This is a genomic window from Fluoribacter dumoffii NY 23, from assembly GCF_000236165.1.
In the GTDB taxonomy this organism is placed as follows: domain Bacteria; phylum Pseudomonadota; class Gammaproteobacteria; order Legionellales; family Legionellaceae; genus Legionella; species Legionella dumoffii.
This window is the reverse complement of sequence record NZ_CM001373.1, coordinates 2,244,776-2,360,118: the sequence shown is the minus strand read 5'-3', so window position 1 is coordinate 2,360,118 and position 115,343 is coordinate 2,244,776. Positions and strand designations below refer to the sequence as shown.

The following is a 115,343-nucleotide window of genomic DNA, read 5'->3' as shown; positions in this document are numbered from 1 at the left end:
CTGATTTAAATGTGGAGAAAAAATAATGCTTCCACTCATTTTTGCTTTATTACTTGCTTTCATTGTTATTATGTATGTGATTTTAGATGGGTTTGACTTGGGAATTGGAATTTTATTTCCTTTTACCGGCAGTGAACGCGAAAGAGATAAGATGATGAATTCAATTGCTCCAGTATGGGATGGCAATGAAACCTGGCTTGTTTTTGGCGGCGCTATATTATATGGCGGATTCCCTCAGGTTTATGGGGCTCTTTTGCCTGTTCTTTATATTCCGATCATGTTCATGTTGATTGCCTTGATTTTTCGAGGCGTTAGTTTTGAGTTTCGATTTAAAGCGGATAAGTCGAAGCCTGTATGGAACTGGCTGTTTGCAATCGGTTCTGTTGCCGCAGCGTTTTTTCAGGGAGTCATCTTGGGATGTTTTGTTCAAGGATTCTCATTGAATCCTCAGACAATGGCAATAAGTCAGGCCAGTTGGTTAACTCCTTTTAGCTTATTTACCGGAATTGCTCTAGTAAGCGGGTATGGACTTCTTGGCGCAACATGGATGATTATCAAAAGCAGGGGCAAACTTCAACTCAAAATGGTTCATTATGCCCGTGGGTTACTAATTGCTGTAAGTTTCTTTTTAATTTTTGTAAGTATTTGGACTCCATTGCACAGCGCTGAGGTTTTTAATCGCTGGTATCAATTTCCCAATTTTTTATTCTTAAGTCCACTCCCTTTAATTACTGCATGGGTTATTTACCTTAACTGGAGAAATTTATCATTAAATTCTAATAATGAACGCAAGCCTTTTATCTACAGTATCATCATTTTTTTGTGTTCTTATATCGGTATTGCAATTAGTGTATATCCTTATTTGATTCCCCATCAGATTACGATTTGGGAAGCGGCAGCCCCATCTTCGACACTCACATTTATATTAGTAGGTGTGGCCATTATGTTACCGATATTGCTGGGATATACCTTATATGCTTATTCTCTTTTCAGAGGTAAGACAGAAGAGCATTACCATTAGATAAGCGTCGAGTGCGTTAGCAAAATAGCAGCTATAATTTAAGGTAAACAGTTTCATGAGGAATTGAATCATGGCAAATCAAACCCGCGAAGGTTTACTTAATCTGGCTAAGAGTGGCTCCAAATCAATCGCTTTGATTTACTCACCAATCGAGTTGCATGAATATATAGTTGAAATTCTTGCTAAAGATTCCGATGAGTTTATTCATAAAGGAAAAGAACTAAGGCATTTCCACTCTATAGACGAGGCGATATCTCAAGCAGCAGAATATGGGGCAGAGGAATTTTTTCTATGCGCTGATAATACTTACGATGAATGTGGCTCTGAAATCGGGGCGCAAGCTTTTGATTATATTCCACTTCACTCAAAGTATAAGCGCACTAAAAATAATTAGCTGTTAATAAACGAATAGTGATATAAGTTAAGAGCCGGGATTAGTACAGAATTAGGGATTAATTTGATGAAGTCTTTAGGATGTTTGATACGCAGTTGGATTGTAAGCGAAAATAATTATAATCCGCACGAGCCATTAGGAAATAAAATTGATTGGATGCGAGCGACTCCTTTTGTTTTGGTTAACCTGAGTTGTCTATTGGTTTTTTATGTACGTTTCAGTTGGATTGCCGTCAGTACTGCGGTAATTCTCTATTTTTTTCGCTTGTTCACAATCGGTGCTTTTTACCACCGTTATTTCTCACACAAAACTTTCAAAACAAATCGTTTTTGGCAATTTATCTTTGCAGCCCTTGCCGGGACTTCTGCTCAGCGCGGTCCTTTATGGTGGGCTGCTCATCACAGACAGCACCATATGGTGTCTGACATGCCAGAAGATGCACACTCCCCAATACAACATGGTTTTTGGTGGAGTCATGTAGGCTGGTTTCTTACTAAAAAACATTACCACTACAATCCGGAACGAGTTAGGGATTTGGAGCAATATCCTGAACTGGTTTTTCTTGAGCGTTATGATGTATTAATGCCGGCATTGTTGTTTTTAGTTCTTTTCATTATCGGATGGATGCTGCAATCTTATGCGCCTCAATGGGATACCGGAATTGGTGAAATGCTCATTTGGGGCTTTAGTATTTCCTTAGTGGCATTATTTAACACCACTGTCATTATCAATTCTCTGTGCCACGTGTATGGAACAAGACGTTATGAAACGTCGGACAATAGCAAAAATAATCTTTTCTTCGCCCTGATTACGCTTGGTGAAGGTTGGCATAATAATCACCATCATTATCCCGCATCAGCACGCCAGGGTTTTCGATGGTGGGAAATCGACGTTACTTATTACTTAATCAAACTTTTAGAACTAATGGGTATTGTCTGGGATGTAAAACCGGTACCTAAATCTGTATTAGAGCAGAACTTGACCCAAAAGTAACAGTTGATATTAAGGGAGAGCTAAGATGAAACCTATAGGCCTTTTTTTCTTGACGATGCTTTGTGTTTTTATATTGGATATGATTTGGTTAGGCTTCATTGCCAAAAATATTTATGCAGAACACATCGGCATGTTGTTACGCAAATCGGGTGAGGGGATGGCGCCTATTTGGTGGGCGGCAGCAGTTGTTTATGTTTGCATTGCCTTAGGCATTCTTTATTTTGTTCTACCCGGCGCGCAAGGTAATTACCTACAGGCATTAGCTGGGGGAGTAATACTTGGTCTTGTGACCTATGGGATTTATGATTTTACTAATTACTCAATCCTTGCAAACTGGCCTTGGAAAATAACCCTAATTGATTTTATTTGGGGAATGGTACTATGTGGTTTGAGTAGTCTATTTGCGGCTTTCATTCAGAATCGATTTTTTTCTTGAACCAAGGGAAAAACATTGAGGTTTGTTTTTGATAAGCGATGTATTTTTGTCCTCTCGATTGGATAGAGCCTCTTTCGGTCAAGGGACCAGTCATACGGGTGAAAATAATATAAAGCATTAAAGGCGAAATCAAACTTAGATACCCCATTTTTGACTGTATCGCAAATAAGGCGAACCCCATCCAACTCAACCAATCACAAAAATAATTGGGGTGACGAGAATAATTCCATAAACCTTCGTTACACACTTCTCCTTTGTGTCGTATTTTGAAATGTTGCAGCTGCAAATCTGCCAAAGTCTCTCCTATGATTCCTGCTAAAATAATGCAAAATGCAATGCTATCTAACAAAGTAATATGAGTCAGTCCTGACTTGCTAATTAGAAAAAATACACTTGAAATGATTAGAATGAGTAGCCCCTGGAGCTGGAAATTGATAAAAAAACCAAGAGAGGGGCTTATTTTCCAATTTGTACTGAGTTCGATATAACGTTTGTCAACATGTCCTTTTCTTATGCGTGTGTACCACAGATAAAACGCAAGACGTAGAGCCCATACTATGAGAAGGGAGGCAATAATCAAAGTACGCGTGCTTAAAGGAGTGAAACTTAAGTAAATTAAGCCCGAAACCATTAATCCTAAGGACCATGAAACGTCTACAACAGAGGGGTTTTTTAGAATACGATATAAGCTCCACATGAAACTCATTTGTAAAATAAGATATACTACTACAATGCCGATCGCATACATTATTTATTTATCCTTTACCCGTTGATAACAGTAGACGCAAAATGGCAATAAACAAGACCATATCAATCCAATCAAAATAGAAGTTATATCGCTGCCGTAAGGAAAAAAAGCAGCACCTAAACTTTCTCCAATGCGAAACGCCAAGGCAAAACCTAAAAATGACAAAAACCCCAGTAAAAGTAAGTGCTCAAACAGGCTAATTAAGGTGGCATATAAAACGACCGTAAAGCTTATCCATATAGTTATCATCCAAGGAGAAGTAAAATACGGGGAAAAGGGGTTTGCTGAATAAATTACAATTCCTTTATAAACAAGAATACTATCGATTAGGGTACTGATAGAGACGACAATTGCTAATAAAAGCCATAGTCCTTGTAGGGGTCTTTCCGTTTGATGTTGCCAATACAATTGCAATAAAACACAAGCAACAACGGTAAGAGAACTTATCCACGCATAGCCGCGAGCAGCAAGCATGATGCATGCAAACCAGGCTACATAGTAAGAAACTGTATGAATCAGGTAATGTAATGTCTTCATCGTCTCTTGCGCCACAAAGCATGAATATCGCTAATATAATTGGTCTGAAATCCTGCAGCACAATAAAAAAAATAGAATTCCCACATTCGAATAAAAGACTCGGAAAATCCTTGTGCTAGAATTTCTTGTTTGTTCGCTAAAAGTTTTTTATGCCAATCTTTCAAAGTAGAAACATAATGTTGCCCTATATCTTCAAATGACATTAATTGCATGGTAGTTTTACTGGCAATTGATTTATTTATGGAAAAAACCGAAGGTAAGCAGCCACCAGGGAAAATGTATTTTTTAATAAAATCCACCTCATTTTTTGCTGCTTCATAGGCTTGATCATTAATGACTATTGCTTGCAGGAAAAATAAACCATCAGGTTTAAGAAGCTGATTGCATTGCTGAAAAAAAGTATCAAAATATTTATGTCCAACAGCCTCAATCATCTCGATTGAAACGACTTTATCATATTGTCCCGCAAGCTTTCTGTAGTCTTCTTTTAATAATTCAATTTGATTATTTAAGCCTAATTGACTGATTTTTTCTTTGACATAGTGGTATTGTTTTTCTGAAATGGTTGTTGTGGTTACCTTGCAGCCATACTCTTGGGCTGCATAACAAGCAAAACCTCCCCATCCAGTTCCTATTTCCAATATATGATCACCGGATTTTAGTTGCAATGCATTACAAATAGCTTGAATTTTTTTCATGGACGCTTCCTCCAAACTGATATTGGATGGCTTATAAAGAGCGCATGAATACATCATTGAGGGGTCGAGAATTAATTTAAAGAACTCATTACCCAAGTCATAATGGGCTAAAATATTCTCTTTGGCTCGATGAATTGAATTAATTTTTAATTTATAGTTTATCGTTCTTATCAAACTGGATAAACGGGCGATGGGACTTTCAATATTATTGAATAGGGAGTCATTTTTAATAAAGAGCGTGATTAATTTTTGTAGATCGTCTGTATCCCAATCCCCATCGATATAACTTTTTCCCGCCCCAATAGACCCCCCCATGAGGATTGCTCTATAAGCACTGGAATTATTTATATTAATGGCAGCAATTAAATCATTTTTTTCTTGTTCCTGACCAAATGAATAGCTGCTTTCTTGATCAGTAACTTGGATTCTCCCATGTGTGATGCCATTTAGTAAATTAAAAAAGACTTTTTTGCAAAATCTTTCACTCACAGAGGATAAGTAATTATTTTGATCCATTTTATGTCCTTTTATTTGAGCCTGGATGTGCATGAAATGGAACACCCTTGATCCATAATTTTAATGCTTGCCAATAAATTGCAGTCGCAATTTTATAGGTCATTAACGGATACTTCCAGACTACCTTCTTAAATGACGAAGTATTCTGAGCCTCCAAAATTAATGTCGCATCAAAATCCTTTTTTCCCTCACTAAAATTCTCCATATGAACAACTATTTTTTGTTTATTTAATTTTAAATTCAGTTGATAAGTATAATTCATGGACATGAAGGGGGATACATGCAGTTCTTTATGAAATTGATAAGAATAGACATCATTTTTAGGTTTGGCTGAATGTTTAAGAATATAATTATGACGTTCCCCCCAGGGTGTATTGGTAACCTCCAAAATTAAATAGTCCACATTTTGATTCGCTTCATCGAAGATAAAATAAATACTGATGGGGTTAAAGCAATATCCTAGACAACTCAATTGGGTTAATAAATAGATTTTTCCCTTAGGCCAAGTTCCATACCGGCTCATTACCAACTGGCGGGCATATTCGTCCAGGGGTAGAGTCGATTCATTAAGATAATATTTTCGTCTAAATGAAAACCAATTAAACTGTTCTATGGATACGTGTTGGATGTCTTTGAAGGTATCGCTAATCCTCGATACGTCAAAACAGAACATGAATAAGTGATATGAAAATTGATGCCGCTTTGGGTAGAAACGACGATGTCTCACTTGTCCAGTAAAAATAAGATGTTCAATCATCTATTTTCCTATTAGTTTGCAGGTGTGGATTGCACTATTCACCCCATCTTCATGGAAACCATAACCCCAATAGCTGCCTACAAAGTAGGTGCTATTGACTCCATTAATCAAATTCATTTGTTTCTGTGCTTTTAATGCATTTACAGTCAAACAGGGGTGCGCATATTTAAATGCTTGGATTATTTGATTTTCAGCAATTCCGCCTGCAAGATTAACCGATACGAAAAAATCATGTTTTGAATGAATTGATTGTAATCGATTCATATAATAAGTGAGTGTGGGAGCCGTACTTTCATTATCGAGGTAATTCCAACTTGCCCAGGCTCTTGTCCTTTTGGGCATGACACTTCGGTCCCTATGAAGTATTACTTCATTCTCAGTATATTTGATTAAGGACAAGACGTTGATTTCTTCTGGTGTCGGTTTCTCAAGCATCATCAAAGCTTGATCGCTATGAGTTGCACAAATGACTGCATCAAATACATGTTCTGTGGAATTTGTTAGTATGGTGATCTTATTATTTTCTCTTTTAATCTTTTCGACCTTAGCGTTTAAGTAAATTTGATCCTTAAACTTTTGAATCATCGGATCGATGTAGTTTTTTGATCCTCCTTTAATCACGTACCACAGAGGACGATTAAATACATCCAGAAGCCCATGATTCTCATAAAACTTTAAAATAAAGACAGCAGAGCAATTCAGCGTATCCTCTTTATTTTTAGACCAAATCGCAGCGAGCATGGGAATAAGATAGGACTCCCTAAACTGTTTCGAATATTTATTTTCTGTTAAGAAGTCATTGATTGTTATTTCGAGATCGTGATTTCTAGTCAAGAATTTTTTTGCATCGTGGTTAAATGAAAGAATGTCCTTAATCAGGCGGTAAAAGTCAAATTTAAATAGGTTTCTGCGCTCTGAAAACAGTGTATTTAAATTATGACCACTGTATTCAAGTCCCATATAATCAGAGCGATAGCTAAAACTCATTTCACTAGGTTGAATTTCAACGTTTAATTCTTCGAGCAACTTACAGAAATTGGGGTATGTTTTTTTATTAAAAACGATAAAACCGGTGTCAATCTCGTATAAATTTCCTTCCATAACAACTGGTATTGTATGGGTATGACCACCAAGATAGTCATTGGCTTCAAATAATGACACATCGTGGTCTTTGCTCAAAAGATAGCAACTCACTAAACCGGATATTCCCGAGCCAATTACAGCAATCCTTTTTTTCAAGAAAGTGTCCTTTTCTATAATCATCGGCAAACAGATTAAAAGTTACCATAATTAATGGAGGGGGGCTATTCAAGTCAACAAAGATTTTGGCTATTTTTCAAGTGGGATATCAGGTACCATAGTGACGTAGTTTGTATCGTGCAAATTCATGCGAGGTAAGAGTTAATACAATGAGTTAAGAACAGGGATGATTGAAGGTAGGGAATGCGTTTTTTCATAAATTTATTGATTACAATTACATTGAACCTTATATTGCATGAAGCAATCGCCTATGCATCCTCTTTGACTTTTCATCAAGCTTTTGACATTGCATGCCGTAATAATCCAGAGCTTCAGGCAGAAATGGATAAAGCGCAAGCCATGCGTGGATATTTTATTCAGAGTGGTCTTTATCCCAATCCACAATTGACATTAACGGCGGAGAATTTTGGCGGCTCTGGTAGTTATTCCAGTTATGAAGCGGCAGAAACCACGGTTTCAATGACTCAGCCTATTCCTTTAGGTGGACGTCTTCAATACTTGAAAAAAGCAACTTATGCGGACTATTTAGCTTCTTTAGCACAGATAAATGTTCAGAAGGCAACCTTATATATGTCGGTGGGAATTGCTTATGTTGACGCGCTTTATGCCGGGCAATGGCATCAAGTAACACAAAAATTAACTCGCTTGCATCAAAATATTGTATCGGCAATTGATCGTCGCGTGAAGGCAGGTGCGGGAGCTGAGTTAGATTTGCGTTTGGCACAAATTCGATTAGGAGATGCACGAATTCAAGAAAAGAAAGCAGGACGCGAAGTATTAATGCAACGTGCAAAACTGGCACGCTTACTTGGTGAGGGATTAACAGTGGATAAACCCTTGGTAGATAAAGGACTGCCGGGCATTACATTAAAGTGGTCTTATTTAAGAAAAAAACTACCACAAAGTCCCAGATTGATGCAAATGCAATTACAACTCCAGGCAAAAAGAGCAACTATTACTGCAGTTAAAAAATCAGTTTGGCCTGATTTAAATATTCAGCTGGGTGGCCGTCACTTTTCTGATGACGGGAGTAATGCTGCAGTGATTTCTGCTTTTGCAGAAGTTCCTGTTTCAAATCGCAATCAAGGGAAAATAATGACTGCGGAAGCCCAATACACGCAAACCGCTCATGAATATCAGGGAGCACGCCTTGATGTCCGTCAGAATGTATACAATATCTTTTTGCAGGCTCAGCAAAATCGCTATGAAGCACAATTAGTAACGAAGACTTTGCTGCCTTTAGCACGCAAATCAATAAAGTTGGCCCAAGATGGTTATCAAATGGGTCGATATACTTACGTTGAGTTATCCAATGCATTAAACAATTTATTCGAAGAAGAGCGCCACTACCAACAAGCTCATGCTGAATATCATAAAAACCTCATTCAACTTACAGGTCTTTTGGGGCTTAAATCCGGTAAGGAGATTCAATGAAACACAAAAAGTTTTTCCCTTTCTTTTTGTTTTTAATTATTTTTTTAATAAGCATTTGTTCTTTTTTTGTATGGACAAATGAAGAAAATCAAAAAGAAACTTTGGAAAAAGGCCCCCATGGTGGACGTTTATTAAAAGATGAAACTATAGCGCTCGAACTTTTTATTTTTGAACGTGCAATGCCCCCACATTTTCGTGCTTATCTGTATAAAGCTGGCGCTCTTACTGCTCCTGAAAAATTTTATTTGACAGTTGAGCTGACGCGATTTAATGGAAAAAAAGAGACGATTACTTTTAATCGGGCTGACGATTTTTTACAAAGTGAGCAAGTAATACACGCACCTCATTCTTTTGATGTGGCGATTCAACTTGAATTTCAAGGAAAGCAATTTAAATGGAGTTACTCAAGTTATGAAGGTCGGGTCAAAATTGCTCCCGCAGTTCTTAAAGCAGCAAATATTCAGACTGCGGTGGCTCAAAGTCAAACCATCAAGTCTCGGTTGAAAGTATTCGGTAAAATTACTCCTAATCAAGATACATTAGCGCCCATCTATGCACGTTACCCAGGGATAATTAAGGCGATGACCAAAAATTTGGGTGATGAGGTGACTCAAGGTGAGGTATTAATGACTGTTGAGAGTAATGAGAGTTTGCAAAATTACACCATTACAGCCCCTATTAACGGGACCATAGTGCAAAAAAATGCAACCAGCGGAGGCCTGGCCCAAAACACGAAACCGATATATGAAGTAGCCAATTTAGCTACAGTATGGGCTGATTTTACTTTATATCGCAAAGATGCTCCTCTAGTGAAAAATGGTATGGAAGTTTTCGTGACTGGAGACGAAGGAAAACCAAAGTCCAGAAGTACGATTTCTTATATTTCACCTTTAGGCATTGAAGACAGCCAGACCAATTTGGCACGCGCAGTTCTTGCGAATGATCAACGAATTTGGTTACCTGGGATGTACGTGAATGGAATGATTATTATTAACGAAAAAAAAGTACCTGTTGCTGTTCTTCTCTCGGCGATACAACAGATGGAAGGGCACGACGTACTCTTTGTACAGCAGGGTAACTTTTTTGAAGCAACTCCAATTATCCTAGGACAAAAAGATAATAAATGGGTAGAAGTGATTTCAGGTCTTGATGCGGGCCAGCACTATGTAAGTAAAAATAGCTTTTTTATGAAAACGGAGCTTGGTAAAAATGAAGCAAGCCACGGGGATTAAGGATAAACATGCTTGAAACTACGATTCGTTTTTCTTTAAAGCATCGTTGGTTTGTTCTCTTATTCACATTGGTAATTGCAATTTGGGGTATCTACAACTTTCAACGCTTGCCTATTGATGCAGTGCCCGATATTACTAACGTCCAAGTACAAATTAATACTGAGGCCTCAGGTTACTCTCCATTTGAAGTAGAACAACGCATTACATTTCCAATTGAAGTAGCAATGAGCGGCTTGCCAAACCTCGATTATACGCGTTCTTTATCTCGTTATGGTTTATCACAAGTCACGGTTGTATTTAAAGACGGCACAAATATTTACTTTGCCAGGCAACTTATTAATGAACGTTTACAAGAAATCAAGGATAAACTGCCTCCTGCAGTTGAAACTACATTAGGACCAATCTCTACTGGTCTTGGTGAAATTTTTATGTATACAGTGACTAATAAACCTAATGTACCAGCAAGTGAACGTTATAATTCAACAGAGCTTCGTACCATTCAAGATTGGATTATCAAACCTCAATTACGTAATGTGGAAGGAGTTGCTGAGGTTAATACTATAGGTGGCTTTGAGAAACAATTTCATATTACTCCAGACCCCATGAAACTTGTTCGTTATCGTTTAAGTTTAATTGATGTCGTTGATGCTCTAAAACGAAATAATGCCAATGTGGGCGCAGGCTATATTGAAATGAATGGCGAACAAAATTTAATTCGAGTACCAGGTCAGGTACATAATATTCCTGATATTGAAAATATTGTTATTGCGAGTTATGAAGGAACTCCTATTCACATCCGGGATGTGGCGGATGTTGGCCTAGGTAAGGAATTGCGTACAGGGGCAGCCACTGAAAATGGAAAGGAAGTGGTTTTAGGGACTGTATTTATGTTGATGGGTGAAAACAGCCGTACTGTTTCGGTACGCGTTGCCGCCAAAATGAAAGAAATCAATAAGTCACTTCCTGATGGGGTTGAAGCCGTTACGGTTTATAACCGAACTTTGTTGGTGAATGCCACAATCAATACGGTTAAGAAAAATTTATTGGAGGGCGCGCTATTAGTATGTGTTATTTTATTTTTATTTTTAGGTAACATTCGGGCAGCACTCATAACAGCCATGGTAATTCCTTTATCGATGTTATTGACAATAACCGGCATGGTTACCAATCGAATCAGTGCCAATTTGATGAGCCTGGGCGCACTTGATTTTGGTTTGATTGTTGATGGCGCGGTCATTATTGTTGAGAACTGCATGAAACACCTGGGTGAACAGCAATATCTAAATAAGCGCATCCTAAATTTGCAAGAGCGGTTAAAAGTTATTTTCTATGCCACAACCGAGGTGATCAGACCGAGTATCTTTGGCGTGTTTATTATCACTGTAGTGTATTTACCCATTCTTACCTTAACTGGTGTAGAGGGCAAAATGTTTTTGCCTATGGCAGAAACCGTAATTATCGCACTTTTAGCCTCCATGCTTTTTGCATTAACTTTTGTGCCTGCTTCGGTGGCAATTTTCTTGCGTGGATCCATTAAAGATAAAGAAAATGCTTTAATGCACTTTCTTTCAGTAGGTTACAGCAAGATATTACGAATTTGTTTTCACGCGCGAAAGCGGATTATAGGGGCTGCTTTGGCGTTGGTACTGATTAGTCTTCCTATTGCTTTTCATTTAGGTGGTGAATTTATTCCAAACCTCGATGAAGGCGATATTGCGATGCAAATCATGCGTATTCCAGGCACCAGTTTGTCGCAATCCATTCTCATGCAGGATATGGTTGAAGAAAGAATAAGACAATTTCCCGAAGTCAAAGCTGTTTTTGCAAAAATAGGTACAGCAGAAGTGGCAACCGATCCCATGCCGCCAAATGCTGCAGATACATTTATTATTTTAAAACCGCGTAAAGAGTGGCCAAGTCCTGGCAAAAACAAACAAGAATTAGTACAAGAAATTGTAAGAGCGGTACAACAAATCCCTGGAAATAATTATGAGTTTACCCAGCCTATTCAAATGCGTTTTAATGAATTAATTTCAGGGGTGCGAAGTGATGTTGCTGTAAAAATATTCGGTGACGATATGGATGTGTTGTTAAAAACAGCAGAAGCCATTAGTGCCCAGCTAAATAAAGTACCCGGTGCTGCGGATGTTAAAATAGAGCAAGTTAGCGGTTTGCCTCTTTTAACGGTTGCAATCGATCGTAAGACACTAGCCCGCTATGGCTTACAGATAAGTACCGTACAAGATGTATTAGTTACTGCTACTGGTGGTCAGAAAGGTGGGGAGGTGTTTGAAGGGGATAAGCGATTTGATATTGTGGTTCGATTGCCTGAGTTGCTACGTACTGCCCCTGATGTATTGCGACAAGTCTTTGTACCACTTCCTATTTCCAAAGATGGCGAACACCATTTTATTCCCTTAAGCGAGATTGCCAAAATGGTTCGGAGTGAGGGGCCGAATCAAATAAGCCGTGAAACTGGAAAGCGTCGTGTGGTCGTCACAGCGAATGTTCGAAATAGTGATCTGAGTACTTTTGTTAGCGATGCAAAAGCACGTATTGAGAATAATGTCAAAATACCAAGCGGTTATTGGATTGCCTGGGGGGGGCAGTTCGAACAGTTACAATCTGCTTCTCAACGACTGCAAATAGTGGTTCCCATCACCTTGGCTGGAATTTTTTTGTTACTCTTTATGAGTTTTGGCAATGTACGAAATGCGCTATTAGTTTTTACAGGAATTCCTCTTGCTTTAACAGGAGGCGTATTCGCTTTATGGATTAGGGGAATTCCTCTGTCGATTTCTGCTGGAGTTGGATTTATCGCTTTATCTGGTGTGGCGGTACTGAATGGTCTTGTGATGATTACCTTTATCAATAAATTGCGGGAACAGAAAAAATTCTATTTAAAAGACGCTGTCTTGCAGGGGTCGCTAGCACGACTAAGACCAGTACTCATGACTGCATTAGTTGCCTCATTAGGGTTTGTACCGATGGCGCTTGCTACAGGCACCGGCTCGGAAGTACAAAGACCGCTAGCAACAGTCGTGATAGGGGGTATCATTTCTTCTACATTTTTAACTTTACTGGTGTTGCCTGGTTTGTATTATGTGTTTCATGAGGGCCGCAGGAAGAACCTTCCTGAAAAAAAACATAGAAAATAACCACTTGGTCTTGAGAGAATGTAAGGTCACTATTTGATTCCAACCTCTGATTTCTAGATATTATCCAACTGCTATTTAAGCCTGCCCAGAGTTTAGTTTATGATGCTTCATATGATAATTTCAAACAGGATCCCAAATAAGCAGAGCATTTTAATAAACTCTCAAGCCATTGGCGAAGATTAAGCAATTCCCCTTATTTATGTTAAGCTCATGTGCAGTGCTTTGGGAGTTGCGTAAAAAAGTGTGAATCAGTTCTAAAAATTTCTATTTACCACATAACGAGCTATCGCTTCTAATTTATTCACTGGAATACCCGTTTTGTTTAAATGTTTTAAGGCTTTATTGAAAATTTCGTTTTCTTTTTGCTTCGCTTTTCTCATCCCAATCAGGGTTGGATAAGTAGGTTTGTTTCTTTCCTGATCCGAACCTTGATGTTTACCTAAAGTCTGGGTATCCGACTCAATTCCAATAATGTCATCATGGATTTGAAATGCTAATCCGATATAATCTCCAAATTTTTGTAAATTATTTAAAATATTTTTATCATGACAATTGGCAGCGAGGGCGCCCAGTAAAATACTCGCGGTAAGTAAATATCCGGTTTTTAGTTTATAAGTATTTTCTAATTCATTTAAACTTACATCCTTATCTTTCATCTCAATATCAAGCTCTTCCCCTCCAGCCATCCCTAAAGACCCAATTGCTCGCGCCAGGAGGCGAATCATTTCTATTTCAATCTCAACTGCAATTTTATTTTTATCCAAACTGGCAATAGTTTCAAAAGCCAGGGTCTGTAACGCGTCACCAGCTAATATAGCAGTAGCCTCAGAAAATGCTTTATGGCATGAAGGTTTACCCCGACGTAGATCATCATTATCTAATGCAGGTAAATCATCATGTATCAAAGAAAAAGCATGGATCATTTCAATAGCAGAACCAATGTGATCTAGCACATCAAAATCAGCCCCTAGTGCTTCTCCTGTAGCATATACTAAAGCTGCACGTATCCGCTTTCCTCCATTTAATACTGCATATCTCATCGCTTTATGCAGTTCAGCAGGTTGTTTATTCTCTGCTGGCAATAAACAGGTTCCATTACTTAGGAAATGATTAATTCGTGTTTGATATTCCTTAAGATAAATTTCTGCATTCATAATGTTGTTCCACCTTGTCAACCATTTTGTTGTTACCACACAAAGAGCAGCTGAAAAGCCAATCTTATTCGCCTAAAGACTGGAGCGATTCCCGAAAACTCCCTAAGTGTTTTGTCTTATTTCCTTAAGGATTTCGAGTGCATCAGTCTCGTTAACACAATGAGTTTGCTCTAATTTTCCTATCAGAATTTGACTTAAAAGAGGTATCTCTTCTTTTTGCGCACCTACAGACAAAACCAAATTTTTTATATGTAATTTCATATGGCCATTAACAATACCATCAGAAACGAGGGCATTTAATGCAGCAAAATTTTGTATCAACCCTACAGCGGCAACTACTCGGGCAAGTTCATCTGCCCGAGTGATCCCAAGTATACCGAGACAAATTTTAGCAATCGGATGAATTTGCGTTACTCCTCCTACCGTTCCCAGTTGAATTGGAGCTTCAAGCCGCCCATATAGATTTCCTTCACGCATTTCCCATTTCGTGATGGAACTGTATTGTCCATTCCTGGCTGCATAGGCATGGACTCCAGCCTCAACCGCTCGCCAATCATTACCTGTAGCAATTAATACCGCATCAATGCCATTCATAACCCCTTTGTTATTTGTTGCAGCTCGATAAGGGTCTATTTGAGCAAATAACGAGGCCTCTTCAATACGTTTTCCCAAGATTGGATCAATGTCATAAATTACTGCATTAGCAGCAGTGATTTTTTGATCAGACAAATTGGATAAGATACACATGGTTACTTCTTCATGTGTGTGCGCCTCGATTAGCTCTCGCAAAAACTCACAGGCTTGATTAATTCTATTGGCTCCCATTGCATCACTTGGATCAATTAATACATGTAAAATACCCATAATTTTTTTATCGGGCCGTTCTATAGTTCGAACAATAATGTCTGATGCCCCTCCGCCACGCTTAATTAAGGAACTGAGAACTGTTTGATTTACCTGGTGGAGAAAAAACTCTTTCTGTTCATTAATTTTTTTCTCAAAACGAACTGGATCACGAAGACATGCAAATTGAATTTGACCTATAGCATGTTTCCCTAAAATTTCGGTACTCAAATCCCCATGAAGGTTAATAAACTTAGCTGCCTTGCTGAGACCTGCGATAACGGAGTGTTCTTCAATCACCATTGGAATAATAAAATGTTTTTTATCGATACAAAAATTAACGGCAACTCCTAATGGAATCCCAAACCAACCAATTGGATTTTCGATTAATGTTTCGAGCAGCTCTTCTTTAATCGTTCCTCCATGCTGCAATTCAACGACACACTGGGGATCCAAAAAACCCGTTTCAACTAGCCTTTCAAGTTTCTCTTTTTTAGTTAACTTGGAAAAACCTTCCCATACTTTTTTACTATTTAAACCAATATTGTTCATCTACAATAACTCGATACGTTAAAAAAATTTCCATTTGAGCCCATCCCCAAGTTCCTGTCCCAAGTAAATAACCCGTAAATTCTTTTTGGTACACCATTCCATAAAAGATCCTTTACTTTCAGATTCTAATAAAACAAAAATAATATCGGCACATAGGGCACCACAGCCTTTTGCAGCTAAAACATAAGGTTGGGATTCTATTTGACGCAAAATCATCTGCGTTTCGTGAAGAACTAATTGTTTTTTTTCCAAACTTTCTCTATATCTTCTGATACTTTTAGCAAATAACCCGGCGTCTTTTTTTTCGAGACTACTCAGACCCTCTTCAACGATATTATCCAACCCACTGACATCAAGCTTGTCCAGGCTTTTTAAATGATTGTGTGTAGTAATCTTATTGTTTGTGTGAATCAGGCAATAATCCAATGAAGTAAATGGCCATTCCATGGTGTTGATAGTTTGTTTTTCTGGATGAAATAAACAAAGCCCGCCTTTTAACTGAGCAATGATATCGGCACCACTTGGCGCAAAACCTTCACCATTCCACGCACTATGAGAATATGCTTCAAGAGCATGGAACAACTCCTCATCCGTCCCGTTTTTCAAATGCATTTTAAGGGCGTAAACCAGGGCAAATTGCGCACTTGAAGCACCTAATCCTCCTATCCCCTTATAGGGGTCAAAAAACTCAAGACTAAAATTCTTATAAAAATTAAGGTGCCGATTTATAAAATTTCCTGCAGGGCTTTCATAATTGATAGGTTCAGACAAAAAACTAGGTGCATCTTTCCCAGCAGAAACATTAAGGACAAAGGAAGGATAGGAAGTGAGCAGAATCGCCATCCCACCTCTAAGGACCAGATACTCTCCCAAAATGAACGTTTTTGCAGGTACCGATAACTGACAATTCATTATCGTCATCCTTTTATTAGGGATTCGACGAAGTGGGACTCTTTTTTATCACGACGACGCATTTGCATGTAGGTTTCTGCATTAATTTCTTTTCTGTTTTCCAAATCCTTGTTCACATCCTCACGCCATTTACCCTCTGCTGCCAGGTTACCTGCCCTCAGTACAAGCAATTCTGCCCCACAGCCTGAACCGTAGGAGAAAGCAGTGATTTGATCGCCAGCATGTAAGCCGCATAAGGTTTTCGCAACAGAAACCCATAAACTCGCCGTATAAGAATTACCTGTTAAAGAATTCCACTCCATGGTGGGATTAACTTTCTCCAGGAAGAGCTGTTCACATTGTTCAGGATCTATTCCTGATGATAGGCATATGTCTGCAAAAGCCTTTTTCACCATTTTAGGGAAGGGTACATGAAAACAAAGTGCCTTATAGACATCAAACAAATTGGCAAACTCAATGTTTTTATCAATACACAATGCCTTAAAGCAGGTACGTGCGGCTTTTTTATAACATTCAAGACTAAAATCCCCATTGACTAAAGGAAATGGTTCATTCTCCGGCCTCCAAAAATCAAATACTGGCTTGCTGAAAGGGTATGATACAGAATCTATTGCAGCAATATCGGGAGTATCAATGATAAATGCTACAGCACCAGCTCCTTGCGTGGGTTCTCCTGGATCACCCACTTTATAGAGAGATATATCAGCAGCAATCACCAATGCTGCTTTTTTGGGGGCAATATTGGCAAGTTTCCACTCTAAAGCTTGTCTAATAGCTAATGTACCTCCGTAACAGGCATGTTTGACTTCATAGGATCGAACGGCACCGTGAATGCCTAATTTCTCTGCTACAAATGCACTCAAAGGCCTACTCATGTCTGGTGCACTTTCAGTGCCTACTGCTAACAAACCGATATCATCCAGTGTGCCACCCCATCGAGAAAGGGCACGTTTTGCTGCCTCTACAGCCAATTCGACTACGCTTATATTTTCAGGACAAAGTGAAATTTTTCTGCAACCCAGCCCGATAGTATATTTATCGGGGTCTACATTTCTTAGTTTTGCCAGATTTTCTACAGAAAGAAAAATTGATGGAAAATGAAGCCCTATTGAAGAGAAACCAACTTTATTCACCTTGCTACTCCTTACAAATGACTTGAGGGTATAAATTTAGATATTTACGCGATACAACTTGAATGGCAGATCTACTGTAGGCTCTTGTTTCCATAAACTTAGAACGTATCCTCCATAACCTGCCTCTATGATCTTGCACGCTAAAGCATATTTTTTGAGAATATCTATATGATTCTTAACTCGCTCTGATATGAGTCCCCATTCAAAATAACATTCATTCGCGAGATTAAGTGCATCCGCTAGCAAGAATAATCTGTACTTTTGATTACTTTCCAAAGCATGTCTGGTTTCAATAGAGGAAGTTATCATTTTTTCGTCAACAAGAGCGGCTTTAGAGGGTTCCAATAATCTCATTTCATTAATTTTTTGCATGCAATCGTCACTTATCGTGGTTTCTTTGGTACTTGATATATAAAGATGAGGGTGCCATGTGGGGTTTAATTTTTTAATTTCCCGTGAATAGGAGTACATGATGAGGCTGGGTGACATTACTCCTGCAATATCGGCGCCATTGCTGCTTGCCCTGAGTGAGCTCTCGAGTTTTAATGTAAAATCAAACAAATTACTTCTTTGCATGAGGCCATAATAAACAAGCCACTCAGCCACGGCATAATAAAGAGCAGCAAAAAAACCCAAGCCATTACATGGAGGGATGTTGCAATTTAATTCAAAATATCCTGTTAACAAGGAGCATTCCTTACCGAGCAATTCCAAAGCCCGGCTTATCACAGACCATAGAATTATCTGGGTGGAATTAAATCCCTCTCCGGTAATTGTTCGGATTGTTTTGATTTCATTAGGATAATATTTTAGAACTAATTTATAGCGCTCAAATGGACTGATAATTGCATATCCTTTCTGGTTATTAATAAACTCTCCGCTTAATATGCATTTGGCAGGAATACAGACTTTAAAACCCAACATAGACATCATCAAGAAAATTAACGTATATATAAATTTAGCACACAATAACTCAATGTGTAGTATTTTTATACATTGCGGGATATTCTTTGTGATTTCGAAAGTTTAAATAATTGCGAATTAATTCCACGCATACAGCCCATAAAACTTAAAATTTATCAGCTATACTTTTTTTTATGCTATGAATAAAAAATGAGATGGTAGAGACGGCAATGACTTTCAAAATTAACGTACCAGCAAAATGTATTTTAGCTGGGGAACACCTTATTCTCGAACGTGGTTATGCAATTGTTGCTCCATTTCATCAGTATAATTTAACCCTGGGTTATGAGTCTGGTAAAAGAAAAACGATGGATCTTATATCTGCTGAAGCTAATGATTCTTTTGGCATTATATTATGGCCGGCGATTTATAAAGCATATGAACTATTACAAAAAGATCCTCATAAAATTACAGGTGTTTTTGATATTAAATCAACCATCACTCCTTGTGGAGGTCTAGGTTTTTCCGCTGCGCTATGCGTTGCCATTACAGAGTGGATTATCTATCAAGGGTTATTACCTCGTTCTGAATTATTTGAGTTTGCAGTAGAGTTGGAAAATATGTTTCATAAACAAAGTAGTGGTGTAGATATTGCCGGCGTAACGGCTAAGAACATAATAAAATATTTTCCCAATCGTGAACTATGTGAGATGAACCCAGCCTGGGAACCTCTTTTTTATATTTCTTCCTCCAATGAAAGCAGTATTACTGGAGCATGTGTTAAAAAAGTCCAGGAGTTAAAAAAAGAAAATCCCAAAAAATCAGAAATTATTTATGAAAAAATGTTACAAGCCGTTCTCTTAATTCAAAGTGCATTAGAAGAAAAAAATGATGAGAGTCTGCATATTTTGGCTCAAGGGCTAGCAGCTGGAAACGAATGCTTTTATGAATGGGGCTTAGTATCTCCCCAACTACATAATCACATTCAGCAATTAAAAGAGTATGCATTAGCCTGTAAAGTAGTGGGCTCAGGTTTTGGTGGTCATGTTTTAAGTTTATGGAAAGAGCCTCCTCCTTCTGATTTCCCTATCCAATTACATCCTCTGATACTAAATTCAACTAAAAAAGAAGAGCTGGCATCGTAGAGATCGAGGGGTGTAGGCAGTTTTTATTTATGTTTATTGGTCAGTCATGATGAAGTGCTTTAAAAGCATATTTTGGAGGTTTTATGAAATCCATGAGTAGCAATTTCCCCATAACCAATTTTACTACAACACTAATTAGACTAATAAAATCTCGTATAGTAGTTATCTATCGTCCCATTTTTGCTTTATTAACTTATCTGGCTTCTGCTGGACCTGATTATAAGATATCGACCAGTATTTTAGTTGTACTAACAGTTTATCTTGCGGGATTTGGGACATATCTCTACAATGATTTGAATGATTTTGAAGAAGACAGTATGAATAATGAGGTGACAAGTTTTACCTATGATGTCACTTTATATCGTACCATATTGGTTGTTTCTATTTTTTGCCTATGCAGCGCATTACTCTTAGGAATTTATCTTAGTATCTACAATCTCTTCATTGGATTGTTTAGTTTATTATTAGCGTTCACTTACTCACATCCGAAAATTCACCTCAAGACTTATTTCTTAATCAAAACAATAGCTACTGCTGTAGCTTCCGTATTAGCAGCCCTTGTAGGTGTTGCTGCATCGAATCACTTCTCATGGGAAATTTGGCCTTTCTTGGCCTTGGCATTCCTCATTTCATGGGCAATTTCACCATTGAATGATGTGCGGGATATCAAGGGAGATAAAGTGAGTGGACGAAAAACCATTCCTATTGTACTAGGAGTTAAGTTAACTTTTCTCATTACTTGCAGCGCGGTTCTACTCTCTTTACTCATTGCGACTCTTGGTGTCTACAGCATTACTCAAACTGTAAATTACAGTTCTATTATTTTAGCGTTTATAGCTGGTTTTTATTCGTTGTATTTGCAACTGTGTTTGTTTAATAATCAAACAGATAAGCCTCTGATGAAAAAGCTTCTTAGTCATCTTCAGATTTCTATGATTAGTATGCAAGTTGCAGCATTAATTGCCTTTATATGGAGTTAGTTAATTTGAAAAAACGATGGATTTCTTGCATCCGTTTTGACCATGATTTGGATAAAAATTATGTCATATAATTCATTAGAAGAGCAAAACACCCATGTTATTTTAGTCGACCCACAAGATAACTGCATAGGAATAATGGATAAACTGTCTGCCCATCGAGAAGGGAAACTCCATAGGGCTTATTCTATATTGGTATTTCGCAAAAATAGAGACACTATCGAGCTCCTTATCCAGCAGCGTGCCAATATCAAATATCATGGAGGAGGGCTGTGGACTAATACATGTTGCAGTCATCCGCAACCTGACAATGATTTACTTGAGGATGCAAAGAAGAGATTATTTGTAGAAATGGGTATCAAAGTAACCTTGATTGAAGTTGGAGTATTCCAGTATTTTGCCGAATTGAATAATAATATGTTTGAGCATGAGATAGACCATGTTTTAATTGGCTATTGGGTTGAGCAGAGCGTTCATCCTAATCCCCTTGAAGTTGATAATTATTGCTGGATAAACATTCATAAACTACAGGAAAAGCTTTCAGAATGCCCTCAAGTATTCACTCCCTGGCTACCTCAAGTTTTGAATATTGCGTTAGCAAGCAAACCGTTTATTCATTATTTTGGTCAATTGAAGAGATTATCATGAAGATGAAATACCCCTCTCATTTAGCCATTATTATGGATGGAAATCGGCGTTGGGCCAAAAATCGGTTTTTACCCGCGATTACAGGATATATTATTGGAGCTAAAACAGCATGGAAAATTCTGTGTACCTGTATGGAGTTAAACATCCAATATCTTACTTTATTTTCCTTTAGTACCGAAAATTGGCAAAGAACTCAAAACAAACAATCATCTCATCTTCTTAAATTTATAATTTCCTATCTATCCCATCATGTAGAACGTTTTCATAGTAAAGGTATCAAAATACGTATTATTGGTTCTAAAGAAAGACTAAATGAAAACTTATTAAGAATGCTGGATGAGGTTGAGAAAAAAACAGCACAAAATTCACGTTTAACATTATTTATTGCTCTGGATTATGGTGGGAAATGGGACATTCTCAATGCGGCCAAACAAATTGTTCGGCAAGTGACAGAGAAACGATTAGATATCGAGAATCTTGATGAAAAAGATTTTGCCAAATTTTTGGCGACTCAAGAAGCCCCTGATCCCGAGTTGGTCATTAGAACAGGAGGGGAAATCAGGCTTAGCAATTTTTTATTATGGCAAATTGCCTATTCAGAAATTTATTATACTCCTGTATTGTGGCCAGAATTTAATGAGCAGGAATTGTTAAAAGCATTTGCCGCATTTACTGAACGCCAACAAAATTTTGGAAAATAAGAGCCTGTCGAAAAAGTGTCGCCAATCCCAGAGTTTTTGTGCCAACAGCCATTTTTAGAGACTGCCCAACTTGGATTTTGTTGCCTGTTTTTCCAGATATTCCATAGCATTAACTCATCTAGTGAAGAAAGATGCTTGTCCTTGCTCTTTGCATATTAGGGTATCGTTGTTTCAACTGAAGTAACTTTTTTATCTCTAAAATACACTTTATACATAAAATCTCCAGGAGTATGATAAGTCCATACTTCTGTAAGAAAAGGAACGGAAGCATATCGTACGCCTGAGGAATCGAATAAGTCTTGGGTGGTGCTAAGTATTTTTTTTTCCTGAGGGTCCCCACACTTACTTAAAACAGTAGATTCTGAATCTCCCTCATCAATTAATGCTTCGCTGCATTGAACTGCCCAACTGTAATTCATATTTATCATAAATAATACTAATAGAAATAATTTTTTCATATTTTAAAATAATAACTGTTTCTAAACAGTATAGCTCTACATAGTTCAAAAAACATGACAACAGAAATTCAGTATGGTAAAAAATCGGCTCTATCCAAATAAGGGGGCATTTTAATTAAGCTAGTTTAGACTACCCCTTTGATTTAAAAATTCAAAAGGAAGATTAAAATGTTTTCGTTAAGTCCATCAAATTTTTACTGATCCTTGAATGAATCATACACAACGATCCGAATTTGGAGCCAGAGACGATTTTAAATGGCGCGCTTAGAGGGACTCGAACCCCGACACCTTGGTGCGAATCCTGATGCTCTATTCTTAAATTTTTTTAAAAATCAATATGTTGTGAGCCGTCAAATTCACCAGAGACCGGCTAAAGCTGCCTATTACAACTTAGGCTGCAGTTGATGCGCGTTTTGGTCACAATGTTTTTTTGTAGTCCCAAAGTACTCTAATATTTTATTTAAGTAATTCATCCCTAAGGTGCTTGGAATTAATTTATTTTTCGCACATTAACTTTGCGTCCTTTTAATTTTCCACTTTGAAAATATTGGTATGCTTGATCTGCTTTACTGTTGTGAATGGCAACATAGGAGTACATGTCGGTGATGTTAATTTTGCCAATTGTGTTGCCTTCTAATCCTGCATCTTTGGTTAATGCCCCAAGGATGTCACCGGGACGAATTTTATCTTTTTTACCGGAAGCAAGACAAAGTGTCACCATTTCTGGCATTAACGGAGTAGTGCGGTGATTTTTTAGTTCATCAATGTTTCCCCAATGAATAGGTTGCGGAAGATTGTTTTCAATGATGCAAATTCGTTGTGCATCTGCTGGCGTTGTAATATTTAAGGCAATGCCTTTACTTCCTGCTCGTCCAGTTCGACCAATACGGTGAATATGGACGTCGTTATCAAAAGCAAGATCAAAATTAATCACTGCAGAAAGTTCCTTTATATCAAGTCCCCGTGCAGCAACATCAGTGGCGACTAGAATAGAGCAACTTCGGTTGGCAAAACGCAAAACAGCAAGATTACGAGTGACTTGGTCCATATCTCCATTTAGAGCAAGGGCACAGAAGCCTTCCTGGATAAGCTGGTCTGTTACTTCCATTGTTTGTTGTTTGGTATTACAGAAGATTAACGTTGATACAGGTCGATAGTGCAGCAGTAATGATTTTAATAAGGGATATTTCTGAGCTTGTTTTGAGACTTCATAAAAATGTTGTTCGATATCAATTTCTTCAGGAGGAGTTTCTACATGAACTTCTTTGGGGTCTTTCATAAATTGCTTTGAAAGCTGTTTGATTTCCTCGGAGTAGGTCGCAGAAAAAAGAAGCGTTTGTCTTTGTTTGGGGCAAAGCGAAATAATGTTTTTAATGTCATCAATAAAACCCATATCCAGCATTCTGTCAGCTTCATCTAAAACCAAAGTTTTTACCTGAGATAACTCTAAAGAAGCGTTTTTTAAATGCTTAAGAACTCTCCCTGGTGTTCCTACGATGATATGAGCACCATGCCGTAATGAATCAATCTGAGGTTTCATGGGTATACCTCCTGATAAATTAATAATTTTGACATTGGAGATCAAACAGGCCAATCGGCGGATAACTTGACTTACTTGCTCTGCTAGTTCACGAGTTGGACAAAGAACTAACCCTTGAATTGCAAAAAAAGAAACCTTTAAATTATTTAATAAAGACAAAGCAAAAGCAGCTGTCTTTCCACTCCCTGTTTTTGCTTGCGCGATAATATCTTCATTTCGAAGAATTAGGGGCAGGCTGTGCATTTGAATGGAGGTCATATTTTCATAATTTGAAGAAGTAAGGCTCGTTATTAATTCTTGGCGAAGAGGGAGTTGGGTGAATGATAGGTGTTGAGCGGTGTGTTTTGTTTGAGTCATGAAGCGGCTTCCCCTATTGGTGCTAAATTGCCATTGATACATATAAGGTGTGGTCTCACCTGATGTCGTATTTTTGTTACAGTTCAATAATTCTCTATTTTTCGTTCAATAAATGCTGCAGCTCGTTCTTTATAGGTAAAATGGATTGATAAGGGTAAAACGTATAGGATAATTTGTCTGCTGGGCAAAGCTTTAATATATTAAAAACCAGTATAAATTATCGATGACATCTCCTCAGGAGGTGTATTTCTCTTGAGCCATGGTTACCTTTAATAGACGTCCTTCCCGCATTTCCCATTCATATCTAAAGAGGATTGAGATTTTTTTGGGGAGCTAAAGATTATAAAACTAAACCTTTGATGTCGCCAGTAAAGCGATCTTTGAAGAAGCTCGTCTACCTTACTCTATTTTGAAAATTCTGCTTTTAATGTCTCTTCAGTAATTTCAAAGATTAAATTGCCTGCATAAATTTTATGTTGCCTTACTGTTATTTCCTTCAAGTAACCCCTACACCTACAAAGAGATGTAGGGGGTAAATAAAATTAACTAATTAAATTAAAGAACTATTATATTTTGTGCCTGAAGACCTTTTGCTCCTTGCGTCACAACGAATTGTACTCGCTGACCTTCTGTGAGCGTTTTGAAGCCAGAACTTAAAATTTCTTTAAAGTGAGCAAATACATCTGGCCCGGAATCTTGCTCAATAAAACCAAACCCCTTTGCTTCGTTAAACCATTTAACGATTCCATTTACTGTTTTAGACATAAGTAATCCTTATATTTATTATAATGCCTAGATAGGCGAATTTAGCCGGAAACCGGTCAAGAATTAAAAACTACAGAACGAGGGATTAAATGAATAAAACGACGATTTGGAGAGTATAAAATAGACATTTCTAGCTGAGATTAGGTTACTACTCTTTAAGGTTAAAAGTCAATCTTATTTGGAGCATGTACAGTTGCTTAGAACCTAAACCCATCCTATATATGCTAAAGGACTGTATAAACATTTTATTTTCTTGGCTCTACTCTAACAAAGGGAAGGGGGCATTTTAAATTGGCGCGCTCGGAGGGACTCGAACCCCCGACACCTTGGTTCGAAGCCTTATGCTCTAGTTTTAAATTCGTTATAAATCAATGCCTTGTGAAGCGTCAAATTCACTAAAAACGGCCTAAAACTGCCTAGAACAGCAGAGCACCGTCACAGTTGAGACACGTTTTGGTCACAGTAAAATTTTGTTCACTTTGACTCATTAACTAACATTCGAGAGTACAATGACACTTGTCACGAATTATCTGTAAAGTAATGCGGCGCCACTTTTTAGTCTAAGTTTCTTTAACTTTTTGTAAGATTTCGAACCCATGATTTGTAATATGGTATCTTTGTTTTGAGCTACTAGGCTTCTCTGGAATAGTCCTTTCGATTATCCCTTTTTCGAGTAATGGGGAGACAAAACGCCTTCTAAATTTAGTTCTATCCTTCCAACCCATATATTCCAACATTGCCTGAAATGATCTTTTTTCTTTGCAAAATTCAATAAGCTGGATCATCTCATCGTCAAGATCCAACTCTCTGATAACTGAGTGCTGACTAGGTGCCAACTGGGTGCCAGGTTCAGCACCCAGTTCCACAACTTCTAGGTGAGGGTAGAATGTTACTCGTAAAGCAGATCCAAACTCTTCCCACTCTGGTAATGGATAACCACCTTGCTCACAAGCATCCTGAATACGTTTATATCCACTGCCCCATTCCTCAATTAACTCCAATTGACCAAGTGTTTTCGCAATAACGGGGTTGCGTATACGACTAACACCGGCTTTAAATTGTTCAATACTCATTCCTGGCATCATAATGCCTGGATTTTGAATTTCAAGGCGATCATCATAGATAGCTATGAATATCCGACTACCGGTCACTTCATAATTGGCATGTGCTATTGCATTGGTCAGAGCTTCACGGATCCCTTCTACAGGATATTCAGGGATATCTCGCCGTCGCATGTCACCGAATTTTCCGGCCATTTTTGTATTGCGCCGAATAAATTTTGGAACCTCATCAATAGCAGCTAAGATACCACCTTCTATGTTGAGACGATCAATGAATTCAGATCGTGAAGTCCCTTTAAAGCGAGCACATCGAACTTCAGCGTAAGGAAAATAAGTTTCGCGAATTTCTGGCAAACCAAATAAAATCACACCACCATTGGTTGCAACGGTACGTCTACCCTTTTTTGTCAAAATACCTAAACTCATCAGTTTAGAAGTATCAATCGCTCTACCACGACTAGCATATATAGATTTAACAAGTGCCTTGTCTAAATCAGTTTCTGTTACATCATCACACGGAGCTTTATCAAATGAAGAATAATTATTTGAGCGTTTAATCTCTGCAATGACTTCGGGTCCAGCAAGGCGATTTGAGTTACCCACCCTAATGTAAACACCTTTTTCTTCCCCCTTGTCACTTAGGTAATAGGGGCCTGGTGCATGTTCAATTTGTACTGAGATAACTGATTTGTTGTTAATATCAGTGACTGTAATTTCAGGGATCAATTGTGGTTTAATTCGATTCGAAATTGAATTGGATAACTGCTCTTGTATTTTTCCGATATCGGAGACACCTACGATTGTTCCATTATCCTCGACACCGATCAAGATAATACCACCAGCCGTATTGGCAAATGCACTAACTGATTTTAAAATAGAATCAAGCTTATCAGTGTTTCGCTTGTATTCAAGCGTGTTACCTTCTCCAAGTTGACTGAGTTTAATAATATCCATTAATTCAAAGTGCCTTATTTATTATTCATTTGTTGTCATCTGCTGTTTTTCCAGTGCCTAACTTGTAAAAATCCCAATAACGGCCTTAATATGTAGCTGAATATGATGTTTGGTGCCCTATTTAAATCTTATTAGGACGGACTCAGTTTGGACGATCAGTCGTATAAATTTTACTTCAAAAAATGCACCAAACACGTTAACACAATTCCAATCAAGATTGCTATTGATGAGATCAATGTAAACTGACTAAATTTCCGCGCCTGTTGCGTCAAATAACGAGCTTCCGCCAGTGAATCCGATATCATTTTTTTCACGGCATGAACCGATTCTCTGGTAGATTCTTGCAGCAATCTTGCCATAGCCTCTTTACTGCTAGCCAATGCAGCATTGAGAACTTTCTCAGCTTTTTCCCTGGCATCATCTTTCCATTGAGAGGAAATGTTCTCCATTTCCTCTTTAAACCGAGCCAGCATTTCTTGTTGGGACTTTCGGGTTTCCTCAAGCAGTCTTTCATTCATGGTTTGAAGGATGAGGACTGGATCATCTTTACTTAAAATCACACCATGCCTGACGGCAATCTCTTTTATTGTTTCATCAATAGCTTCTGACATTAAATCACCATGGCGTTATCAATCTGACTAAATAACTGATCACGAATTAGTTTTAACCGTTGCCTAGTCATAATACTTCGCTTAGGGGAATTTATTGCTTCATTAAATGTAATTTTTTGTTGAAGCATCTCAGTTAAATCTCGCCCAAAAGTTTCTTCCTTTAAGTCAGGGATATTAATTAGTGCTGTAACCCGATCTGTATTATCTTTATATACTTTCATTTGTTCAAATGTCTTTCCTTCATGCTCAATTCTTCCCCAGTACGGGTTTAGCCATACAACGAAACGAATATCTTCTGGTAATTGATTCACTAAGTGAATAAACCCTGTGATGGTATCGAATAAAGCCTGGCCACCGGTGATGACAGAATGAACAATAAGTTCATGTCCCAAGGCTTGTAATAATGCTGGCACCTGGTTGCTGATGATATAATGTGAAAGAGGCACAAAAGAACTGGCGCCATTATCAATGATAATATCTTTCTCTGTTGCAGCAATTTTTTCAATCAAAGCATCAAAATGACGGGGGTTAATCTCATCACCCTCCATAATATCAAGACGCTCAACATTGAGCGCTTTGAAACCATGAAATGTGGCATTAATGGGATCCGTGTCTATACAAAGTGCTGCTTGTTCTTTATGGAGTTTATACTGAGCTGTGGTTGCTGAAACAAAGGATTTACCGACACCGCCTTTGCCTTGCATCGTAATATGTATTTTGGCCATTACAAGAGTTCCTCCAAGTTAGGTATGGGATTATAAGTAAAGCCTTTGATTTCATTAGTGGCATTACTTTTCTTCTTATTATCTTCCTTGGTTTTCTCCTGCGGCTCATTCGTTAAATCATCACGAATGAACTGTGCTACATATAAGCGAAAGGTTTTGTATGTGAATGAAATTTTTCCTTCCTCAGTTAACGTCTCCCAAATTGCTTTCATTGCCCAGCCATCAGATAACGCTTCAATGATGTCTTCCTTTAGAGCAAGAAAGGCCACCTTATTTTTGGTGTTATTAGCGCCATTTTTTTTTGCTTGGCTTTTTGCAATTCTTTCACTGAGTGAACTATTCATCTCATCCCATCGGTTTTTTGATTAATCTTTATCAATACATCTTATTAGAAATTTTCCTCATTCACAACAAAAATGTTTTTTCAAAATGTTCTTTATTGTTTCTTTGTATGCCATTTATTTCCTATAAATGTTTTTTTTACTTCTCATATATGTTCTTTTATGTTTTCAGCTACCTTTTTAGGTTCTTTTGAGTTCTTTTTCTTCTCATGAGTTAAAAAAACCTTGATGAGAAGAAAAAGAACCTGTTATGATCCCTATAAGAAACACCATAACTCTGGGCAAGATAGGTGAAGTTAGCTAACCAGCAAGCTGGCCACCAAACTTCACGAGCCTTATTTGCACCTTCGGTGCTCAACGGGTATCTTGCTTTTTGAGGTCAAAAAGTAAAAAATTAATCAGTACCTAAAGGATTGCATAACCACTTATTAAGAGGTCAGCAACCTTATGGATGAATTGAATAAAAACCCTACCAGAAAACACGGACGCCATCTTCGTGTGCCCGTTCTTCCTGATGAAGAAATTGCAATAAAAACCAATGCCGCCAGAGCAGGGCTTTCCATCGCAGAATACTTACGTCGGGTTGGACTGGGCTATCAAATCCAAAGTTCAATAGACAAAGATTATGTGATTCAGCTGTCCAAAATTAATGCCGACATGGGAAGGCTTGGAGGGCTTTTTAAGCTGTGGCTTACCCAGGATAGACGTGTGGCACATTTTGACTACAGAAAAATTAAGGCATTGTTGGATCGCATTCAGACAACGCAGGATGCAATGTTTGAGGTGGTGAAAAAATTATGATTATTCGCCACATTCCCATGAAGTCAGCAAGACTGAGTAGTTTTTCAAGTCTGGTAAAATATATAACTGATGAACAAAACAAGCAGGAACGAGTGGGTCAGGTGAGGATATCAAACTGTTACAGTGTTGATCCCACATGGGCTACTCATGAAGTATTGGCAACACAGGCGCGAAACCAAAGAGCCAAAGGCGATAAGACATACCATTTTCTAATATCATTTGCCCCAGGGGAAAACCCATCTGAAGAGATATTGAAGGCTATAGAAGACAGGGTTGTATCGTCAATTGGATTTAAAGAACATCAAAGAATCAGTTCCATTCATCACGATACGGACAACCTTCATATTCACGTTGCCATTAATAAAATTCATCCTAAAACCTTTAATATGATTGAACCGTACAGAGCTTATAGGGCATTTGCCGAAGTTGCATCCAAGCTTGAAATTGAGTATGGACTTGAAATAACCAATCATCAAGCCCGAAAAGGAAGATCCGAAAACCTCGCCGACGATATGGAGCAGCACTCAGGCATTGAAAGTCTGATTAACTGGCTGAAGCGAAATTGTAGAGTGCAAATTGATTCAGCCAACAGTTGGAATGAGATCCATAAATTTCTTGCACAACATGGCTTGGAGATTTGTATTAGAGCCAATGGATTAGTATTTTGTAATGAAAGAGGACTTACGGTTAAGGCAAGCTCCATCTCTCGGAATTTTTCTAAAAAGAACCTGGAATCAAAACTAGGTGAATTTAAGCCATCTCCATTCAATGCTGAAATTTCCAAGCAAAATATTTATCGTTATGAACCGCTGGACAAGAAAGTGATCCTATCAGAAATCTATGCACGTTATCGTTATGAAAAAGAACATTGCAAAACACTACTTTCAGAAACGCTCAGACATCTGCGTGAAGCTAAAGTCAGACTGATTGATAAAGCCAAGAAGCGCGGTCGAATCAAGCGTACAGCTTTGAAGTTAATGAACACTTCGAGAACTCAAAAAAAATATCTTTACAAGCAAATCAGTAAAACCCTTCTGAATGACATTGAAAAAATACGCCAAAATTACGCTAAAGAGCGAAGGCATATGATTGATTTGCACCAAAACAAAACCTGGGCTGATTGGTTACAACAAAAAGCTCAGCAAGGTGACAAAGAAGCTATAGCAGCCTTGCGTTATCGAAACCGAAAAAATCTAAGTAATTATACCTTATCTGGAAGATCGTTCGATATTTCTTTAACTGATATTGAGCGAATTGACTCCATTACCAAAGAAGGAACAGCAATTTATAAGCTGGATAAGGCAGTTATTAGAAATGACGGTAAGGAAATCAAAATTTCTAAAGGTGGTTCTATTGCCACACTGAAAAAAGCCATTGAAATGGCAAAGCAGCAATACGGTAACTGTATCCAAGTCAAAGGCTCGCCACTTTTTAAAAAGATCATTCTTCAAATAACAGTGCAGAACAAAATCTCAATAACCTTCGCTGACCCAGATATGGAAGCCCAGCGAAAAAAAATGATTTCAGAACAGGAGAAACACCATGAACAATCAAGACGATACGGGTTTAATGATGGAAGAAGAACTGCAAGAAGCGATGAAATTGCTGGAACAACCCTTGGAAAAAAAAGAAAGCAAAGAGGCATCCTTTCCAGAACGAAGCCCAACGCTTTCAGCATTAGACAAGGCCCGCCAGCCGAAGGTCAAAACAGCTTGCGAGACCTGCCCCAACTCGATATGGTTCAGTTCACCGGAAGAAGTAAAATGCTATTGCAGGATAATGCACATGATCAGCTGGAGCGGCAAAGACTCCAACTTGATAACCATGTGCGACGGAAAGTTTCTGGACTAAAACAGAAAGGTAAAAATCACAAGCAATAAAAAGTGTGAGCTTTTTAGTTGATTTTGTTCGTTGGCGCAGTGCAGTTTTCATCGCAGCGTTTGTTCGCGGCTGAAAAAATATCCCAGAGCGATACGGCCACCATTAACGCCAATGCTAAGTAAGTGACATAGGTGCTCCAGCCGTATTGGAACCAGGGATACAGAGACAACAGCAGCAGAGTCGGGCCAGCTATACCCAACAGACTCCGGTGCCATTGCCGATGACTAAACCAGCCCAGACCGTTTGCAGCTAGGGCAATCCAGGCGAACAGCGGCAGCAGAGTATTGACGAACATGCCTTCCCACTGGCTGAGTACGCCCAAGCCGAGGGCCGCACCCAAGCTAGCGATGGCAGGAAAACACATGGCACAGCTCATGGCGGATACAAGTGCTCCCAGTGATCCGGCTTTGTCGCCAATACGGGCGAATAAGCGAATTAGTGTTTTCAAATTAAGCCTCCATTTGGTACGCATAGAAATTCAGATTGTTTGAGATGGGCACATAATATCTACCGGGCTCAGCGCCTTTTTCCGAATCAATCTTTTCCATTATTTCTACCCTTTTTGTTTGAGTGAAACAAAAATTGAGCACAGTTCATCTGGTTGGCGTGTTTCACAGTCACTGACCAGTGCTTTTAAAGCTTTTTCCAGTCGCTTGAGTTCTTGAATCTTTTCAGCAATATGCGCCAGGTTTTGCTGTGCCTTGGATCTCACTTCACCACAGGATTGTTTGGATGAGTGATGAATGGACAATAATTCCTGAATTTCTTTGAGGGCAAATCCCATGGTCTTGGCACGCTGGATAAAACGCAACTTATCAACTGCCTCCACGGGATATTGGCGGTACCCATTGGCGGCACGAGGGGGTTCTTCAATCAAACCATATCGTTCATAAAGCCTAATGGTGTCATGAGAAACACCCGCCAGACTCGCTACTTGTCCAATCGTCAGTGCCAAAGCCATTCAATCTCACCTCGGTTCAATTTAATGATCACAGCACGCATCTGGTGAACCACTTTCTTCCATAAAGGCTTTATAGGCTTTTAAAGCCCACATTTCACCGACACAGCCGCCCATGGTAGAGACAACAGCCAATACTTCCCCAAGTTCAGCTTCCGTCGCACCCAGTGATTTGGCTTGCAGTACATAATATTCTAAACAAGGCTCACACCTGGCATTAATGCCGCAAATGGTCGCTATCAATGTCTTGGTTTTAGCAGGTAAAATACCATCTTTAAAAATAACCTCCTGGCGCATTTGCTGAATTTTCGTCGTCGTGCCCAAACTTACTTTTGAAAATGCACCTATTAAACCTAATGCCGGATCAATGTTTTTCAATTGCTTGCTGTCCACTCTTATCCTCCTTCACTATGAGCTCTACATATAAGTCTAAACCATGGACTATAGTCCAATGTCAAGTGACGTTCATGCAATATTTGAAGAATGTTAGAATTGTTAAAGGATAAGCATGAATAAAATGTCATTATTTTACCCCGTTCATAAGGGTTTCTCTGTTTTATCAGATAAGATGAAATACATAATGCTGCTTTAGCCTGACGTCATGATAGAGTACACTTCAATCTGGCATAGCAGAACAAAGTAGAAATATGCAAAAGATTTAGTATGATATCTGAACTGGCTCATCATTATTTAATGCTGTTTTTACTATGCGAATTTGACTATTTTCCAATATCTTAACTGTAAAAAATAGACTTCTTTCGAAACTGGCATCAAGTCAGCTCTATGTTATAAGTTGCAGCAATTAAGTTAAATATTAATCCAAATCTTTTTTCGTCTTCAAGACCTTTTATATTTCCATACTTCATCATAGCTCCTTGATTAGGAGCTTTTTATCAGCAACTTTTGCCAAAGGCTAGTTTCGAAAGAACTCTATTGTATTTTTACTGGGATTCCGAACGAAGCAAAAAGTGTTTTCCCATCGATTTGTACTTGGGTAAACAGTTTAATAAATCCCGCTTTATTGGGCTCAATATGAAATTGTAATTCGGGTCCTCCTCGTTCAGCCTTATTTTGGGGTTCTTTCCCCATAGGATGAACGTGGGTAACGGTTTTAAAGTCTTCATTAAAACCAACGATGTGAGCATAGGCACCCATAATTGGTTCTAACGTATGAACTGGGTTTCCCTTGGCATCAACAATATCTATTTTACCCATGGCTGGTTGCCCCACTTGTAATGGTGTTTTATCAAAAGATAATTTGAACTGATAGCCATCAACAGTGCTTTCAAATAAAGGCTGGTGATCAATATGACCTCCTAATCCCTTAATGTTTTTAGGAGATGGAAAATCAGCAATAATATATTCCTGAATTTTTGTATTCGCAGGCAATAGATCGGCCCATGCACGATAAGAAGCATTTTTGAGGATAGGCTGCCACTCAAATTGGTAAACACCGGGTGTCGTTGTTTCAACTGGATGAACATGGCTGTAGTCCATGAGATTGTCATCAATAATCAATAAATGAATCTTTTGTGTATGTGCCTCAACAAGATCGTTTAGGGTAACTGGGTTATTATTTGTTGTTTTAGATAACTTGAGGAAGACTAGTTTCTTATCCTTTTTTTCAATTATCCTCTGAATTGATAATCGCATGGTAGCACTTTGCTGTGACTTCGATGAATTTTTTGAGGGATTTTTCATCGCATGATGATGTGAATTTCCAGCAATAGCAATTCCATAATATGAATTACTTAATAGCAAACCAATGAGGGTAATGATAAATTTTTTCACAATAATTTTGGCTCCAAGGACACTCAACCGTTCTGTATCATTATATCGTAGATAAACACTAACTACATAGGTTTCCATTAACCGCTTTATATGATTGCTGTTTTTTTTAGAGTTTATACAACATCTCTTTCAATTGCTTAAATCAGTTTAGCGAATTAAAGTATAAGAAAAATTAGATATGCTTAAGACAATTCACTTTATTTTAAGTTATTATTAGGTAATCTATTTATCGATGGAACTATCATGAGTGATATGGAGATCTTGGAGTATTTTCCTGAAGCAAGAGCCGAAGAGGAAAAAGAAAAAGCTCTCTGTTTTCACCCAAAAAATAGTAATCATGAACAAAATAATCTAGTCTATCTTTTGGATTGGGAAGAAGAGTTTGATGTTATCCGTTCAATCAATTAGAGCTATTTATTTTGACTGGTGATTGAATGACAGTCTATATTTTAATTATTTCCTTTTAAAATCATGGATAAAAATCATCATAAAACAAAGTCATTGGTTTATTTTAGCCTGCTGTTTATTACTTGCTGTTTGTACAAACAGTGGAGCTGCCAACGATAGTACAAAGAATTAAAATATTCATGTCGCGCAAGGCCATGGAGGTGGCAGTGGTCGTTAACATCAGAAGCTTTAGACTGAATTGTAAGGGTTTGTCGTGAGTATTGATTCTCTTATAATACCAACTTAGGCGTTTGAATTTTTAGGGAAATTAGACTCACATGTATAATAGGTGAGCAGATTCAAAGGATGGACGCAATGACGCAGATTTGGCATGACAAGAAGCCCCAAGAAGTGGCCAAAGTACTTAAAACTGATTTATCAGTTGGTTTAACTGAGGAAGAAGCACAACGACGCTTAGAAGAGTCTGGCGCTAATGTATTGGTCAAACAGAAAAAAACTTCTTTTTTGAAAATTCTTTTCCAACAAGTAAACAGTTTAGTCACCTGGGTTCTTTTAGGCGCTGTAGTCATTTCATTTTTACTGGGTGAAACAGTAGATGCCATTGCCATTTTTGCCATTGTGGTTTTGAATGCCATTATCGGCTTTATTATCGAATTTCGAGCTGATCGTGCTATTTTAGCGTTGCAAAAATTGGCTTCCCCTAAAGCCAGGGTAATTCGAGATGGTCATGCCAAGATGATCACTACTTCCGATATCGTGCCAGGCGATACACTTCTTTTTGAAGGAGGAGATTTAGTTGCAGCTGATGCTCGTCTTTTTGAGCTGTCTTCCTTAAAGACGGAGGAAGCCCCTTTAACTGGTGAATCATTGCCTATTGAAAAAAATCTCAATTTTTGTAGTGTTGAAACGCCACTCGCTGAGCGCAAAAACATGGTCTTCATGGGCACATCCGTGGCGAATGGTACAGGTCGAGCCATTGTAGTCGCAACCGGAATGAGTACCGAAATGGGACGTATTGCGACCATGTTGAATGAGGCTTCTCGTGATGAATCCCCATTACAAAAAAGGCTTAATCAAGTGGGTTCCCGGCTATTATGGCTTTGTTTTTCCATTGTCCTACTGATTTTTATTCTCGGTTGGTTACGTCGTATTCCATTTTTTGAATTGTTTATGAGCTCCGTTAGTCTGGCTGTAGCGGCTATTCCTGAGGGTTTACCTGCGGTAGTCACTGTTGCTTTAGCCTTAGGTGTTCAACGCATGGTACGACGTGCCGTCTTGGTAAGGCGTATGTCAGCTGTGGAAACTCTGGGTTGTCTCCAAGTCATTTGTACGGATAAAACAGGGACATTAACAGTGGGTGAGATGACAGCCCGTAAACTCATTACCGCAGAGGAAGTGTACAGTATCATAGGTGAAGGATATCACTTGGATGGTCATTTTATTTCCCAAGGTCAAGAGATCGATGTCGCCAAAGATAATTTGTTACAGACGGTTTTGAACGCCGCTTCGGCCTGTAACAATGCAGAAATTCGTTTGCAACAAGGACAACTATCCACTGTTGGGGACCCAACAGAAATTGCACTATTAGTAGCGGCTGCCAAAGGAGATATTTGGCGTGATAATCTGGAGTCTACTTTTCCTCGCATACGAGAATTGCCTTTCGATTCAGAACGAAAACGTATGACGATAATCCGTAGGCAAGCAGAGCAACTGACTGCGTTTGTCAAAGGGGCACCTGAAGTGATTTTCGAACGCTGTACCCATATTTTGACTCGAGAGGGCATCAAAAAATTAACCCCTAAAGAACGTGCCCGTATGCAACAATCCTGTCAATTGATGGCCAGTGAAGCATTGCGAATCTTGGCCTTTGCACAACGGCAATGCGATTCTTCATTATTGGAGGCTGCTGATGAAGACATTGAAAATAATCTTGTTTTACTAGGACTCATAGGACTCCAGGATCCGCCGCATGCTGATGCAAAAGCATCGGTTAAGCGTTGTAAAATGGCAGGCATTAAACCAGTCATGATCACAGGCGATCACCCCGATACCGCCAAAGCAATTGCTCGTGAATTAGAGATACTGAATCCAGGCGATCGCCTGATGACAGGTAATGAACTGGATAAGATGTCTGATGATGACTTTATGGCGTGTGTGAAACAGATTGCTGTTTATGCTCGCGTTACTGCTGAACATAAATTAAAAATCGTTCGTGCCTGGAAAAAACATCACATGGTGGTTGCAATGACTGGTGATGGTGTAAACGATGCACCGGCACTAAAAGAAGCTTCGGTTGGTATCGCAATGGGGATCACAGGCACTGAAGTGACTAAAGAATCTGCCGATATTATTCTCATGGATAATAACTTTACCTCCATTGTCGATGGGATTGAAGAAGGGCGGACGATTTATGACAATATTGCCAAAACACTCGCTTATTTATTAGCGGGAAATATGGGTGAACTGCTGGTTGTTTTTAGTGTTCTTTTAATCGGCTGGCCCTTACCACTATTGCCAATCCAATTGTTATGGATAAATTTAGTGACGGATGGTTTGCCGGCATTGGCTTTGGCAACCGATCCGGCTGAGCCTGGAATTCTTAAACGTCCGCCAAGATCATCACAACAATCTCTGATGAATTTTTCATTTTTCAAGCAGGTATCTTTTATAGGCTGTTTAACGGCACTGGTCACCTTTGGTGTATTTGCTTACGAATATTTAGTCAATGCGGATTTGATACAGGCTCAGGACGCTGCTTTTTCTGTTTTAGTGACTGCAGAATTATTAAGAGCCTTTGGGGCTCGTAGTCAAACCAAGACCATATGGCAAGTAGGACTGTTTTCAAACATGCGCTTGTTTTTTATTGTCAGTATTAGTTTTGCGTTGCAGATCTTCATTCATCATGTCCCATTTTTGCAACGTCTTTTTGGAATTAGTCCAGTGACTTTATCTGAATGCTTGCTTTGGATAGTCTTAGGAACCATCCCTTTACTGATTTTGGAATTGAAGAAAATGATTACATTAAGGAATTCACCTCATGAGGCGTTTTAATTTTAAAAAAGGCTTCTGGGTCATCCTGATTACCAGCTTGATCAATTACCCTGTTTTCTCTTTAAGCCATGCTGCGCCAATACTGGCTTTAGAGAAACTGATTGAAGAAGCTAAGGGAAATAACCCACAAATTAAGGCGGCTCAAGCGCGCTGGATCGCTGCCAATCGTGTTGCACCCCAAGCCCGTTCACTCCCTGATCCTAAAGTCAGTGTTGGTTCCCCGATGAATATTGATCCCATGCGGCTACAAATGATTGGTGCAAGTCAGGAAATTCCATTTCCAGGGAAGCTGGCAGTTCGTGGGAAAATAGCGGTGGAAAAGGCGAAGCGAGCAGCCGCTGAGTACCAGGCAACGTGCCTGGTTGTTATTGCCCAATTAAAGCGTATCTATTACAACCTTTATTCGGTTAATAAATCAATTGAAATCCTGCAAAAAACCCTACTGCTTCTGCAAGAGCTTGAAAAAAGTGCTCAAGTGAATTACAGCGTGGGAAAAGTTCCGCAACAAGATATTTTTCGGGCACAGACCGAAATCGCTCGCCTGGATATGCGTTTGGTTATCTTAAAACAAGAGCGGGAATCGCTTGAGGCGGATATTAACCGTCTTTTAAATCGACCCTTGGATATTGCAATTCATACCCCATCGCAGTTATCTGTAACCCATCATCGTCATAATTTGGCATTTCTCAATAACCTCATCAAACAGCGCTCTCCACAATTAAAAGCACGCGAACGAAGCGTTGAGCAACGACGCCAAACGGTTAAATTAAGTAAAATGAATTATTTTCCTGATGTTGAAATTGAAGGAGGAAAATTACATAACACAGTAACGAATAATGACGGATATATGGTCAACTTGAAAGCCACTATTCCTTTGTATTTTATGGAGAAGCAAAATAATGGCTTGCGAGAATCCCTTTCTCGTTACAATGCTGAAGTAGAAGATTTGCACACCACCTATCAAGCGCTTCTTTTCCAGGTCAAAAACGCTTTTTTGGTGGAACAGCGTTCTGCAAAGTTAATTGAATTGATCCAAGGCTCCATCATTCCTTTGGCCACACTAACGTTTAATTCATCACAAGCCAATTATGGAGTTGGTAAAGTGGATTTTTTAACCTTGCTTAATAACCTGCTGACGTTACAAGAAAATGAAATTGAATTGCATAATGAGTTGGCAAATCACGAAAAAGCCATCACGCAGATAGAAGAAATTACAGGGAAGCTCACATGAAGTCTAGAAAGCCAATCGTCTTATTTATTGTGTTATTGATCGCCGTTCAAATAGGTATTGCGCAATCAACAACAAGTACTCATGACAAGATGGATATGAAAAAATCCACCTCGGACAATTTAATCATGATAGACCCAGTTCGCTTACAAGCAATAGGCATTACATCGGAGCCGGTAAAAAGCCAATGGATTGAAAAAACGATTCGTACGGTGGGTTATGTTGAAGCAGATGAACGGTTGGTTGCCCATATTCATGTGCGTTTTGATGGTTGGATAGAAAAATTATTCGTCAATTTCACCGGAGAGAAAGTCAAAAAAAATCAAGCTTTATTTACTGTTTATAGTCCTGATCTGGTTTCTACTCAACAAGAATATTTATTGGCTTTACAAGCCAAAAAAATTCTTGGTAAAAACAAAAACACTTCAATTATATCAGGCTCACAGGCGTCTTTTGAGGCAGCCAAACAAAGACTTTTGCTGTGGGGAATTTCTGAGAAGGAAATCGAGCATTTGACAAAAAGCGGTAAAATTACCAATACGATGACCATTAATTCTCCAATTAATGGAACGGTTACTCATAAAATGGCATTAGTCGGCATGCGAATCAAACCAGAAGATGAACTGTATACCATAGCCGATTTATCTCGTTTGTGGATTTTAGGCGACATTTATGAGTATGAATTACCTTATATTAAACTCGATCAAACAGCAGATGTCACCTTGTCGTATTTGCCTAATCAATTGTTTAAAGCCAAACTTGATTTTATTTATCCAACGGTCGATATGAAAACTCGTACCGCCAAGGTTCGTTTTGTGGTGGATAATGCCAAGGATCAATTAAAACCGGGGATGTACGCCAATATTGACTTAAAAATTCCTTTAGGCAAGCGACTTGTAGTGTCCAAAAATGCTGTTTTGATAACGGGTGAGCGTGCCGTGGTGTTTATTTATCATGGTGATGGAAAAATTGAGTGGCGCAATGTGACATTGGGTGTGCGTGCTGGTGATTTGATCGAGGTGGTACAAGGCATCAAAGAGGGAGATAACATTATTACCTCTGCTAACTTCCTCATTGATTCTGAAAGTCAGTTAAAGGCTGCGATGGGTGGTATGCAGCATTAATACGATAAAGGGATTTACATGGTTGAGAAAATAATTGAATTCTGCGCAAACAATCGATTTATCGTGTTGCTATTTGTCGTGGGGTTCTCCTTGGGCGGTTGGTGGGGTTTAAAAAATACTCGCATGGATGCTTTGCCTGATATTTCAGATACGCAAGTGATTGTGTATACCACATGGATGGGCAGAGCACCGGATCTGGTGGAAGATCAAGTCACTTACCCCATTGTAACGGCATTGTTATCCGCACCAAACGTTGTAGCAGTTCGCGGTTTTTCTGATTTTGGTTTTTCTTACGTTTATATCATTTTTAAGGACGGAACCGATATTTATTGGGCGCGCTCACGTGTCTTAGAATACATGAGCCAATTGAGTGGAAAACTGCCTGAAGGCGTGACCCCTCAATTAGGTCCTGATGCAACGCCGGTTGGTTGGATTTATCAATACGCCTTAGTGGATGAAAGCGGGAAGCATAATCTGGCCGATTTACGCACTTTTCAAGATTGGTATTTAAGTTATTGGTTAAGAGCTATACCTGGTGTATCAGAGGTCGCCACCGTGGGTGGTTTTGTTAAGCAGTATCAAATTAATTTAGATCCCGTCAAAGTACTTTCCTATAAACTTTCTGTACCCCAAATTATTGAAAAAATTCGTATGAGCAATAATGATACTGGTGGGCGTGTCATTGAATTTTCAGGGACAGAGTACATGGTTCGTGGACGAGGCTATATCACGTCGACAGATGATATTGAAAAAATAGCCATTGGTACGAATGCCAATGGGACGCCGATTTTATTACGAGATGTGGCAACCGTGCAGCTTGGCTCGGACATGCGTCGTGGTGTGGTCGATTTAAATGGTCAAGGCGAAACCGTTGGTGGCATCGTCATCATGCGTTTTGGGGAAGACGTTTTGGAAGTGATTGGCAGAATCAAGGATAAGCTCAAAGAATTGGCTACTGCCATTCCAGAAGGAATAAAAATGGTCAATGTGTATGACCGCAGTAATCTGATTCGAGAAGCCATTTCAACGGCCAACTGGAATTTGATTGAAGAACTTGTGGTGGTTGGGTTATTAATCATTGTTTTCTTGGGGCATTTTCGTTCCGCTTTGATTCCGATTATTACTTTGCCGCTTGCTATTTTGATTTCGTTTATTCCCATTTATTTTTTCAATATCGGCCTTAATATCATGTCCATTGGCGGCATCATTGTGGCGGTTGGGGATATGGTGGATGCGGCCATTATCATGGTCGATAACGCACACAAACGGTTAGCCGATTGGGAAGCAAAAGGAAGTCCCGGCGATCGCAACAAAGTGTTGATTGATTCAGCGAAAGAAGTAGGCCCTGCCATTTTTGCATCATTAGTGGTTATTGCCATATCGTTTATGCCGGTTTTTACCCTGGAGGCCCAAGAAGGACGGTTATTCTCACCCTTGGCCTATACAAAAAATTTAGCCATTTTTATGAGTGCTTTGCTGGCCATTACTTTAATCCCCATGTTATTACCTATTTTGGTGCGTGGGCGTATCATCCCCGAGCAAAAACATCCCATTACCCGCGTGATGCAAAAAATGTACGCACCAGTTTTGAAATTAGCACTGCATTACCGTGGTGTTGTAGTAGCGATTGCTGTGGTAGCGGCATTAGCCACGGTTCCCCTCTATAAACTCATTGGCTCAGAATTCATGCCGCCTCTGTATGAAGGTACGATTTTATATATGCCTGTTACTTTACCTGGCATATCGGTCACACAAGCCACAGAACTGCTCCAGGAAATGGATAAAAAATTAAAATCATTCCCGGAAGTGGCTTATGTGTTTGGAAAAACGGGACGGGCTAATACGTCAACCGATCCTTCTCCTTTTAGCATGATGGAAGTGATTGTTGAACTTAAGCCTAAGAAATTTTGGCGCAAAAGCGTGACCTATGAAAGCCTGGTCGCTGAGATGGACAAAGCCTTGCAATTTCCCGGTGTGAGCAATGCCTGGACTATGCCCATTAAAGCGCGTAATGACATGCTCACCACAGGAATTCGAACCGCTGTAGGGATTAAAGTTTTTGGTCCTGACATTAAAAAAATTGAAGCCATTGGCAAAGAAATCGAAATGGTAGCCAAAGAAGTACCGGGGACAAGTACGGTGTATGCGGAACGGGTGGCTGGAGGGTATTTTCTTGATTTTGACATTCATCGTGACGAGCTTGCGCGGTATGGTTTAACCATTATGGATGTCAATCGTATCATCGAATCAGCCGTGGGTGGTGAAAACATAGCGACCACAATTGAAGGCCGTGAACGTTATCCTGTTAATGTGCGTTATTTGCGAGAATTACGCGATGATCCGGATAAGATCAATCGTATTTTAGTGAAAACACCCAGTGGTGCTGAAATACCTATTGCTCAATTGGTGACTTTAACCTTTCGTTCAGGTCCTGCCATGGTTCGCGATGAGAATGCGATGTTAGCAGGTTATGTGTTCATTGATATTAGCGGACGAGACATTGGAAGCTACGTGGAAGAGTTAAAGCAAGTGGTCAAGGCAAAAGTCACATTACCCCCGGGCTACACGCTTGCCTGGTCAGGTCAATACGAATTCATGCAACGCGTGTATGAACGACTTAAAATTTTTGTACCACTCACCTTAGCCATTATTTTTATTTTGTTTTACTTTACCTTCCGCACCATCACTGAGACATTGATGGTGATGCTAGGTGTCCCCTTTGCTCTACTTGGCGGATTTTTGCTGCTCCTTCTATTAGGGTACAACATGAGTATCGCGGTCTGGGTTGGGATGATTGCACTTGCTGGAGTGGCTGCTGAAACGAGTGCGGTGATGCTCGCTTACCTTGATTCTGATTACAACGAGCAAAAAGAAAAAGGATTACTCAAAACCTTGCCGGACTTGATTCAAACGGTGCAGCAATGCGCCGTATCGCGTATTCGCCCTATGGCGATGGCAGGGCTTGCGAATATACTGGGTTTGTTACCGGTGATGTGGGCGACAGGTATTGGTGCTGATGTGATGAAACGCCTCGCGGCTCCCATGGTGGGTGGGATTTTTTCAGCACTATTGCTGACTTTGATTGTGATTCCCGTGGTTTATGTGATGTGGCGCTGGCAAGTGGATTTGAAAAAACAAGGAAGTCTAATGGAGGCAAGATGAAATTAACGTTCTTAGGGGCAACCCAAACCGTTACTGGTTCAAAATACCTTTTGACCATCGATTCTAAAAAAATTCTCATCGATTGTGGTCTTTTTCAAGGGTATAAAGAATTACGATTACGTAACTGGGCTTCATTGCCTATTGACCCGCGCGATATTGATGCTGTGATTATCACTCATGCGCATATTGACCACACCGGTTATTTGCCCCTATTAGTAAAAAATGGATTTCAAGGAAAAATCTATGCAACACCCGGCACAAAAGCATTGTGTGCTATTTTATTACCGGATAGTGGTCATCTTCAGGAAGAAGAAGCACGATTAGCCAATAAATACGGTTTCTCGAAACATAAGCCAGCGCTTCCTCTTTATACCGAAAAAGACGCGAGAACGGCATTAAAACATTTTGAAACCGTTGATTTTAATGCGCCGCACCAATTATTTAATGGATTTAGCTTCGAATTTCATCGTGCAGGACACATCGTGGGTGCCGCGATGATCAAAATAAAAACAAGTAAGTGTTCCCTTTTGTTTAGCGGGGATGTTGGTCGACCTTATGATCCGGTCATGAAGGCACCAACCCCCATTCAAGAAGCGGATTATCTGATCATGGAATCCACTTATGGCGACCGATTGCATGATGCAACTGATCCGTTGCCGCAAATGGGGCAAGTGATTAATACAACCATCAAACGAGGGGGTTCTGTCGTCATTCCAGCCTTTGCCGTAGGGCGTGCGCAAAGTCTTCTTTATTTTATTTATCAACTGAAACAAAAAGGAGAGATTCACAAAGACGTTCCAGTGTTTTTAGACAGCCCAATGGCCATCAATGCGACCCATTTGCTCTGCACTTATAAAGAGGATCATCGTTTAAATGAGGAACAATGCCATGGCTTATGTAACGCAGCTACTTATATCAATACCCCTGAGGAGTCAAAAGAACTCGATCGTCATAAAATGCCTCAAATCATTATAGCCGCCAGTGGGATGGCCCAAGGTGGTCGTATTGTGCATCATTTGAAAGCCTTTGCCCCTGATCCTAAGAGCACCCTTCTTTTTACCGGCTTTCAAGCAGGAGGCACTCGTGGTGCCAGGATTGTCAATGGGGAACGTGAGGTCAAAATTCATGGTAGTATGATTCCTATACACGCCAAGGTCGTTGTCATGAGCAGTACTTCTGCGCATGCCGATTATCAGGAGCTGTTAGGTTGGCTAAAGCACTTTATTCGGCCACCCAAAAAAGTCTTTATCACTCATGGTGAACCTCACAGTGCACAATCGCTCAAAGACAAGATTGAACAGCAATTTGGTTTCACCTGCATGATTCCTTCTTACCAGCATGTGGAGGAGTTGTCGTGACAAAAGAAGTGGGTCATGCCTTGCGTTTAAAATATTTAGGCATCAAGACGTATCATGAAGCCATTATTTACATGCGAGAGGATTGTCATGTGTGTCATGCAGAAGGCTTTGAAGTGCAGACACGTATTCAAGTGACCCTTGGCAAACGCTCCATTATCGCAACGCTTAATGTCGTTACCTCAGAGCTGCTTAAGCCCGGGGAAGCCAGCTTGTCACACTATGCCTGGGATTCTTTAAATGCTAAAGAAGGGGATGAAATCCAATTATCCCATCCTAAACCTCTGGAATCATTAAGTTATGTGCATACGAAGATTTATGGTAAGGAACTCTCTTTTAAACAAATCAAAGCCATCGTGGATGACGTTTTAAGTGGTCGTCTTTCTGATTTGCAAATTTCTGCTTTTTTAGCGGCCAGTGCCGCAGAACGTTTAAGCAATACTGAAATCATGAAACTTACAAAAGCCATGATTGACAGCGGCGATCGCTTATCCTGGTCATCTCCTTTGATTGTAGACAAGCATTGTGTTGGTGGTTTGCCAGGAAATCGCACCACCCTTGTTGTGGTTCCCATTGTAGCTGCTTTTGGGTTAACTATCCCAAAAACCTCTTCACGGGCAATTACTTCTCCAGCAGGTACTGCAGATACAATGGAAACTTTAGCACCGGTGTCACTGAGCCCAAAGGCTATGTGTCACGTGGTTGAAAAGGAAAACGGTTGTATCGTTTGGGGAGGTGCTGTGAGCTTAAGCCCTGCCGATGATGTGCTTATTCGGGTGGAGCGTGCTCTTGAGTTAGATAGTGAAGGTCAATTGGTCGCCTCAATCCTTTCTAAAAAAATTGCTACAGGAGCAACCCATGCCGTTATTGATATTCCAGTGGGACCTACCGCAAAAGTCAGGAATAAGTCCAGGGCTTTACTTCTTAAGCAATCCCTTGAAGAAGTAGGAAAACAGTTAGGCCTTGTGGTCCATACTTTAATTACTGATGGCGCACAACCGATAGGAAATGGTATTGGCCCTTCCCTGGAAGCACGCGATGTGTTGGCGGTATTACAAGGATTGCTTCATGCCCCAAAGGATTTGCGCGAAAAATCATTAACTCTTGCAGGAGCAGTACTGGAATTTTCATCAACAGTACAACCTGGCTCAGGTCAATCGATAGCCAAACAATTATTAGATAGCGGCGAAGCGTTTAAAAAATTTCAGGCGATTTGTGAGGCACAAGGAGGCATGCGGGAATTGACGGCGGCACGTTTTACTCACCCTATTGGTGCTGAGAAAGCAGGTAAAGTATCTCTCATTGACAATCGAATGCTCGCAAAAATTGCCAAACTTGCAGGGGCCCCTAAGTCTAAATCAGCAGGGGTTGATTTGCATGTTCATATTGGCGACCAAGTTGAAAAAGGACAGCCTTTGTTCACCATCCATTCAGAGTCTTCAGGAGAGATGACTTATGCTCGCGATTTTATTCGCGATAAACAAAATACCATTGTTCTGGGAGAGAAGCCTTGAAGCCCATTTTATTTTCATTATTTGATGCTTCAGAAATCAGTAGACACTTAAAAAAAGCGCTTCAAGTGGAGGTGGGTGATGCCACGTTGCATCGTTTTCCAGACACGGAGTGGTACGTAAAAATTAATTCGGAAGTTAAAAATCACAGCCTCATTGTAGTGGATAGCTTAAACCGACCCGATGAAAAAATACTGCCTTTGTTGTTTTTTGCTAAAACAGCCAAAGAATTAGGAGCTAAAAAAATTGGTTTGATTGCCCCTTATCTTCCGTATTTACGTCAAGATAAACGTTTTCATCAGGGGGAAGGGATTACCTCGCGTTATTTTGCTGAGTTATTATCCACCTCATTTGATTGGCTCATGACCATCGATCCCCATTTGCATCGTTATAACTCTTTAGATGAAGTCTACTCCATTCCTACTTTTGTCTTACATGCTACTTCAAATATAGCGAGATGGATTAAGGCTCATGTTATTAAACCAGTGCTTATAGGCCCTGATATGGAAAGTGAGCAATGGGTTGCCGACATTGCAGAAAAGGGCGATTTTCCCTATGTGATTTTGGAAAAAAAGAGACGGGGTGATAAAGAGGTGGCTATTTCAGTACCCAATATTCCGAAGCTTCACTCCTCTACCCCAGTATTAGTCGATGACATCATCTCCACGGCCAGAACCATGGTGGAAACGGTGAAGCATTTGCAAGATTTAGGGGTTAAGTCAGTGACTTGCATTGGTGTGCATGCGCTTTTTGCAGAAGATGCCTATTCCCTATTATCGGAAATGGAAGGTATGCAAATCATTACTTGTAACACGGTAAATCATATAACCAATGCCATTGATGTGAGTGATTTGGTTGTGGATGAGTTAGTAAAACACAAGTTGGTAAAGGCTTTAAAAGGATAAGTGGACCAACATTTATTTTCAAGGAGTATCAGATGTCAATTTTTAAAATAACTATGGCGTTTATTGTTTTTATTGGGTTAGTTGGGGCAACACTCTTTTTGAGCTCCTGTGATGGGTTGAGAAAGCATGGTTCACAGGAGGTTGATGGAGGCTATGGGGGGCACGGTGCTGGTGGCCACGGTGGCCATGGCGGTGGGCATTGAAACGTGTTCTCTGCTTAAGTGAAACTACTAATACGAATAGGTGATCAATGAAACACGACCATCATCAACAAAAGCATACAAATACTGGAAAAGAGGACGCTTGTTGTCATCAGGAACATAGAGTACAGAAGTCACGCGATGCTTCCTCCAAAACAGAGGGTGCAATCATCTATACTTGCCCCATGCATCCTGAAGTACGTCAGACTAATCCCGGGATTTGCCCTCTTTGTGGTATGGCCTTAGAGCCGGAAACAGTGACCGCCGAAAGTGAAATAAATCCTGAATACCTTGATATGAGGCGCCGATTTTGGATGGCAGTGATTCTTACTTTACCTGTTGTGGTATTGGAGATGGGCGGACATTTGTTGAAAAACATTATATCTGCCGGTGTTTCAAACTGGATTCAACTGCTATTTGCTACACCTGTTGTGTTATGGTGTGGTTGGCCATTTTTTCAGCGTGGCTGGCAAACTCTTAAAACACGTCACTTGAATATGTTTACTCTAATAGCTATGGGTATTGGGGTAGCATGGGTTTATAGTGTGGTGGCAGTACTACTGCCTGGGGTATTCCCTATAGCTTTTCGAAGTCAAGAAGGGGTGGTCGCTGTGTATTTTGAAGCGGCAGCTGTCATTACTACCCTTGTCTTATTAGGACAAGTGCTGGAATTAAAAGCAAGAGAGCAGACAGGCAGTGCTATCCGTGCTTTATTGAAATTAGCACCTGACAGTGCGCATCGTATAAAAGAAGATGAGAGTGAAGAGGAAGTATCTCTGGATAAGATTAATGTTGGCGATTTGCTGCGCGTTCGCCCTGGTGAAAAGATACCGGTAGATGGTGAGGTACGGGAAGGCCGAAGTTTTGTAGATGAATCTATGGTGACTGGAGAACCTATTCCGGTTACTAAAGAAGCAGGTGCTAAAGTTATTGGTGCGACAATTAACCAGACGGGTAGTTTTGTTATGAAAGCACTTCACGTTGGTAGTGACACCATGCTTTCACGTATTGTTCAGATGGTGAGTGATGCTCAACGAAGCCGCGCCCCTATTCAACGGTTAGCAGATACTGTATCTGGATGGTTTGTGCCTGCCGTGATTTTAATTGCCATGCTTTCTTTTATTTTGTGGGCATTGTTGGGGCCGCAACCATCATTTAGCTATGGCTTAATTGCTGCTGTATCTGTATTAATCATCGCTTGTCCCTGTGCCCTAGGCTTGGCAACTCCGATGTCTATCATGGTAGGAGTAGGGAAAGGTGCTCAGAGTGGTGTATTGATTAAAAACGCGGAAGCGCTTGAGCGAATGGAAAAGGTGAACACGCTTGTTGTAGATAAAACAGGAACACTCACTGAAGGGCACCCCAAATTGACGCAGATTGTAACTGATCAAGGCTTAAATGAGGAAGAGGCATTAGCGCTAGCGGCATCACTTGAACATCAAAGCGAACATCCGCTTGCCAAAGCCATCGTGAGGGCTGCAAAGGAAAAACAGTTGGCTCTTGAACCAGTCCAAAATTTTGACGCCCCAACTGGGAAAGGAGTAGTAGGTAAAGTAAATGGTCATCGTGTTGCCATTGGTAATATCAAATTAATGCAAGAGCATGGGAACGATAATACTTCTCTTTTTACAAAAGCAGATGAGCTCCGTGGCAAAGGTGCCTCTGTGATGTTTATGGCTATCGATGATAAAACAGTAGCCCTTTTGGTAGTGGAAGATCCAATTAAATCAACAACCCCTGAAACCATCCACTTACTTCAACAAAGTGGCATTGAAATTTACATGCTGACAGGGGATAGTAAAAAAACAGCAGAAGCTGTGGCAGGTACACTTGGCATAAAAAAGGTAGTGGCTGAAATCATGCCTGAGGATAAAAGCCGTATTATAAGTGAATTAAAGGATAAAGGACTCACTGTTGCAATGGCAGGAGATGGGGTGAATGACGCACCGGCACTGGCACGAGCTGATATTGGTATTGCCATGGGAACAGGGACTGATGTGGCTATTGAGAGTGCTGGTATTACATTATTGCATGGTGATTTGCGTGGTATTGCCAAGGCTCGTCGTTTATCAGAAGGGACTATGAGTAATATACGCCAGAATCTCTTCTTTGCTTTTATTTATAACATATTGGGTGTCCCTTTGGCTGCGGGAATCTTGTATCCATTCACAGGATTACTATTAAGCCCAATCATCGCCGCACTTGCTATGGCGCTTTCTTCTGTTTCAGTTATTGTTAATGCCCTTCGATTACGAGGATTAAAACTATGAAATAGGCGATACCTAATGGCATATTTTGCAATTATGATAATGGGAGTTATTCGAGTTTGTTTGAGTACGACATATAGTCTTAGTAGTGGTTATACTGTTTGGTCGCTAGATGGATAATATCCAGCAGAAATTTTTAATCTTTCGCTGGTATGCTCAAAAATCAAGGCGATTTATTTTCACGGTTATTTTTATGAGTTTCACCAAGAATTTCAAGGGCTTCTTTTATGACATACAAGGAGATGGCAATTCCTACAACTAGATCTGGATATCTAGTTTTTGTTAATGCGATTAAACTCCCTGATAAGATGACACCAAGATTGGCAACAACATCAGCTCGAGTAAAAATCCATGTAGCACGTAAATGGATTTCACCATCGCGAAATCGACGAAGCAAATACAAAACAATGCCGTTGACCACTAAGGAAAGACAAGCAATAGTGATTATGATGGTACTGATTGGAGAGCTACCCCAAATGACTCTTCGCCCAACATCAAACAGCACACCAATGCCCAATATTAATAATACGCTTCCACTGAGTGCCGCAGTGGTTGTTTTAAACCGCATGCCACGACCTACCGCCAGAAGACCTAATGCATAAGCCGATGCGTCAGCAAGCATGTCGAGTGAATCTGCAATCAGTCCTGTTGACTCAGCGATAATCCCAGCAATTAAACCTACCACAAACATGATGAAATTTAAGGCCAGCGCAATGAACAGTACTTTTTTGTCAGTAACCGTAGTAGCTTGTTGACATTTACAACTCATAACATTTCCTCTGAAAAAAACTGTATTATTTATATAGATTTAAGGAAGATATGTGTAGCTATCATAACAACTCTTGTTCTATTTTTTTTGCTTCAATTGATTAAATGCAGTCACAAATGCTTCATTGAGTCCAGTTTTTTATCGTTGCCTTTAATGCTAATATTATTTCATCAACGTCGATTTTTTCAATGAATCATTAATTTTTCCTGTCAAATAAAGAGATAAGTTCCCCAGCCAAATTAAAAATAATTAATAGCTTTAGCAAAAAGAAAAAATCAAATCTATACTAAAAATAATTGGTTAAACTATTTTTTAAGGCAAAATCATGGTGTTCCCAGTTGTGATGATCGTGCTTGGTATTGTCTTTCTCATCAGTGGTGCTTATTTAGTCAATAGATTACTTCAACAAACAAGTCATTATCGTATGCAATGGTTAGGTTATCTTGCTTTTATCGGCGCTTTTATTCTTAGTTATTCGGCCAGCATTTTTTACGGTCTATTGGTCGATCCGCACTGTCTTAACTATTTTTATGCCAGTGTGTTTTTATTAGGTGCTACCTATGTCTATTTGTCTTGCCGTCTTATGACCAAGACCATTCAAAAAATGGAGTTGATGGATGATTTTAAAAATCGCTATGAAATATTACGGCATCATGCAACCTATGATTCACTGACTGGCTGCAATAATCGGGAGTATCTTTTTGAGATTTTAAACACACGGTTTCAACAAATCAAGATGAATGCAGGCTCTGTTATTGTTCTTTTTATTGATATGGACCGATTTAAGACTGTCAATGATCGCTATGGTCATGAGGTAGGTGACACCACGTTACAAATGTTTGGTGGACTCCTAAGGCAGCGCTTACGAAGGGATGATTTAGTAGCTCGTTATGGTGGAGACGAATTTATTGTTTTGATGGAGAACACCTCCATGGATGAGGCAAAAAAGATTGCTGAAAATCTTATCACGGTGACTAGAAAATCATTCAAAGAAGGTACTCTATCTGAGCTTAATCTGGGTTGCTCCATTGGTATTACCCAGATGAATCACCACTCGGCTTCAGTAAATACCGTGATTAAAGAAGCTGATTTGGCCTGTTATGCAGCGAAGCAAAGAAAAATCAATGGTTCAGTGTGTGTCTATAGCCCAATGCTGGCAACAAAAAATAATGCGATACACTTTAGTAGAAATCAAATTACCCAATAAGAAGTAAAAAGTTAACAAAAACCAGTCTCTCAATAACGGTTCATTGACTCTAAAGAGTCCCTTTTTTCTTCTTGATGTCATGCCTTGTTTAATCACATTGGATAAGAGATACTGAAAGGATAGAATAACAAAAAAGGTATTGATTAATGACACATTTTCTAAAGAAACGCACTCTCCTATTAATGGTTCCGGCAGTCCTTGTTGGTTGTTCTTATAATGCTAAGTTAACTCCTGAAGGCGAAAAAGTAACCATTGTACAGTCAGGAAAGCCTACAAAGAATTGCACTTTTTTAGGTGAGGTCAGAGCCTACGATCGCAATGGGATGAGTCAATCTTATCAATCCCATGAGCATTTGATTAAGGATGAACTCAATATCCTAAGAAACAAAGCAGCGCTTTTAGGAGCGAATACACTTAGGATTACCAAACATCAGCAAACTTACGAAGGCAATCCCAAAAATGATTTTGTGGCGGATCATGGGATGGTGGGCCGTGCCTATCGCTGTAAGACGAATTAATAATCATTTTGAGTCTTCCTGGTCATGAAACATTATCGTGCTTGGCAGTGTTCTTGTTGGATAGTGCTCCTCCTGTTGTGTTCCTATTCGGCAATAGCAGGAAAGACATTGACCCTTCAGGGAATAACCCAAATTGCTCTGGCGAATAACAAGGATTTAAAAGCGGCTCGTTATAATGTAGCTATTGCAAAGGCCCGATTGATCCAAGCCGGTCTTTGGCCCAATCCAAGCGTTAATCTCTCAAATAACGACGATCGCTTATTTAATGATGAAGGAGAGTATTCGCGCAGTGCTGGTTTTAGTCAAGCATTCCCTATTTCTGGACGTATTGCAAAACAAAAGACAGTCGCACGCCTCGATGTCATGAAAGCCATCGCCGAAATTAGGGAGGCCGAGCGTCAACTCAGTGCCAAAGTGGCGAATGCATTTTATGCCGCGGTGATTACGGAGCGTCGCCTGCAACAATTGAATTATTTATTAAGAATCAACAAAGAATTAGTGAACGTCATCCATAATCGTTATCATGCCGCTGAAATTTCAAAGTTGGATGAGAATGCAGCGCGCATTGAGTATCTGCGCATTGTTCAAGAAAAGCATTTATTACATAGCCTTCGCATTAGTCAAATGGCCACACTGAACCAATTGATGGGCCGAGATGCGAATTCTCCTTTATCTCTTAAGGCTGACCTAAATACAGGGCAAAATTTTCCTGAATTACCTGCGCTAAAAACGTTAGCACTTAATAATCGTCCTGACCGCCAATCCATTGCTCTATCAATTAACCGCGCCATTGCCGATCGCCACTTGGCAAAAGCGGAGCGCTTTGCTGATTGGACAGTAGGGCTTGGTGTCCAACAAGATAAAATTGTGGTGGAAGAGGGACCACCCCAACCAGCCGATCGCACTTTGGGCGTTACGCTTTCTGTTCCACTTCCTCTTTTAAATCAGAATCAGGGACGAATTTTAGAGGCAAGTCGCACGGGAACTCAGGCGATGATGGCGTTACGCGCCTTGAATTTAAGCATTGAAACAGAAATAGCGAGTAACTATGCCCAATTGAAAGCACTTAGGATGAGCCTTAGAGAAACGCAAAGCGTATCTCTTAAAATAGGCGTTGAAAGCGTGAAACTGGCGCGTGACTCTTATGAAAATGGACAAATTTCGCTTTTGAATGTGTTGCAAGTGCAAAAACAACAAAATGATTTGCAAATGACTTATCTCACGACTTTAGAAAAGTATTTACAAGTGTATGTGGCTTTATGTACGGCCATTGGCCCTGGCCACACACAAGGATTTTGTCCTTACTTAGCTTATCAAAGGAATGGTTATGATGATGGCATTACAACAGCGAATTAGAGCAATTTTACTCGCCAGTGTTTTTCTTGGTCTCCTCATCCATGCTCAGGGAGTGTTTGCCCATGGAGAAGAAATCGAAGTGAGTGAAGGAGGAGCCAAAGGTCCTGTGCATTTGACACCCCAACAAACCAAAATGCTCGAAATCAAAGTCGCAAAAGCAACCAATCGTCCCATGGCGCAAATGCTTGGTTTGAATGGCCAAATTCAACTCTTACCCGATGCGCAGGCGGATGTCAGTATTCGGATTAGTGGGAGCGTGACGGCCATTGATGTGAATTTAGGCGATGGTGTCAAGACAGGACAACGCTTGGCTACCGTGCAATCACGATTAGTGGGTAATCCCCCGCCGAGTGTGGCGGTCATAGCCCCCATTGCAGGCATCATTGATGCCAGGAATATCAATTTAGGTCAAGCTGTTGAACCGAATACGGTTCTTTTTCACATCAGCAACCGCGATAAACTGTTAGTCATTGCCCAGGTTTATGAAGAAGATTTAGGCAAGGTTAAGGTAGGACAGGAAGTCAATATTCATGCGTTGAGTTACCCAAAGCTGGTTTTTCCAGGCAAAGTCACTTTAATTGAACCCAATCTTGACCCGTTAACTCGCACAGTGAACCTGCGAATTACTTTGAATAATGAGAAAGAACTACTCAAACCGGGCATGTTTGTTCGTGCCAATGTCATTTTAGCTCATAATGAAGCGGCACTTGCGGTGCCTAATACCGCCCTTTTACAGGCGGATAATGAGCAATTCGTTTTTGTGCAAAATGGGGATGAGTATGAACGAGTGGACGTTAAAGTAGGTGCAGTAGACGATGACTACTCAGAGATTACAGACGGCTTGGTGCCTGGCGACCTCGTTGTGACTCAAGGCAATCGCGAACTTTATACACTATGGCTCACTGGGGGCAGTAAACCGCAGTCAGGCCAAGAGGAGCATCATTAAATGTTTACGCGATTAATTGCCTGGTCTTTACATAATCGCCCTTTGATTTTGGCGTTAACGATTATCCTTTGCTTACTGGGTGGCTATACCTTAAAACAAATGCCCGTGGATGTTTTTCCTGAATTTGCTCCACCACAAGTGGTGGTACAAACCCAAGCGCCTGGTATGGCCACCCAAGATGTGGAAACTTTGGTGACCTATCCCTTAGAAAGTGCCATCAATGGAACGCCAGGTGTGGCCAGTGTCCGTTCAAAAACCTCCGTCGGATTATCGACGATTACTGTGGTATTTGATGATAAAACGGATATCTATCGCAATCGCCAATTGGTTAATGAACGGATTCAACAAGTAATAAACCGTCTTCCTCCAGGTGTCTCGTCACCAGTGATGTTGCCGGTCACCTCGGCAGTGGGGTGGCTACTTAAATATGCGCTTATTAGTCGAACTGCAAGCCCTGAAACATTACGTACACTTTCAGACTGGACCATCCGTCCGCGCCTTTTGGCTCTTGGTGGCGTCGCTTCCGTGGTGTCTCTAGGTGGGGAAGTGAAGCAATATCAGGTCCAGCTTGAACCTAAGCGTATGCTGGCCTATGGCATCACGGTTGAAGAAGTGCGCCAAGCGTTAGCGACAGGAAATCAAAACGTGCCTGGTGCTTTTGTTCATCAGGCAGGTACTGAATTCGTTGTGAGCACCATTGGGCGTATTAAGACGCTGGAAGACATTAAAAAAACACTCATTGTGGTTCGTAATGGAGTACCCATCACCATTAACAACGTAGCCACTGTCGCTTTTGGTGGTGAAATCAAACGAGGGGATGGGGCTTATAATGCAGAAAACGCGGTCATTGGTACCGTTTCTAAAATCTTCGGTGCCGATACGGTAACCACGACTCAGAAAGTGGAACACGCTTTAGCCGATATCAAAAAATCTTTGCCAGCGGGTGTTGAGTTAATCACCGATGTGTTTCGTCAAGCCAATTTCATTGAATCAGCCATTCACAATTTGACCAAAGCCCTTATTGAAGGGGGCATCATTGTGATTGCTATATTGTTTCTCTTTTTAATGAACTGGCGAGCTTCCTTCATTACCTTTCTCTCCATGCCGGTTTCTTTTATTGTGGGTATTCTAGTACTTCACTATTTTGGTTTTGGCATTAACTCTATGACGTTAGGAGGGATGGCAATTGCTATTGGTGAGGTAGTGGACGATGGTATTATCACAGTTGAAAATGTAGTACATCGACTAAGACTGAATCGGTTGGCCAAAAAACCTCTACCCGCCATTGAAATTGTTTTTGATGCGGTTTTGGAAATTAGAAGTTCAGTGGTCTATGCGACCATTATTATTAGCTTGGTGTTTTTGCCTATTTTCTTTTTGTCAGGTATTCCTGAGCGAATTTTTAGCCCTTTAGCGATTGCTTATATCGCCTCAGTATTAGGTTCTCTTGTGGTCTCTATTACTATGGTGCCAGCCCTTTGTTATCTTCTTTTAGTACGAAAAACGGAAAAACAGCAGGATACTAAAGTAGTGATGCATGCTTTATCTCAAGAGGAACGTTATCATTTGACGGAAGAAGAAGCGGCCCAACACGCTCAAGCGGAAACTCGTTTTGTGATTTGGTTAAAAAAACATTTTTTAACTGGGTTAAATTGGTCTCTGGCCCATTGTAAAACAGTCGTGGCCATGGCAATCGGTGCCTTTCTTTTCGCCTTGGCCTTGCTTCCTTTTTTTGGGACTTCGTTCTTACCTGAATTTCATGAGGGTAATTTTATTATTGTGATGAGCACGTTGCCTGGAACTTCATTGGATGAGTCCATGCGATTAGGCAATCAAGTCAGTAAAACTTTGCTGAAGTACCCGCAAGTCATCTCCATTGCCCAACGGGCAGGACGCAGTGAATTGGATGAAGACGCATTACCACCTAATGTTAGTGAGTTTGATGTGCGCTTGAATTTTGACAAAAACAAAACCATGTCTCCGGATGAGTTGTTGCAACGCATTCGCGCGGATCTAGCAAATATCCCAGGAGCACTGTTTAATGTAGGGCAATTTATCGCTCATCGCATGGATGAGGTGCTATCAGGCGTCAGAGCGCAAGTGGCGGTAAAGCTCTTTGGCGATAATCTTGCTACCCTTAACGAACTGGGTCAGTCGGTCGAAGCGATTTTGAAAACCATTCCAGGAATAGTGGATGTTAACAAAGAGCAGCAAATCAATGTGCCTCAGTTAATCATTACCATTGACCGAGAGAAAGCGGCTCGTTATGGGGTTAATGTAGGGCAAATTTCTGAGGACGTGCAAGTTCTTCTCAATGGAATGACGGTATCGAGTATTCTCGAAGGCCAGCGAACGTTCGATTTGTATTTGCGTATGAATGAAACAGGGCGAGACAGCATTAAAGCCATTCAAAACATGCTCATTGATGCTCATGGAGTGGCAAATCAGGAAACCAAAATTCCTTTGCGTGCTGTGGCTGATATTCGCTTAGAGCCTCAGCCTTTTGCGATTAATCGCGAAAACGTGCAGCGCGTCTTAGTGATTGCCTTTAATGTGCAAGAGAGGGATTTAGGTAGTGTGATTCAAGAAGTGCAACAACGGGTTAAGGAAAAGGTTACCCTACCGAGCGGTTATTTTATTCAATATGGTGGTCAATTTGAAAGTCAACAACAAGCCTCACGCGTAATTATTGTGTTTGGTGGGCTTGCTATTTTCATTATGTTGATTCTGCTTCACAAAGCCTTTGGCACGTTCCGTGAAGCACTGCTCGTGATGTTCAACTTGCCACTGGCTTTGATTGGTGGCGTGATTTCTTTGTATCTTGCCAGTGGTGACATGAGTGTCGCGGCCATGATTGGTTTTATCACCTTATTTGGAATTGCGGCACGTAATGGGATTATTTTAGTGAGTCACTACAATCAATTACGTGCCCAAGGACAATCGCGGGAACAGGTGGTTATTCAAGGGACTCTTGACCGCCTGGTTCCTGTGCTCATGACGGCAGCAACAGCTGCGCTTGGCTTAATTCCTCTGTTGTGGGGATCTCCTGCTGGAAAGGAGCTTGAGCGACCTTTGGCGCAAGTGTTATTGGGAGGATTATTGACCTCCACCTTTTTAAATATGTTGGTTGTGCCCACAGTGTATAATGCTATGGAAGGATGGCGGGAAAAGCGAAGATTGAATAAAACTGAGCAAGGAGAAAAAAAATGAAGCGCACTACTTCGAAACAAAGAAAGCATGTATGGTTAGGTTTCTTAACCAGTCTTTTGATTTTTTGTGGGTATTCCCATGTGTTTGCTAGCGCGACTGAAGAGCCGACTGAATCCATTCCTAAAACCATTCCAGCCATTTGGGAGGCAATAGATAAGCATGCGGCCTCCATCAATCAAGTGTTGGCTGGTGATGATTTAAATTCCATACACCAACATGCGTTTGCCATTCGTGATTTAGTCAAAGCCTTACCCGCTTTAAGCGAGGATTTATCAGAGGAACAGAAAAAAACATTGCAACAAAATTTGAGCTATGTCAGTCAATTGGCTACTCGTCTTGATAAAACAGGAGATAGCAATGATAAAGAAGGAACACAAGCAAACTGGCAAAAACTACAAAAAGTGTTGACGCAGCTGCGTGCTTTGTATCCTTCAGATGCCCCTAATTAATCAAGGAATGAGTCATGGTGTAGGGTGTTGTTCGTGGTTTATTGTCGATTACTGTCGCCTTAAGTAAGGAGACTGCAGACGCAAATGGCCATATCAGGGGCACAGACATCATGACTTACAAAGCGAATAGTGGATTTTCAGCTCCTATTAAGCAAGGTCAGATTTTTATGCATTAATTGGGTTTTAAATCCAAGGTAATGACATCGTCCGCTTCCCCACTTTTGGGAATGATAGTCACTGTGCCTTTTGTAAAAGAGCCAACCTGATAGTTTTCTTCTTCTAGGGTCACGGGGTTTCCTTTTTGATCCCGTGCCGAGGATAAATCCGCAACTTTGGCTAACTCTTCAAGAGTAATCGAGGAGCCGCGATACATGTGTTTCGTTTGGTTTTTAGTGTCTGTGGCTTCAGTGGTTTCATGACCCATGATGACAAAGGATATGGCGAGCATGGTTAATAAATACAATAGGAAATTTATCTTTTTCATGAGATTTTTCTTAATCGAATGATTTAGTGCCATAATAGATTATCTACTGCGCAACAACAAACGGTTAAGACTTGATTTTTTTATTAGTTAATTCCCTTTAATTACTTCCTTGAGCAGTCGTTGTCTTCATTGGGTCTTGTCAATATCAGTCATCCGATGGAGAGAAAATTTTTGTAAAAATCTTATCCCTAGTCCACAATAGATAAAGAGATTGAGATTTAGGATGGTGGTGACGCATGGACAAGGACAACACGGACTCGCCTTATCAAATTGGGCATGATTTTTTTTCTTACCAACTGGATTGTTGGCAACGTTCTATTTTGTTTTGGGATACCTTACGTGAACGTGCCAATAACATGATGGAGCACGAACAACAAGGGTTGCCCCCACTGCTTAATTTTAAATACGAATTAGTCCTGGATGGGAAATTATTGGAGCCTAAAACCAATTATGCCTTAGTTAAAATTCTTGAGGTTGGCGATGTGTGTTTTGAAGCGTGTTTTGATCCGCAGGCTCATCCGGTTATTATTATCGATCCCCGATCAGGCCATGGGCCAGGGATTGGTGGTTTTAAACGGGACTCTGAAGTAGGCATTGCACTTCATAGTGGCCATCCCGTGTACTTTGTTATTTTTTATCCTAACCCTGTTCCGCATCAAACGCTGGCCGACGTCTTGGCCACCCTGCGGTCCTTTGTCAAAAAAGTCCAAACTTGGCATGAAGGCAAATCGCCTATTCTTTATGGTAATTGTCAAGCGGGTTGGATGCTGGCTTTATTGGCTTCTGATTGTGTGGGATCGGTTGGCTTGACGGTCATGAATGGCTCACCGGTTTCTTATTGGTCCAACAGCGAAGACGAAGCCAATCCCATGCAATTATTAGGGGGACTCTTGGGTGGTGCCTGGAGTGCTCGCTTTCTATCGGATTTAAAAGAAGGGGTATTGGATGGGGCCTGGTTGGTCTCTAATTTTGAGTTACTCAATCCCACCACAGCGATTTGGGATAAGTATTATGGTTTATTTGATGAAATCGATGGGGAGCGGGAGCGATTTTTAGAGTTTGAACGCTGGTGGAATGGCTTTTACCAATTTAGTCAAGAAGAGATAATGGCCACGGTGATTAATCTTTTTATTGGCAATCAATTGGAGCGTGGTGAAATGCCAATTCATAAAGGATGCGTTTACGATTTGAAACGCATTCGCAGTCCCATTGTTCTTTTTGCTTCCCAAGGCGATCAAATTACCCCACCGAGGCAGGCTTTGCATTGGATAAGAACGATTTATCCTACGACACAAGCCTTGAAGGAAGCAAAACAGAGAGTGGTCTATCTTCTTCACCCCTCCGTTGGGCATTTAGGGATTTTTGTCTCAGCCAAAGTCGTTCGTTTGCACCATCGTGCCATTTTAGAGCATGGTGATGCCATTGAACAATTACAGCCAGGGCTTTATGAAATGATGATTATTAACCCAACGGGTGATCCCGATTGCAGTAAAGAGCAATACCATGTGCGTTTTGAAGAGCGTGACCTCACACAACTGTGCACAACGAGCGCCACGCAACCGTTTGACAAGGTTCGCCAAACATCCGAAGCCAATGACTCAATTTATCAAAAAACAATGCAATCTTTTGTGCAAGGCTTAAGTAATCCTTTCTTATCCTGGTGGCTTGAGAAAACTCATCCCATGCGCTTAAGTCACTATGTGTTTTCTGAAAAACTGAATCCGCTGATGAAAGCAATCGAACTGTTAGGCCCACCCATTCAAGCCAATCGCCGCAGAACCACAGAGAACAATTGTTTTAAAAAAATAGAGCATGGTTTTGCACAGATGATGAGGGATTCGTTGGAATCCGCCCGAATCATGCGTAATGACGTGATGGCAAATTGGTTTGAAGCGCTCTATAAGGATCCCGATTAACAGGCAAGGAAGTTAATTCATGGAGCGTATGACATCAAACTCTTCGTCAAGGTCCACCTCACTCTCTAATTTCTTGGTTTTATGACACTTTTTCTCATCAAAAAGAGGGATAGTTTCTCTAGCTTGTTCTTCGTATTCATTCGCTGCAAAACAATCCTTAGCGTTCATAACCATTCCTTCAAAATGATTGTTTTTGTCCTTGCCAACGACTAAAAACAACCCGCTTTATTGTTGCTATTTCCATCTCTGACCTTTAGCATAACGGATAACAATTCAATTGACAAAATAAGAAATTAACAGGGGTTAACCTAATAGCCATTTGGCTATTTTTTTATAAGAAGAAACGAGGGAATGGGATGGTTCCCTAAACTGGAATAAGGAACGCATCGACCATGATAGAAATTATCCCCAATTGGCATCCCATTTTTGTTCATTTTACCGTGGCCTTATTCACTGTTTCGGTGATTCTTTATACTGTAAGCTATTTAGCCTCATATACTCATTGGGACACCAAGCCCTTGATTGTCGAATTGGACATAGTGGCTCGTTGGTGTTTATGGCTGGCCGCATTGAGCACGATGACCACGGTGTCCGCCGGGTTTTATGCCTTTTATACGGTGAAACATGGTGTTATGGTACATGCCGTCAAAGTGATTCACCGCAACTGGGCACTAGCTAGTACGAGTGTCCTTTTACTTATGGCTTTCTGGGTGATTTGGCGTTATATTAGACACCAAAAACCGACGCTTCCCTTCTTAATGGCATTGTTCCTTGCCCAAGTGCTATTGCTCACGACGGCTTGGTATGGAGCGGAATTAGTCTACCGGTATGGGTATGGTGTTCTGACTGCCAAAGCAGAAAAGACAATATCACCGCATTAATACGATTTTTATGGAAGGATACAAACATGGTACAAAAGGACTTGCGCTGCTCAATCAGGAACTCTTTCTTTATTTTTTCCTTTTTACTGCTTGGTTCTTCTGCTCTGTTTGCCCAGCATGAGCAACATGGTGTTTCAACTCCAACACAGACTTCTCCTAAGACTACACAGTCTCAACCCAAATCTGTGAAAAACAAAACAGAACAACAGCCTACTAAAAAACAACCTGTTAAAACAGTGACTCCTCTCACCATGACCGGTGGCGCAAAGCATACAGTTAATTTGGTGGTTGCTTATAAAACGGTGAATTTTGCAGGCAAACCCAGGCGCGCCATTGCCGTCAATGGGCAAATTCCAGCCCCTACGTTACATTTTAAAGAAGGGGATGAGGTGACTATTAATGTGTATAACCATTTGGATGAGGGAACGTCCATTCATTGGCATGGTCTTCTTGTTCCTTGGCAAATGGACGGGGTGGACGGGGTGAGTCAAAAACCAATTCCCCCAAGAGGCGTGTTCCATTATCGCTTTAAGCTTTACCAAAGGGGAACCTATTGGTATCACGCCCATGCCAAGGTTCAAGAACAAGAAGGGTTGTATGGGACTTTTATTATTGACCCACCCAATCCTCCAAACTACCACTACACCAAAGATTATGTGGTGGTGTTATCCGATTGGAGCAACACGCCTGCTGAACAAGTGCTTGCGAATTTAAAAAAAGACGGCGATTATTACGGTCCTCGATTTCCCCTCCAACCCTCACTCATGAAGTTTCTTCATGATTATCGCAAAGCCTCACTCGAAGAGCGTAAAAAATTAATCGCCGATTATAAAATGATGCAACAAATGCGTATGAGTATCTATGACTTAAGTGACGTGGCTTACGATGCGTATTTATTAAATGGCCAGCCCAAATCTCATCCTTGGACCGCTCCTGTAAAGGTAGGGGATATCGTGCGGCTACGCTTCATTGGTGCAGGAGCAAGCACCATCTATCGCGTTAAAATTCCTGATGCCAAAGTGGAGATGGTGCACATTCAAGGAAATGATGTGAGGCCTTATCCCATAGAGGATTTTTGGATTGCACCGGGTGAAACCTATGATATCCTGGTTAAAATTCAAAAAAGCAAGCCTTACGTAATTTATGCTGAGTCGATTGACACGCTGGGTAAAGCCTATGGGGCCTTGGTGACTTCCCCTAATCAAGTCGTCAACACTCAGCAAGTGACTCCTTTCCCTGAGCCACTTCCTGTCACAAGAGAGATGATGGCCAACATGATGATGTCTATGAATGGCGGGGCGACGGATGGAAACCAACTGCACGGCGTGATGAATAAAAATAAATCATCAACGGCAATGAAACCCTCCATGACCATGCCTTCGCACTCTCAAACAATGGGTTCGCAAAGCGCTAAGCACTCCATGTCCTCCATGACTGTCCAAAAGAAAATGGACAATGCATCCAATCATTCCGCCCACACCTCATCCTCAATGAAATCCAAATCTTCATCGACCTTGATGAACAAGAGCATGGATATGTCGGGCATGAATCATGGCGCAATGAGTCAGAGTAAAACGTCTAACTCTGCTCAAATGAAATCTGACTCCTCTTCGACCTCGATGAATAAGAGCATGGCCATGCCGGGCATGAATCATAGCGCAATGGGCCAGAGTAAGACGTCTGACTCTGCTCAAATGAAATCTGACTCCTCGTCGACCTCAATGAACAAGAGTATGGCTATGCCGGGCATGAATCATGGCGCAATGAGTCAGAGTAAGACGTCTAACTCTGCTAATGACATGTCTATGAATAGGAACATGAAGACTGATAGGCCTATGGAGCATGGCATGTCGATGAATGATTCCATGAATATGCAGATGCCTATTGAGCCGACCATCATAGGCGATAAGATAGAGCCGCCTGATTCGGCAAAGGCCACCACCTTGGGAACCAAATACCAAGAGTTAAAAGCAGCAGTGAAAACCAATAATCCGAATAAAGCGGTCGATGGGATTATTAAAATGGAATTGTTTGGTTACATGGACCGTTATATTTGGTTTATTAATGGTCTACCAGAATACAGGGCTAAACCGATTTTGATTGAACCAGGAAAGCGTTATCGGATTATTTTTACCAACAATTCGATGATGCGTCACCCCATGCATATTCACGGTCATTGGTTTATTTTACGCAATGGTCATGGGGCTTATGATCCCTTATTGCATACCATTGAGGTAGCTCCAGGAGCTACTGCCGTTGCCGATTTTGATACCGAGGCCAGCGGCCAATGGTTTTTCCATTGCCATCATCTTTTGCACATGACGGCGGGTATGGCTCGGGTATTTCAATACACCACCATCATCGAGATTGCCAATGGCACTTTAAAACCAGAGGATTATGCCTATCAACAAGCCTACATCAATCGACCTATCGTAAGAGAAGACGAGGTCATGCCACTGGATGCTTCACTCATCAAACACCCCGCAGGGCATCATCAAGGCTTTTATCGAGCAAGCTATATTGAACTCGGTGAAGATCCCTTTCATAATGCTCAGGAAATGACGTTTAGAGGTCTCTATGGCACCGATTACAATAAACTCCAGCTGTATACTGAGGATGCTGAAATTTATAAAGGAACCGTTGAAAACGCCGACATCGATGTGTTCTATTGGCATTTGATCAGTCAGTTTTGGGCCATTAAGGGTGGGGTCAATTATTTTTATCGCCCGGGAGGTCCTTATTGGCAACCCGGTATTGGTATTGAAGGGTTGATGCCTTGGTATATTGATACCAACATTAGAACCTATTACCGTGATGGCAGTGTGAAGTTTGACATTCAGTTAGCGCGGGCTACCCAGTTGACCAATAACTTCTTCTTCCTCACAGGAATGCGCAGCATTTTGGCCACTCATACCGTAGTCAAAAATGAGATTGGCAATGGCTTAAACCAAATGCGTTATATCCTTAGACCTTATTATCGTCTTAAGCCAGGGCTTAATATTTATACAGAGTACGAACATGATGTAGAGTATGGGGCTCTTAAGCGGATTCTTCGAAGCCAGGGAGAGGCTACCACTCAAGATACAATCACGTTAGGAGTCGCTGTTCTTTTTTAAAAAGCCGAACATACATTGGAATTATTTTATGAATTCATAGGAATAAATAGTCACCTTCATGATATTAATCCATCAATGAGGAACATTATCACCTATCAATGACCTTGTTGCTTTCTCTTCTCAAGAAAATCCTTCCTCATGCCTTTAGGATGGTGACAATTTATCTGACAATACTGGGTTAAATTACCCCCAAGTTCTGTAATTTAACCGAGGATCCTGGATTTTTTAATAATTTATCTGCAGGTCATCATTTTCAAATAATGGAGTTTGCTTAATTTCTAAATTTCTTTGTTGTAATTGGTCAATTTTCACATAGGGACAATAATATGCATTAGCTATTACGGAATGGATATTAATAGTTGTTAAGTTTTTTGATCCCCTTACATATCTCTTATGAAATTCCCTTGGTGTATGGGTTACAAGAACGATAACATTTGCTCCTAACTTCGCGCCTTCATTTTTTAAAAAATTATTATCATCTTTTTCTAGATCTTTTAAAGAGGAGCGGATATCCATAACTTCATGTACATTTGGGTTTTTAATAATCCCTAAGAAACGGCAAGTCCCTGTAGGATAGGAAAAATACAAGTTAACATTTTTCGCATCTGCATTTACTTGACGTAATCCTCCACAGCCCGAATTCAAAAGAAGAATCATAAAGCTAATTATTAAATAAACAATTTTCATATCTATAATTCCTTTTATTTTAGCGTGCTTTTATCATACCCATATAAGACTATTACTTACTTTGATTACGAATAAAAGTATTAATTGTAAAAATATAAAATTAATGTCGCTTTCAATTGAGTAAAATAAATTCGCCATTTTGCATAGTGATGGCTAAGGTGCGTACCTGATTTGCGAACTAAAGTCCCTTGTCACTTGCCATCATATTTTCGGCTACTTCTTCCTCTTGTTTTTGATAGGTGGTAATAATCTGCTTAAAATAATTAATCCGCTGTTGCAATAAATTGCTTAAGGTATTTAAATGGCTTAATTGATTTTTATTATCTCGAACAAGATATTTAAGTGCTTCAATTTTTTCTGTGGCTAGTTATACTTTATTTCAGAAATGATTGCTCAAGAAGATATTCCCGCTATTTCAATAGATGAAGAAGGAATAATAACTCAAATTAATGAGCGATTTCAAAACGTATACGTTAGGCAAGCCTCTATTTACCATTATCCCAGAAGAATTTTATACAGCCCATGATATTGGTTTTTCCAGGTTCATAAAGACGGAAAAACCTACACTGCTCGGTAAACCCTTAGCCTTTTCTATTCGGCATGCTGCTGATGGAACGCTGTCTGCTGAACACACCATTTATGCTGAGAAAAAAGAAGGTAAATGGGTATTTGGTGCGCTAATTCGACCTATGGAATCTGCAAAATGAGCGAACTAAATAACCAGCAAATAAGTCACCTACGTAGCACAATTACAAAAATGGAGCATTCTATTAATGCTATTGATGAGGCTGTGATTTGGGCTAATAAAAAAAGCAATATTTGGAAATGCGGCTCTAGCTCGCATTTGTCCCGTTTCTGCCTCATTTTCCAAATATTTGGCACAAAAAACCTTCTTAACAAAAGGTTAATGCCCTTACTCACACATCAAGATTTGGGAATGAGTTCCCATACTCCTAATGCCCACCGCCGTGACCACCTTGTCCGCCGTGATGCCAATTTTGATGCCAATTATGGTGGTATCCCTTGTGGTATTGAATCCAATGCCATCTATGCCCATTCCAATGCCACCAGCCGTGTCCACCATGAGGTGTCCAGTGAGGCGCGTGATGGGGATTGGCAGCCAATATCATCGAACCTAAGTGAGAATCATTTTTAATTGATGTGTCATAGGCAGCTACCACTGTTGAGCCTATCAATGCCGTGACGGCAACAAACAGCTTCAACAGGTTAGGAGTCCACATATGTGCTCCTTATAAAGGATGTGATTGCGTTATACTAAATCACTCTAAGTTAGTCCAATAGTTATCACTATAAGTATAGTCTAAGGCAATTCTTAATTGATCAATTATGAATCAATTTGTTATCGAATCACTTGCGAATTGATACGTTACTGGCGCAATCCATCTCTATGGATGGACTATACTATTAAAGATTAATGAGTCAAAGGAGTGCACATCATGTCACCTGCATTTGGGCATCCCCCAAAGCCACCCAAGCCGCAAAAAGAGAAGCACTTTTGGAGTTCTCCTTCTGGCTTGACTGCCATCCTCATTATTGGGATTATTGGCTATTATTTGATTATCGAGCATGGTGCGCACATAGCGAGCTTTCTGGGGGCTTCACCTTTTGTGCTGTTAGTCTTGCTCTGTCCATTGATGCATCTTTTCATGCACGGGAGACACGGTGGACATGGAAAGGGCCATCACCACAAATCGGAGGATGAGAACAACAATTCTTCTGAGAATAAGGATTAATCGAAATGGAACATTCTTCTTATGCCTATGGTTTGTGGCTGTTGGTCCTTGTCAATTCGGCCATTTTTATTTTGTTTGCTTACAGTTTTACCACAACGTTTAAGGCGGGGAGAAATTGGCGCACTTTTGGGGCTTTCTCTGCTTTTGTGGTGGCCTATTTTACTGAAATGTATGGTTTTCCTTTAACCATTTATTTACTGTCAGGATGGCTTTCTAAATATTACCCTGGGATTGATTTGTACGGCCATGACAGCGGGCATTTACTCCATACCCTGCTTGGTTTGAAAGGAGATCCCCATTTTGATGTCTTTCATATCTTAAGTTTTGTCTTCATTATCGGTGGTCTTTGGGTGATTGCATCAGCCTGGGGAACTCTGTATCGCGCTCAAAAGAACCATCAACTCGCAACAAGTGGATTGTATGCCAAAATTCGCCATCCGCAATACGATGGGTTTATTCTGGTGATGATTGGTTTTTTACTACAATGGCCAACCATTCTGACCTTAGTGATGTTTCCTATCCTAATCATCATGTATGTGAAACTGGCGCATAAAGAAGAAGAGGAGACTCTTAAAGAGTTTGGAGAGGAGTATCGGCACTACGCACAGAAAACTCCTGCCTTTATCCCTAAACTTTTTTAAATCTAAGCCTATAAGGAGAATTATCCTATTTGAATCTCAAGTCTCTTCTGCTCAAGTCATGGCTCCTAATTCCTGCGCATTCTAAGATTTAAATTTTAAACTACAATTAAGTTCAATCGTTTCAGAATTTTCGGTGGTAGTGATGGATTGTAACTCTGAATCTGGTTTTTTCGATTTTTGCACCCACGGAGCATTAAAAAATTGAGAAAATTCCGGGGTAGATTTAATTTTATAAGTAAGGGTTACTTCTGTTGGTGATACCTTGTTTTTACTTTTTTCTATGCCTGCTTTAGAAAGTTTATTTTGATGTGCCTGTATTTCAACACGTGTTTTTTCTAGAGAAAGAAACCTATGGCCACTGGCAATTATTTTTGCTAATTCTTTCTCTGGAATTAATGTCATAAATTTACTGCACAGTTCCTCTTCCTCTTCTTGTGATGGTTGTTTCTCATGGTGTTTCCGGGAGTAAAGGCTGTAATCCGTTGCCATTAAATCTAATATTTCTTTTGTCGAACTGCTCACTTTAGCTCCAAATAATTAAATAATTTAGATAGATTATCCCGTATTGAGTTAGTTATATCAACCTGAATAATTAATAATCATTACTTGATCTAGCTCCGTTCTTTTTTTGCGTATTAGGGTTTTAGCCGAGCAAGCTGAAAATTACTAAAACCTAATAGGATTTGAGTGGAATACGATAAAAGTCGCATGCTTCTCCTCTTGAGAAGCTACTCCCTGCCATGAAATGCATTAGCGCCTGGGCCTAAACATTCCCTCAATGATGCTTATAAAATCCAACGCCTCTAATATCAGTCCACAAGGTGGTTTGGTGACAAAGGAAACATTGATCAACACGAGCATGTGGCTTGCCAGCAACCACTTTTGAGATCATATGAAAATGCCCCATATAATGGCTTGGTGGGGCTTGATGGCATTGAGCACAATCCCTTGAACGAGGAGATGGGTGTGTAAATTCAGGAATGCTCCAATGAGCCGTTTCATGACAAGCAGAACAATCATCGCCAAATAACTTAAAGTGCTTGTCCTTGTTTTGATGACACGAGGCACAGCGTAAAGTCTGTTCTTGAGGTGATAAGTGGGGGTTGACCAGTAATGTGGATTTATTGGATTCATTCTGCTCTAAAAAGCGCGTAACCTGCTCAATAATCAACCGTTCTTCCTCATCATTCGCATTGGAAAAGGAATGGAGTTGCTGCAGCCCTAATGAAACCAAAGCATTATGATCCATCTGAGTTATGCGTGCCTTGCTGCCTTGATGCTCTCTATGACACTCGACACAACTGCCTATGTTGGCATGAAATGAGGTCGGTTGGCGTTTTAAAAGAGATTCGTTGTTGGCATGGCAGGCAATACAATTCACTGCCTCAACTCCTTTCACTGGGGTATGACACGCAGTGCAGTTGTGACTTAAAAAAGAGTGGGCCTTGGAAAGCTCCCCAGGGCTTGCCATTCTTTGCCACTCGGCCAAGTTCGTCAAACTGCTCACCTCGTCTCCATGATAAGACAGGTAATAGGCCACAAAAGACAGGGTCGCTATCACGGTAAGGGCAGAGAATGTAGCCCAGCGAAGCTTCATTGAAACCACCTTAATCCAAAATAAATTCCAGACCACACGTGCAAACCCAGCAGAACATACAATATCAGTGCTGTAATAATGTGACATGCTAACCATTTTTGAAACAGGCGCTTGAAGTGCTCGTGAAAACGAATGGCATATTCCAGCTCAGAGATGGCATCCGCCAAGCACAAAGCGCGTACCTCTGCTGACTTGATTAAATGACCATCCAATGCGGTGTCTTCAAGCAACCAGGAAAGAAAGCGAGCGGTCATCAGGTGTAATTTCCCGATGTTTTGCTTGGAGGGTGCGCTTGCTTGTAATTCTTGAGCCACGATTTGGTATTGCTTTTGTAATCCCATCAAGATTGTCTTTTTTTCATCGATTTCATGAGCCATAAAGCCCATGAGATAACGGCCAATAAAACCACTGAGCGTGACAATAAGCGTCATAGCAGTCAAAGCAATACCTAAAGCGCTATTAAATTTATGCCCTGTATGAATCAAGATCAAGATAGAGCCAATAATGCCGGTGTAAATATGCCATGACAATAGGGTATTCATGGAGACATACCGTGTGACCCAATTCTTCAAAAAGGAAATGCGCTTAATGAAGAGATAAAGTAGTGGAATCAGCATCAATATCGAGCCACTCACGCCAAAAACACCACCCCAAAAACTCCCGGAAAAACGAGAAGACGTATGGACTGCAAAGCCCAGCCATGTGATAAGCATGAACAGGATTAAGCCCAAAACCATCAGACGTCCTTGCGCATTCATTAAGCATCCACCTCAATATTTTTGGTCGCTTTGGCCTGACAGGCTAAGATAAGCCCCTGTTGTTTGTCTTCCGTTGAAAGAGCATCTTCACAAGCCATGGTCACCTCTCCTGACAGCAATTTTACTTTGCATAACCCGCATTGCCCAGTTCGACATGCATTATCAATAGTAACACCATTGGCTTCCGCGATTTCAAGAAGGGTGCGGTCTGGCAGAATCGGAACCATTTTTTCAGATTTCCGAAAAGAAACCATCGAACGGGTATCGGCTTTGATGAAGTCTTCCTGGGCTATTTCTGGTTTTTTTTCTGGTCCAAACGCTTCCGTTAAAATCAAATCAGCAGGCACGTTAAGCTCTTTTAAGCTAGCAAGGATTGCTTCCATCATCGCAGGAGGACCGCAAACGTGGATACGATGAGAGGCAATATCAGGGACAAGATGGCTGATGATGTTCTTGGTAAACAGGCCTTGTAACCCCATCCAAACGGCTCCCTCTGAACGCAGCATTGACGCGTACACATGGAGATTCAGGTATCTTTCTTGAAGTTGCTCTAATTCTTCGCGAAAGATAAACTCACTCGTCGTGCGACAACAGTACAGCAAATAAATGTCGTTGTGCCATCCAATATCGGTGAGATAGCGGATGATGCTCATCATTGGGGTAATACCCACCCCGCCACAAATCATTACGATGCTCTTTGCCTCTTCCCCAGTAAAAGTAAATTTACCATTAGGTCCCATCACATCCAGTAAATCCCCTTCCTTAATTTCGTCATGCAAGTAACGAGAAAACAAGCCTTGCTCTTCTCGCTTGACCGTAATGGCACAATAATGCAATTGGGTTGGGGTGGACGCCATGGTATAACTGCGCCTTACCGTTTTGCCATTAATTAATGCAGTAAGCGTAATGAACTGGCCAGGATAATAGGTAAATGGTAAAGCCACCTCATGGGTGGATGCCAAATGATACGTTTTGATTCCTGGTGCTTCTTGAAAGATACGACAAACACGAAGTGTTCCTTCCCACTTCTCTTCCGGTTCGGTGAGCGAACGCATGACTGGAAATTGTGGAACTGGGCATTTATGGGCGGGACAGGTAGGAGGGGTAGTTGGAGCAATCTCTGATGGCAACTTAGACACTTGAGAGGACTTAAGGGACTCTGCTGATAAGGATGGGGTTGGTTCAGGTGTTTTTGAAGATTGGGGTGTGGCATCCAAAGAAACAGCCGCATTTTGTTGGGTTAAGCGATCGAGCAAAGCAGCCGCTCTTCTCATTTTGAAAAAATACATCCAAATCATAATCAAAAAAAACAGAGCAAATAGCGCGATAATCGTTAAATGAAAAAAAGGACCGCCTAAGATATTCTCAGATTGAGGAGGACTTGGAAGAAGATTCATTTCACGTTTAAACCACTGCAATGCAATGTCGCGAGGATTTTTTCCTTCAGAAAGTGCGCGAAGTGCGGCCAGTGCACTCTCATATTGTGCTATTCCTTCCCGTAATTTCTCTAAGGCCTCCTGCATTTTAGCGTAATTGTTCTTATTGGCTGCGGACAAAAGCTCGTTAAGCCCACCTTTCATGAGCGCAATGCCGGATGTGATGCGTTGATGGGCCATTTGTTGAATTGCAAGGCGCTTTTCAGGGGATAATGTGGGTAAATTCATTAAAGAAGGGTACAGTTCCTTAGAGGGAGTGCCTATGTTTTTCATCATGCCACCCATTCCCTCGCCTTCTTTCTCTTTTTCTCCTTGATGATGTGCGGCATGGTCTTGTGCTGTGGTTTGAGCAAAGGAGGCAGGAGCCATCGTCAACAGGAAGGAAATGGATACTGTTTGAACCCATCTAAGCAGGATAAACTTTTTAATGTATTGAAGCTGCATCCTTTCCCTCCAAAGCGCACTTAAAATATCGATTCATGACATGGTTTTAAGTGGGATAGTCAACACGAGTGCCTTTCTTATTCACTCAAAGACCTTTTTGTATTTTAAGCTGAGATTATTTGTTTTCCCGCCTCCTATTAGTTTATCCCATATTCTGTAACAAATTTCCAATAACTCAAAAGGGAATGACTAGGAATTCGTGCAGTAAGTTATTCCATGGATTAGAAATTCAGCCAAATCAGTATGTTATAGTATTTTCTAAGGGAGCTCATGACCAATAATCGCTTGGGCACTTTGCAAAATATTCTGAATTTCTTCCGTAATTTCTTCTTGGCGCAGTAAATTAAGACGATTGTTTAATGCACTTTTTTTATTTTCTAAGCGATCTAATGCCTGGTTTAAATGAACAAGTCGTTGATGATTTTCCGCAAAAAACGATTGATAAAAAATCGAATAGCACATGGCAAGTAAATAATGCTCCATCAAGTCAGCGAAAAACTGGTCTTTGGATGCATTCAAAATGGGTGGCACAGAAAAATGATGCGTAAGACTTGTGTCCAATTCTTTAAAGGGCTGCCAGGTTTTTACTTGAATTTGATTGTGCTCTTCCTCATTGAAGAGGATAGTCCATTGCCAAGAATGCCAGGTTTTATTTTTTTGTAATAAGGCTTTTTCTAACGTGTGTAACACGTTTGAAATCACGGCCGGGATTTCTTCAATGGCATTGGGTCCATCGATTGTTGCCATGACACGAGGGTCATTAGGCATTTTTAATGCCAGTTTATGCCCTACAAGAACGAGTGCTGGCTCTGATTCAGAATGTTGCTCTTTGAGGGCGTCTAGTTGATGAAGCACATTATCATTAAAAGAGCCACAAAAGCCTCGTTCTGAGCCAATAAGAATAGAAACTAATGGGGGATTCTCTTGTTGATTCATGGGGGGCATGGGATAAAAACTTAAAAAATCATGGCTTACCTCACGAATGGTTTTAATGACGTTGTCCTGCAGGGCAAGACATTGGGTGATTTTGCCTAGTTCAATTAAAGAAAGATTTTTCATGGCCGTCATGATGTGGCCAATTTCTTCTAAAGTATGAAGATGTTCTTTTAATTTCGTTCGCTTCGTCATAAAACCATCCAAGGTCAATGAGATTCATTATTTGGGAATGGATAATGAATCAGGTTATGCCATTAGCCATTCTTTTATCGCTTTTTTCCATTGTTCTCGAGGGCTTTCCAATGACCAATTACTCTGTTTTATTGCTTCCTCTATTTTTTTGAGGATGTTGGGGATGTCTTCTAAATTCAATTCGTCAAAGAAGCCCTCATTGTAAGCAATAAGCCATGCAAGTTGAAATTCAATGGGTAGTGGTGAAAACCGTTCTTGTTTCAGCATTTCTCTTAAAATTCGCCCTTTTTGAATCTGCTTTTGCATTTTGGCATCCAGTTTCGCCCCAAAGCGGGTGAACAGTTCCAAATCAAGAAATTGCATGTAATCCAGTTTCATGCGACCGGCTTCTTTTTTAATTTGCGGATGCTGCGCTTTACCACCGACTCGGGAGACCGATTTGGTGATATCAATGGCTGGAAGAAATCCAGAAGAAAATAAGGGTTCATCAAAAAAGATTTGCCCATCGGTGATTGAGATGAGATTCGTAGGAATATAAGAGGCCATTTCACCTTCTTTGGTTTCAATAATAGGCAACGCCGTCATACTGCCGCCGCCCATGGCCGGGGAAAGACAGGTGGAGCGCTCTAATAAACGGGAATGCAGATAAAAAATGTCCGCAGGAAATGCTTCACGACCAGGGGGTCTACGCAGTAGGAGGGACAGTTCACGATAACTATTGGCATGAGCACTCAAATCATCATAGACCACCAGGGTATCTAAGCCCTTGTTCATCCAGTGTTCGGCAATGGCGCACCCTGCAAAAGGGGCCAGATAAAGTAATCCTGGTAAAGCTGTCGCTTGGGCCACCACAACCGTCGTATAGTCCAAGGCATTGGCTTTTTTTAATAATTGAATGGTCGTGCTTACTGTGGAGCGCTTTTGGCCAATCAACACATAGACACAATACACTTTTTTATCTTTTTGATTCAGTACAATGTCGATGGCCAGAGCGCTTTTACCAAGCCCATTATCCCCAATCAGTAACTCCCTTTGTCCTTTTCCAATGGGAATTAAATTATCAATCATCTTATTTCCTGTGTACAATGGCTGATTCACAAAGTCGCGGTGAAGAATAGGTGGGGACAGCTTATCCAGTAATCCTTGTTCCTCACAGGGAGGAATCTCACCACCATCTAATGGATGGCCTAAGGGATCAATCACCCGCCCAAGCAGTTTATCGCCTACAGGAATACTCAATACGCGTTTCAGAGGAAAAATAGGGGTGCCTGCTTTTAATTTTTTGGTTTGTACCAGCATCACAGCGCCAACTAAGTCTTCGGTGAGATGGAACACCATCGCGATACAGCATTCATCTTCTGAAATAAGAATTTCATCGATGGCAGCCCCTGGTAAGCCCTTAATCCAGATAATCCCATCTCCGACAGAAACCACCTGCCCCTGTTCGGATACCTTGATTTGAAATTGATAACCTTCAAGGCGTTGTCGTTGCTTCTCAAGAAAAGAAGGAGGGTTAGGCCAATTCATTTTTTGTCTCTGTAAAGAATTTTAATTCATCACGAAGATTGGCTTGCAAGCACATGGGGCCCATTTGCAGGGTTAATCCCGCGAGAAGCTTCGGGTTTTCTGTAAAACAGACTGTAAGTTTTTTTGGCACTAATTGTTCAATGACTTGTAATAAACTCTGTTTTTGGTGTTCTTTGATGGGGTAGGCCGTTTGTATAGAAACGGTTTCTTCTTCAGGCACAGTATTGAGCCATTGCCATTGTTCTACCGGAACATGATGGAGCTCATCAATGGTTTTTTTAATGATTTTCTCTTCAAGATGGGCATCTGCAAAAGGTATTAACAATTTTTTAGCAAATTTCCCAGCCAAAAGAAACGCTTCCCTGGCATTGTTTTCAATGATGGCTGAGGCTTTTTGCATTTCATGGGAAAAAATCTGCTCTTTTTCTTGGCTCAATTGTTGTTCAAAACGAAGTCTTTCTTCCGATTTCCATCGTTCCATCGCTTCATGCCACTCGTTCTGCAGGGTCGCTTTCTCTTGCTGCCAATCGCTAAGACGATGTTCATAGGTTGTTTGCAATTGCGTTGCTTCCTTGTGTAGTGTTTCTGCATTTTCTAATTGTTCTTGCACCCTTTTTTTTCGTTCTAATAGGGTTTTTTGTAGGGGCGCATAAAGAAAGCGTTTCAAAATCCAAATGAGAATCAGAAAATTAATGAGTTCTAATGAAAAAGTGGTCCAAGAGAGTTCCATTGGCTTTATCCCTGTTGCGTTACAAAATAAGACAATAATGGATTTCTAAAGAGGATAATCAAAACAATCACCAAACAATAAATGGCTAATGATTCGATCATGGCCAAACCAATGAATAGGGTTCTGGTGATGGATTTTTCAGCTTCAGGCTGCCTTGCCAAAGCATCCAGGGCGTGGCTAATCGCGCGCCCCATGGCCAGGGCTGGGCCTATGGTTCCTATGGCAATGGCTATTGCTGCAATAACGGTTGACGCCAAACTAAACCAACTCATGTCATTCATAACGATTCTCCTTGGCTTTTAAGCTCATGGGCTTGAATGCCCCCAGCAATGTAAATTAAAGCCAACATGCCAAAAATATACGCTTGGATGATGGCTTCAATAATATGTAAAATGAGTATTGGAATAGGGACTAAAAATCCGGCAATCATGAGGACAATCAGGGCGGTTAATTGCAAGCTCATGATATTACCAAATAATCGGACGGCCAACGCTAAGGTTCGAGATATTTCGCTGATTAAATGAAAAGGCAACAAAAAAGGAGTTGGCTTAATATAATGTTTCAAATAGTCTCGCCACCCCTCGGCACGAATTCCAAACCAGTGTACCGATAAAAAAGTCATTATCGCAAGGGATGCCGTCACCGATAAATCCGCCGTTGGTGAATAAAATCCCGGGATAACGCCGATTAAATTGGAAACAAGGATAAAAATCCACAAGGTGGCTACAAAAGGAAATATCTGCTCAACGTGCTCGGGCAATACTTCGTTCATCGCATCGTGCATGGTGCTCAAAACACCTTCCCAAATGAGTTGGTAAGTGCTTGGCTGTAGGAGAGAGCATTTGCGAGTGGCACTCCATGCCATGATGAATAAGGAGATCATAATGAACCACGTGGTTAAGAGACTTTGTGTGATGTGTAGTCCACCGATTGAAAAGGCAAAATACGCTAAAAATCCTTCTTCCACGGTTAATCCTTAATTAAAAGATACACGTTAATGGCGCCAATAATCACCCCGAGGAGGATTAAATTGATGGTCCAACTCATGGAATACCCTTTTATTTTTTCATCGAGCCAAACCCCGAGATAGGCTCCTGCAATGATGGGTAAAACAAAAACAAAGCCTAAAGTACCCAGGTAAACCGTTTGGGCTAATAGAGTCGATTTTCCCTTTTTGGCTTCATTGATTTTGCGGACATTCCGTTTCACTTGTTGCTCCAGTTCCTTTTTCGAATCTTTAAATTCCATAGGGGTCCTGCCGTTTTAATTCCCATAAACGCTTTACCATTTCTTCATCCAAACGATGCACGCTTTCTTGAGTTTGCAACAGATTGTTTTCTTCCCAATGTAATTCGTCCTCCAGGACCCTTTGTATGGCTTGGTACGCTTTATGACGTACATAATGTCTTGTCGCAATATGCAATTGATTGTCAATGAAATAAACCACGGCGCCTGGTAAGGCTAAGTATTCCGTCTCGTTATTTTCATAACGAAACCAGGCCAAGCCGAATTTTAAGCACGTCATCATTCGGGCATGATTGGCTAAAATCCCAAATTGCCCAGAACGGTCTTCGCCAACAAAACTGACCACCCTCTCCCTTGTTTCATATTGGGTGGCACTCTTAAGATGGATAGTAAAATGCTCCATGTCAGTCGTTATCTCCTTTTATTCATGGCGCCTATCATGTAACACTCCTCTTCTGAAAACCCATCGTGATCGCCTTTTAGGAACGACTCGCAATCGGTTAATGTGTGTTCTAATGAAACCGATTTCCCTTCCATTCCTGTTTGCTGCTTGGTGACATGAAAGGGTTGGCTAAGGTAGCGTTGTAGTTTGCGTGCTCTTAACACGATAGCACGGTCTTTAGGAGAAAGCTCTTCAATCCCCATCATAGAAATCATGTCTTCTAATTCGTGGTAACGCTCCAGGTGTTCTCGTACGGCTTGTGCAATGGAATAGTGTCGCTCGCCCAATAGGATTTTATCCATAAATTGACTCTTGGACGCTAAGGGATCCACAGCAGGATAAATGCCTTTGCCTGCCTGTGAGCGAGAGAGTACTATAATGGAATCCAAATGAGTAATAATCCCAGTCACAGCCGGATCGCTCATATCATCCGCCGGAACATAAACCGCTTGTACCGAAGTCACTGCTCCTTGGGAGGTCGATGTCATGCGCTCTTCAAGTTCCGCTATCTCGGTCATTAAGGTGGGTTGATAACCGACACTGGCCGGCATTCTGCCGAGTAACCCCGAAATTTCACTACCGGCTTGCACAAAACGATAAATGTTATCCACAAGAAAAAGAACTTCATGGCCCAGCATATCACGCAAATATTCCGCATAGGCTAATGCCGATAACCCTGTGCGAAAGCGCACCCCTGGTGATTCATCCATTTGACCAAATACCATGAGGGTTTTATCCATCACGCCTGCGGATTTCATCTCATGCCACAATTCATGTCCTTCCCGAATGCGTTCCCCAACACCAGCAAAAACGGAGGTTCCTTGATGTAATTGAATAATGGCATGCATCAATTCCATCAGTAGTACAGTTTTTCCAACGCCTGCACCACCAAACAATCCTGTTTTACACCCTCTGACGAAAGGACAAAGTAAATCAATGACCTTAATTCCTGTCTCAAGAATGGTTTCTTGAGTGTTCGTCATTTCAAGTGGCGCTGGGTTGGCTAAAACATCACGATATTCATTGGTTTCTAATGGCGGAGCTCCGTCTAAAGGCTCACCAAAAATATTTAAAAGGCGACCCAAGCATTCTTTTGAAACGGGAATTTGTAAGGAAGTGCCTTGATCATAGACTAATAAACCTCTTTGCAATCCTGAGGCGCGGTGAAGCGTGATGGCTCTCACATGATGCTCATCAAGATGCTGACACACTTCTAAAATATATTCATCACTGTCGGTGTGGGTTTTTAGCGATTGATGTAAAGGGGGTAAGATGTCACAATTTATCCTGACTACAGGACCATTGATTTCGACAATTCTGCCGATTGGTTTGTCATGACTTTGAGCAACTGCCGTGTTTTTATCCATTATCTTCCAGTTTTATTCGTGACCCAGGAATTAGGGTGTCGTCCTGTTCTCTCTATTTTTACATCACTTATGGTGATTTTAATATAACAGAGTTTGAAAACAGATGGCAAAATGCGAATCGTCCTATTCAAGATGGCAGTATCTAAAAAAGCAAGGTCACATTGAAGGACTAATTAATCGGTCTAGACGTGAGTTATTAGGTGAAGTGATATCCCAGGTTGCCCTGTAAAAGGGTTTGATGCCGTAGGTTTTTTCTGAATGGGCAAATCTTAATGGGCTACTGATTTTCTAAAGTTTAATGATAGGGCTCTTAAGACATGTCAATAAAAGCCCCAGTAATTTGACTCAACCATCCTCTATGAATAATTTTCTTGCAGAATTTATTCGTTTTTCATCATGGGGCATCCCATCATTTTATTGTCCATCATCATCTGCATCATTTGCATCATCATCTGCATCATTTTCACGCGCTGTTCCATCATTTCGGGTTGTTTTGCTGTGTCATCGTGCGTACTTTTCATCATCTTCATGCCTTTTTGCATCGTGTGCATGCCTTCTTCCATCATGGGCATTTGGGTTTGCATCAATGATTTCTTTTCTTCCGTTGTTTTAGCATTCATCAGCTTATCATGCATTTGTTGCATTTGTTTTAGTGCTTCTTGCATTTGTTTCATTTCTTCTTGAAGCTGGGTTGATTGCTGATTCGTGCTTTGCATTCCCATGCTATTCATTTGAGAACCAGAAGACATGTCTTCTGCAAAAAGGGGAGTGGCAACCAAACTGCAAGCGGCCAATAAAATGAACACATTCCGTTTTAACATGATGAAATCTCCTTATTATTTTTCAATGAATTGTCCGAGCTGAACATCCTATCACAGCACAATAAGAGTTGGCCATGAAAGGCAAAAGACAGACCAGGCCGTTGTATTAATGCCAACCTTTTCCTCCGATATTGTGTCCTTCATAAGTATGAGAAACACGGTGTGAATCATTGGTCGTTGTTGATGGGGAACAAGAGGTGAACAGAAATGTTGAGCTTAATAATACCACTACCCCAATAACTGCCTTAAAAAATCTCTGCGTTGGCATATCCATGCTCCTTGCAATGAAATCATGTGATGGCTGAATCAACAGTAAAATAACCCATCTCATTTTATAAGTCTTTTTTATAATATAGCACTGTTTAGAAATACGGAGTGCCAGTCATGACTACTTATTGAAAAAAATCAGTTGTCTTTCGGCAATAGGGAATTTATGCCTCCCAAGCTTAATATAAGTTCAAATTATCATTTGAATTCACTGCCAAAGATGTGAATAGATGTTGGAGTTAAGGGATAAGTAGGGCATTTAATTATTGCAAAGATTCTACCATTCTTTTATGAAGAAATTTTAAGATTATTCAAAAGGAAAAAATTTTTGGCTAAAAGTATTTTTAAATGCCACAATAAAAAAGACCATGTTCTTAACATCCAATAAATAAGCTCAAAAAAGGGAAGAGAATAAGTATGAAACATTGTACTGTAGTAAAAAAATCAATAGGGTTGCTTTTCGTTTGTTTATCCTTTTTATTGTTTTCCTGCAGTTCCTCTATTTCTAAAGAGGACTCAAAAAATAACATGCCAGTTAAGAAGCGATTTGGTGGCTATCATGGCTATCATCACCACAGGCATGGGCATTGACACCATTAGAAATGACCCAATGAACACTCATTATTAGTGATAATTAATGCGTGATATTGTATAAAAATATTTAGTATATGAAGACAAGTACTTTTGTTATGACTTTATTAATCTTCCTCATCCTGCAGCCATTTTTTACATGAGGTTTCATTCCAACGGCATTAAGAACTTTTCCACTTCGTTATCAAGCATTAGATTAGTCCCTTATTCATGGGTTATGAAGCTGAGTTTTTAGTTATTTTCTTCTTCAAGTTCACATAAGTTGAGGGCGGGAACAACTCATTTGGTGTGACATTCAATCCTTTCAGAATTTTTAGAAGATTTAAAATGGTCATATTGGCTTCGCCACGTTCCACAGTCCCGTAGTAACCCCGATTCATTTCGATGAAATTGGCAAATCCCTCTTGAGAAAAACCTTTTTCTTTTCTGATTTTGCGAATTTGTTCGCCTAGTAAAATTAAGTCGGTTTGTTTTTTCATTCAAAAAGCATATGTGCTATGCTTCATATATAGCCACACGGTATGTCTATCATTTTGGAGTTTTGTTTAGGAAATGGTAAAAATAAAATCCTATTTTGTTAATTTTTAACACGGTAAATAATCGTTATTTGAACTATATTGATACGATTAGGAGAAGAAAATAATACCTGGCTCACTGGATAGTTATCAGGAATTAAAGTAGGTTAGAGTTCTTTAGTTAAATTGAGCGGATTCATGAGGAATACCTGTTGACGTAAATCAATTTTAGTATTGAGACATGATACTTCACTTAAATTAAAAGGGATTTAAAGATTTGTTTTATGCTGGAGACCATAGATGAAGGGCATCGTTTTTACCTCCTTAAATGACATGATTATAGAACAATTTGGACTAGAAACCTGGGACCAACTAGTATCCTCACTAGACCTTCCAAGTGGTGGAAGTTATACAGCAGGCGGCACATACTCAGATACAGAACTTCAGCAATTGGTTCAGGCCATAGCGAAGAGCACAAATCAGCACGCTTCTGCTTTTTTAGAGTCCTTTGGTGAATACATGTTTCCTATCTTATCGAGTAAGTACTCCATTTTTTTAAAAAAGGACATGACATTAAAAGAATTTTTAAAAAGCATTGATGGAACAATTCATGTGGAAGTAGAAAAGTTATATCCGGATGAAACATTACCTACCATTCGCTATGAAGAGCCTGCTGCAAACCAACTGGTGATGGTGTATCGATCGCATAGAAGACTCTGTCATTTTGCAATGGGTCTCATCCAGGGAGCCGCGCAACATTTTAAAAAGAAAATTACCATTAAGCAGACTCACTGCATGTTGAAAAAAGATGATCATTGTCGTTTGGAGATTACCTTTGAGTGATGAGAACAAAGCATTATTTGAGCGCTCTTATTATCGCGAAAGAAAAGCTCGTGAGGAAGCCGAATTATTGTTGGAAAATAAAACAAGGGAACTTCATTTATTAAACCAGGATTTGGAAAAAAAGAATGCTGAACTGGTAACAACGCTAAAAGACTTAGAGAGAGTACAAAAAAAATTATCGAAATTAGCTCATTTTGATGTATTAAGCCGATTACCCAATCGATTGCAGTTTGAACTGGATTTAAAACGTGAGATTGCCAGGTCAAAAAGATATGGTCGTCATCTGGCTCTCTTAAGTATCGATTTGGATTTTTTTAAAAATGTGAATGATCGCTTTGGCCATGATGTCGGTGATAGTCTATTGCGTGAAGTAGCGAAGCGTCTTTGCTCAAGTATTCGCGAAGAAGATTGTGTGGCTCGATTAGGAGGAGATGAGTTTGCTGTTATTTTGACAGAAATTAATAATCCACAACAGGCAAAATTAGTGGCCAATAATATGATTCAAAAGATGGGTAAGCCATTCCTTATTAAAGGCCATACCGTCATGATTGGAATCAGTATAGGAATTGCTTGCTTTCCTGATGCTGGTGAGGAGGCAATAACCCTTCGTAAGAATGCCGATATTGCTTTATACAACGCCAAGGAATGCGGTCGCAATAATTGCCAAATCTTTACCCCATCCCTTAGAAAACAATATTCAAAACGCTTGGGAATAGGAACCGAGTTGCATCTGGCCTTGGAGCGACAAGAGTTTTTTCTCGTTTATCAGCCCCGGGTTGATTTAAAAACGAATTCTATGGTTGGGATGGAGGTCTTATTACGTTGGCAACATCCCAAGCGAGGTGTTGTTTTTCCTGATGAATTCATCTCTGTTGCAGAGCATTTTAACTTGATTATTCCGATTGGTGAATGGGTTTTACGAACAGCGTGCAGGCAGTATGTGGATTGGAAAAAGAAATACGCGCCTTTCAACAGCACCTTAGCGATTAATATTTCGCTTCATCAATTTCAACACAAAGGGTTTATTTCCTCTGTTAAACACATTTTACAGGAATATCAAATGCCATCTGATTGGCTAGAGCTTGAAATTACGGAAGCAACAGCGGTCAATTTTTTGGGAAAAATTGAAGAGACATTAAGTGCGCTTCGCAATATGGGGGTAAAGCTTGCTTTTGATAATTTTGGCTCAGGCTATTCTTTTTTATCGCACTTAAAAAATTCACCAGTCCAATCCATCAAACTGAAACAAACCTTAATTGAAGATGCTCATCTCCGAGAAAATGATAATTTAATTATCAAATCGACGATTGCTTTGTCGAAAGAATTAGGATTGAATGTGGTTGTGGGTGGTGTCGAAACAGAAGAACAACTCAATTTTTTACGGTCAAGTCACTGTTTGGAAGTGCAAGGCTATTACAGCAGTAAACCGTTAACAGTAGGGCAAATGGCACAGTTTATCGAGGAAAGGGACTGCAAAGGGCTGTAGCTTTATGTTGTTTCATTCCTATCAAAAAATAACACCAACTGAGCTGCCAAAAGTAATTTGGCCTAAAATGGATAAGTTAATAAGCCCGCTTTATTGGCCAAAATCAATGGGTTAAATCTTGTGCTATGCTGTATAATATCTTATTGATTATAGGGCATAATGCCAGGGATGTCGGCCATGAAGGGACTAGAAAAACAATGCTGTCCTAAGGAAAGGATACTCACTCAGAGCCAAGAATTGCAAGAGGGGGTGGATTTCTCGTGTTGTGAACCGGCTGATAGGAGCACTGCCGACAGCGTCTTTCCATTTTTCACTCGATTAGTGCAAGCCAACTTGGCTAAATGGACAGCAGGAATAAGTCCTGCAGCCATCGGCTCTTCCTATTCCACCTGGCTTTGGCAATTGGCTCAATCCCCTGGGGTTTTGTGGGAACTTGCTTTTTATCCAGTTTTGCATGCTAAGGATTGCATTAATAATATCGTTTGTGTTGAGCGTGCTGCGGATGGTAAAGACGTGCGTTTTAAAAAAGACAGTTGGCAGCCCATGCCTTGGCGGTTATTCGCTGAAGGATTTTTGCAGATGGAAGATTGGTGGCGACGTGCCACAACGGATGTACCAGGATTACCCAACCAAGTGGAACGTACCGTTTCGTTCTGGGCACGCCAATGCCTTGATGCCCTATCCCCTTCTAATTTTGTTTGGTCTAATCCTGATTTATTTCATGAAGCCATGCGTACTGGGGGACTTAATCTCATCCAAGGCAGCCAAATCGCGCTCGAGGATTGGTTAGAAAAGCTAACGGGTGCACCGCCTACGGGCTCTGAACATTTTATTCCAGGAAAAGACGTGGCCGTTACGCCAGGGCGAGTGGTGTTCCAAAATCATTTGATGGAATTGATTCAATATGAAGCCCAAACCAAGACGGTATATAAAGAGCCGATACTCATCATACCCGCCTGGATTATGAAATATTATATTTTGGATTTATCGCCACAGAACTCCTTGGTGAAGTGGCTTGTAAGGCAAGGACACACGGTATTTATCATTTCCTGGCGCAATCCTGACAAAGAAGATAGTGATTTGGGGATGGATGATTATTATCGGCAAGGCGCTATGGCTGCACTTGATGCAGTATCGACTCTTTTGCCAGGAACCAAAATCAATCTGATGGGGTATTGCTTAGGGGGTACCTTGGCTATGATTACGGCAGCTGCGATGGGAAGAGACAAGGACGAGCGCTTAAACAGCTTGACGCTCTTGGCAGCCCAAGGGGATTTTACTGAGGCCGGGGAATTAATGCTTTTTGTAACTGAAAGTCAAGTGGATTTTCTTAAAAGTATGATGAGGGAGCAAGGGTATCTCGATACCAAGCAAATGGCCGGTTCATTTCAGATGTTGCGCGCCTATGACTTAATTTGGTCCAAAATGGTTCAAGATTACATGCATGGCATGCGGCGAGGGATGATTGATTTGACGGCTTGGAATGCGGATGCCACCCGAATGCCTTATAAAATGCACAGTGAGTACCTTGAAAAACTCTTCTTAAAGAATGATTTTGCCGAAGGGCGTTATACCGTGGAAGGGAAGCCAGTGGCTGCTGAAAATATTCAGTTGCCCATTTTTGCAGTCAGTACTGAAAAAGACCACGTGGCTCCTTGGCAATCTGTTTATAAAATCCACCTGATGACGGAGGGTGACATTACCTTCGTTCTCACCGGCGGCGGACATAATGCAGGGATTGTGAGTGAACCGGGTCATCCGGGGCGTTCTTATCGGGTTCATGAGAGCAAGAAAGGTGATGCTTACCTCAATCCTGCGAGTTGGCTTGCGATCGCAAAACAACAAGAAGGCTCCTGGTGGCAAGAATGGCATGATTGGTTAGTGCAGCAATCGGCTAAAAAACGCGTCCCTCCACTGGTCATGAATACCTCACTACCCGCTGCACCAGGTACTTATGTACTGCAGAAATAAAAGGGAAGAAAAATGGACAAGGAGTTTCTTGAGAATGTGACTTTTGATGAGCTTACGGTGGGCCGTCAAGCGAGTCTAAGTAAAACACTCACTCAAGACGACATCAATTTATTTGCTGCCATGTCGGGTGATGTGAATCCTGCTCATATGGATCCGGTGTTTGCCCAAAGCGATATTTTTCATGGTATTGTGGGTCATGGCATGTGGTCTGGCTCGCTGATTTCAACACTTCTTGGTACTGTTATACCTGGTCCAGGCACCATTTATCTTAAACAGGACATTCAATTTAAAAAGCCAGTGCGTTTAGGGGATACTCTCACCATTACCATCATCGTCAAGGATAAGGGTGCGAATAAGCCCCGTGTGATTTTTAATTGCAAGGGTGTAAATCAGCACGGAGAAACAGTCATCGAGGGCTTGGCAACCGTGCTTGCGCCAACGAAAAAAGTACGGGTTGCACGGACTCATTTACCGTCTATAGAAATACATAACCACGATCGCTTCGAGGCGATAATCAAAGCGTGTCGCTGTATGAGTGCTGTTCGCACGGCCATTGTGCATCCGGTTAGTATGAGTGTCATGGAAGCGGTGAACGATGCGGTAAAAACAGGACTCATTATTCCCATTTTGATTGGCCCTTTGGTCAAGATGAAGACTGCAGCTTTGGAAGCAAGTATTGATTTATCACAGTGGGAAACGATTGATACAGAACACAGCGATGCCGCAGCAAGCAAGGCTGCCGAATTGGCAGCTTCCGGCGAGATTGATGCCATCATGAAAGGCTCATTAAGCACTCATGAATTAATGGGGGCTATTGTACCCACCGCCTCGGGCTTACGCACGCAACATCGTGTGAGTCACGCCTACGTCATGGATATCCCTTCGTACCACAAACCACTCATCATTACAGATGCTGCGATTAATATTGCCCCTACTGCCACCGACAAAGCGGACATTTGCCAAAATGCCATTAATCTTTGGCGAGTATTGTTTGGCGAGGACAAGAAGCCCAAAGTAGCCATCCTGGCCGCCATCGAAACCGTCAACCCTAAGATGCAAGCCACTGTCGATGCCTCCATTTTATGCAAAATGGCTGACCGAGGACAGATAAATGATGGCATTCTTGACGGTCCCTTGGCTTTTGATAATGCGATTAACAAGGAGGCAGCCAAAGAAAAAGGGATTATTTCTTCTGTGGCAGGCGATCCGGATATTCTTTTGGTTCCTGAAATCGAGTCTGGGAATATTTTGGCCAAGCAATTGACTTTTTTAGGTCATGCGGATGCTGCCGGAATTGTTTTGGGTGCTCGTGTTCCAATCATTCTGGTGAGCCGAGCAGACTCACTTCGAACGCGGCTTTTCTCTTGTTCCCTGGCTGTTAAACTGGCGGCAGCTCGAAAGGAAGGACGAATCAAATGACTGCAATCAAAGCAGCCAGTATTCTTGTGATTAATGTGGGCTCTTCCAGCGTCAAATTTCAGCTTTTTTCAAGACAATTAAACCCACAACTTTTAGTTCAAGGGAAGGTGGCTGATATTGGCGGGAGACCTTCCTTTATAACCACCGATGCCATACTAAACCCTGAGAATAAGCAGGCTGACAAAAAAATACTTTCTGATAATTGCTCGCACGAAGAGGCTTTATGCCGTATTTGGGACTGGATTGAGGAGTGGAGTGAACAATGGCAGGTGACTTCAATTGCTCATCGCGTTGTCCATGGCGGGACCCTCTTTAAAAACAGTGTGATAGTCAATCCACATGTCATGCAGAAATTATGGGCATTAGCCCCATTGGCTCCTTTACATCAACCCCATAATCTCAAAGCCATTGAGCTCATCAGTACTCTGAAGCCAGAGGTACTTCAAATTGCTTGTTTTGATACAGCGTTTCATGCCCATCATAAGGCTTTGTTCACCGAGTATGCATTGCCACAAAAGATAAGGGAGCAAGGTGTTCGTCGTTATGGGTTTCATGGATTATCGTATGAATGGATTGTTCACACCTTGCGGCGATATGAGCCGTCATTAGTTGAGGGACGGCTTATTGCGGCCCATCTTGGCAATGGAGCAAGTTTGTGCGCGATGCGTAATGGAGTAAGTATTGATACGACGATGGGCATGACTGCCTTGGATGGATTACCCATGGGAACTCGTTGTGGGAGCCTTGATGCCGGCGCTGTGACGTTTATGATGCGTCATTTAGGCTTATCTACCGATGAGGTTGAGCGTCTTCTTTATAATGAATCTGGACTTCTTGGCTTATCAGGCTTAAGCAATGATGTGAAAATCTTGCAAGACAGTGAGGATACAAGGGCACAATTTGCATTAGATTATTTCTGCCTTAAAGCTGCCCAATTCATGGGGATGATGGCAGTAACCCTGGGTGGGATGGATGCCATCGTGTTTACGGGCGGTATTGGTGAGAACTCAGCCTTTGTGCGAAACACTATCTTGCGTCATTTGAAATTTCTTAAACCTTTTGAAACACGGGTTGTTACAGCTAACGAAGAGCGCATGATGGCAATTCATACCATGTCACTTCTTGAGCGTCAAACGGGAGTAAAAGCTGATGGAGAATAAAAAAGGATTGATTGTTGGAATTGCCAATGAGTACTCCATCGCCTGGGGTTGTACTAAAGCATTGCATGAAGCGGGCAGCGAATTGGCAATCACCTATCAAAATGAGAAAACCAGGGGCTATGTACAGCCTTTGGCTGAAAAAGTGTCATCTCCTATTGTTATGCCTTTGGACGTGACGGATAAGGAACAATTTGATGCCCTATTTCAGAAAATAAAAGACCGCTGGGGTCGTCTTGATTTTGTTATCCATGCGATTGCCTTTGCACCAAAAACTGATTTACAGGGTCGTGTTGTCGATTGCTCGAAAGACGGCTTCATGATGGCGATGGATATTTCTTGTCATTCGCTCATCCGATTGGCAAAAGCCGCTGAACCACTGATGGTCGATGGAGGGAGTATCATAACCATGAGTTATTATGGTGCCGAAAAAGTGGTCAAAAATTACAATCTCATGGGGCCTGTTAAAGCGGCTTTGGAAACCTCAGTACGCTATCTCGCCATGGAACTTGGCAGTAAAAAGATTCGAGTCAATGCCATTTCTCCAGGGCCAATAAGCACTCGTGCAGCCTCAGGTTTAGCTGATTTTGATACGCTGATGGAACAGGCAGCAAAGGAAGCGCCCTTGCATCAACTGGTTACAATAGAGGACATTGGTGAAACAGCCTCATTTTTGGTATCCGATAAAGCCGCCTCCATCACTGGTCAGACTCTTTATGTGGATAGCGGCTACAATATTAAGGGCTAATAAACCAAAAGTCATTTTTTCTTTAAAAGTATTCTTGGTCATTTAGTAATTACATGTATTGTCCACCATTGATATCAAAGTTAGCACCCGTGATAAAGCCACTTTGTTCATCAGCAAGAAAAGCAACGACCCGAGCAATTTCCTGAGGTTTGCCTAATCGCCCCACAGGAATTTGAGCGACAATGGCTTCTAAAACATCATCCCTCATCGCGGCAAGCATCTCCGTATTAATGTAGCCAGGGGAGACCGTGTTCACGGTAATTCCTTTCTTTGCGACTTCTTGCGCCAGGCTTTTGGTAAAACCATATAACGCCGATTTACTGGCGGCATAATTACATTGTCCGAACTGCCCTTTGCGCCCATTAATGGAGGAGATTGTGATAATACGCCCATAACCATTATCCAGCATGTTGGATAATACGGTTTTCGTCATATTAAAAACGCTATTTAAATTAGCATTAATGACTTCTTGCCATTGTTCCGGTGTCATTTTTTTCAAGCTGGCATCATGAGTAATGCCTGCATTATTAACTAGAACGTCAATTTTGCCGTACTTCTCTATCACCAAATCCGTTAATTTTTCACAATCATTGAAGGAAGAAATATCCGCATAGGCAATGTCGATATCAAATCCTTGCATGGATTGTTTTTTCTGCCATTCTCTTGCTAATTCGTGATGGCCATGTTTGAAGTAGCAAGCAATCACTTGATAATTGAGGTTTTGCATTTCTTGACATATGGCTGTTCCAATGCCACCAGTTCCTCCCGTTACTAAAGCAATTCGTTTATTCACCTTCCTTCCTCCTTGATTTGGTTATTTAATTATTTAACGAGTTCAACGTCCTCTGCTTGCGGCCCTTTTTGTCCTTTGCCTACTTTAAACAGAACGGTTGCCCCTTCGGGAAGGGTTTTAAAACCGTTACTTTGTATGGCACTGAAATGGACAAAATAATCCTTGCCACTACTTTCAATAAAGCCAAAGCCCTTGCCTTCATTAAACCATTTTACTTTACCGCGAATTTTATTTGTCATTTTGGTTTTTTCCCTGATGATTTTAGTGCTTTATAGTGTCATGCTACATGATTCTCTGTGTCAATAGTCAGTATTTTAGCTCAGCAATCCTGGATTTTTTTATTCTTTCTAAGTCATGGGGTTTTAAAACCAAAAGACATAATCAAAAGAACTGAGGAGAATTATTGCTTGTCGCATTCCTTTCTCAATTAATTGAATCAAAGGGCTTAGTTTCTTCTTCCATCTTTTTCAATGAAACAACTTTATCACACTGAATCTCAATGGTATTTGTTTTACGTGTTGATACACCCCAGCATCTTATCCTTTTTCCATCTATATTCATTGATAGGATATGAATAATCAAATTTTTTCCATAGGTGTTATCTATCTTAATATCTTGAGTATTACTTGTTTTTGTAGTAATTCTCCCAATTGAATTTCCATTACGATGGAACTCTATTAATATCTCGATATTGGATAAAGATACATTTTTTATTTTGGAATCTTTATGATATTTAATATGATAGGATTCCATGCCTGCATAGGCGTTTATTTCTGTGAAGAAAAAAATAACAGTAAGAATAACCTTAAAAAGGCTCATTTTTTCTATTTTAGACAGTCTGATATGCTTCATGCGAGTCATGCTCCCCTTATTTTTTTGATATTCCAATAAAAATTTTCATGTGCCCCAATTCCATAAAGTTCTATATTGATAAGCAGTAAATTTTTGCGTGAATGGAACTACTAACCGCAATCCTTTTAAATAACCACTTAGCATTATATCTGAACTGGCTCATCATTATTTAATGCTGTTTTTACCATGCGAGTTTGACTCTTTTCCAATGCATTGACTGCAAAAAATATTATTTACGTTGAAAAACAAAATAAATGAAACGTTGTTCCTTTCCCGCTGGAGTAATATGCATCTCAAATTGACTGTCTAATAAGATAAATTCATTACCAAGCTCATGCTGTATGGAGGGATTATCATATTGAACGATGTCAAGTCCACTGCATTTTTGGGGACCGTCTTTAGCAAATGTTGCAATAATAATATGCGAACCTGATTTTACAGTATTTTTGAGTACATTAACGTACAATTGCCTTGATTTTATGTCTGTCAAAAAATGAAAAACGGCGCGATCATGCCAGATATCATAAGTATGAGGAGGTATAAATGCAGTAATATCTTTCTCAAACCATTCGATCGTTGTTGCCTGGTCGGAAAGTCTATTTTTTACATGTTCAATCGCTTGACCGGATATATCCAATACTGCAAGATTTGAATATCCTGATTTCAGTAAGTGATCAACTAGAATGGATGCACCACCGCCAACATCAATGATTCGCGCATTTTTATCGCTGAAACACCGGATAATTTTTAATGAAATAGTCGGTTCTTGTTGGTACCAGCTTACATTTTGAGGAAGTTTTTCAGTGTAAATACTTTCCCAATGAATTTTAGTATTCTCTTTATTCATCTTTTTTAGTTCATTTTATATCAATACAATCATTAAGCATTATAGCCACTAACTAATACCGCTATCAACGTCATAAAACCTATTAATTGCTTTGATAACAACAAATCCACCCTCTCCACACCCTGGTTTAACGAGTTCTGGCGTAACAATCTTATCCAGCGGAGAAAAAATAGTTTGATAAACCTCTTTCTTTGAAAATCCCAATTGATTGATTAATGCCATCAATTCATCTACTGGATAAAAATGGGCATTCTGGTAAAAAGAATTATCCATTTTTTGGGTCTCATACAAACGGCCTAATGGCGAGTTTTTATCAATCATACCAATGATTAACACGCCATTTGATTTAAGGACACGTTTTGCCTCGCTGAACGCTTTTTGGGGAGAATCAAGAAAGCAGACTACTGTATTAAATAAAATATAATCAAATTGATTAGTTGCAAATGGCAGGGATTCTGCCACACCTATCATAGATATTAATACCCCGAGATTTAGCAATTTCACCTAATTTCTTGGCAGGTTCAATGCCAGTTTTTATTCCAAGCGCCGCGGCAAATCGTCCTGAGCCCACACCAATTTCCAGTCCTTCGCCGGATTTTGGCATGACTTTCCTAAGCGCTGCAATCTCTGACTTAAAAACAGCTTGATGTTGGTCAAACCACTGATCATAATCTTGTGCGAACTGATTAAATGGGTTGATATTTTTTTCGCTCATGCTGCTTATGTCTCCTAAGAATTATTTCACTGCATATTATTTAAAAAATAACCTACTGTGGCAAAGATTAAATACAAAATAACCAGGCTTCCACCCATCCATCGCGATATTCTTTGCGTTAGCATGAAAAGGGAAATTACAATCATGGTGAATAAACAAAAAGGTAGGTAAAAAAACAATGTTTGTTGATTAACCATTACAGGTTTTATCATGGAAATAATACTCGCATTAAACAGGAAAAACGCAAAAATTGAGCCGACCACATTACCAAAGCTTATCTCAGATCTTCCTTTAAGTGCTGCAGGCAATTCTCGTGCTATTTCTTCAATGCTGACTAAAAAAGCCAGAATAATCATTCCGAAAAAGGTACCGGAAAGTCCAAAATAACGAATCATGGTTTTAGATGCCATAACGATGAACTCACTACCGACAATAATGGCTGCAAGAGAAAGAAACAAGAGTCCAAAGGCTTTCCATCGATGCTCTTTTTTAGCCGAAGCAATGGTTTCAGAAAGTTCATGAGATGGTTTGATGTCATACCCTTTTTTATTAAGCCATAAGAGATAAATTACGGAGAAAATAAAACTGGCAAATAAAATCAGGCCGTCAATTCTTGAAAGTTCACCATCAAGTGATAACAGGCCTAACAGAAGAATGGCAAGATTAGGTAAAATGAGTATCTGCTTTGGTGTTCGTTTAAATTGCATGGGTGCAATGAATGCAGTAATACCAAACGCCAGTGCTATAGCTACCATCGCAGCGCCAATGATAGAACCTAAAGCAATACCAGCCATATCGTTAAAAGTACCGACTGCTCCAACAGCTAAGTTTTCCGGGTCAAAACCTATAAAAACGACGCTAATGAAAAAGGTAGATATCCCAAAACCTCCAGAAGTTCCCACAGCTCCTTTCACCAGTTTCTCAGCAAAATAAAGTATTAAGACAAGCCCTACAATAAAGAGCCCAAATGCCGTAAAAATATTCATTTTTGCTCCTATTCTGCCAGCCACTGGACTCGGCGTCGTATCTCTTCTCCCCTGGATAATCGTTTATGACCAGATTCGTCCTTCCAATATTCCCGCTGTTGGGCAAACGGTAATATCATTACTTGTTTTAAGTGGTTATCTTTTTTCATCGCATATCCAGGAACTCCGATATCAATTTCTTCCTGGGATATACCTAAGCCGATTGTCCGGTGTAACCTGTCCCAAACCGAAAAAACAACGGAGTAGTTCGAATCTGTCTCCTTTTTGAAATTAGAGTGATGAATGCCATGCATCCTCGGTGTTACGAAAATAAGGCTCAGTACCCGTTCCAAACGCAACGGAAGGCGCAGGTTTGAATGATGGAAAAAAGTACCAATCTGAAATATGGCTTCGTAAATCACAAAAGTGCTCGCCGATACGCCGATGAGTGCCACTTGAATAGCTCGAAAGATAGTGGAAAGCGCCACCTCACCTGGGTGAAACCTAAAACCTGTGGAAACATCAAGGTCGGGATCCATATGGTGTACATTATGAAAGCGCCACAGGAACGGAATTTTGTGGTTGGTAATATGCCAATAATAGAAGCTAAGATCCAACAGTAAAAAGCCGACCAAAGTTTCCCGAAGCCCTGTGAGTCTAAGCCACCGTATTAGTCCGAATGGCGTGCTGGCGGTCCAGCCGAGAAAAAAGCTTGTCGTCGGACGTATCAGCAGAAAAGCGACTGTAAAGGTAGTCATGGAAACTGCAATATTGACAGTCAGACGGGAAAACGTGTCCCTTTTGTGCTTCCTGAGAGGAAACACTCTTTCCAGGAAAAACAAAATTAGTGCGAATCCAGCCGCAATGAATATCCCAGTCAATGCCTCATCCTTTTCATTTGTAAAATATAAGCACTATAGCAAATTTAATTGACCTTCAGTCTAAATTTGGCGAAAAATGTGGGTAATCGTTGGCTGTCAAGGACTATCGAGGCAATGAACAATTTATTGCTGGGGCTACAAATGCTCAGTATTTGATCTAAAATGAGGGGTAAGTAAGAGTTGAATGCATTTTTGGCGGTAATTAAAAATTTAATGACCACCGCCTTAATCAGATTAAATCTAAGCGATATGCACGACATTACTTTCTCGCCACTGGTGCAGTCGATTGCATCTTTTAGCAATTTTTTCAACCTTGGGTTTGATCTGACGTTTTACCCCTTCAAAGCCCAATCTACTGTGGTTTGCCAAATCATTAAAATCGCTAAATTTCTTAGGGTGAAGTGACTGCTCATGGGGTGCAAAAGTCGGTATAACAATAAAGCCATTAATAGCACTTGCAGCCTCTAACGCTTTTTCTTTGCCAGGATTGATGCCTTGAGATAACTCAAGGTGCTTGTCATCATCCGCTGCCATAATAATCGGGGTATGGGGGTATTTTTCATGTAATGCCTTAGCCACTGATTTAAGATTTCCGGAATCAAAGGCAGAAACGACAGCTGGCAGTTCGGTGGCTTCTTTTATGGTTGCAGCGGTTGCATAACCTTCGGCAATCACAATAACCGGTGCATCAGATAGCTTCTCTATCCCGCCTAATACATGAAAGCAAGCTTCCTTTTTGGAGTCTTTGGCAAATCGCTTGGTGCCATCTTCAGAAATATATTGGATAGTCCAGAGGGTGCCTTCGCAATCCGTTGCCGGGATGCAGGTTAGTTGTTTTTCATTATCGGTATATACTCCAGAATGGACCTCAATGCCTTTAGCCTGCATGTAAGGCGTGGGCTCCACAACCTCTGTCATCATGGATAATTTTTGTTGGAGTCTTAATGCGGTACTTTTTTGTTTTGCTTCAAGCTCAAGTTGACGAGTTTGTTGATGTTCAAGCGCTTGTGCCTTAAACGTTGCCTTCTGTTCATCAGTTAAAATGTAACCTTTACATTTCCAGTTAAGCTCAGCACCAGTTCGATTGTTTTTAATATATCCTGCTGGTATACCATCTAAATGGGTTACATAAAATCCTGCTTTTTCACCGTTTTTATCACCCTCTGTGGAGATACGATGAGGTTTTCCATCCATAATCGGGTGCTCTCCTGAAACAATAGCACCGAGGCTTAGCAATGCCGTTTTAAATTCATCCGCTGGTATAAGCGCTTTATCCTGAGACAGTACTTGATGTTCAGGAAGCCAGGCTTTGATTTTCTCAATAGGAACACCAGGATTTGCATACCAACATTTTTGCACTTTATCCCAAGCAATGCCTGACGTTCCATCAGGGAGTTTTCCTATTGTGGATTTGGCAATCTCTTTTTGTTTGAAGGGGATGCTTAACCAGACCTTTTCAGAAGTGGTGTTTTCAGACGCCATAAAGACTTCCTCTTTTAGTTTACTATCCTTGATTTCAATAAGTTCTGCTATTTGAATGTCTTGGGTTTGTTCTAAAGCACACAAGTGATTCACTATTTTTTCTGCATCTGCGGATGCTCTGAATATTTCTAATGGCTCATCTTCCAAAACACGAATCCATGATTTGATATATGCAGTGTGTTGAGAAGGGTCATGGCCTATACCAAGTTCAGCACCTAAAAGCATGCTTGCAATTTCAGCTCTAAGCTCTTCTTTGGCATAGGCATCTGAACCAAAGGGATGACCTAAATCTCTATCCAGTCTTGAAGGATGACCACTCCAATGTCCTAACTCATGCAAGGCAGTGGCATAATAGTTCGCAGTGGATTTAAATTGTTCTTTTGGTGGAAGATGGATGCTGTCAGTCGATAATCTGTAAAAAGCTCTGTCTGCTTCAGAATGTTCAATGTTAGCGCCAGAGTTATGTAACAGCTTTTCTGCTCTTTCAATTAAGGACCAATCTGGCTCTTTTGCAATGAGTTCTGGCATATTATCAATTTGAGAAGCATGAAATACCGTTGCATAAAACACCTTAGGTCGTTCAAGATTCACCTGCACTTTTAATGGATTACCATGTTCATCAAGCACAGGATAACCCGCATCATCGTGTTTGGTTTGTTCTTCATGAAATTTCCAGTATTGGATTGTGGTGCCTTTTTCTCCTTTGCGAACTTGCGCATCCATACTTTGTGCTTGTTTGTAGGTTAACCAACGGTTGTCATCATTTTGGTTCAGCATTAAATACAATGCATTAATTCCTCGATAATGTTTTCCGGTGATCGGATTATATGGAATTTGACCATTGCCTATGCCTGGCTCCCATGGTTTCAACCAGGGAGCGGTTCCTGCTTTCAGGCTTTCAATAATTTGATTGGCAACAACTTGATGATACGGCATTTTAATCATAAATGGCCTCCATCGCGTCTTCTTCATTGAGTGCATCTTCAAAAAATGCTCCCATGATGTCAGCCTCTATTGGACTGACTTCGACAAGAAAGCCAGGGATTACTAAATCCTCGAATTTTTCTGAAATCACATCCATTAACTCGGTTTCATGACTCATGTGGTTTTCTCCCGTTTATTAATTACCCATATGGGTGTGATCATTCCCTTGATTTGTCTTGTGTGAACAAGACCATAATATCGACCATCGAATGACCATTCGCTTTGACTGGTCATCGTCATGATTTCATCTTCTTGAAGTTGGTAATTCATTACCTGCCATTGAGGTAAAAAGCGGTTCATACCATCCTGTAATTTTGGTTTTGAATAGGGAATTAGCATGTAATTCACAAAAACCCCTTCATTTGTCACAGTGAGGATATCGCCAGATACAGCCACCACTTTTTTCATTAAATAACCATATCCATTACAGTAAAGACCATGGTCTATATAGCCTCTGTTCTTGGCTAGTCTGAAAGATTGCCTATCATCTGGGCAAAAAATCACATAAGCATTTTTGAGAGGCTCTGTGCCGGTGATGCGATATAAGCCTACAGGAATGGATTCAGTAAGGTTTATCCTAAAGCCCATAGCATGGAACAATATGCCTGCAGCAATAGTACTTATTAGAAAAATAGCGATTATGATGGACAGTTTTTTCATAACCTGATCACCTCATCTTCACTTAAACGAACACGTAAAATATCTGAGTGAGCAGGAGCCTCTACAGATGCTCTAGCCATGAAGACTGGATCTTTAAAATAAAGTGGCTGTTTACCATAAATAGCAGGGAAGCCCGCTGCATAAACGACCATATCTCCAGCTTCAACAATCAAGCCATTAGCATCTTTTTTAGGTCCTGGCATACGCAGGCACTCATCAACGGTTAAAAGAGGTCTCGATATTTCCTGAACAGTTTTTGATATTTGATTTAAGAACGTAGAAAAGCGTTTGCCGCTGGTGGTGATGTGTTCTTTAACAATCGTCGTTTGTCCTGTCAGTTTGGAAAGATGTTCTGCCGTTTCAACTCGGTTTGGAGGATAAGCATTTTGGATATGGCAATTCGAAGTGATGGTTTCATCAGGGCCATAGCCACGTTCACGGCTTTTAAGCTGATTAATGTCCTGACAAATTAAGTAAAACTTTAATCCATAACCCGCAACAAAGGCTAATGACTCTTGCAGAATATCGAGTTTTCCAAGGCTTGGAAATTCATCAATCATACAAAGTAGTCGATGTTTGTACGTTTTTTTAGCACTTACATAAGATAACCCTTTATCGTCGGACACACGCTCAAATTCCATTCTGTCGGCCAATAGTCTCACTATCATGTTAATCATGACTCTAACCAGAGGCTGAAGCCTTGCTTTGTCATTGGGTTGAGTAACGATATAGAGGCTCACAGGACATTCTTGGTTCATTAAATCGCGGATGCAAAAATCTGAGGCAGAGACGTTATGCGCCACCACAGGATCGCGATATAGAGCCAGATAAGATTTTAAAGTAGATAACACAGAACCTGCTTCTTCTTCGGGCCTATCAATCATGTCACGGGCAGAGGCCGAAATAACAGGATGGGTTTTGCCCTCAATATGCGGGTATTGAGTCATTTCAATGAGTAGGTCGGCAATATTAATATTGGGATCAACCAGCATGCGGTCAATGTTGGGAAATGTGGCTGGTTCTCCTTGGGTTTTCAATTTGTAAATGGCATGCAGAATAAAACCAACCAAAAGGGCTTGTGAGGTTTTCTGCCAGTGCGTTTCCAGTCCCTTGCCATCGGGATCAACCACAAGAGTTGCCAAATTTTGTACGTCACCCACTTCTGATTCCGTACCCACTCTGATTTCATCCAGAGGGTTCCAGCGAGCGCTTCCTTTTAACGTTGCAGGTTCAAATCGAATAACCTTGTTGGTGGCATGTTTTTGTCGCCATCCAGCGGTCATTGCCCAGAGCTCGCCTTTTAAATCGGTAATAACACAGGAGTGTTTCCACGATAGAAGGGTTGGAATCACAAGGCCAACACCTTTGCCTGAGCGCGTTGGTGCATACGTTAAAACATGCTCAGGCCCATTATGGCGTAGATAATGAATTGCTCCTTTGTCATCTTCAAACGCACCAACATAAACTCCTTCATCATGTCCAATGAGGCTTGCACTGTTTAAGTCCTCCCAATTAGCCCACCTGGCTGAACCATGGAGGTAATCACTCACATTGTTCTTTTTTAAATACTTGGAAGCCAACACGATCATCATTAAAAACAGACAACCCATCATAACGATGAGACCAAAGGCAGCATTAAAAGAATCTGGGTAATAGGGTTGATACTTAATAGCCCAGATAAAAATCTGCCAAGGCATATAAATAGGTGCGAATGTCCCTCCAAGGGCATCAGTATAGTGAAATTGATGCGCGAAAAACTGAGTTCCAATGTGCATGCTGATTAAGAAAGAACAAATCACTAATAAGACCAACGTTCTATTTATCTTGCCGTGATTTTTTTCTCTGATTTGAGGACCTATGGCTTTATTAGGTTTGTTTTGGCTCATTGGCTCTCTCCAGATGCCTTTTGGTTTACAAACTGATTCACCTCATCTGATGCCTCAAATCCTGAACTAAGACTACCCGCAGGTGTGCCCATGGATAAAATATTTTGCGCGTTGGATTCTTGCGTTTCAGAAGTGGATGAATTCGCCTTGTTTTGGATTGCTTCAGCAATTTTCCCACCCGTTGTGTCAGCGATTTTTTCAGCAATTGATTCTTTAATCGTGTTCGCTTTCTCACGAGCAACATCCATAGTTCCTGAGGCTAAATGTGATCCAAAAGAGCATGCAAATTTGGCAGCAGTTCCCATCGCTTCAGCTAAACCACCAGTTTTGGAGCCTTTATCCATTCCAGACAGTGTACTTGTGTCACCAGAATTGGTTGATTGACTGGCTGCTTTAAACGCGGCATTAAGTGCGGATAATCCACCACCACTTTGGGCAAGTGCAGTGCCTGCTGCACCTGCCATGGCAGCACCTGCAATTCCTGCGGCTCCCATAGCCCCACCAAGACCTAGTCCACCGCCACCGCCAGAACCACCTCCTGACACAATGCCAGCTAAAGCAGGTGGAATTTTATCAATAAGAACTAGCAATAGTACGGCAACAACCAGCATGACAAACATTTCTTTGAGCATGATGTTTTCAGACATCGCTGCGTAATATTGATCTACAAAAGATTTACCGATACCAATAATCAAAATCATGGCAAAAGCTTGTAATGCAATACCCAACACAGTTTTGTAGTAGTTAATCGCAATATCCTGCGTCCAACGGCCACCACCAAACCCTAATAAAACAATGCCACCATAAGTTAAGATCCAGGCGGTGATTAAGATAATGAGCATGTTAATACTGACTAAAGCTAGAATAATCAGAATAACCCCTGCAACGAGCAAACCAACGGTAGTTGCTGCAGGGGACCAGATAGATGAGCTGTCTATAGCTTTTGAGACAATATCAAACCCAACATCCACAATATCAGAAGGAGAGACATGCTCATTAATTCCAGAAGCCTTTGCCGCAAGTTGTCGCATGGAGTCTATGATTGCTTTTGCAATTGCAGGTCCATTGTCTAAAATCCAATAGAAAAAACCGACAACTACAAAAAAACGTACCGTTTCAGCTAAGAATTCTTGAATGTCTGCTTTACGTAATGCCATCAAGCCGTATGTCCACACCATACTAATTGAGGCCAAGGACCAGAAAAGATACCTGGCGTAACTCAACATGGTTTTGCTCCACAGTGCAGATGTGCTGGCAAATCGCTGTAAAATATTATCCAGTAAATCACGACTATCCATGCCATGCCCTTTGGCATGGCAGCAAGCAGAAAACCCAAATAAACCAAACGCAATTACATAGGGGAATATTTTTTTATTCATAGCATTACCACGTCTGTCCAGAGCTTTTGGAGTAACTACCCCCTCGGAAACACGCATCACCAATAGCTTGCAGTTCTTCTTGAGTTCGACCCTCTCTTGAGCTGCTACAGGTGAGTGTTGCCAAGTGCTCAGCCTTTTTCTGAGCTTTGGTTTCAGCACTGTCGCAACCTGACAGAACACATGTAACAACCATAATTGATAAGCATAAGACTTTCATTTTCCTCTCCTTCATATGATGGGCTACCATTTTTTTCCTGAGCTTTTATGGTATTTACCTGATCTAAACTGTTCATCCCCTGCAGTCTGTATCGCTTCCTTGTTAGCACTCGCTGCATCTTTGACTGCCTGAGCATTCTGCTGTGCTAATAACACGCCTCGGATTTGAAGCAATTGATGGGATTGATTACTAGCTAATTGAGAAGCTGCTTGAAGAGCCTGTTTTTGGCCTGCAGCATTTTGTGCTTGAGATTGCAAAGTACGCAGCTTTGCAGAATCATTTTTTAAGCTCTGTTGTTGTTTATCAATCCCTTTAAGCATGGCGTCATTGGATCGCTTTTCAGCAACAGAAGCCGCTAATCTGCTTTGTTTGATTTTTCTAAGTTCTTCAGCAGAACATTGGCCATTACCATTAAAACACGGAGTCTTTTGGTAGTATTCCTGACTTTGGAATCGGTCAAGGTACCCTTGGAGGCTGCCAGCTTCCTGCTTGTAATAATCAATGGTATCAGTCGACTCAAGCAAATTATTAATAACCGAGTTGGCATTATCCCATTCAAAGGAAGTTAGTGACTTGGTGTTTTCCAACATATTTTGATACTGATCCATTTGATTTTTGTATTGATCTACTTGAGTTTTATATTCGCTAATTTGAGTTGCAAGTATTTTTCCATTTTGTAGCCAATTAACTGCATCAAACACGGGTGCTCCGCTTGCAAAAGCATGTAACCCCCAGAAATAAATAAACATGATTCTATATTTCATGACATTCTCCTTCATTAATAAGCAAATTGCCTATAGGGCTGTTTAAACGTTAAATCTTTCACCACGATGATATTGAAACGATAACCTGGTCGAACATTGATGGTGGGAGACACATTCAGGTTTTTTGAAACCAGTTGCGAAGTGACCTCGCCCAACTGTTGCCCCAAAGCCTGACTCATGACGCTGCCAGCTGTGGGCTGGGCGTAACCGAATTGGTTAGATTGATTGGTATTTTGGCTATAAGTAATGCCAGCAATAATGCCTGACATTAAAAGTGCTGAACCATAAATTCGCGCATAATGATGATCTACCTGATCGCGAAATCCGGCATATCCAGCACTATCAGAACCAGGCATAGAGCCAATATCCAAGGCCTTACTATCTGGAAAAACCAGGCGTTGCCATGCCACTAATACAGAGTTCTGACCAAAAGGGACATCACTGGAATATAGTCCCAATATTTTGGTTCCTTGAGGTATTAAAAGATATTTTCCGGTAGCGGTGTCATATACGTTTTGTGAGACCTGAGCTATGATTTGGCCTGGTAATTCTGAGGAAATGCCACTAATCATTACCCCTGGAATTACACTACCAGCTCTTAGTTCGTATCGACTGTTTGGGCTTTGAAGTGTTGAATTTAAATGCCAGCGCATTTCATTTTCTTCACCACCTAAAGTTTGTGGTATGGGTTTGGGCTGCCTGCCTTGTAATAATGCGAGCTGCTCTTTAAACGCTAATGAAGGGTCGATGTTTAATGCCATCTCATTGCTATTCATCGACGTTTTGGTAGTGTCGCGATTATTCAATCGTGGGTTATCGACCATTACGGATGTCTTAGCTTTGACAGCCTCTTCAAATTCTTGAGTTTTTTCCTGACGAATGCGCTCGATTTCAGCTTCAGATACATCTTGTGTCAGAGTATCTTCTTTATGTGGAAGTTGCTCAGGAATGGGCAAAGGGGTTGTTTCACTGTTAGCTATCGTGACACTCTGGGGCGGAATTACTGCTGATTTATGGTTTCCTACCACGTCATTGGCAAGGCTCATGGTATTTTTCTTTGGGTTTTTAACCTTCACTATTTCTGGTGGCTGGTTTTGCGCATTAGCTCGTTTATTGGCAACAAATGCGATGAGCACCACAAAAAGAGTTAAAATACCAATTGCAATCATTAGTGGCACATTATTTACACGTTTTACTCCTGCGGTTTGAAGCTTTTGCGGTGAATTATCTGGTGACAAATAATCATTATTTTGATTCATAGTTCTTATTCCTTATGAGTCCATGCGCTGACAGGGATGATATTTTCATGGCTTTTTGCATACAGACGGCTCAATGTTTGCATTCCTACAAAAAGGCTTACTCGATAACTTTGAGGTTTAAGCTCATCAAGCACATAGAAAAAATTAGCTTTATTCTTAGGGCATTGATTTTCATTGATGCCATAACCCTTTTTTCTCAAGTTTTGAATAAGACTTAAGCCAAAGCCATCTGTTACTCTTTGGCCAATACAAAATGTATTTTGAGCAGGTGGATATACTCGCGTTAATTGAGTGGCTGCATCTGCCGCCAAATAAGCATCTTTGCCTTGAGGCATTTGAGTGAAATTGCCATAACGCATGCTGGCACAGCTTGATAACAAGACAGCAAGCAACAAAAAACTTAATTTTTTCATCTTCAGCACCTTGTAATAGTAATTTTTTCTTGAGAGGAGCCGCTACCGATAACCAATATGGCTTTATCAAAAACCCCATCCACGATGTAACGGCAACCCTGAAGGCGATAATTGACCATGACGGACTCAGATTTTTTAAATAGTCCTCGAGCTCTTAAAACTAGCAGAGCGGGCGCTTCACTTTGAGCCATGGTTCTTGGCATCTCAATAATCGTTTTGACACCATTGTTATAAACTCTAACTGGCTTAAACCGGGTATTGCCTTGAATTCGATAATTGAAGTTAAGGGAGCCAAGATATTCATTGGTTTCTGGTAAGGTATCTACTTTTCTTCTTTCAGCCTGAATGTGTTGTAGTAACTGCCATTTTGCTTTGGCTTCATCAGGATAAGTAAACGAAATGTAAGGCATAAATTCGGTTCTATCTGACTTTAATCTAAAGTGATATGTTCTTCTGTCTGTGGTGACTACCAAAGAAGAATCAAGCCCTACATCTTTAGGTTTTATTAGCAGATGGATTTGTTGCATAGCCCCAGATCCTGTGACAGATGGTTCAACAACAAAACGTGGGTCACCGACGTTCATGTCGTTAAACTGCTCACCTGGTTGAAGGGCAATATCACACACTTGTAAAGGCGCACAAACTACCCTGATTTGCCCTGATCCATAAATAAAACTGACTGAACCATCAGCCGAAGCGAAAGGTTTACTTGTTTTTTCTCCTTTTTGTGTACGCTCTGCAATATCTAAACCTTGTTTTTCCTGACTCGATAGCTTGGGTACAGTATCCGAAAAATAATGCTCGGCCAGAATAGTGTTATCCAATGCAAAACTTGTGAGCGGTGTTAATAAACAAAATAGCTGCATTATTCTTTTCATTGCTGTTCTCCATGCTTTAATTCGTAGGACCAGTTAAAATCACGCACATAAATCAGGTGGGGATTTTTTAAAATTGACTCACTGGTAACATCATTGACTTCATTCTCCTGATACATCGTAATCATCGCCTTCATCATGCGAGGCTTTTCCTTAAGCGTGCCATCACGATTTCTCACTGTTTCAATCCAATCAACTTGCCAGGTTTCATCTGATTCTTGAAGCACTGAACGTATGTCAATGCTCACAATCTCAAAGGCAGCTCTTTCAAAAGGATTAGATTGCTGTTTGTCGCTGTAGAATTCTTGAACCTTGGCAAGGGCTGCATCATTGGCATTTAAATAGGAATACACTTGAAATACAGCTTTCTTTTGTAGTTCTACATCAAGGCTTACCATGCGTATGTTTTCAATAAAATGGGCAGCTGCAGCACGATAATCATCAATGCTTGCCTCACCAACTCTATCAGCACGAGTAACTGATAAGGTGTTGCCATTGGCATCTTGTTGAAACACCAAAGGGATAAACTTAGATTGACTACCTATTGCGATGAGTCCACCAACTGCTGCCAATGCGATTAAGAGACTACTTAAGCCAACCAACTGCCAAACTTGTAGGGATTTCATAAGTCCTGCGGTATGAACATTCCATGCTCGTCTGGCGCTGAGGTAGGGGTTATTCGTTACACTTTTTTTCATGCTGCTTCTCCGTACTGAGCCAAAGGAATACCTTTTTCTGAAAGCCATTGAGAGACCCACTCATCTTCATACTTCAATTCCAATTGCTTCATACGCGCAATCGAATCGGGATCTGTTGCACCTACAAACGCCAAGGCCAAAGGTCCTAACGCCAATTGATAAAGCCTCTGGCCTTTTTCACTGACATAGTAGTAATCACGTTTGGGAAGGGCCGCTGCTATGATGTCAATCTGGCGTGGATTTAAGCCCATGCGCTCATAAATGAGGCGGGTTTCAGGATCTCTTGCATACAAATTTGGTAAAAAGATTTTGGTGGCAGTTGATTCAACAATAATATCTAAGATTCCAGAGTTGGCAGCATGTGATAAATGTTGGGTTGCCATAAACACCACACAGTTTTTCTTAGCCATGGAATCAAGCCATTCAGCAATTTTGCTTTTAAATACAGGATGCGCCAACATCAACCAGGCTTCATCAAGCAAGATGAGGGTGGGGCGGCCATCTAATGAAGTTTCAATACGCCTAAAGAGATAAAGCAATACAGGCAATGCAAATTTTTCACCTAATCCCATTAAATGCTCGATTTCGAAGGTCATAAAGGAAGACAAGCCAAGCCCATCACTTTCTGCATCCAATAAATGCCCCATTAACCCATCTATGGTGTACTGCTTTAACGTTTCTCTAATGGGTTCATCCTGAATCGTCATGACAAATTCAGATAAGGTTTTAGAGCCACTTTGGTGCATGCTTAGAATGGCATGGCCGATTTCATTGCGCTGAGCTGGTGTGGTATTCAAACCATTCAAAGCTAGAATCGTATCAATCCACTCCATAGCCCAGGCTCTATCTGCTTTCGTCTCTAAAAACTGCAAGGGTGCAAAGGCAAGGCGAGAGTCTTTGTCTGCAATGGTGAAATGCTCCCCACCTGTTGCCTTACAGGTCGGATACATAGACATGCCTTTATCAAAAGAATAAATACGCGCATCTTTATATCGACGCCAGGATAATGCCAATAAACCAAGATGGGTTGATTTACCAGAGCGTGTGGGACCAAACATAATGCCATGACCTAAGTCTCTGACATGAAGATTCAGACGAAATGGGGCATTACCGCTGGTGACACAGTGCAGCAAAGGCGGTGAATGAGCCGGAAACAGTGGGCAGGGCGCTTTATGTTCACCAGTCCAAATGCTGGATGTTGGCAACAAGTCCGCCAGATTCATGGTATTCATTAGAGGCCGTCTGATGTTTTCAACACCATGGCCTGGTAGGCTGCCCATATAGGCATCCATGGTATTAATGGTTTCTGTTCGTGCGCTAAAGCCTAGCGCATTGATATTCTTTTCGATAAATAGTGCGGCTTTCTCAACGTTTGCTCTATCCTCATCCATTAATACAACGACGGATGTATAGTAGCCTTGACCCACCATTCCTGAATTGGTTTCGGCAATAGCTGCTTGCGCGTCATTAACCATGCTGAGTGCATCTTCATCAACGATACCGGAGTTAGTATTAAACATTTGGTCAAAAAAGCCTCTGACCTTTTGTTTCCATTTTTTACGGAATTTAGTGAAATGGGCTACAGCTTCATGAGGATCCATGAATATGAAGCGAGAGTTCCAGCGATATTCCACAGGTAATTGAGTCAACAGTGTTAAAATACCCGGGTAAGACTCCATAGGGAATCCTTCAATAGCAACACACTGAATGAACTTTCGGCCAATTTTGGGTGTTATACCTGGGATTAATTCCTGACCGCCTATGAGTGCATCCAGATAAATTGGATTTTTAGGCAGATTAACAGGATGGTTAATTCCCGTGACACAATATTGAATGTGTCTTAAAAAGTTATCCTGAGTGACTTTATGGTTTTCATTGCTGAGTATTTCTGAGCCTAACCTTTCCAGGTGAATTGCTGCGCTCATACGTGACTCAAAGTTTCTGCACGATTGCTTGAAGGTTTCAATCAATTGATGGGTTTTTTCTTTGTGGTTTAATTTCTCCCCTGAATCATCAAACATCAATTCAACAAAACGCTTTTGGGCCAATACAGGTGGATACCAGGTTAGTGTGATAACAAAATAGCCTTCATACAAAGCACCTATACTTTCAAAGTATTGCCTTCTTTCTTCGTCAACAGCCTTCGACACAGGATCGGGAAAGTATGAAGCACTGCACTCACTGTAACCAGGAGCAGCACGTCTTATGGCATCTACATGAATCATCCAGCCATTACCCATGGAGGTCATTGCCTGATTGATTCTAAAAGCCATCATTTCACGGGCTTCATCGGTAGTGTTAGCAATATCTTCACCTTGATAAAGCCAGGCTGCCATAAACGATCCATTTTTACCGATAATTACGCCATCATCGACTACCGCAGCATAATTTAGTAAATCAACTAATCCTGCTGTATGACTTCGATGTTTTTTGACATGGTGTTTACGACTTTTCATTCTAGCAGTGCTAAACAAAATACCTAATAGCAACAGCCCAGTAATACTGATTAAAAAGGTAATGAACTCAATCATAAATAACCCCCTTTATTATTACGAAAAGGGGTTGAACGTGCTGGGTAATAGGCCTGATAGCCTCTTTGTCTCAGATAAACGGCGCGCATTTTAGGATCGGCTTTTGCCATAAGCCTTAAACCTTTTAAAGATAAAAACCAAAGGGCAAAGCCAAAAAGTGCGGCAAGCCAATCTTGTGCTGCGAATATTAAGATTGCTGAAAGTAATCCAGAAAACATAACCAGCTCGCGGTCACCACCCATAAAAAGACTTGGGCGGTTACCACATCTGCGTATAGGAATGCTACGAAGACTCATGGCTGTGTCTCCATAGCTATTTTTGAGACTGAAGGTTTAGCAATTTCGGCTCCTTTGCCTGTAATTGCTGTCATGGTATTTTGTGCTGCAACCAAGAATGAAAGCACAAGTACAATAAAGAGAAGGGTTCGCAAAAAACCATTCATCTCACCACCAAAAATCAGCGTGGCTCCTGCACCAACCAAACCAATAATTGCAGCAGTAAAGGCAAATGGTCCTGTAATGGATTTTTGTATTTTGGTTAGATAGGAATCAAAAGGTAATCCTCCACCTGCACTTGATGCACATGCAGGATGTGTTATTAACAGAAGCAATAAAACAATCGCTCCCATCATCCATAGATTTCGATAATTAATATTGACTGCTTGGTTCATACCTATTCTCCTTAAATAAGTTGTTCTATGTTGTAATGACCGTTTTCATATCCTTTAACCGATATGATTTCTTCAACTCTGCGTCCTTGCGGGGTTCTTGCGATATGCACCACGCAATGAACCGTCTCACCAATTAAAGGTTCAATTTCAGAAGGGGCGGAGGGGTTACGGGTAATTAGTGATTTCAAACGATGAAGTCCAGCAAGACAGTTATTGGCATGCAAAGTAGCAGCACCACCCTCATGACCTGTATTCCAGGCATCGAGTAAATCCAGCGCTTCACTACCCCGAACTTCACCAACAAGGATTCGGTCTGGTCGCATCCTAAGCGTGGTTTTCAAAAGCTGGGTCATATTGACATCAAGAGTAGTGTGATATTGAACGCAGTTCTCAGCGGCGCATTGAATTTCACCCGTATCTTCAATGATGAAGACACGTTCAGCTGGTGAACTACAAACCATTTCATTGATAATGGCGTTCACCAAAGTAGTTTTACCAGAACCTGTGCCGCCAATGACTAGAATGTTTCGATGTGCAATAACGGCTTTTTTAATCACAGCACATTGTGCTTCTGTCATAATTTCCGATTTTACATAGTCATTCAGTGTAAAAACCGAAATGGCCTTTTTACGAATCGCAAAGGTTGGTTTTGAGACCACTGGTGGCAGCTGCCCTGCAAAACGTGATCCATCCAGTGGCAGCTCACCTTCCAGTATCGGATTAAAACGGGTTACTTCCTTACCATGAAAGCCCGCAACAGTTTTAATGATGGATTCGGCACGGGCGTCAGTGATACTACCTATACAACGCATGGTTTCACCAAGCCGTTCCTGCCAAAGCTTGCCATCCGCATTGAGCATGATTTCAACGGTTTTAGGATCACTTAGCGCTTGTTCAATCACGCCGCCTAAATCACGTCTTAGCTTTTCACGGGCGCGGTCTTTAACCGTTACTCCTTGTTCTTCTTGTGCCTTCATACGATATAATCCTCAATTACTGATGATTTTAAGCAGACTTCAATCCGTGCTTGAATTTGCTAATTAAACGGTCAACAATGCTTTCCTTATTCGGAAGAGAGTCATTGAACCATTGATCTTTTTGGCGTTCCCGATAAATGCGTCTTTGAATTTCATCACGGTGAACTGGAATTGATTGAGGGGCATCAAAAGCAAGGCGAACTTCACCATCACGATAACCCACTACAGTGCAGTAAACCTCCTCACTGATAACAACAGATTCCCCAACTTTTCTTGTTAAAACCAACATATCTCTTCTCCTTCTGTTATTTAAATAAATAGGCTTTACATTGCCTGATATGCTCTTCAACCACTTCTTTACTGGTTGGTTGATGTTTTTCGGATGCGACATAAAAAGCATTTCGCTTTTTGATATCACGACAAAAACCAATCATTTGCGGCAGGGTAGGAGGCATTTCGCAATGCTCGCGGCAATCAATAATGACCTGATTCAAAATTTCATCACTGAATTGACTTAAGCCCTCCAGCCACTCCTTCTTGGCAAAATCCAAAAACCCATCGCTCTTAAACTGGCTACGCCACAAATGTCCGTAAAAGACAGCAAAGCGAGTAAACAGGTTCTCAATACGCTTTTTATTGCTGTCTGTAGCATTGGAAGTTGATGACGTTGGATTGCTGGCATTCGTCTTCATCGATGCTTGCTGTGTCTCCTGTTTCTGGATTCCAGAAGGGATCACAGGTTGTGTTTTCAGTATTTGCGCGGCGCTTCTCATTCCTTCTCTCCTGCGTTAATTCGATTTTGACTTCATCTTCCCAGCATTTTTGAGACAACCAGTTGGCTGGAAATTTCCAAGCTGGAACCCATTCGCCATTCGCTTCTTTTTCTGTACGGGCTTTGATTTGTTGAGCAAGGGCTTGCAACATGCTTTGCAGCAGAAGCTCATCTGGATTGATTTGTTTGAAAATTTCAAAGGCACGTTCACGTGACTTTTTCTCGGGGTACATACGCCAGAAATGGTCGAAGCGTTGTAATAAATAAATATAATTATTTTCTTTTATTAGAGGTGTGTCGGCTTTTAGGATTTTATCTGTGTCGGCTTTTACCTCTGCATCCTCAGAAGCCCCTGTATTTACAAGGAGTTTCGCGTTTGGTTTTGTGTCGGCTTGCTGTGTCGGGTTTGTGTCGGGTTTATTTTGGACGGAATAACTGATATCTGCTAAAAGACATTTTAAAATAAGATGTTTATCGAAAGATTGAATGGAAATAAGACCTGATCGTTCAAGCCCTTTAATGGCTCGGCGAATTTGCTGACGGCTAGGACTTCCTGATTCTGTAATGCCTTGATGAGGTTCAATATAAAGCACTTCAGTCAGCGATTGATAACTGATACGTCGCTTAATCCCTACTATGTATGTATTGCGATCCATGTAAGGTCGAATCCCTCTTAAGTAGGTAATTTGCTGGATATATGAAAGCCCACAGAGGGCATCCAATTCCTTGTCATTCACTGTAAAGTACATAAATAATCCGTTATTCCTTAACTAAAGCCTTAGCACCCAATCAAACTTGTGATAACATTTTGAGAACTTAAGACAAAAAAATAGCTCTTAATGAGTTTAAGTACTCGAAACGAGTAGTTTATAAATCTCAAAATAACACATATTGAGCTATAGTCAATATGTAAATGGATTAATTTATTAACCAAACACTGTGGAATGGGCATGAACATCAAAGAGAAAATTGGTCAAAGAATCATGAATGAACGAAAGGCCAAAGGATTGACGAGAAAGGCATTGGCTGAGTTGACCAGTGAGTTGAAAATTTCACGCATTAATAATTATGAAAGAGGGGACCGTACCCCTGGCCCAACAGAAATTAAATTACTAGCTGATGCTCTGGAAGTTTCAGCTTCTTATTTGATGTGCTTAACTGATAACCGTGAAGGGAAGATGACAAAATCCCTTGGCATGGGTGCATTGATTCCTGTCTTGGATTACAAACAAGCAATTGATTCAGCTACTTTCATCCAGAAAATCAAAGAGGATGTTGATACCAAAGTTGAGTTTATTCCTGTCAGTACAGCTGTCAGTGATAGCATTGGAAAAAATGCTTTTGCCCTGCTGATAAAAGATGAAAGCATGATACCGGAGTTTCGAATTAATGATGTCCTCATTGTAGATCCTGATACAAGCTCTAAGCCCGGCGATTTTGTAGTGGCCTTGATTGAGGGAGAGCAGGAAGTAATTGTTCGCAAGTATAAGCAATTATCGGCCTCAAAAGATACTCAGCAGTTTGAGCTAATTGCACTTAACGAGGATTGGGCTGACATTCGTGTAGGTTCTAGGGAAATGCAAGCCCAGATTATTGGATGCGCGGTTAGTTTGATCCGGAGATTAAAAGGCTAAATACTTAGGGATTTTCGATCTCACTTGAAAGAGTAATTATCTGATCGCCTTAAAAATACATATTTTGGTGAAAAATATTAATCGCAAATGAGCAAAGGGTTTAAATGATCTTTGTAAACTCTGCCATTAGGCACAAACCTATCCATTATGTGTAAAATCAGATATTTTCTATGGTATAATGTGAAAATATTTGTGGTTAAAAGGACTTATCTCATGCCAAATCCAAATGATGAATATCGCACATTAATCCTTCAATGGTTTTACGATAGAAATGCTAATGCTACCAGTAAATATGGAAAAAAAGGATCTGCTGTAAAAATCAGTGAAATCAAAAAAAGCTTAAAGGAAAAGCGTGGTTTAACACAGAACCAAGTACAATCAAATCTAACCTACTTGATAGACAAAAATTGGATAAATGAAACTGAAACAGAAAAAACAATTTATGTGAACCAAGGGGAAAGAGTAAATAAAACAACTTGGTATGAAATTTCCTCTGATGGTATTGATAAAATAGAAGAGGAGTCTGAATTTAAGGAAAACCCTAGATATGCAGGGATTAATATTAATGCAACTGGTAGTAATGTCATCACCATGGGGGATGGTAATATTATCAATACCCAATTTCAATCCTTGCACAATGAACTTACAGAATTGAAAAAAATAATAGTGAGTAGCAGGTTAAGCGATAAAGAAAAGCTTGATATAGCTGCAGACATTGAGACCTTGAAGGATCAGCTGATAAAACCAGAACCAGATAAAACTATTATTGGTCACCTATGGTCTAATATCAAGAAGGTTGCTGACATTATAGATGTATCAGATAAGATAATAAAAATCTCTCCTTTAATATCTACAATAATAGGTTGTTAACAATTATAACAATAGTTTACTTTTCTACTATGTACAGAGAGTTTGAGAAAAAGTAATCAATGACCAATCAGCATGGTGAAATACTGAAATAAGTGCTGAGCTTTTTCTGGTCTGAAGAAATCCCTTCCAGCCAATACCTGGCTCACCATCAACGGGCTGGCCTCGAGAATTTGAGCTAGCCCTTTACAGCCCAATTCACTGTAGGACAGAATATAATCAATCAAATACTTCTGAGTATCTTTTTTTAATTGAAACTTAACATCAATAACAGGTTCTGCGACCTCGATAAAACATTCCATGTAACAACCCCACTTTCATATTATTACGGCATAGTCCAGTCGAAAAATAGTAAACCATAGCCGTGATGTCGATAAAATTAGTTTTTTTACATAGAAAAGATCAGAGGTAAAATGCAATTATGCTCTATTTTATATCAACTGTTATCGTTTGATACTCCTTTTTATGCGGTTGTTATAGCCTCTGATAATACTGAATCTGTTTTTTGCTCAATAACAGGTTTAATTCTTTTGGCGATCAAGTAAAGGAAAACGGCTCCCAATAGTGCCCACATACCCAGCTGGTTAAACACATGCTGGTAATCGCCATTGGATAGCAATGGATTTGTGGACTCACCCATGGCATTGGAAAAGTAATGTGATAACGATGCTGATACGCCTGATACCATCATCCAAGTACCCATGAGCACACCTTGTAATTGTGGTGGGGAAATTCTGCCGATCATAGCATAGCCTACCGGTCCTATCAGCAACTCCGCAATTGCTTGAGTGGTAAAATGGAGCATTACCCAATAAACACTAATATATCCATGCTTATTGGCAGAGAGGATACCACCGGATAAAAAGAAGAAGGAACCTGCAAGTATTAAAAAGGCCCAGATGAATTGTTTGGTTACTGATACATTGTATCCTTTTGCCTGTAGTCGTGTTAGCACTATTGATAATAACGGGGCGCCGATAATGATGACGATGGCGTTGATATTCAAAATCCATTGGGTTGCCATTTCATAATGGAACAGGTGTTTATCGACATTGTTTTTAATAAATAGGGTTACGCCCATTGGGCCTGTGAAGTAGATCATCCAGAATAAGATTGATGTTACCGTCAGGATTAGAAAAGTCATTATCTTTTGCTTATCCAAAGTCGATTTTTGTTGGTAGCCAAGGTATAAAATGACGAAAAACATAATAACGCTGAGGCCCACTACAACTCCGTTACTGAACTGGGCTTTATAAAAACAAAGTAAGGTGAATGGGATAAGGGATAAAATAATTCCCCATCCAATAGTTTTTTTGTAATTCAGCGAAGCTGTGCTTTTAACTTTGAGTAACGGGGTATCACGATCACTCAAGGTCGACCAGTAACCCCACATAAGCAACAGCGTGATTACATTTGGAATTATGCTGGCATAGAGCAGAGTTTGATATTGATTGGAGTAATCAAAAAACCCGCTGATGATGTAGCCAGCGCAAAAGCCCACGTTCATGGCGGAGTAGCTGAAGAAAAAGGCTTTATCTCTGCGGTTATCATCTGGTGCAAAGCGTTGCGTCAGTATGCTGTTGTACGCGGTAGTATTTAAACCACAACCAACCAGAAATAAACTGAGCCCAAGGTAAAGCAGCGAATCAACTGAAAGTGCCAAAAGTAAAATACCAATCGTTTGTATGGCTGTGGTAATCAAAAACAAGGATCGGTTACTTAAAAATCGTCCGCCAACTACTCCGCCGAGTAAATGCAGAACATAGTTAAATGCTAGAAATAACCCAACAATGCTGTTTGAAAGGGTATTAGACAATCCTAATTGTTTAGTGAGAAACAGAGATAATGAGGAATATAGAATTGCATAGGAAAAGGTTGAAAAAGCTTGTATTAAATACAGGGGCATGATTCCTTTTGGCATTTTTTCTGATAACAACATATTTTTTCCCTAAAACTATTTTGGAAGGTGACTCTACCATTAAAAATGGATAAACTTAATCCCTTTCTGCAATTATCCTGATTTTCAAGGGATGATAATTGATATTTAATTGCTGTATGGGTGTTTAGGAATGAACAAAATTACTAGAGTTTCATGGGATGAAGTCAAGCATCAAGTAAAGCAAGTCAACGAATCGATATATCGTGTCATTGAAGAAATTAAACCTGACAAAAAAATACCATTCTTTGTAGCTCGTTATAAATTTGGTGAGCATTTTGGTATTAAAAATCATGCTTATCTGCCAACCAGTAGTGGTCAAATGGAAAAGATTGACAGCAAGCACACCGATAATGAATTATTCAATCATCTTGGCTATGGTAAAAATAGTTTACCTTTGGGTTTAATATTGGATAAGTTTTGCGAGTGGCATTATTTTGGTGAAGATGATCGCATCTTTCCTGATTGTGTTCAGGGGCCTGGTGCAATTTTTAATATGCAGGTTATTTTTGATGAGGATCAGACGGTAGATAATAATGTGCTGTCTGTCTCATCTGGTGCACTTTCATCCTTTTTATTACCAAATATCGGTTGCAAAAGAAAGCATACAAGAATTCAGAAATATTTTAATGTTGCTGTTTCGGCTCCCAAGTCTCCTTATGAACATTACCTGGTATTCAAAGAGATATTGAAGGATAAAAATACTATCGATATCTGGCATAGCGAGATTCTTTATTTTTCCGAGCAGTTTATCAATGAAGTTAAACATAATGATAAATGGCTTAAGCTGAAACTATACTTCTCGGAGTCGTTAAGGAAAAAACTGACGCAAAATACTTACGATGCTTCTTGTAACGATTTATTCCTCAGTGCCAAGAGCATTAATCGTTTCAGACCTACGCCATTCATTATGGATACAGCAAAATACATTTTTAATATTTGCATGGGCTCAGGTATTGGTGTGAAACCTGCAATTGATGAGCAATACTTTCCAGTTAAGACGATTCAGAAAATTTATAATGAATGTTATGACTTAGAATACACAGCGACAGTTATGGTTCCATCAGCCTTGAATGGTCAGTCTGATAGTGTTTATTATCCCTTACAGTGCCCCTTTGCCAAGATTAATACATTTAAAACCAATCAAAGCAATAGCGCTTATAGTGAACTGGAAATGCTAAAAAATGTGCTGTTGGCTTATCAGTCGGAGTTTACTGCAGATAATAGTACCGCTTTTGGAAGTCCACTTTACCATGTAAGCAAACAAACTGAATTTTCTTTTTACCACTATAAATCCTCTAGTAATAAGAGCATTTATAGTTCTGAGGAATTAGAAGGTACAGATAACAGATTTGCTTTTTCTTATTACAGTGACAAAACGCAATTTGCCAGCGATGCGAAGTTATTTAGAGGTTGCGTTAGATTAAGAAAACAATAAGGTATGTATATGAGAATATTAGAAACAGAACGATTATTTCTGCGCACTTTTCAAGAAAAGGATGTTGAATCATTAATTGCTATTAACCAGGACCAAAAAGTGATGCAGTTTTTCCCGGCTGTACCCACTCGGGAGGAAACCATTGCTTTCATAGATAAAATTATTTCTCATCAGGAAGAAAAGAACTTCTCTCTTTATGCTGCTGAAATTAAAAAGACTGGCGAGATGATAGGTTTTGGCTCTACACCAAATAAGGGGGCACTTTAATCAAATTAGTCTAGACTAAGTCCTTGATTTTGCGATCAAAAAGGAGATTAAAGTGCCGAAGTACAATCTTATCCTAAATTTACCTGGATTTTCCATAGTAAAAGTGAGCGGATATCAACCGTTATTATTAGATGTAAGATACAACCGATTAGTGCGTTGTAGTCACTGTCAAAGTAAGAAAGTACGGAAGAAAGCTTCATATATTCGAAGAGTTCATCATGAGTTAATTGGACATCGTCGAAGTATATTAAGGTTTAAAGCGTATAAGTTGTATTGTTATGCGTGTAGTCGTTATGGTAATCAACAATTCCCCGGTATTAATAAACATCAACGTGCTACTTGGCGAGTGCAGGCGGCGGTGTTTCATGAGCATAGCCGAGGAGTTTCTCAAAAAGACTTATCAGACCGCTATAAGAAAGGCAAAGCGACCATAGAACGTTGGTATCAACGTCACTATGAAGAGCAGCATAGGGAGTTAATTAATAAACCCTGTCCTGTAGTGCTTGGTATTGATGTGGTTCAATTGATTTAGACACTCCAGTTAAGAGA

At 40.5% G+C, this 115,343-nt stretch carries 116 protein-coding genes and 1 pseudogene (1 of these 117 cut by a window edge); 48 read left to right on the top strand and 69 right to left on the bottom strand.

Annotated features, from left to right (window positions below):
- The 5 genes from KYQ_RS10650 to KYQ_RS10630 form a co-directional block, all read left to right on the top strand.
- Positions 1-26: the 3' portion of a cytochrome ubiquinol oxidase subunit I gene (locus tag KYQ_RS10650; protein WP_010654256.1), read on the top strand. Its footprint begins 1,345 nt before the window's first position; the window shows 26 of its 1,371 coding nt (coding positions 1,346-1,371); the start codon falls outside the window, past its left edge; it ends in the stop codon at positions 24-26.
- Complete coding sequence (gene cydB, locus KYQ_RS10645) at positions 26-1,021, top strand: cytochrome d ubiquinol oxidase subunit II (RefSeq protein WP_010654255.1); 996 nt, start codon at positions 26-28, stop codon at positions 1,019-1,021. The genes KYQ_RS10650 and cydB overlap by 1 nt, the downstream gene beginning before the upstream one ends.
- Positions 1,022-1,091: 70 nt before the next feature.
- A complete protein-coding gene (locus tag KYQ_RS10640) occupies positions 1,092-1,415 on the top strand; it encodes a hypothetical protein (RefSeq protein ID WP_010654254.1) in 324 nt (107 codons plus the stop codon).
- 66 nt (positions 1,416-1,481) lie between these two features.
- Positions 1,482-2,408 carry an acyl-CoA desaturase gene (locus KYQ_RS10635; RefSeq protein ID WP_010654253.1) on the top strand — a complete coding sequence of 309 codons (927 nt, stop codon included), beginning with the start codon at positions 1,482-1,484 and terminating at the stop codon, positions 2,406-2,408.
- A 25-nt stretch (positions 2,409-2,433) separates the two neighbouring features.
- On the top strand, positions 2,434-2,844 hold the full coding sequence (locus KYQ_RS10630) for a DUF2177 family protein (protein ID WP_010654252.1): 411 nt from the start codon (positions 2,434-2,436) through the stop codon (positions 2,842-2,844).
- Here KYQ_RS10630 and KYQ_RS10625 read toward each other — a convergent pair.
- Genes KYQ_RS10625 through KYQ_RS10605 form a run of 5 tightly spaced genes read right to left on the bottom strand, consistent with a single transcriptional unit; the run spans position 2,819 to position 7,339 of the window.
- Positions 2,819-3,592, bottom strand: coding sequence for a DUF1295 domain-containing protein (locus KYQ_RS10625; protein WP_010654251.1), 774 nt, complete (start codon positions 3,590-3,592; stop codon positions 2,819-2,821). The two genes, KYQ_RS10630 and KYQ_RS10625, sit on opposite strands and share 26 nt — an antisense overlap.
- Before the next feature lie 3 nt (positions 3,593-3,595).
- Positions 3,596-4,129, bottom strand: coding sequence for a DUF2878 domain-containing protein (locus tag KYQ_RS10620; protein WP_010654250.1), 534 nt, complete (start codon positions 4,127-4,129; stop codon positions 3,596-3,598).
- On the bottom strand, positions 4,126-5,343 hold the full coding sequence (locus KYQ_RS10615; protein WP_010654249.1) for an SAM-dependent methyltransferase: 1,218 nt from the start codon (positions 5,341-5,343) through the stop codon (positions 4,126-4,128). Before KYQ_RS10615 ends, KYQ_RS10620 begins: the two co-directional genes overlap by 4 nt.
- 1 nt (position 5,344) lies before the next feature.
- Positions 5,345-6,100: a DUF1365 domain-containing protein gene (locus KYQ_RS10610; RefSeq protein ID WP_010654248.1), complete on the bottom strand. Its 756-nt coding sequence runs from the start codon at positions 6,098-6,100 to the stop codon at positions 5,345-5,347.
- Positions 6,101-7,339: an NAD(P)/FAD-dependent oxidoreductase gene (locus KYQ_RS10605; protein WP_010654247.1), complete on the bottom strand. Its 1,239-nt coding sequence runs from the start codon at positions 7,337-7,339 to the stop codon at positions 6,101-6,103.
- Positions 7,340-7,543: 204 nt separating this feature from the next.
- Between KYQ_RS10605 and KYQ_RS10600 the strand changes: the two genes are divergently transcribed.
- The 3 genes from KYQ_RS10600 to KYQ_RS10590 are packed head-to-tail and all read left to right on the top strand — an operon-like array spanning position 7,544 to position 13,184.
- Positions 7,544-8,794, top strand: coding sequence for a TolC family protein (locus KYQ_RS10600; RefSeq protein WP_010654246.1), 1,251 nt, complete (start codon positions 7,544-7,546; stop codon positions 8,792-8,794).
- Entirely contained in the window at positions 8,791-10,026 is a 1,236-nt protein-coding gene (locus KYQ_RS10595) for an efflux RND transporter periplasmic adaptor subunit (protein ID WP_010654245.1), read from the top strand. The genes KYQ_RS10600 and KYQ_RS10595 overlap by 4 nt, the downstream gene beginning before the upstream one ends.
- A gap of 8 nt (positions 10,027-10,034) precedes the next feature.
- A complete protein-coding gene (locus KYQ_RS10590) occupies positions 10,035-13,184 on the top strand; it encodes a CusA/CzcA family heavy metal efflux RND transporter (protein ID WP_010654244.1) in 3,150 nt (1,049 codons plus the stop codon).
- A gap of 254 nt (positions 13,185-13,438) precedes the next feature.
- Here KYQ_RS10590 and KYQ_RS10585 read toward each other — a convergent pair whose 3' ends face one another.
- The 5 genes from KYQ_RS10585 to KYQ_RS10565 form a co-directional block, all read right to left on the bottom strand.
- Entirely contained in the window at positions 13,439-14,338 is a 900-nt protein-coding gene (locus KYQ_RS10585; RefSeq protein ID WP_010654243.1) for a polyprenyl synthetase family protein, read from the bottom strand.
- A 102-nt stretch (positions 14,339-14,440) separates the two neighbouring features.
- Positions 14,441-15,733 carry a hydroxymethylglutaryl-CoA reductase, degradative gene (locus tag KYQ_RS10580; RefSeq protein ID WP_010654242.1) on the bottom strand — a complete coding sequence of 431 codons (1,293 nt, stop codon included), beginning with the start codon at positions 15,731-15,733 and terminating at the stop codon, positions 14,441-14,443.
- Positions 15,734-15,751: 18 nt separating this feature from the next.
- Positions 15,752-16,645 (bottom strand): hypothetical protein, encoded by an 894-nt coding sequence (locus tag KYQ_RS10575; protein WP_010654241.1) that lies wholly within the window; start codon positions 16,643-16,645, stop codon positions 15,752-15,754.
- 5 nt (positions 16,646-16,650) lie between these two features.
- Entirely contained in the window at positions 16,651-17,778 is a 1,128-nt protein-coding gene (locus KYQ_RS10570; RefSeq protein ID WP_010654240.1) for a hydroxymethylglutaryl-CoA synthase family protein, read from the bottom strand.
- 36 nt (positions 17,779-17,814) lie between these two features.
- Positions 17,815-18,702 (bottom strand): hypothetical protein, encoded by an 888-nt coding sequence (locus KYQ_RS10565; RefSeq protein ID WP_019350061.1) that lies wholly within the window; start codon positions 18,700-18,702, stop codon positions 17,815-17,817.
- Between the two features lie 209 nt (positions 18,703-18,911).
- Between KYQ_RS10565 and KYQ_RS10560 the strand changes: the two genes are divergently transcribed.
- The 4 genes from KYQ_RS10560 to uppS all read left to right on the top strand — a co-directional run bounded on the left by KYQ_RS10560 (position 18,912) and on the right by uppS (position 22,152).
- Positions 18,912-19,826 (top strand): mevalonate kinase family protein, encoded by a 915-nt coding sequence (locus KYQ_RS10560; RefSeq protein ID WP_010654238.1) that lies wholly within the window; start codon positions 18,912-18,914, stop codon positions 19,824-19,826.
- Between the two features lie 83 nt (positions 19,827-19,909).
- On the top strand, positions 19,910-20,806 hold the full coding sequence (locus KYQ_RS10555) for a UbiA family prenyltransferase (RefSeq protein WP_010654237.1): 897 nt from the start codon (positions 19,910-19,912) through the stop codon (positions 20,804-20,806).
- Positions 20,807-20,866: 60 nt separating this feature from the next.
- The gene (gene idi / locus KYQ_RS10550) at positions 20,867-21,451 is read left to right on the top strand and encodes an isopentenyl-diphosphate Delta-isomerase (protein WP_010654236.1); all 585 of its coding nucleotides are present in this window, start codon (positions 20,867-20,869) and stop codon (positions 21,449-21,451) included.
- Entirely contained in the window at positions 21,448-22,152 is a 705-nt protein-coding gene (gene uppS, locus KYQ_RS10545; RefSeq protein WP_010654235.1) for a polyprenyl diphosphate synthase, read from the top strand. Before idi ends, uppS begins: the two co-directional genes overlap by 4 nt.
- Positions 22,153-22,307: 155 nt before the next feature.
- On the opposite strand, the gene KYQ_RS10540 is transcribed toward uppS, so the two are convergent.
- The 7 genes from KYQ_RS10540 to KYQ_RS10500 form a co-directional block, all read right to left on the bottom strand.
- The gene (locus KYQ_RS10540; RefSeq protein ID WP_231294541.1) at positions 22,308-22,580 is read right to left on the bottom strand and encodes a DUF2845 domain-containing protein; all 273 of its coding nucleotides are present in this window, start codon (positions 22,578-22,580) and stop codon (positions 22,308-22,310) included.
- Positions 22,581-23,100: 520 nt separating this feature from the next.
- Positions 23,101-24,507: an ATP-dependent RNA helicase DbpA gene (gene dbpA, locus KYQ_RS10530; RefSeq protein ID WP_019350060.1), complete on the bottom strand. Its 1,407-nt coding sequence runs from the start codon at positions 24,505-24,507 to the stop codon at positions 23,101-23,103.
- 555 nt (positions 24,508-25,062) lie between these two features.
- The gene (locus KYQ_RS10520; protein WP_010654232.1) at positions 25,063-25,272 is read right to left on the bottom strand and encodes a cold-shock protein; all 210 of its coding nucleotides are present in this window, start codon (positions 25,270-25,272) and stop codon (positions 25,063-25,065) included.
- Between the two features lie 560 nt (positions 25,273-25,832).
- Positions 25,833-27,287 carry an RNA-binding domain-containing protein gene (locus tag KYQ_RS18365; protein ID WP_019350058.1) on the bottom strand — a complete coding sequence of 485 codons (1,455 nt, stop codon included), beginning with the start codon at positions 27,285-27,287 and terminating at the stop codon, positions 25,833-25,835.
- A gap of 170 nt (positions 27,288-27,457) precedes the next feature.
- On the bottom strand, positions 27,458-27,898 hold the full coding sequence (locus tag KYQ_RS10510) for a conjugal transfer protein TraM (RefSeq protein WP_019350057.1): 441 nt from the start codon (positions 27,896-27,898) through the stop codon (positions 27,458-27,460).
- On the bottom strand, positions 27,898-28,623 hold the full coding sequence (locus KYQ_RS10505) for an ArsA-related P-loop ATPase (RefSeq protein WP_019350056.1): 726 nt from the start codon (positions 28,621-28,623) through the stop codon (positions 27,898-27,900). The genes KYQ_RS10510 and KYQ_RS10505 overlap by 1 nt, the downstream gene beginning before the upstream one ends.
- Complete coding sequence (locus KYQ_RS10500; RefSeq protein ID WP_019350055.1) at positions 28,623-28,967, bottom strand: TraK family protein; 345 nt, start codon at positions 28,965-28,967, stop codon at positions 28,623-28,625. The genes KYQ_RS10505 and KYQ_RS10500 overlap by 1 nt, the downstream gene beginning before the upstream one ends.
- A gap of 444 nt (positions 28,968-29,411) precedes the next feature.
- On the opposite strand from KYQ_RS10500, the gene traJ reads away from it, so the two are divergent.
- Together traJ and traI are read left to right on the top strand one after the other, a co-directional pair.
- On the top strand, positions 29,412-29,765 hold the full coding sequence (gene traJ, locus KYQ_RS10495; RefSeq protein WP_019350054.1) for a conjugal transfer transcriptional regulator TraJ: 354 nt from the start codon (positions 29,412-29,414) through the stop codon (positions 29,763-29,765).
- A complete protein-coding gene (traI, locus tag KYQ_RS10490) occupies positions 29,762-31,645 on the top strand; it encodes a TraI/MobA(P) family conjugative relaxase (protein WP_019350053.1) in 1,884 nt (627 codons plus the stop codon). Before traJ ends, traI begins: the two co-directional genes overlap by 4 nt.
- A 14-nt stretch (positions 31,646-31,659) precedes the next feature.
- On the opposite strand, the gene merC is transcribed toward traI, so the two are convergent.
- From merC to KYQ_RS10460, 4 genes are all read right to left on the bottom strand, one after another.
- Positions 31,660-32,094 (bottom strand): organomercurial transporter MerC, encoded by a 435-nt coding sequence (merC, locus tag KYQ_RS10485; RefSeq protein WP_027220168.1) that lies wholly within the window; start codon positions 32,092-32,094, stop codon positions 31,660-31,662.
- Between the two features lie 105 nt (positions 32,095-32,199).
- Positions 32,200-32,607, bottom strand: a complete 408-nt coding sequence (locus KYQ_RS10475) for a heavy metal-responsive transcriptional regulator (protein ID WP_019350050.1) — start codon at positions 32,605-32,607, stop codon at positions 32,200-32,202.
- 21 nt (positions 32,608-32,628) lie between these two features.
- Entirely contained in the window at positions 32,629-32,997 is a 369-nt protein-coding gene (locus KYQ_RS10470; protein WP_019350049.1) for a carboxymuconolactone decarboxylase family protein, read from the bottom strand.
- A 537-nt stretch (positions 32,998-33,534) separates the two neighbouring features.
- Positions 33,535-34,395, bottom strand: a complete 861-nt coding sequence (locus KYQ_RS10460) for a DUF8832 domain-containing protein (protein ID WP_027220167.1) — start codon at positions 34,393-34,395, stop codon at positions 33,535-33,537.
- Between the two features lie 243 nt (positions 34,396-34,638).
- Between KYQ_RS10460 and KYQ_RS19150 the strand changes: the two genes are divergently transcribed.
- The 10 genes from KYQ_RS19150 (at position 34,639) to copA (ending at position 49,609) form a co-directional block, all read left to right on the top strand.
- Positions 34,639-34,803 (top strand): hypothetical protein, encoded by a 165-nt coding sequence (locus KYQ_RS19150; RefSeq protein ID WP_019350046.1) that lies wholly within the window; start codon positions 34,639-34,641, stop codon positions 34,801-34,803.
- Positions 34,804-35,157: 354 nt separating this feature from the next.
- Positions 35,158-37,854: a cation-translocating P-type ATPase gene (locus KYQ_RS10450; protein WP_010652855.1), complete on the top strand. Its 2,697-nt coding sequence runs from the start codon at positions 35,158-35,160 to the stop codon at positions 37,852-37,854.
- On the top strand, positions 37,841-39,085 hold the full coding sequence (locus KYQ_RS10445; RefSeq protein WP_019350045.1) for a TolC family protein: 1,245 nt from the start codon (positions 37,841-37,843) through the stop codon (positions 39,083-39,085). Before KYQ_RS10450 ends, KYQ_RS10445 begins: the two co-directional genes overlap by 14 nt.
- Positions 39,082-40,206, top strand: a complete 1,125-nt coding sequence (locus KYQ_RS10440; RefSeq protein WP_014842605.1) for an efflux RND transporter periplasmic adaptor subunit — start codon at positions 39,082-39,084, stop codon at positions 40,204-40,206. Before KYQ_RS10445 ends, KYQ_RS10440 begins: the two co-directional genes overlap by 4 nt.
- Positions 40,207-40,224: 18 nt before the next feature.
- Positions 40,225-43,368, top strand: a complete 3,144-nt coding sequence (locus KYQ_RS10435; RefSeq protein WP_010652852.1) for an efflux RND transporter permease subunit — start codon at positions 40,225-40,227, stop codon at positions 43,366-43,368.
- Positions 43,365-44,726 carry an MBL fold metallo-hydrolase RNA specificity domain-containing protein gene (locus KYQ_RS10430; protein ID WP_019350044.1) on the top strand — a complete coding sequence of 454 codons (1,362 nt, stop codon included), beginning with the start codon at positions 43,365-43,367 and terminating at the stop codon, positions 44,724-44,726. The genes KYQ_RS10435 and KYQ_RS10430 overlap by 4 nt, the downstream gene beginning before the upstream one ends.
- On the top strand, positions 44,723-46,237 hold the full coding sequence (locus KYQ_RS10425) for a thymidine phosphorylase family protein (protein ID WP_019350043.1): 1,515 nt from the start codon (positions 44,723-44,725) through the stop codon (positions 46,235-46,237). The genes KYQ_RS10430 and KYQ_RS10425 overlap by 4 nt, the downstream gene beginning before the upstream one ends.
- Positions 46,234-47,139, top strand: a complete 906-nt coding sequence (locus KYQ_RS10420; protein WP_019350042.1) for a ribose-phosphate pyrophosphokinase — start codon at positions 46,234-46,236, stop codon at positions 47,137-47,139. Before KYQ_RS10425 ends, KYQ_RS10420 begins: the two co-directional genes overlap by 4 nt.
- 32 nt (positions 47,140-47,171) lie before the next feature.
- A complete protein-coding gene (locus KYQ_RS19335) occupies positions 47,172-47,342 on the top strand; it encodes a hypothetical protein (RefSeq protein ID WP_019350041.1) in 171 nt (56 codons plus the stop codon).
- A 47-nt stretch (positions 47,343-47,389) separates the two neighbouring features.
- Complete coding sequence (copA, locus tag KYQ_RS10410) at positions 47,390-49,609, top strand: copper-transporting P-type ATPase (protein WP_019350040.1); 2,220 nt, start codon at positions 47,390-47,392, stop codon at positions 49,607-49,609.
- A 160-nt stretch (positions 49,610-49,769) separates the two neighbouring features.
- Here the strand turns inward: copA and KYQ_RS10405 are convergent, their stop codons facing one another.
- The gene (locus KYQ_RS10405) at positions 49,770-50,375 is read right to left on the bottom strand and encodes a cation efflux transmembrane domain-containing protein (RefSeq protein ID WP_019350039.1); all 606 of its coding nucleotides are present in this window, start codon (positions 50,373-50,375) and stop codon (positions 49,770-49,772) included.
- Between the two features lie 325 nt (positions 50,376-50,700).
- Between KYQ_RS10405 and KYQ_RS10400 the strand changes: the two genes are divergently transcribed.
- From KYQ_RS10400 to KYQ_RS10375, 6 genes are all read left to right on the top strand, one after another.
- Positions 50,701-51,582, top strand: coding sequence for a GGDEF domain-containing protein (locus KYQ_RS10400; RefSeq protein WP_019350038.1), 882 nt, complete (start codon positions 50,701-50,703; stop codon positions 51,580-51,582).
- Positions 51,583-51,728: 146 nt separating this feature from the next.
- Positions 51,729-52,100 (top strand): DUF4156 domain-containing protein, encoded by a 372-nt coding sequence (locus tag KYQ_RS10395; RefSeq protein ID WP_019350037.1) that lies wholly within the window; start codon positions 51,729-51,731, stop codon positions 52,098-52,100.
- A 24-nt stretch (positions 52,101-52,124) separates the two neighbouring features.
- On the top strand, positions 52,125-53,456 hold the full coding sequence (locus KYQ_RS10390) for a TolC family protein (protein ID WP_027220166.1): 1,332 nt from the start codon (positions 52,125-52,127) through the stop codon (positions 53,454-53,456).
- Entirely contained in the window at positions 53,434-54,402 is a 969-nt protein-coding gene (locus tag KYQ_RS10385) for an efflux RND transporter periplasmic adaptor subunit (RefSeq protein ID WP_027220165.1), read from the top strand. Before KYQ_RS10390 ends, KYQ_RS10385 begins: the two co-directional genes overlap by 23 nt.
- Positions 54,403-57,612 (top strand): efflux RND transporter permease subunit, encoded by a 3,210-nt coding sequence (locus KYQ_RS10380; protein WP_019350034.1) that lies wholly within the window; start codon positions 54,403-54,405, stop codon positions 57,610-57,612.
- The gene (locus KYQ_RS10375) at positions 57,609-58,061 is read left to right on the top strand and encodes a hypothetical protein (RefSeq protein WP_019350033.1); all 453 of its coding nucleotides are present in this window, start codon (positions 57,609-57,611) and stop codon (positions 58,059-58,061) included. The genes KYQ_RS10380 and KYQ_RS10375 overlap by 4 nt, the downstream gene beginning before the upstream one ends.
- Positions 58,062-58,233: 172 nt before the next feature.
- Here KYQ_RS10375 and KYQ_RS10365 read toward each other — a convergent pair whose 3' ends face one another.
- On the bottom strand, positions 58,234-58,545 hold the full coding sequence (locus tag KYQ_RS10365) for a hypothetical protein (RefSeq protein WP_019350031.1): 312 nt from the start codon (positions 58,543-58,545) through the stop codon (positions 58,234-58,236).
- A 236-nt stretch (positions 58,546-58,781) separates the two neighbouring features.
- Between KYQ_RS10365 and KYQ_RS10360 the strand changes: the two genes are divergently transcribed.
- Positions 58,782-60,461: a DUF3141 domain-containing protein gene (locus KYQ_RS10360; protein ID WP_019350030.1), complete on the top strand. Its 1,680-nt coding sequence runs from the start codon at positions 58,782-58,784 to the stop codon at positions 60,459-60,461.
- Between the two features lie 12 nt (positions 60,462-60,473).
- Here the strand turns inward: KYQ_RS10360 and KYQ_RS19145 are convergent, their stop codons facing one another.
- Positions 60,474-60,629 (bottom strand): hypothetical protein, encoded by a 156-nt coding sequence (locus tag KYQ_RS19145; RefSeq protein WP_019350029.1) that lies wholly within the window; start codon positions 60,627-60,629, stop codon positions 60,474-60,476.
- A 224-nt stretch (positions 60,630-60,853) separates the two neighbouring features.
- Here KYQ_RS19145 and KYQ_RS10350 point away from each other — a divergent pair, with 224 nt between their 5' ends.
- Both KYQ_RS10350 and KYQ_RS10345 read left to right on the top strand, forming a co-directional pair.
- Positions 60,854-61,342 (top strand): DUF2231 domain-containing protein, encoded by a 489-nt coding sequence (locus KYQ_RS10350; protein WP_019350028.1) that lies wholly within the window; start codon positions 60,854-60,856, stop codon positions 61,340-61,342.
- 26 nt (positions 61,343-61,368) lie between these two features.
- Positions 61,369-64,458 carry a multicopper oxidase domain-containing protein gene (locus KYQ_RS10345; protein ID WP_019350027.1) on the top strand — a complete coding sequence of 1,030 codons (3,090 nt, stop codon included), beginning with the start codon at positions 61,369-61,371 and terminating at the stop codon, positions 64,456-64,458.
- 225 nt (positions 64,459-64,683) lie between these two features.
- Here the strand turns inward: KYQ_RS10345 and KYQ_RS10340 are convergent, their stop codons facing one another.
- Positions 64,684-65,145, bottom strand: coding sequence for a DUF4156 domain-containing protein (locus KYQ_RS10340; protein ID WP_019350026.1), 462 nt, complete (start codon positions 65,143-65,145; stop codon positions 64,684-64,686).
- Between the two features lie 178 nt (positions 65,146-65,323).
- Positions 65,324-65,497, bottom strand: a complete 174-nt coding sequence (locus KYQ_RS18910; RefSeq protein ID WP_229309632.1) for a CHASE3 domain-containing protein — start codon at positions 65,495-65,497, stop codon at positions 65,324-65,326.
- Between the two features lie 97 nt (positions 65,498-65,594).
- On the opposite strand from KYQ_RS18910, the gene KYQ_RS10335 reads away from it, so the two are divergent.
- The 4 genes from KYQ_RS10335 to KYQ_RS10320 all read left to right on the top strand — a co-directional run bounded on the left by KYQ_RS10335 (position 65,595) and on the right by KYQ_RS10320 (position 67,540).
- Positions 65,595-65,852: a hypothetical protein gene (locus tag KYQ_RS10335; protein ID WP_019350025.1), complete on the top strand. Its 258-nt coding sequence runs from the start codon at positions 65,595-65,597 to the stop codon at positions 65,850-65,852.
- Complete coding sequence (locus KYQ_RS19140) at positions 65,849-66,301, top strand: hypothetical protein (protein ID WP_019350024.1); 453 nt, start codon at positions 65,849-65,851, stop codon at positions 66,299-66,301. The genes KYQ_RS10335 and KYQ_RS19140 overlap by 4 nt, the downstream gene beginning before the upstream one ends.
- Before the next feature lie 301 nt (positions 66,302-66,602).
- Positions 66,603-66,899 carry a DUF2933 domain-containing protein gene (locus KYQ_RS10325; RefSeq protein WP_019350023.1) on the top strand — a complete coding sequence of 99 codons (297 nt, stop codon included), beginning with the start codon at positions 66,603-66,605 and terminating at the stop codon, positions 66,897-66,899.
- 5 nt (positions 66,900-66,904) lie between these two features.
- On the top strand, positions 66,905-67,540 hold the full coding sequence (locus KYQ_RS10320; protein WP_019350022.1) for a methyltransferase family protein: 636 nt from the start codon (positions 66,905-66,907) through the stop codon (positions 67,538-67,540).
- Positions 67,541-67,621: 81 nt separating this feature from the next.
- Here the strand turns inward: KYQ_RS10320 and KYQ_RS10315 are convergent, their stop codons facing one another.
- The 15 genes from KYQ_RS10315 to KYQ_RS10240 all read right to left on the bottom strand — a co-directional run bounded on the left by KYQ_RS10315 (position 67,622) and on the right by KYQ_RS10240 (position 80,372).
- Positions 67,622-68,062, bottom strand: coding sequence for a hypothetical protein (locus KYQ_RS10315; protein ID WP_019350021.1), 441 nt, complete (start codon positions 68,060-68,062; stop codon positions 67,622-67,624).
- A gap of 253 nt (positions 68,063-68,315) precedes the next feature.
- Positions 68,316-69,137 carry a cytochrome c3 family protein gene (locus tag KYQ_RS10310; RefSeq protein ID WP_019350020.1) on the bottom strand — a complete coding sequence of 274 codons (822 nt, stop codon included), beginning with the start codon at positions 69,135-69,137 and terminating at the stop codon, positions 68,316-68,318.
- Entirely contained in the window at positions 69,134-69,895 is a 762-nt protein-coding gene (locus tag KYQ_RS10305; RefSeq protein WP_019350019.1) for a hypothetical protein, read from the bottom strand. The genes KYQ_RS10310 and KYQ_RS10305 overlap by 4 nt, the downstream gene beginning before the upstream one ends.
- On the bottom strand, positions 69,895-71,775 hold the full coding sequence (locus KYQ_RS10300) for a 2Fe-2S iron-sulfur cluster-binding protein (RefSeq protein WP_019350018.1): 1,881 nt from the start codon (positions 71,773-71,775) through the stop codon (positions 69,895-69,897). Before KYQ_RS10300 ends, KYQ_RS10305 begins: the two co-directional genes overlap by 1 nt.
- A 258-nt stretch (positions 71,776-72,033) precedes the next feature.
- Positions 72,034-72,903 carry a F0F1 ATP synthase subunit gamma gene (locus KYQ_RS10295; protein ID WP_019350017.1) on the bottom strand — a complete coding sequence of 290 codons (870 nt, stop codon included), beginning with the start codon at positions 72,901-72,903 and terminating at the stop codon, positions 72,034-72,036.
- A gap of 54 nt (positions 72,904-72,957) precedes the next feature.
- Positions 72,958-74,430 (bottom strand): F0F1 ATP synthase subunit alpha, encoded by a 1,473-nt coding sequence (locus tag KYQ_RS10290; protein WP_019350016.1) that lies wholly within the window; start codon positions 74,428-74,430, stop codon positions 72,958-72,960.
- Positions 74,417-75,160, bottom strand: a complete 744-nt coding sequence (locus tag KYQ_RS10285) for a F0F1 ATP synthase subunit delta (protein ID WP_019350015.1) — start codon at positions 75,158-75,160, stop codon at positions 74,417-74,419. The genes KYQ_RS10290 and KYQ_RS10285 overlap by 14 nt, the downstream gene beginning before the upstream one ends.
- 5 nt (positions 75,161-75,165) lie before the next feature.
- A complete protein-coding gene (locus tag KYQ_RS10280; RefSeq protein WP_019235654.1) occupies positions 75,166-75,441 on the bottom strand; it encodes a F0F1 ATP synthase subunit C in 276 nt (91 codons plus the stop codon).
- Entirely contained in the window at positions 75,438-76,127 is a 690-nt protein-coding gene (locus KYQ_RS18360; protein WP_019350014.1) for a F0F1 ATP synthase subunit A, read from the bottom strand. The genes KYQ_RS10280 and KYQ_RS18360 overlap by 4 nt, the downstream gene beginning before the upstream one ends.
- A 2-nt stretch (positions 76,128-76,129) precedes the next feature.
- Positions 76,130-76,408 carry an AtpZ/AtpI family protein gene (locus KYQ_RS10270; RefSeq protein WP_019350013.1) on the bottom strand — a complete coding sequence of 93 codons (279 nt, stop codon included), beginning with the start codon at positions 76,406-76,408 and terminating at the stop codon, positions 76,130-76,132.
- Entirely contained in the window at positions 76,398-76,808 is a 411-nt protein-coding gene (locus KYQ_RS10265) for a F0F1 ATP synthase subunit delta/epsilon (protein ID WP_019350012.1), read from the bottom strand. Before KYQ_RS10265 ends, KYQ_RS10270 begins: the two co-directional genes overlap by 11 nt.
- A gap of 8 nt (positions 76,809-76,816) precedes the next feature.
- Complete coding sequence (gene atpD / locus KYQ_RS10260) at positions 76,817-78,214, bottom strand: F0F1 ATP synthase subunit beta (RefSeq protein WP_019350011.1); 1,398 nt, start codon at positions 78,212-78,214, stop codon at positions 76,817-76,819.
- 380 nt (positions 78,215-78,594) lie between these two features.
- Positions 78,595-79,035: a hypothetical protein gene (locus tag KYQ_RS10255; RefSeq protein ID WP_019350010.1), complete on the bottom strand. Its 441-nt coding sequence runs from the start codon at positions 79,033-79,035 to the stop codon at positions 78,595-78,597.
- A gap of 106 nt (positions 79,036-79,141) precedes the next feature.
- Positions 79,142-79,303, bottom strand: a complete 162-nt coding sequence (locus tag KYQ_RS19330; RefSeq protein WP_019350009.1) for a hypothetical protein — start codon at positions 79,301-79,303, stop codon at positions 79,142-79,144.
- 805 nt (positions 79,304-80,108) lie between these two features.
- On the bottom strand, positions 80,109-80,372 hold the full coding sequence (locus tag KYQ_RS10240; RefSeq protein WP_019350007.1) for a helix-turn-helix domain-containing protein: 264 nt from the start codon (positions 80,370-80,372) through the stop codon (positions 80,109-80,111).
- A gap of 336 nt (positions 80,373-80,708) precedes the next feature.
- On the opposite strand from KYQ_RS10240, the gene KYQ_RS10235 reads away from it, so the two are divergent.
- The 6 genes from KYQ_RS10235 to fabI all read left to right on the top strand — a co-directional run bounded on the left by KYQ_RS10235 (position 80,709) and on the right by fabI (position 88,032).
- Positions 80,709-81,251, top strand: a complete 543-nt coding sequence (locus KYQ_RS10235) for a heme NO-binding domain-containing protein (protein WP_019350006.1) — start codon at positions 80,709-80,711, stop codon at positions 81,249-81,251.
- Complete coding sequence (locus KYQ_RS10230) at positions 81,217-82,737, top strand: putative bifunctional diguanylate cyclase/phosphodiesterase (RefSeq protein WP_032832208.1); 1,521 nt, start codon at positions 81,217-81,219, stop codon at positions 82,735-82,737. The genes KYQ_RS10235 and KYQ_RS10230 overlap by 35 nt, the downstream gene beginning before the upstream one ends.
- A 177-nt stretch (positions 82,738-82,914) precedes the next feature.
- Positions 82,915-84,708 (top strand): PHA/PHB synthase family protein, encoded by a 1,794-nt coding sequence (locus KYQ_RS10225; RefSeq protein WP_019350004.1) that lies wholly within the window; start codon positions 82,915-82,917, stop codon positions 84,706-84,708.
- 12 nt (positions 84,709-84,720) lie between these two features.
- Positions 84,721-86,127: a bifunctional enoyl-CoA hydratase/phosphate acetyltransferase gene (locus tag KYQ_RS10220; RefSeq protein WP_019350003.1), complete on the top strand. Its 1,407-nt coding sequence runs from the start codon at positions 84,721-84,723 to the stop codon at positions 86,125-86,127.
- Complete coding sequence (locus KYQ_RS10215; RefSeq protein ID WP_019350002.1) at positions 86,124-87,287, top strand: acetate/propionate family kinase; 1,164 nt, start codon at positions 86,124-86,126, stop codon at positions 87,285-87,287. The genes KYQ_RS10220 and KYQ_RS10215 overlap by 4 nt, the downstream gene beginning before the upstream one ends.
- Complete coding sequence (gene fabI / locus KYQ_RS10210) at positions 87,277-88,032, top strand: enoyl-ACP reductase FabI (RefSeq protein ID WP_014842622.1); 756 nt, start codon at positions 87,277-87,279, stop codon at positions 88,030-88,032. The genes KYQ_RS10215 and fabI overlap by 11 nt, the downstream gene beginning before the upstream one ends.
- Positions 88,033-88,081: 49 nt before the next feature.
- Here the strand turns inward: fabI and phbB are convergent, their stop codons facing one another.
- The 26 genes from phbB to KYQ_RS10085 all read right to left on the bottom strand — a co-directional run bounded on the left by phbB (position 88,082) and on the right by KYQ_RS10085 (position 109,401).
- The gene (gene phbB / locus KYQ_RS10205) at positions 88,082-88,825 is read right to left on the bottom strand and encodes an acetoacetyl-CoA reductase (protein WP_014842623.1); all 744 of its coding nucleotides are present in this window, start codon (positions 88,823-88,825) and stop codon (positions 88,082-88,084) included.
- Positions 88,826-88,854: 29 nt separating this feature from the next.
- A complete protein-coding gene (locus tag KYQ_RS10200; protein WP_019350001.1) occupies positions 88,855-89,064 on the bottom strand; it encodes a cold-shock protein in 210 nt (69 codons plus the stop codon).
- Between the two features lie 184 nt (positions 89,065-89,248).
- Positions 89,249-89,677, bottom strand: a complete 429-nt coding sequence (locus KYQ_RS10195) for a hypothetical protein (protein ID WP_027220164.1) — start codon at positions 89,675-89,677, stop codon at positions 89,249-89,251.
- Between the two features lie 229 nt (positions 89,678-89,906).
- Complete coding sequence (locus KYQ_RS10190; RefSeq protein ID WP_019349999.1) at positions 89,907-90,524, bottom strand: class I SAM-dependent methyltransferase; 618 nt, start codon at positions 90,522-90,524, stop codon at positions 89,907-89,909.
- A gap of 48 nt (positions 90,525-90,572) precedes the next feature.
- Positions 90,573-90,995, bottom strand: coding sequence for a class I SAM-dependent methyltransferase (locus tag KYQ_RS19525; protein ID WP_229309629.1), 423 nt, complete (start codon positions 90,993-90,995; stop codon positions 90,573-90,575).
- A complete protein-coding gene (locus KYQ_RS19520; RefSeq protein WP_229309628.1) occupies positions 90,958-91,239 on the bottom strand; it encodes a class I SAM-dependent methyltransferase in 282 nt (93 codons plus the stop codon). The genes KYQ_RS19525 and KYQ_RS19520 overlap by 38 nt, the downstream gene beginning before the upstream one ends.
- Positions 91,240-91,265: 26 nt before the next feature.
- Positions 91,266-92,225: a sodium:calcium antiporter gene (locus tag KYQ_RS10180; RefSeq protein ID WP_019349998.1), complete on the bottom strand. Its 960-nt coding sequence runs from the start codon at positions 92,223-92,225 to the stop codon at positions 91,266-91,268.
- Positions 92,226-92,233: 8 nt separating this feature from the next.
- On the bottom strand, positions 92,234-92,962 hold the full coding sequence (locus KYQ_RS10175; protein WP_115264611.1) for a sterol desaturase family protein: 729 nt from the start codon (positions 92,960-92,962) through the stop codon (positions 92,234-92,236).
- 363 nt (positions 92,963-93,325) lie between these two features.
- Positions 93,326-95,512: a zincin-like metallopeptidase domain-containing protein gene (locus KYQ_RS10170; protein WP_019349996.1), complete on the bottom strand. Its 2,187-nt coding sequence runs from the start codon at positions 95,510-95,512 to the stop codon at positions 93,326-93,328.
- Positions 95,505-95,669, bottom strand: a complete 165-nt coding sequence (locus KYQ_RS19325) for a hypothetical protein (RefSeq protein ID WP_019349995.1) — start codon at positions 95,667-95,669, stop codon at positions 95,505-95,507. Before KYQ_RS19325 ends, KYQ_RS10170 begins: the two co-directional genes overlap by 8 nt.
- Complete coding sequence (gene traF, locus KYQ_RS10160; protein ID WP_019349994.1) at positions 95,666-96,211, bottom strand: conjugative transfer signal peptidase TraF; 546 nt, start codon at positions 96,209-96,211, stop codon at positions 95,666-95,668. The genes KYQ_RS19325 and traF overlap by 4 nt, the downstream gene beginning before the upstream one ends.
- Positions 96,208-98,097 (bottom strand): type IV secretory system conjugative DNA transfer family protein, encoded by a 1,890-nt coding sequence (locus tag KYQ_RS10155; protein WP_019349993.1) that lies wholly within the window; start codon positions 98,095-98,097, stop codon positions 96,208-96,210. The genes traF and KYQ_RS10155 overlap by 4 nt, the downstream gene beginning before the upstream one ends.
- Positions 98,094-99,476: a P-type conjugative transfer protein TrbL gene (gene trbL, locus KYQ_RS10150; RefSeq protein WP_019349992.1), complete on the bottom strand. Its 1,383-nt coding sequence runs from the start codon at positions 99,474-99,476 to the stop codon at positions 98,094-98,096. Before trbL ends, KYQ_RS10155 begins: the two co-directional genes overlap by 4 nt.
- A 4-nt stretch (positions 99,477-99,480) precedes the next feature.
- The gene (locus KYQ_RS10145; protein ID WP_027220163.1) at positions 99,481-99,693 is read right to left on the bottom strand and encodes a hypothetical protein; all 213 of its coding nucleotides are present in this window, start codon (positions 99,691-99,693) and stop codon (positions 99,481-99,483) included.
- Between the two features lie 23 nt (positions 99,694-99,716).
- Complete coding sequence (trbJ, locus tag KYQ_RS10140) at positions 99,717-100,457, bottom strand: P-type conjugative transfer protein TrbJ (RefSeq protein WP_019349990.1); 741 nt, start codon at positions 100,455-100,457, stop codon at positions 99,717-99,719.
- Between the two features lie 14 nt (positions 100,458-100,471).
- A complete protein-coding gene (locus KYQ_RS10135) occupies positions 100,472-101,716 on the bottom strand; it encodes a TrbI/VirB10 family protein (RefSeq protein ID WP_019349989.1) in 1,245 nt (414 codons plus the stop codon).
- 5 nt (positions 101,717-101,721) lie between these two features.
- Entirely contained in the window at positions 101,722-102,129 is a 408-nt protein-coding gene (locus KYQ_RS10130; RefSeq protein ID WP_019349988.1) for a conjugal transfer protein TrbH, read from the bottom strand.
- 2 nt (positions 102,130-102,131) lie between these two features.
- Positions 102,132-103,007, bottom strand: a complete 876-nt coding sequence (gene trbG, locus KYQ_RS10125) for a P-type conjugative transfer protein TrbG (protein WP_019349987.1) — start codon at positions 103,005-103,007, stop codon at positions 102,132-102,134.
- A complete protein-coding gene (locus KYQ_RS10120) occupies positions 103,004-103,702 on the bottom strand; it encodes a conjugal transfer protein TrbF (protein ID WP_019349986.1) in 699 nt (232 codons plus the stop codon). Before KYQ_RS10120 ends, trbG begins: the two co-directional genes overlap by 4 nt.
- A complete protein-coding gene (locus KYQ_RS10115) occupies positions 103,699-106,233 on the bottom strand; it encodes a VirB4 family type IV secretion/conjugal transfer ATPase (protein ID WP_019349985.1) in 2,535 nt (844 codons plus the stop codon). The genes KYQ_RS10120 and KYQ_RS10115 overlap by 4 nt, the downstream gene beginning before the upstream one ends.
- On the bottom strand, positions 106,230-106,529 hold the full coding sequence (locus KYQ_RS10110; protein WP_019349984.1) for a conjugal transfer protein TrbD: 300 nt from the start codon (positions 106,527-106,529) through the stop codon (positions 106,230-106,232). The genes KYQ_RS10115 and KYQ_RS10110 overlap by 4 nt, the downstream gene beginning before the upstream one ends.
- Complete coding sequence (locus KYQ_RS10105) at positions 106,526-106,903, bottom strand: TrbC/VirB2 family protein (RefSeq protein WP_019349983.1); 378 nt, start codon at positions 106,901-106,903, stop codon at positions 106,526-106,528. Before KYQ_RS10105 ends, KYQ_RS10110 begins: the two co-directional genes overlap by 4 nt.
- An 11-nt stretch (positions 106,904-106,914) precedes the next feature.
- The gene (trbB, locus tag KYQ_RS10100; protein WP_019349982.1) at positions 106,915-107,880 is read right to left on the bottom strand and encodes a P-type conjugative transfer ATPase TrbB; all 966 of its coding nucleotides are present in this window, start codon (positions 107,878-107,880) and stop codon (positions 106,915-106,917) included.
- A 28-nt stretch (positions 107,881-107,908) separates the two neighbouring features.
- A complete protein-coding gene (gene csrA, locus KYQ_RS10095; protein WP_019349981.1) occupies positions 107,909-108,169 on the bottom strand; it encodes a carbon storage regulator CsrA in 261 nt (86 codons plus the stop codon).
- A gap of 16 nt (positions 108,170-108,185) precedes the next feature.
- The gene (locus KYQ_RS10090) at positions 108,186-108,497 is read right to left on the bottom strand and encodes a Vir protein (RefSeq protein ID WP_027220162.1); all 312 of its coding nucleotides are present in this window, start codon (positions 108,495-108,497) and stop codon (positions 108,186-108,188) included.
- Between the two features lie 16 nt (positions 108,498-108,513).
- Positions 108,514-109,401 (bottom strand): LvrA C-terminal domain-related protein, encoded by an 888-nt coding sequence (locus KYQ_RS10085; RefSeq protein WP_019349979.1) that lies wholly within the window; start codon positions 109,399-109,401, stop codon positions 108,514-108,516.
- Positions 109,402-109,602: 201 nt separating this feature from the next.
- On the opposite strand from KYQ_RS10085, the gene KYQ_RS10080 reads away from it, so the two are divergent.
- Positions 109,603-110,286, top strand: coding sequence for a helix-turn-helix domain-containing protein (locus KYQ_RS10080; protein WP_019349978.1), 684 nt, complete (start codon positions 109,603-109,605; stop codon positions 110,284-110,286).
- 213 nt (positions 110,287-110,499) lie between these two features.
- On the top strand, positions 110,500-111,156 hold the full coding sequence (locus KYQ_RS10075; RefSeq protein WP_019349977.1) for a hypothetical protein: 657 nt from the start codon (positions 110,500-110,502) through the stop codon (positions 111,154-111,156).
- Positions 111,157-111,212: 56 nt separating this feature from the next.
- On the opposite strand, the gene KYQ_RS10070 is transcribed toward KYQ_RS10075, so the two are convergent.
- Complete coding sequence (locus KYQ_RS10070) at positions 111,213-111,455, bottom strand: hypothetical protein (RefSeq protein ID WP_019349976.1); 243 nt, start codon at positions 111,453-111,455, stop codon at positions 111,213-111,215.
- Between the two features lie 161 nt (positions 111,456-111,616).
- Entirely contained in the window at positions 111,617-113,092 is a 1,476-nt protein-coding gene (locus tag KYQ_RS10065) for a peptide MFS transporter (RefSeq protein ID WP_019349975.1), read from the bottom strand.
- Positions 113,093-113,222: 130 nt separating this feature from the next.
- Here KYQ_RS10065 and KYQ_RS10060 point away from each other — a divergent pair, with 130 nt between their 5' ends.
- From KYQ_RS10060 to KYQ_RS18345, 3 genes and pseudogenes are all read left to right on the top strand, one after another.
- Positions 113,223-114,527 (top strand): hypothetical protein, encoded by a 1,305-nt coding sequence (locus tag KYQ_RS10060; RefSeq protein WP_019349974.1) that lies wholly within the window; start codon positions 113,223-113,225, stop codon positions 114,525-114,527.
- A gap of 9 nt (positions 114,528-114,536) precedes the next feature.
- Positions 114,537-114,794 carry a GNAT family N-acetyltransferase gene (locus KYQ_RS18350; protein ID WP_019349973.1) on the top strand — a complete coding sequence of 86 codons (258 nt, stop codon included), beginning with the start codon at positions 114,537-114,539 and terminating at the stop codon, positions 114,792-114,794.
- A 52-nt stretch (positions 114,795-114,846) separates the two neighbouring features.
- A pseudogene (locus KYQ_RS18345) lies at positions 114,847-115,308 on the top strand (helix-turn-helix domain-containing protein); the annotation flags it as partial.
- Between the last annotated feature and the right edge of the window lie 35 nt (positions 115,309-115,343).

What these genes read in the sequence shown, in the direction of transcription:
- cydB (WP_010654255.1), top strand. Translation starts at nt 26, where the DNA reads ATGCTTCCACTCATTTTTGCTTTATTACTTGCTTTCATTGTTATTATG.
- KYQ_RS10640 (WP_010654254.1), top strand. Translation starts at nt 1,092, where the DNA reads ATGGCAAATCAAACCCGCGAAGGTTTACTTAATCTGGCTAAGAGTGGC.
- KYQ_RS10635 (WP_010654253.1), top strand. Translation starts at nt 1,482, where the DNA reads ATGAAGTCTTTAGGATGTTTGATACGCAGTTGGATTGTAAGCGAAAAT.
- KYQ_RS10630 (WP_010654252.1), top strand. Translation starts at nt 2,434, where the DNA reads ATGAAACCTATAGGCCTTTTTTTCTTGACGATGCTTTGTGTTTTTATA.
- KYQ_RS10625 (WP_010654251.1), bottom strand. Translation starts at nt 3,592, where the DNA reads ATGTATGCGATCGGCATTGTAGTAGTATATCTTATTTTACAAATGAGT.
- KYQ_RS10620 (WP_010654250.1), bottom strand. Translation starts at nt 4,129, where the DNA reads ATGAAGACATTACATTACCTGATTCATACAGTTTCTTACTATGTAGCC.
- KYQ_RS10615 (WP_010654249.1), bottom strand. Translation starts at nt 5,343, where the DNA reads ATGGATCAAAATAATTACTTATCCTCTGTGAGTGAAAGATTTTGCAAA.
- KYQ_RS10610 (WP_010654248.1), bottom strand. Translation starts at nt 6,100, where the DNA reads ATGATTGAACATCTTATTTTTACTGGACAAGTGAGACATCGTCGTTTC.
- KYQ_RS10600 (WP_010654246.1), top strand. Translation starts at nt 7,544, where the DNA reads ATGCGTTTTTTCATAAATTTATTGATTACAATTACATTGAACCTTATA.
- KYQ_RS10595 (WP_010654245.1), top strand. Translation starts at nt 8,791, where the DNA reads ATGAAACACAAAAAGTTTTTCCCTTTCTTTTTGTTTTTAATTATTTTT.
- KYQ_RS10590 (WP_010654244.1), top strand. Translation starts at nt 10,035, where the DNA reads ATGCTTGAAACTACGATTCGTTTTTCTTTAAAGCATCGTTGGTTTGTT.
- KYQ_RS10585 (WP_010654243.1), bottom strand. Translation starts at nt 14,338, where the DNA reads ATGAATGCAGAAATTTATCTTAAGGAATATCAAACACGAATTAATCAT.
- KYQ_RS10580 (WP_010654242.1), bottom strand. Translation starts at nt 15,733, where the DNA reads ATGAACAATATTGGTTTAAATAGTAAAAAAGTATGGGAAGGTTTTTCC.
- KYQ_RS10575 (WP_010654241.1), bottom strand. Translation starts at nt 16,645, where the DNA reads ATGAATTGTCAGTTATCGGTACCTGCAAAAACGTTCATTTTGGGAGAG.
- KYQ_RS10565 (WP_019350061.1), bottom strand. Translation starts at nt 18,702, where the DNA reads ATGTTGGGTTTTAAAGTCTGTATTCCTGCCAAATGCATATTAAGCGGA.
- KYQ_RS10560 (WP_010654238.1), top strand. Translation starts at nt 18,912, where the DNA reads ATGACTTTCAAAATTAACGTACCAGCAAAATGTATTTTAGCTGGGGAA.
- KYQ_RS10555 (WP_010654237.1), top strand. Translation starts at nt 19,910, where the DNA reads ATGAAATCCATGAGTAGCAATTTCCCCATAACCAATTTTACTACAACA.
- idi (WP_010654236.1), top strand. Translation starts at nt 20,867, where the DNA reads ATGTCATATAATTCATTAGAAGAGCAAAACACCCATGTTATTTTAGTC.
- uppS (WP_010654235.1), top strand. Translation starts at nt 21,448, where the DNA reads ATGAAGATGAAATACCCCTCTCATTTAGCCATTATTATGGATGGAAAT.
- KYQ_RS10540 (WP_231294541.1), bottom strand. Translation starts at nt 22,580, where the DNA reads ATGATAAATATGAATTACAGTTGGGCAGTTCAATGCAGCGAAGCATTA.
- dbpA (WP_019350060.1), bottom strand. Translation starts at nt 24,507, where the DNA reads ATGACTCAAACAAAACACACCGCTCAACACCTATCATTCACCCAACTC.
- KYQ_RS10520 (WP_010654232.1), bottom strand. Translation starts at nt 25,272, where the DNA reads ATGTCTAAAACAGTAAATGGAATCGTTAAATGGTTTAACGAAGCAAAG.
- KYQ_RS18365 (WP_019350058.1), bottom strand. Translation starts at nt 27,287, where the DNA reads ATGGATATTATTAAACTCAGTCAACTTGGAGAAGGTAACACGCTTGAA.
- KYQ_RS10510 (WP_019350057.1), bottom strand. Translation starts at nt 27,898, where the DNA reads ATGTCAGAAGCTATTGATGAAACAATAAAAGAGATTGCCGTCAGGCAT.
- KYQ_RS10505 (WP_019350056.1), bottom strand. Translation starts at nt 28,623, where the DNA reads ATGGCCAAAATACATATTACGATGCAAGGCAAAGGCGGTGTCGGTAAA.
- KYQ_RS10500 (WP_019350055.1), bottom strand. Translation starts at nt 28,967, where the DNA reads ATGAATAGTTCACTCAGTGAAAGAATTGCAAAAAGCCAAGCAAAAAAA.
- traJ (WP_019350054.1), top strand. Translation starts at nt 29,412, where the DNA reads ATGGATGAATTGAATAAAAACCCTACCAGAAAACACGGACGCCATCTT.
- traI (WP_019350053.1), top strand. Translation starts at nt 29,762, where the DNA reads ATGATTATTCGCCACATTCCCATGAAGTCAGCAAGACTGAGTAGTTTT.
- KYQ_RS10475 (WP_019350050.1), bottom strand. Translation starts at nt 32,607, where the DNA reads ATGGCTTTGGCACTGACGATTGGACAAGTAGCGAGTCTGGCGGGTGTT.
- KYQ_RS19150 (WP_019350046.1), top strand. Translation starts at nt 34,639, where the DNA reads ATGAGTGATATGGAGATCTTGGAGTATTTTCCTGAAGCAAGAGCCGAA.
- KYQ_RS10450 (WP_010652855.1), top strand. Translation starts at nt 35,158, where the DNA reads ATGACGCAGATTTGGCATGACAAGAAGCCCCAAGAAGTGGCCAAAGTA.
- KYQ_RS10445 (WP_019350045.1), top strand. Translation starts at nt 37,841, where the DNA reads ATGAGGCGTTTTAATTTTAAAAAAGGCTTCTGGGTCATCCTGATTACC.
- KYQ_RS10440 (WP_014842605.1), top strand. Translation starts at nt 39,082, where the DNA reads ATGAAGTCTAGAAAGCCAATCGTCTTATTTATTGTGTTATTGATCGCC.
- KYQ_RS10435 (WP_010652852.1), top strand. Translation starts at nt 40,225, where the DNA reads ATGGTTGAGAAAATAATTGAATTCTGCGCAAACAATCGATTTATCGTG.
- KYQ_RS10430 (WP_019350044.1), top strand. Translation starts at nt 43,365, where the DNA reads ATGAAATTAACGTTCTTAGGGGCAACCCAAACCGTTACTGGTTCAAAA.
- KYQ_RS19335 (WP_019350041.1), top strand. Translation starts at nt 47,172, where the DNA reads ATGTCAATTTTTAAAATAACTATGGCGTTTATTGTTTTTATTGGGTTA.
- copA (WP_019350040.1), top strand. Translation starts at nt 47,390, where the DNA reads ATGAAACACGACCATCATCAACAAAAGCATACAAATACTGGAAAAGAG.
- KYQ_RS10405 (WP_019350039.1), bottom strand. Translation starts at nt 50,375, where the DNA reads ATGAGTTGTAAATGTCAACAAGCTACTACGGTTACTGACAAAAAAGTA.
- KYQ_RS10400 (WP_019350038.1), top strand. Translation starts at nt 50,701, where the DNA reads ATGGTGTTCCCAGTTGTGATGATCGTGCTTGGTATTGTCTTTCTCATC.
- KYQ_RS10395 (WP_019350037.1), top strand. Translation starts at nt 51,729, where the DNA reads ATGACACATTTTCTAAAGAAACGCACTCTCCTATTAATGGTTCCGGCA.
- KYQ_RS10390 (WP_027220166.1), top strand. Translation starts at nt 52,125, where the DNA reads ATGAAACATTATCGTGCTTGGCAGTGTTCTTGTTGGATAGTGCTCCTC.
- KYQ_RS10385 (WP_027220165.1), top strand. Translation starts at nt 53,434, where the DNA reads ATGGCATTACAACAGCGAATTAGAGCAATTTTACTCGCCAGTGTTTTT.
- KYQ_RS10380 (WP_019350034.1), top strand. Translation starts at nt 54,403, where the DNA reads ATGTTTACGCGATTAATTGCCTGGTCTTTACATAATCGCCCTTTGATT.
- KYQ_RS10375 (WP_019350033.1), top strand. Translation starts at nt 57,609, where the DNA reads ATGAAGCGCACTACTTCGAAACAAAGAAAGCATGTATGGTTAGGTTTC.
- KYQ_RS10365 (WP_019350031.1), bottom strand. Translation starts at nt 58,545, where the DNA reads ATGAAAAAGATAAATTTCCTATTGTATTTATTAACCATGCTCGCCATA.
- KYQ_RS10360 (WP_019350030.1), top strand. Translation starts at nt 58,782, where the DNA reads ATGGACAAGGACAACACGGACTCGCCTTATCAAATTGGGCATGATTTT.
- KYQ_RS19145 (WP_019350029.1), bottom strand. Translation starts at nt 60,629, where the DNA reads ATGAACGCTAAGGATTGTTTTGCAGCGAATGAATACGAAGAACAAGCT.
- KYQ_RS10350 (WP_019350028.1), top strand. Translation starts at nt 60,854, where the DNA reads ATGATAGAAATTATCCCCAATTGGCATCCCATTTTTGTTCATTTTACC.
- KYQ_RS10345 (WP_019350027.1), top strand. Translation starts at nt 61,369, where the DNA reads ATGGTACAAAAGGACTTGCGCTGCTCAATCAGGAACTCTTTCTTTATT.
- KYQ_RS10340 (WP_019350026.1), bottom strand. Translation starts at nt 65,145, where the DNA reads ATGAAAATTGTTTATTTAATAATTAGCTTTATGATTCTTCTTTTGAAT.
- KYQ_RS10335 (WP_019350025.1), top strand. Translation starts at nt 65,595, where the DNA reads ATGAGCGATTTCAAAACGTATACGTTAGGCAAGCCTCTATTTACCATT.
- KYQ_RS19140 (WP_019350024.1), top strand. Translation starts at nt 65,849, where the DNA reads ATGAGCGAACTAAATAACCAGCAAATAAGTCACCTACGTAGCACAATT.
- KYQ_RS10325 (WP_019350023.1), top strand. Translation starts at nt 66,603, where the DNA reads ATGTCACCTGCATTTGGGCATCCCCCAAAGCCACCCAAGCCGCAAAAA.
- KYQ_RS10320 (WP_019350022.1), top strand. Translation starts at nt 66,905, where the DNA reads ATGGAACATTCTTCTTATGCCTATGGTTTGTGGCTGTTGGTCCTTGTC.
- KYQ_RS10310 (WP_019350020.1), bottom strand. Translation starts at nt 69,137, where the DNA reads ATGAAGCTTCGCTGGGCTACATTCTCTGCCCTTACCGTGATAGCGACC.
- KYQ_RS10305 (WP_019350019.1), bottom strand. Translation starts at nt 69,895, where the DNA reads ATGAATGCGCAAGGACGTCTGATGGTTTTGGGCTTAATCCTGTTCATG.
- KYQ_RS10300 (WP_019350018.1), bottom strand. Translation starts at nt 71,775, where the DNA reads ATGCAGCTTCAATACATTAAAAAGTTTATCCTGCTTAGATGGGTTCAA.
- KYQ_RS10295 (WP_019350017.1), bottom strand. Translation starts at nt 72,903, where the DNA reads ATGACGAAGCGAACGAAATTAAAAGAACATCTTCATACTTTAGAAGAA.
- KYQ_RS10290 (WP_019350016.1), bottom strand. Translation starts at nt 74,430, where the DNA reads ATGAATTGGCCTAACCCTCCTTCTTTTCTTGAGAAGCAACGACAACGC.
- KYQ_RS10285 (WP_019350015.1), bottom strand. Translation starts at nt 75,160, where the DNA reads ATGGAACTCTCTTGGACCACTTTTTCATTAGAACTCATTAATTTTCTG.
- KYQ_RS10280 (WP_019235654.1), bottom strand. Translation starts at nt 75,441, where the DNA reads ATGAATGACATGAGTTGGTTTAGTTTGGCGTCAACCGTTATTGCAGCA.
- KYQ_RS10270 (WP_019350013.1), bottom strand. Translation starts at nt 76,408, where the DNA reads ATGGAATTTAAAGATTCGAAAAAGGAACTGGAGCAACAAGTGAAACGG.
- KYQ_RS10265 (WP_019350012.1), bottom strand. Translation starts at nt 76,808, where the DNA reads ATGGAGCATTTTACTATCCATCTTAAGAGTGCCACCCAATATGAAACA.
- atpD (WP_019350011.1), bottom strand. Translation starts at nt 78,214, where the DNA reads ATGGATAAAAACACGGCAGTTGCTCAAAGTCATGACAAACCAATCGGC.
- KYQ_RS10255 (WP_019350010.1), bottom strand. Translation starts at nt 79,035, where the DNA reads ATGTTAAAACGGAATGTGTTCATTTTATTGGCCGCTTGCAGTTTGGTT.
- KYQ_RS19330 (WP_019350009.1), bottom strand. Translation starts at nt 79,303, where the DNA reads ATGCCAACGCAGAGATTTTTTAAGGCAGTTATTGGGGTAGTGGTATTA.
- KYQ_RS10240 (WP_019350007.1), bottom strand. Translation starts at nt 80,372, where the DNA reads ATGAAAAAACAAACCGACTTAATTTTACTAGGCGAACAAATTCGCAAA.
- KYQ_RS10235 (WP_019350006.1), top strand. Translation starts at nt 80,709, where the DNA reads ATGAAGGGCATCGTTTTTACCTCCTTAAATGACATGATTATAGAACAA.
- KYQ_RS10230 (WP_032832208.1), top strand. Translation starts at nt 81,217, where the DNA reads ATGATCATTGTCGTTTGGAGATTACCTTTGAGTGATGAGAACAAAGCA.
- KYQ_RS10225 (WP_019350004.1), top strand. Translation starts at nt 82,915, where the DNA reads ATGAAGGGACTAGAAAAACAATGCTGTCCTAAGGAAAGGATACTCACT.
- KYQ_RS10220 (WP_019350003.1), top strand. Translation starts at nt 84,721, where the DNA reads ATGGACAAGGAGTTTCTTGAGAATGTGACTTTTGATGAGCTTACGGTG.
- KYQ_RS10215 (WP_019350002.1), top strand. Translation starts at nt 86,124, where the DNA reads ATGACTGCAATCAAAGCAGCCAGTATTCTTGTGATTAATGTGGGCTCT.
- fabI (WP_014842622.1), top strand. Translation starts at nt 87,277, where the DNA reads ATGGAGAATAAAAAAGGATTGATTGTTGGAATTGCCAATGAGTACTCC.
- KYQ_RS10200 (WP_019350001.1), bottom strand. Translation starts at nt 89,064, where the DNA reads ATGACAAATAAAATTCGCGGTAAAGTAAAATGGTTTAATGAAGGCAAG.
- KYQ_RS10195 (WP_027220164.1), bottom strand. Translation starts at nt 89,677, where the DNA reads ATGAAGCATATCAGACTGTCTAAAATAGAAAAAATGAGCCTTTTTAAG.
- KYQ_RS10190 (WP_019349999.1), bottom strand. Translation starts at nt 90,524, where the DNA reads ATGAATAAAGAGAATACTAAAATTCATTGGGAAAGTATTTACACTGAA.
- KYQ_RS19525 (WP_229309629.1), bottom strand. Translation starts at nt 90,995, where the DNA reads ATGATAGGTGTGGCAGAATCCCTGCCATTTGCAACTAATCAATTTGAT.
- KYQ_RS19520 (WP_229309628.1), bottom strand. Translation starts at nt 91,239, where the DNA reads ATGAGCGAAAAAAATATCAACCCATTTAATCAGTTCGCACAAGATTAT.
- KYQ_RS10180 (WP_019349998.1), bottom strand. Translation starts at nt 92,225, where the DNA reads ATGAATATTTTTACGGCATTTGGGCTCTTTATTGTAGGGCTTGTCTTA.
- KYQ_RS10175 (WP_115264611.1), bottom strand. Translation starts at nt 92,962, where the DNA reads ATGACTACCTTTACAGTCGCTTTTCTGCTGATACGTCCGACGACAAGC.
- KYQ_RS10170 (WP_019349996.1), bottom strand. Translation starts at nt 95,512, where the DNA reads ATGATTAAAATGCCGTATCATCAAGTTGTTGCCAATCAAATTATTGAA.
- KYQ_RS19325 (WP_019349995.1), bottom strand. Translation starts at nt 95,669, where the DNA reads ATGAGTCATGAAACCGAGTTAATGGATGTGATTTCAGAAAAATTCGAG.
- traF (WP_019349994.1), bottom strand. Translation starts at nt 96,211, where the DNA reads ATGAAAAAACTGTCCATCATAATCGCTATTTTTCTAATAAGTACTATT.
- KYQ_RS10155 (WP_019349993.1), bottom strand. Translation starts at nt 98,097, where the DNA reads ATGAGCCAAAACAAACCTAATAAAGCCATAGGTCCTCAAATCAGAGAA.
- trbL (WP_019349992.1), bottom strand. Translation starts at nt 99,476, where the DNA reads ATGAATAAAAAAATATTCCCCTATGTAATTGCGTTTGGTTTATTTGGG.
- KYQ_RS10145 (WP_027220163.1), bottom strand. Translation starts at nt 99,693, where the DNA reads ATGAAAGTCTTATGCTTATCAATTATGGTTGTTACATGTGTTCTGTCA.
- trbJ (WP_019349990.1), bottom strand. Translation starts at nt 100,457, where the DNA reads ATGAAATATAGAATCATGTTTATTTATTTCTGGGGGTTACATGCTTTT.
- KYQ_RS10135 (WP_019349989.1), bottom strand. Translation starts at nt 101,716, where the DNA reads ATGAATCAAAATAATGATTATTTGTCACCAGATAATTCACCGCAAAAG.
- KYQ_RS10130 (WP_019349988.1), bottom strand. Translation starts at nt 102,129, where the DNA reads ATGAAAAAATTAAGTTTTTTGTTGCTTGCTGTCTTGTTATCAAGCTGT.
- trbG (WP_019349987.1), bottom strand. Translation starts at nt 103,007, where the DNA reads ATGAAAAGAATAATGCAGCTATTTTGTTTATTAACACCGCTCACAAGT.
- KYQ_RS10120 (WP_019349986.1), bottom strand. Translation starts at nt 103,702, where the DNA reads ATGAAAAAAAGTGTAACGAATAACCCCTACCTCAGCGCCAGACGAGCA.
- KYQ_RS10115 (WP_019349985.1), bottom strand. Translation starts at nt 106,233, where the DNA reads ATGATTGAGTTCATTACCTTTTTAATCAGTATTACTGGGCTGTTGCTA.
- KYQ_RS10110 (WP_019349984.1), bottom strand. Translation starts at nt 106,529, where the DNA reads ATGAGTCTTCGTAGCATTCCTATACGCAGATGTGGTAACCGCCCAAGT.
- KYQ_RS10105 (WP_019349983.1), bottom strand. Translation starts at nt 106,903, where the DNA reads ATGAACCAAGCAGTCAATATTAATTATCGAAATCTATGGATGATGGGA.
- trbB (WP_019349982.1), bottom strand. Translation starts at nt 107,880, where the DNA reads ATGAAGGCACAAGAAGAACAAGGAGTAACGGTTAAAGACCGCGCCCGT.
- csrA (WP_019349981.1), bottom strand. Translation starts at nt 108,169, where the DNA reads ATGTTGGTTTTAACAAGAAAAGTTGGGGAATCTGTTGTTATCAGTGAG.
- KYQ_RS10085 (WP_019349979.1), bottom strand. Translation starts at nt 109,401, where the DNA reads ATGTACTTTACAGTGAATGACAAGGAATTGGATGCCCTCTGTGGGCTT.
- KYQ_RS10080 (WP_019349978.1), top strand. Translation starts at nt 109,603, where the DNA reads ATGAACATCAAAGAGAAAATTGGTCAAAGAATCATGAATGAACGAAAG.
- KYQ_RS10075 (WP_019349977.1), top strand. Translation starts at nt 110,500, where the DNA reads ATGCCAAATCCAAATGATGAATATCGCACATTAATCCTTCAATGGTTT.
- KYQ_RS10070 (WP_019349976.1), bottom strand. Translation starts at nt 111,455, where the DNA reads ATGGAATGTTTTATCGAGGTCGCAGAACCTGTTATTGATGTTAAGTTT.
- KYQ_RS10065 (WP_019349975.1), bottom strand. Translation starts at nt 113,092, where the DNA reads ATGTTGTTATCAGAAAAAATGCCAAAAGGAATCATGCCCCTGTATTTA.
- KYQ_RS10060 (WP_019349974.1), top strand. Translation starts at nt 113,223, where the DNA reads ATGAACAAAATTACTAGAGTTTCATGGGATGAAGTCAAGCATCAAGTA.
- KYQ_RS18350 (WP_019349973.1), top strand. Translation starts at nt 114,537, where the DNA reads ATGAGAATATTAGAAACAGAACGATTATTTCTGCGCACTTTTCAAGAA.